This is a genomic window from Exiguobacterium sp. SH5S13 (assembly GCF_004337085.1).
In the GTDB taxonomy this organism is placed as follows: Bacteria; Bacillota; Bacilli; order Exiguobacteriales; family Exiguobacteriaceae; genus Exiguobacterium; species Exiguobacterium aurantiacum_A.
On sequence record NZ_SJUS01000001.1, the window covers coordinates 115,343 to 229,358 of the forward strand.

The window sequence follows — 114,016 nt, forward strand, 5'->3', positions numbered from 1 at the left end:
CGTATCCGCCGCTTTCAAGATGAGCGAGTCGAGTGTGCGCATCTCTTCTTTTAACACACCGACCGCATTTTGAAGTCCGTTCGCCCGAAGCGAGTTCGAGCAGACCAGTTCAGCAAACTGATCCGTATGGTGCGCCGGCGTCTGTCGGACTGGTCTCATTTCATACAAATCGACTTGAATCCCGCGTTTTGCGAGTTGCCAAGCCGCCTCGGAGCCGGCGAGGCCCGCTCCGATCACAGTTACACGTTGCTGCAAGGTTAATCCTCCTCTAACTGATGTACCTCGGTATGGGTACAGTTCGTGCATTGATATTTGACGCCATCTTTAATCTTTTTCTCAACCATCAACTTACCGCATTCAGGACACGGTTTCGCGACCGGTTTGTCCCATGAGACGAACTCACAGTCTGGATAGTTCGAGCAGCCATAGAACAGGCGACCTTTCTTACTGCGGCGCTCGACGACTTGTCCGTCTTTACAGTTCGGGCACGGGACGCCGATTTCGACTTGAACCGGCTTCGTGTTCGTACAGTTCGGGAATCCAGAACAAGCCATGAACTTGCCGTACCGTCCCATCTTGATGACCATCGGCGAACCGCAGATCTCACAATCGATACCGGCTGGCTCGTCTTTCACTTCAATCTTCTCAATTTCCGATTCGGCCCGTTTCAAACGTTTCTCGAATGACCGGTAAATCGGGGCAACGACTTCCGTCCACTCGACTTCTTCATTGGCAATCGAATCAAGAAGCGTCTCCATGTCGGCTGTGAACTGTACCGTGATGAAGTCGTTAAAGTACTCATCGATCATCTCGATGACAAGTTCTCCGAGCTCGGTCGGAATGAATTTTTTCTCTTCAAGCACGACGTAACCGCGCTTTTGGATCGTATCGAGTGTCGGCGCGTAAGTCGACGGACGACCGATGCCGAGCTCTTCCATCGCTCGGACGAGTCTCGCTTCACTGTAACGCGGTGGTGGCTGTGTGAAGTGTTGCTTCGGCTCGACCGTCTCGAATGCGACCATGTCGTCGACTTCAAGCGGCGGAAGCAATCCTTCCCGCTCTAAGTTCGTGTCTTCGATATCATCGTCTTTTGACTCGATATACACTTTCATGAAACCTGGGAATTTGACGGTCGATCCGTTGGCACGGAAAATCATGCCGTTCGATTCGACGTCGATTTTCACCGTATCAAGAATCGCTGGCGCCATTTGACTCGCGACCAACCGTTCCCAGATGAGTTTATACAACCGGAGCTGATCCCGTGACAAGTACGCCTTCATCGAAGCCGGGTCACGTAACGCCGACGTCGGCCGGATCGCCTCGTGGGCATCCTGTGCGTTCGCCGCTTTTTTCTCTTTCTGCTTTTGAGAGGCGACGTACTCTGCACCAAACGTCGATTCGATATACGATTTCGCTTCGTCTTTCGCCAAGTCAGAAATTCGTGTCGAGTCGGTACGCATATACGTGATCAACCCGACAGTCCCTTCCTTCTTACCAAGGTCGATTCCTTCGTAAAGCTGTTGGGCGAGCATCATCGTCTTCTTGGCGCGGAAGTTCAGTTTCCGGGCCGCATCTTGTTGGAGTGAACTTGTCGTGAACGGTAGCGATGCGTTACGCTTCCGCTCTTTCTTCGTGACATCGATGACTTTGAACGACTCATCGATCGTCTTGAGGACGGCGTCGGCATCCGCTTCCGTCTTCAACTCCATCTTTTTCCCGTCTTTTCCGTAGAACGATGTCTCAAACGTCTCACCCTCATGGTTGAGCATCAGTTTAATCGTCCAGTACTCTTCCGGGTCAAAGGCGTTGATTTCACGTTCGCGGTCGATGATCATTTTGACAGCGACGGATTGAACACGACCGGCTGACAAACCTTTTTTGACTTTCTTCCATAACAACGGGCTCATCCCGTATCCGACAAGACGGTCGAGAATCCGTCGCGCCTGTTGGGCGTCGACGAGATCGTGATTGATCTTGCGCGGATGTTTAAATGATTCTTTAATCGCATCTTTTGTGATCTCGTTGAAGACGACACGACATTCTGTCGTTTCATCGACGCCGAGGGCACGGGCTAAGTGCCAGGCGATTGCTTCCCCTTCGCGATCCGGGTCAGCCGCGAGAAAAATTTTCGTCGCTTTTTTAGCGGCCGTCTTCAGTTCTTTTAACACTGGGCCTTTTCCACGGATCGTGATGTACTTCGGTTCAAAGTCATGTTCAACGTCGACACCGAGTTGACTTTTCGGTAAATCGATGACGTGACCCATGGACGCTTTGACCGTGTAGTTTGATCCTAAATAACGTTTAATTGTCTTTGCTTTCGCAGGTGATTCGACGATCACCAAATATTTTGCCATACATCTGCTCCCCTTTTGGAGGTCATTTAAATCCCTACCATAATATTCATGTTACCGACCGTTTGTCAACGTGCAATCATCGCACCATTCAAAATTTGGTCGGGATTCGTCAAAGGAATCGCTCCTTCTTCAATCAATTTATTCGGTCCTTCCGCTAACGGATCGAGCGGACTTCCCGGCACCGCAAACACCGTCTTGCCTTGCTCGAGCGCATGACTCACCGTATTCATCGTCCCGCTCTTTCGTCTCGCTTGGACGACGACGAGCCGGTCGCCTAATCCACTGACAATTCGATTTCGTTCTAAAAATTGAAATTTTTTGACAGGTGTTTCCGGAGTATATTCACTGAGGAGCAATCCTTGTCTCGAGATCTGGTCGAACAGTTGGTGATGAACATGTGGATACATGTGCGAAAAGCCGGAACCGAGGACCGCAATCGTCGGTCGGTTCCGCCTGACTGCCAACTCATGAACGAGTCCGTCAATACCGAGCGCGCCGCCTGAAATCGATACAGTTTCTTCTATTAAAGGGTGTAAATATTCAACGAGCGGTCGACTGATCCGATTCAATTCACGACTCCCGACCAAAGCGGTCGTTTGTTCTTGTAGTACCTCTAAATCGCCCTGATAAAACAAACAGTACGGAGGGTTGGGGATATGTAAGAGCATTCGGGGGAACAATTCGTCCTCCCACGTCAAAAAACGGTCATACGTGACCGTTGAACGGAACGCCCGATTCGCTTTTTTCCATACGTTCGGATGGAACGAATTCCGTTCCGTCAGACCCGGATTTGATAAGTAATGATGGACGAACTCGACTGGCAAACGTTCTGCCGCAAAACGAGCTATTGTTTGATTCATCACAATCTCCTTTAAAAAAATGAGGGATGCGCGCACCCCTCATTCCGATTGGTCTTACGTCGTCGGTTGTCCCGTGACACAAGCATCATACAGACCTTCATTTTTAAGCACACGGATGAGTGTCTCACCGATGACAGCAGGTGTCTCGGCGACTTCGATCCCGTTTGCGTTTAACGTCTTGATTTTTTCAGCGGCCGTTCCTTTTCCACCCGAGATGATCGCTCCAGCGTGGCCCATCCGTTTGCCTTCAGGAGCCGTCTGACCACCGATGAAACCGATGACCGGTTTCGTCATGTTCGCCTTGACCCATTCAGCGGCTTCTTCTTCAGCCGTCCCACCGATCTCGCCGATCATGATGACCGCAAGCGTGTCTTCATCTTCGTTGAACGCTTGGAGCGTGTCGATGAAGTTCGTCCCGTTGACCGGGTCCCCACCGATCCCGACCGCAGTCGATTGGCCGATTCCGGCCGTCGTCAACTGATGGACCGCTTCATACGTGAGCGTCCCTGAACGTGAGACGATGCCGACATGGCCTTTCGTGTGGATATAGCCTGGCATGATGCCAAGTTTCGCCTCACCCGGCGTGATGATCCCTGGGCAGTTCGGTCCGATCAAACGGGCCGGTTTGTCCTCGAGATAGCGGCTCACTTGGATCATGTCGATGACAGGAATCCCCTCCGTGATACAGATGATGAGTTCGATGCCGCTATCAGCCGCTTCCATGATCGAGTCGGCCGCGAAAGCTGGTGGCACGTAGATGATCGATGCGTTCGCACCTGTCGCCTCGACCGCGTCAGAGACAGTGTTAAACACAGGTACGTTGTCGAGTACGGTCGTACCACCTTTACCAGGTGTGACCCCGCCGACCAGTTTCGTGTTATACGCTAACATCTGTTCGCCGTGGAACATACCTTGTTTCCCCGTGATCCCTTGAATGATCACTTTTGTATCTTGATTCACCCAAATACTCATGTCGTTTCCCCCTTATCGAACGAGTGCCGCGATTTTTTCTGCCCCATCATCCATCGAGGTCGCAGAAGTGATCGCAAGTCCAGATTCATCGAGAATGCGTCTTCCCGCATCCACGTTTGTTCCTTCTAAGCGGACGACGAGTGGCAAGTCGAGTCCGATTTCTTTTGTCGCCGCGACGATTCCTTCGGCGATGATGTCACACTTCATGATGCCACCGAAGATGTTGACGAAGATTCCTTTGACTTGGTCATCCGACAAAATCAATTTGAACGCTTCTGTGACTTTTTCTTTTGTCGCACCGCCGCCTACATCGAGGAAGTTAGCGGGTTCGGCGCCGTAGTGCTTGATGATATCCATCGTCGCCATGGCGAGGCCGGCACCGTTTACGAGACAGCCGATATTGCCGTCAAGGGCGATATAGCTAAGGTCGTGTTTCGACGCCTCGACTTCACGCGGATCTTCTTCCGTCGTGTCACGAAGATCGACGATGTCGGTATGACGATAAAGCGCGTTGCTGTCAAAGTTCAATTTCGCATCGAGCGCGACGACGTTACCGTCTTTCGTCGTGACGAGCGGGTTGATCTCCGCAATCGTGCAGTCCGTCTCGACGTACACTTTATAAAGCTTCATGACCATGTCGCTGAACTTGTTGACGAGTTTAGTCGGCACTTCCATCTTGAAAGCAAGACGGCGCGCCTGGAACGGACGGAGTCCGACGACCGGGTCGACGATTTCTTTATGAATCTTTTCAGGAGTATGTTCAGCGACTTCTTCGATGTCCATACCGCCTTCAGATGAACCCATGATGACAATTCGGCCGATCGAACGGTCAAGCACAAGTCCTAAGTAAAATTCTTGATCGATGGCAGAACCTTCTTCGATATAGAGGCGCTGCACGACTTTTCCTTCAGGTCCAGTCTGGTGCGTGACGAGCGTCTTACCGAGAATCTCTGTCGCGTACTGTTTTACTTCTTCATCCGTTCTGGCAAGTTTGACGCCGCCGGCTTTCCCGCGGCCACCTGCGTGGATCTGTGCTTTGACTACTTTCAATTCACCGTCTAGCTTGGCGGCGGCGGCAACTGCTTCTTCTACCGTGAAAGCCGGATAGCCCGTAGGTACGGCCACTCCAAACGTTCTAAGCAATTCTTTCGCCTGATACTCATGGATATTCATTTAGTTTCCCCCTTAGTCCCCTTTGATATCGGCATATCTATTGTAACGAAAAACTGAAAGCGCTGTCTATCGTTCTTGCTTTAAGTTTTCATCTTTTTTTCACATCTACCCCTAGACATTTTCGATTTTACCTTGTTCCATCTGATAGAGAAACACAAAAAGTTCAGCGATCACTTGATACAAGTCGTCCGGAATATGCTCTTCGATCTGTAACGCCGACAGGAGTGACAACAGCGCCGGGTCTTCATGGATCGGGATACCGTTCTCTTGTGCGAGGGCGAGCATCCGTTCGGCGACGAGGCCGCCGCCCTTCGCGACGACGCGCGGAGATTCCATCGATTGTTCGTAAGACAAGGCGATTGCTTTTTTACGGTCCATCATACATGAAAATCCACCTTTCCTAACGGGGCGAACGTCTCGGGGAGCGATTCTTGTCTCACTTCGAACGAGAATCGGGACAGTTCATAGCCGTTCGCTTTGAGCGCACTGCCGAGCAGCGGCTCGTACGCTTTGATGAACGGGGACAAGTCATGTTGTTCGTTGAATACTTTTACGGTGACGTGCCGCTTTTGAACGAGCAGGTCGATGCCCGTCTCGCCGAAGCGAGGCGTTTCTAGAAATAAGACGATACGGGCATGGTCTGCGTCGATCATCTCGCTTTTCGGGGCCTCAAGCCGAAACCTGACTTGTTCGAACGGTCCTAATTGCGGTATGTGAAATGCTTGGACGACGAACGGCGGCGTCTGGACCGCGTTGAACGTCTCTTGGGCCCGCACGAACTGTTCAAACTTCGGGTCGCCTTTCGCCTTGAACAGTTCCCCGACGAGCTGTTTGACGTCAGTTCCCGCCCCGCTCTCGAGCAGTTGCCGTCCCATCGCTTTGACGGATTCCGGTGTCTGGATGGCCTCTTTTGAGAAGCGGCCGAGTTGTTCAAGGAGTAACGTCACCGGTGTCTTCCCGGTCTGGGCCGGTTCCGCCGTAGGCGGCATCACTTTCAGGACGAGTTTCGGCTCGAGCTCGGTGACGACCATCTTATACGTGACGTTCTCTTTAACGTCTGCGTTCACCCCGACCCGGAACAGTCCTTGCGGCAGTTGCATGACCGCTTCGTTCCCGGGCAAGAGCTGGAGCACCCTGCCGACGACCGTGTTGCCGACGAGCAGCTGACGCGACGTCTGTTCGGTGACTTTGAACGGCAGGACGCCTTGGTGATCGATCCGCATCGGGCTCCCCCTTTCATATCATATGTTTAATCGGTGCGAACGACTTGCGATGAATCGGTGTGATGCCGCGCTCGTTCAACGCGTTCAAATGAAGTTCCGTCCCGTAGCCGGCGTTGCGTTCGAAACCGTATCCCGGATACGTCGCGGCGAACTCTTCCATCATCTTGTCGCGGACGACTTTGGCGACGACGCTCGCCGCCGCGATCGAGACGCTCAACTCGTCCCCTTTGATGAGCGACGTCTGCGGCAAATCGAGCTCGAGTGTCATCGCGTCAATCAAGAGCGCGTCGGCCCCGTCAAGCTGTCGGACCGCCTCGGTCATCGCGAGCTTCGTCGCTTCATAAATATTGATTTGATCGATCACTTCCGCGTCGACGATTCCGACCCCGACGAATGCCTCGTCGAGGATCGTTGCGTACGCTCGTTCCCGCGCCGCTTTCGTCATCTTCTTTGAATCGTTCAGTCCCGGGCTGTAAAAATCGTCCGGCAAGACGACGGCCGCCGCGACGACAGGACCCGCGAGCGGTCCCCGCCCGACCTCGTCGATGCCAGCGACCAACTTGAAGCCTTGCTGTTTCAGCTCGGCCTCATACTGCAGGCGACGTGTATAGTCGTCCCGCTCGTCCCGTTCCGCGTCAAACCGTCTCTGACGTTGCTGCAGGAGCGCCTGGACGCCCGCGCGCGGGTCATCCTTCAGTTCGGCCCGGACATCGTCCCACTCTTCATATCGGACGGTTTTTAGCCGTTGTTTAATCTCTTGAATCGTCACGATCTGCCTCCTATCCAAAAAAGCCCTGTTTTCACAGGACTTCACGCCATATTATGATCTGCCGGCGTCTCAAGCGAGACACGTCCGATCTTCTCATGACGAAGCTCGTTCAATAATAGTTCGCTCGCTTTTTCGAAATCGACGTAGCCGCCGCTGAGAAGGCCACGTTTTTTTCCGATCAACTCGAGCAGTTCGACCGCGTCTTCCGGCAAGTCGTCGAGTTTAAACCGCTCTTTCAACTGTTCCGGGTAACGACTGCGTAGTTCACGCGCTGCATACATCGCGATGTCATCGAGGTTTAAAATGTCGTCTTTGATCGCACCCGTAGCAGCTAAGCGATATCCGACCATCTGATCCTCGAACTTCGGCCACAGAATACCAGGCGTGTCGAGCAGTTCCATCTCGCCGCCTTTCATCTTGATCCATTGCTGCCGTTTCGTCACACCAGGACGGTCCCCGGTGATGGCGATGTTGCGTCCGGCGAGCCGGTTGATCAGTGTCGACTTCCCGACGTTCGGGATGCCGATGATGAGGGCACGGATCGGGCCAGGATTACGGCCTTTCTCACGCATGCGGTCGTGCTTGTCTTTCATGAGCTTCTCTGCGCCCGTCATGAGCTGCTTTAAGCCTTTGCTATGCTTCGCATCGACGGCGACGACTTCGATGTCGTCACGCTTCAGGGCGCGCATCCAGGCGTCGGTGACGGCTTGATCGGCCATGTCAGCCTTGTTCAACACGATCAGCCGCGGTTTACCCGCCGTGATCTCATCGACCATCGGATTTCGGCTCGATTGCGGAACACGTGCATCGACGAGTTCGATGACGACGTCAATCAGTTTTAACTTTTCTGTTACTTGTCTTCGCGCCTTGGCCATGTGGCCAGGGAACCATTGAATTGCCAAAAAAACACCACCCTATTCTTCTACCGTCCCAAAGTCACCCATCGGCCAGAACACAAAGTTCGTTTTGCCGACGACGCTTTCTTTCGAGACAAAGCCAATTTCACGGCTGTCTTTCGAGTTTTGTCGGTTATCTCCCATAACGAAGTATGAGCCTTCCGGTACGACCGCTTCGCCTGTCACTTGTTCGAGCGTAAAGTTCTCGGTTAGAGGAAAGCCGTTCATTTGGGCTTGAAAATCCTCTAAATACGGTTCTTCGACTGCTTCTCCGTTCAAGTAGAGCGTATCGTCCCGATATTCGAGCGTATCGCCAGGAATGGCGATGACGCGTTTAATATAGTCCTTTGATTCAGTCGCATGAAAGACGATAATATCGCCCCGGTCGAGTTCACCGACGTAGTTAGAGATTTTGCTGACGATCATTCGATCGGCGTTTTGGAGCGTCGGCATCATCGACTCACCTTCGACGATGACAGGTACAAAGATGAACGTCCGGATCACGAACGCGATGACGAGCGCCACTACGATTGCTTTAAGCCAACTGAACACTTCTTTCAACTTGCCTCACTCCTCTGTCCGTTTGAACTTATTGTACTAGAAAAAAAGAAGCTTGTCGCAAGCGACAAGCTTTCCCCATCTTAACGACGGATTTCTTTAATACGTGCTGCTTTACCGCGAAGGTTGCGGAGGTAGTAAAGTTTCGCACGGCGAACTTTACCGTAACGAACGACTTCGATTTGCGCGACACGCGGTGAGTGAAGCGGGAATGCACGCTCAACACCTACGCCGTAAGAAATCTTACGGACTGTGAATGTTTCGCTGATGCCGCCACCTTTACGCTTGATGACTACGCCTTCGAAGATCTGGATACGCTCACGCGTTCCCTCTACGACTTTAACGTGGACACGTACTGTGTCACCAGGACGGAAAGCAGGGACGTCCGATTTGAATTGTTCTTCTGTGATTTCACGGAACAGTTTTTGTGCGTTCATGAATTGATCTCCTTTTTCTTCAATGTTCATATCTTCGTTTGCCTCGGCATCCAATAGCGGAACATCGGTAATCGGTGGGGCTAACCCACATGCTCAAACATAGCATATTTTTATGAATCGCGCAACGATTCGATGAAGTTTTTATCGGCCGGCGACAGAGCGATTTGGTCTAACAGTTCCGGTCGACGCCTGAACGTTCGTTCGAGCGAACGCTCGCGGCGCCACGACTCGATTTTGGCGTGATTGCCCGACAACAGGACGTCCGGGACTTTGAGGCCGCGGAAGTCAGCCGGTCTCGTATAATGCGGATACTCGAGGAGCCCGGTCGAAAACGAGTCATCCTCGTGGCTCGCTTGATCGCCGAGCACTTCCGGGATGAGGCGGACCGTCGCGTCGATCATGACCATCGCCGCGAGTTCCCCACCCGTCATCACGAAGTCTCCGATCGACACTTCGTCTGTCGCGAGTTCGTCGTGGATCCGTTGGTCGAATCCTTCGTAATGGCCGCATAAGAAAATCAAGTGCTCTTCGTTCGCCCACTCTTCGGCGACACGTTGAGTGAACGGTCGCCCCGTCGGCGTCGTCACGATGACGCGCGGCTTCGACTTCGCGAGCGAATCGAACGCATCAAACATCGGCTGCGGCGTGAGTAGCATCCCGGCGCCGCCTCCATACGGAGCATCATCGACTTTATGATGTTTGTTCGTCGAGAAGTCACGGAAGTTCGTGAACGTTACTTCGACTTGGCCGAGTGTCCGGGCACGCCCGACGATCGAATGATCGAGCGGGGCGAACATTTCCGGGAACAAGGTCAAGACATCAATTTTCATCGTCGATCATTCCAGGGATCGGCGTGATGATGACACGTTTCGCTTCGACGTCGATGTCTTTGACGACCGACTCGATGTACGGGATGAGCGCATCCGTCTTGCCGGGGCGCTTGATGACCCAGACGTCGTTCGCGCCATTGGTCTCAAAGATGTCCTCGACGACACCGATCACTTCTCCGTCGACGACGGCCTCGCATCCGATGATCTCGTGGTAGTAAAATTCATGCTCCGGAAGCTCGTGGACGTTTCCGGCATGGACGTAGAGCGACATCCCTTTGTACTTCTCGACGAGATTGATGTTGTCTAGCCCTTTGAACGTGACGAGATGGAACTGTTTGTGCGGACGATACGTCGTCACTTCGAGCGGCATCTTCTTCCCGTCGACGTCAAGGTAGAGCGTCTCACCAATTTTAAAGCGTTCTTCTGGAAAATCAGTCGCGGCGAGCAACTTCAACTCCCCTTTTAAACCGTGCGTGTTGGCGATTTTGCCTACGTTTAACCAATCCATCATAAAACCTCCTCAAAAAAATAGGCCGACCTCATAAAAGGTCGGCCACAGGGTTACTTCGCGTTTTTCGCGTTGTGGAATTTCTCCATGATCCCTGCTTTAGAGAACAAGTTGCGGACTGTGTCAGATGGCTTCGCGCCGTCTGCCAACCATTTGAGCGCGAGTTCTTCGTTGATGCGAACTTCTGCTTCTGGTTTTGCAACCGGGTTGTAGTGACCGAGTTGTTCGATGAAACGGCCATCACGTGGTGAACGTGAATCTGCTACAACGATCCGGTAAAAAGGTGATTTATTTGCGCCCATGCGCTTGAGACGAATTTTAACTGCCATGGTAATATACCTCCATTATGTGTTTAAGAATTGACAACTTTAATAGTATACTGCTTTTTTGCCTGACTGACAAAAGTTTTCTTAGAAGAATGGAAGGCCGAGACCTTTTTTCTTCCCTTTCATTTGTCCTGACATCTGCTTCATGAGCTTCTTCATGTCATCGAACTGTTTGATGAGACGGTTCACTTCCTGGATGGAACGACCGCTCCCTTTTGCGATCCGCTTGCGACGACTGGCGTTGAGCACTTCAGGATTCGTGCGCTCATGCTTCGTCATCGACCGGATGATTGCCTCGACATGATCGAGTTGCTTCTCGTCGATTTGGACGTTCTTCAACCCTTTCATCTTACCTGCACCAGGTAACATCGAGAGTAATTCATCAATCGGGCCCATGTTTTTCACTTGACCCAATTGCTCGATAAAATCATCGAACGTGAACGATGCATCACGAATTTTGCTTTCAAGCTCTTTCGCGGCATCTTGGTCCATTTGTGACTCCGCTTTTTCGATGAGCGTGAGCACGTCACCCATTCCAAGGATCCGTGACGCCATGCGCTCCGGATAGAAAGGTTCGAGGGCATCCAACTTTTCACCGAGACCGACGAACTTAATCGGCGCTCCCGTGACTGCCTTGATTGAAAGGGCTGCCCCACCACGTGTATCACCGTCGAGTTTTGTCAACACGACGCCGGTAATTCCGAGCAAATCATTAAAGCGATCGGCCACGTTGACCGCATCTTGACCCGTCATCGCATCGACGACGAGGAAGATTTCATTCGGTTTGGCGATCGTTTTCACATTTTCGAGTTCGCCCATGAGCGTCTCGTCGATATGAAGACGACCGGCCGTATCTATCAACACGAAATCGTGATGATTAACTTTGGCGTGCTCGAGCGCTTTTGTGACGATTTCTTCCGGCGTCACTTGATCGCCAAGTGAGAACACCGGTAAATCGAGTTGCTTGCCGAGAGTCTCGAGCTGTTTGATGGCCGCCGGCCGATAAATATCAGCAGCGACGAGAAGCGGACTCCGGTTATGCTTTTTGCGAATCAAGTTCGCGAGCTTTCCGGTCGTCGTCGTCTTACCCGCACCTTGTAATCCCACCATCATGACGACTGTCGGTGGTTTTGAACTAAAGGTGATCGGGACGACATCACTCCCCATCAAGGTTGTTAATTCTTCATGAACGATCTTGACGACTTGTTGTCCAGGTGTCAACGATTTCATGACGTCTTGGCCGATTGACCGTTCTTTCACGTCGTTGACGAACTGTTTGACCACTTTGAAGTTAACGTCGGCCTCAAGGAGCGCGAGACGAACTTCTCTCATCATCTCTTTGACGTCTGCTTCGGAAATCTTACCTTTCCCCCGCATTTTCGCCAATGTCGATTGCAACCGTTCTGATAATCCTTCAAATGCCATGCTTCAGCCCCCTACTCTAAATTCTCAAGCGCCGAAACCGTCTCCGTCACGTCGGGCATTTGCTCGACTTGACGTCTGAGCGTTTGGAGAAGCAGTTGCCGTTGCTCGAATTTCTCGAACAGCTCCAGCTTTTCTTCATACTGCTCAAGCATTGCTTCGGTACGCTTTATGTTATCGTAGACCGCTTGACGGCTGACTTCAAACTCTTCCGCAATCTCTCCGAGCGAGTAGTCATCTAGGTAATAAAGAGACATGTAATTGCGCTGTTTCGGCGTGAGAAGCGCTTGATAAAAATCGAATAAGTAGTTCATTCGATTCGTCTTTTCGAGCGACATACCTCTCACCTCCACATGTTAAGTGAAATCCCTTTACAACTAACAATAGTACAGCCGTCCTAACGTCTTGTCAAGTTTTTTTCTTAACAGTGAAAGTTAGGCGAGGTCATCGTTTGTCTGGTCTTTTTCTTCAAATACGTCACCGAATAGTCCGAGGACGAACTGCTCTGGGTCGAACGCCTGTAAATCATCAATTTTTTCACCGAGACCGACGTATTTGACCGGGATATCGAGCTCGTTTCTGATCGCGAGGACGATGCCGCCTTTGGCCGTCCCGTCTAACTTCGTGAGCACGATCCCGCTCACGTTCGTCGCTTCCTGAAACGCTTTCGCTTGAAGCATCGCGTTCTGTCCCGTCGTCGCGTCTAACGCGAGCAAGACTTCGTGCGGACCGTTTGGCACTTCGCGTTCGATGACCCGTTTCACTTTCTCGAGCTCTTTCATCAAGTTGACCTTGTTTTGGAGTCGCCCTGCCGTATCGCAAATCAAGACGTCGACACCGCGTGACTTCGCGGCTTGGACAGCATCAAACACGACCGCGGCCGGGTCTGACCCTTCCGCTTGACGAATGACCGGGACACCGGCACGTTCACCCCATACTTGCAGCTGGTCGATCGCGCCGGCCCGGAACGTATCTCCCGCCGCAAGCATGACCGAACGACCTTCTGCTTTCAACTGATGGGCGAGTTTTCCGATTGTCGTCGTCTTGCCGACACCGTTCACACCGACGAACAAGATGACCGTCAACCCGTCCTGCATGTTCAACTCGCGGTCTGACTCGTCTTCTTGTAGACGTTTCGCCACGACTTCGACGAGGGCGTCGCGGACGGCGACCGGGTCTTTCAAATTGCGACGCTTCACTTCTTCTTTTAAATCCTCGACGAGGTCCATCGTCGTCGTCACGCCGACGTCCGCCTGGATGAGCAAATCTTCAAGTTCATCGAAGAAGTCCTCATCGACTTCACGGAACCGATAGACGAGGTCGTTGACGGCGCTCGCGAACCCGTCACGTGTTTTCGTCAATCCGTCTGTAAATTTTTGCGACACCTCTTGGGTCGAGGTCGTCAATTTATCTTTTAATTTTTTGAAAAAACTCAAGTCAATTCCTCCATCTCTTCTTCTGTCTCGACGACACGTTTCGCTTCTGATAATTCGACCGAAAGTACCTCCGAGACACCGTTTTGTTGCATCGTCACGCCATAGAGCGTGTCGGCCGCCTCCATCGTCCCTTTACGGTGGGTGATGATGACGAACTGTGTATCGATTGACAACGTGCGGACGTATTCACCGAACCGGTGGACGTTCGCCTCGTCGAGCGCTGCTTCGACCTCGTCGAGCACGCAGAACGGGACAGGGCGCGTCTTTAAAATCGCAAATAAGAGCGCGATGGCGGTCAGTGCCCGTTCGCCACCAGACAACAGACTTAACGTCTGTAACTTTTTGCCGGGCGGTTTGGCGACGATATCGATTCCTGTGTTTAATAAATCGGTCGCATCGACGAGTTTAAGGTCGGCCTCGCCGCCTCCGAACAGTTCTTTGAACGTCTGTTTGAAATGCGCGCGGACGGTCGCATACGTCTCGTTGAACAACCGTGTCACTTCTCGGTCCATTTCGGAGATGACGTCGTACAGGTCCTGTTTCGCATTGACGAGATCGTCTCGCTGTTCAGACAAGAACGTGAACCGTTCATTGACGAGTTCAAACTCTTCGATCGCACTCAAGTTGACCGGTCCGATCTCCTCGATTTGACGGACGAGCAACTTGAACTCTTCTTTCGCCTCGTCGAGCGGGATCGATAATACCGGGAGCAGGTCGTAGACGAGTCCACGTTCTTCGAGGGCGTCTAGTTTCCACTGCTGTTTCAACTCGAGTTCATTCGCCTCAGTTTCAAGCTTACGGACGTCGGCCTCGAATTGGCGGCGAACGTCCGTCGCCTGCTGCTCACGCTGCCTGAGGATACGGTGTGACTCTTCCTCTGTTTTCAGCGTTTGCGACTGCGCTTCAATTCGCCCTGTCAACACTTTCATCAGCTCCGTCGCCTCGTCATGCTCGATTCGAAGTTCCGCGGATGAGACGATCCGTCCGCTTTCGAGCCGCTCGAGTTCGTGTTTGATTTGATCGAGTCGGGTCGTCTGTTTGTCGACTTCGGCAACGAGCCGTTCGACTTCCGTATTCACCCGATCCAGGTCAAGCGTATGACGTTGCAGGTCGAGCTCGTTTAGACGGATTGCCTCTTGCAATTGCCCCGTCGTCTCCGCGCCTTTCGCCTGCTCCGCACGCAACTGCTCGAGCTCTGTCCGCAGCGACGTCTGCAACACTTCCGTCGCCTCGAGTTCACTTGCGAGGCGCGTCAATTCTGCCGAAGATGTTTCAATCGTATGCGTATAGCGATTCATCTCGTGATCGAACAGTTCGAGTTGTGCTTTCGCGTCCTGGGTCGTCCGCTCTAATTCCCGGAACGAGGTCTCTAACGCCCGAAGCGCCTCTTCCTCTTGCCGTTTCCGTGTTCTGAGCGCGTGGAGCGACTGTTTGAGACGACTCGTCTCCGCTTCATACTCGGTCACACGAAGCTGCTGTTCGTGCAGCATGGCCAACCCTTGCGTCAATCCTTGTTTCAAATCATCGAGCTCTCTTGACTGGGTGAACAGGGCGACGCCTTGTTTCCGGCTCCCCCCTGTCATCGAACCACCGACATTGACGATATCGCCGTCGAGCGTGACGATCCGGTAGCGATAGCCCGTCGTCTGAGCGATCCGGTTCGCGACCTCGAGCGTCTTGGCCACGATAACGGCCCCGAGCAAGGACCGTTTCAATTTGTCAAACAAAGGTTCCGTCGTCACGAGATCGGATGCGATGCCGACGAAGCCATCCATCGCCTCGAGACGATGGGCGACCTCGCTCGGGATAAAGCGCTCTTTCACCGTCGTCATCGGGACGAACGTAGCCCGCCCGGCATTAGCCCGGCGCAACTTGTCGATCTCACGGCGTCCGACCGCTTCATCTTCAACGACGACGTGTTGTTGCGTTTGACCGAGTGCCGTCTCGATGGCGGCCTCATATGATGGGAGCACTTGAATCAGCTCTGCAACCGCTCCGAGCACGCCGCTCGCACGGTCTTTCAATACGAATTTGACGGCATGGAAATACCCTTCGTATGACTGCTTCATCCGCTCTAACATGTCGATTCGGTCTTCGGTCTTTTGACGGCGCCGGTCGAGGTCGTGATACGATTGTTCGGCTCGCGACAACTTTTCTCGAAGCGCGACTTCCTTAGCGACCAATGCCTCTTCTTCGGCCAACAGTTCCTGCCAAGCCGCACGTGCCGCTTCAAGACGATCTCGGTTTGCATCGAGCGAGGCGGTCTGTTCGGTTCGAACGTCAAGCCGGTCCTTGTTCTCACGCAGGAGACGTGCTTTCGCTTCCTCTGCCTGCTCGATGTCACGTCGTTCCCGTTTCTGTTGGTTGCTGAGCGTGGCTCGTGTCGTTGCCAGTTCGAACGCTTCACTTTGAAGCTGTTCGATCTCCGCGTTGAAATCGCGAGTCGCCGCCGTAAGCTTCCGCGCGAGCTCGTCACGTGTCGCCTCAACGGTCTGCAACGCTTCTGACTTCAAAGCTTTGTCCGTTTGAGCGACCGACAATCGCGACTGCAACTGCTCTGTCTCTTCGACCAACTCCGCACGTTGGCGCTCGAGTCGTTCTTTCGTCTCTGCCCCGTGTTCTTCTCGCGCTTTGGCGAGTTTAATATCTCCTGAGAGCCGTTCGAGCTCAGTCGCTTGAAGACGCTCATCCTGATGGAGCGTCTCGAGGACGGCACGATGCTCAGTCAATGTTCCCTCGAGCGCAGCCCGTTCGGTGACGAGCGCGTTCAGCGCCGCTTCTTGGTTGCGTAACTGTTCTTCTGCTGCCGTCTGTTGTGTTGTGGCGAAAGTGATCTTCGCCTTGAGCTCAGTGATCTCGGCACCGAGAATCCCGGTCTCGAGGTCATCATGCCGTGCCTTGGCGACTTGGAACTCTCGAGCGAGTGCCGCTTGTTCACGAAGCGGTTCGACCCGGTCGGCAAGTTCGTATAAGATATCGTCGACGCGCGACAAGTTCAGCTCGGTGTCTTGCAACTTTCGTTCCGCTTGTTTTTTGCGTTGGCGGTACTTCAGCACGCCGGCCGCTTCTTCAATGACGGCGCGACGATCTTCCGGTTTACCCGAGATGACTTGTTCGACCCGTCCTTGCCCGATGATCGCAAACGCGTCACGGGACAAACCCGTATCCATGAACAAGTCGATGACGTCTTTCAGGCGGCACGGCTTTTTATTCATGAAATAGTCGCTGTCGCCACTGCGCGTCACGCGTCTCGTCACGCTCACTTCTTCATATGGCAGGCGCAAGTGCGCATCGCTATTATCTAAAACGAGCGTCACTTCGGCGACGTTGCGGTGGTTCTCGCCTTCGCTACCGGCAAAGATGACATCTTCCATTTTCGCCCCACGGAGCGATTTGGCCGACTGTTCGCCGAGTACCCAGCGAACAGCGTCCGATATATTTGATTTCCCGCTCCCGTTCGGTCCAACCACGGCTGTCACGCCGGGACGGAAATCTAGTTCAATCCGCTTGGCAAACGATTTAAAGCCAGCGAGTTCGATTCGTTTTAAGTGCATCGTGACCATCCTATCCTAAGTAAGCATTCATTTGTTTATTTTACCACAGTTGCTAGTTCGTCAAAATGCTAGAATCATGCTATTCTAAAAAGAACTGTAGAAAGGGGTACTACACATGACGAATGAACAAATGATCGAGGAAATCCTCGATAAAATGAACATCATCAACCGCGGTGCGATCAAGGCGGAAGAATATAACAAAGCCGATGCATCGGCCGTGAAAGAGATTTACGACTACGTGATGAACCGGTCATCACTCTCGATCTCTGAAGTCGACGGTCTCGTCGAAGAACTTGGCCAATTGACGTAACCAAAAGGAGTGGACCCGCGCGGGTCCACTCCTTTTTTTATAGGCCGGCGTATCGCCGATTGAATTCGATCAACGCTTCTTTAGCCGCGATCTGCTCGGCTTCTTTCTTCGAACGACCGATCCCTTCGCCGACGATATCGTCACTGAGACGAGCGTGGGAGACGAATTCACGGCTATGGGCCGGACCGCGTTCTTCGATGATCGTATACGTGACCGGGCCGAGCCCTTCGCGCTGTACACTCTCTTGAAGTTGACTCTTATAATCGGTCTGCTCTTCAAACACACCGGCTAAGACTTTCGGAAAAACCGCTTCGGCGAGGAACTGTTCTACTGGTTCGATCCCTTGGTCAAGGTAGAGGGCGGCGATGTATGATTCGAACACATCGGCGAGTAACGCGGGACGTTTCCGTCCGCCCGTCAGCTCTTCCCCTTTTCCAAGCAAGATAAAATCAGAGAAAGCGTAGGCTTCGGCAAAGTTCACGAGCGACGGCTCACAAACGATGGCCGCCCGTAACTTCGTTAATTCCCCCTCGGAGCGCTCCGGATACGTCTCATATAAAAACCGGGACACTGTCAACTCGAGCACCGCGTCTCCTAAAAACTCTAACCGTTCATTGTCTTTTTTCAAGCCGCGTTGTTCATTGACATATGATGAATGGGTGAACGCCTGCATTAACAGTTCTTGGTTCGTAAACTTCACACCGAGCCGTTCCTCGAGTGCCGTGAACTTCTCCACGATGCGTGCTCGCTCCACTTCATTTCGTCGGCGTCTTTGCGCCGACCCTTGACGGTCGAACCGTCGCTTATCCTTTGTCATAAGTCCCTCCGTGTATAAGCACAAGCCCACCGCTCATTATGAGCGGTGGGAGGCTTGATTACAATTTTGTTTCGATGTAAGACACGACGTCGCCCACAGTTGCAAGCTTCTCGGCATCTTCGTCTTCGATAGTGATATCGAACTTGTCTTCAAGGTCCATGACCATTTCCATCACTTCGAGCGAGTCCGCACCAAGGTCGTCTTTAAATGATTTTTCGGCTGTGATTTCAGAAACGTCTTTCCCGAGTTTCTCTGCTACTGCTGCTTGTACGTCTACTAAGATTTGTTCTTTTGTCATGATAAAATCCCTCCAAAGTAAATTATATTAAATGTACTACAATTGGTAAAGTTCTGTTTTTACGCCATCGTCATGCCGCCGTCGACGGCGATTGTCTGCCCGGTCACGTAAGCGGCCTCGCTTGACGCGAGAAACGAGACGATGCTCGCCACGTCTTCGACTTGGCCGAAGCGATTGAACGGAATTTGTCCGAGCGTCGCTTCGCGCTGCGCGTCTGTCAACGCACCGGTCATGTCGGTCTCGATAAAGCCTGGACAGACCGCGTTCACCGTCACGTGACGGGCCGCGAGCTCGCGCGCCACCGATTTTGTGAGTCCGATGAGTCCAGCTTTCGCTGCCGCATAGTTCGCTTGTCCGGCGTTCCCCGTGATTCCGACGACCGAGGCGATGTTGATGATGCGCCCTGATTTCGACTTGAGGAGCGGACGCGTCGCCGCTTGCGACGTCAAGAACGCGCCTTTCAAGTTCGTCGCGAGCACATCGTCAAAGTCGGTCTCTTTCATGCGCATGAGCAGACCGTCTCGTGTGATCCCGGCGTTGTTGACGAGGCAATCCAAACGGCCGAACGTATCGACTGCCGTCTTGACGAGTGCTTTCACATCGTCAGCGTTCGAGACGTCCGCTTTGACGGCGATCGCCTCGCTGCCCGCCGCTTCAATGGCTGCAACGACTGCTTTTGCTTGCTCGACACTACCCGAGTAATTGACGACGACTCGAAAGCCGTCTTCCCCTAAACGCTTCGCGATGGCGGCCCCGATACCCCGGGACGCACCCGTCACGATTGCTACTTGGTCATGCACGCACTTCTCCCCCTAACGCTGCAACCTCTTCTAACGTCGTCACTTGTTTAAGTGTCACGTTTTTATCGATTCGTTTGATGAGCCCGGACAACGGTGACGTCGAACCGAACTCGATGAACGTATCGACCCCCTCAGCAATCGCTTTCCGGACACAGTCCTCAAACCGGACCGAGGCGTACAGTTGCTCGGTGAGAAGAGCCTTTAGTTTCTCGGCGTCAGTATGGACCGCCGCGTCGACGTTCGAAATGATCCCAATCGTCGCATCTTTGAACGGTGACGATGCGAGCACATCTTTAAACCGTGTCGCAGCAGGCATCATATACGAGCTATGAAACGCGCCTGACACGTCTAGCGGCAACACGCGTTTCGCCCCAGCCTGTTTTAAGTCTGCCTCTGCTTGTTTGACCGCGTCGACGTGACCCGAAATGACGAACTGGCCCGGACAGTTGTAATTGGCGATTTGTACAAGGTTTCCGCTGGCACTGATCTTCTCGGTCAAGTGGAACGCTTCTGCGACATCGGTCATGCCGATGACCGCTGCCATCGTTCCATCCTTCACCTCGGACATGAGCTTACCGCGCTCACGTACGAGCACACACGCTTCTTCGAGATCGATGACGCCCGCGACGACGAGTGCCGCATACTCACCGACACTATGGCCAATCACGACGTCCGGTTTGGCACCGGTCTTCCCGTGTGCGAGCGCGAGCAGCGCCGCGTGCGCCACGATGGCAGGTTGTGCGACTTCCGTTTGTTGAAGCTCTTCTTTTGATCCGGCCGCCATGACGTCGAGCAAATCAAATCCGAGTCGACGATCGATCGCTTGCATCTGTTCAGGATCGTCTAAGAACGTTTGACCCATACCGACTGTTTGTGACCCTTGGCCGGGAAATATCCACGCTTCTCTCATGTACTCACCTTCTTTACGTTAGTCTGTTGCTTTCGCTTGTTTGATCTTCGCGACGACATCATGGTCAACCATGATTTTCGCCTGTTTGAGCGCACTCATGATGGCTAGTGCGTCACTCGACCCGTGCGCTTTGATGACGGGGGCGTTGATTCCGAACAAGCCCGCACCACCTTGCTCACGATAATCTAATGTTTGTTTCAAGTTTTTCAGTTTCGGTTTTAAGACGAGAGCGGCAAGCTTCGAGACAATATCGCTCGTGAACTGTTCTTTCAACATTTTCATGAGCATTGACGAAGCACCCTCCACACCTTTCAACAAAATGTTTCCGGCAAATCCTTCTGTCACGATGACATCGACGTCACCTGACATCGCCTCGCGGGCCTCGACGTTTCCGACGAAGTGGACCGGAGCCTGTTCGAGGAGGGGGAACGCTTCTTTCGTCAGCGCGTTTCCTTTCCCAGCCTCCGTCCCAATGTTTAGGAGCGCGACACGTGGGCGCTTGATGCCGCGGACGTGCTCGGCGTAAAGCGAACCCATGATCGCGTAATCAACCAAATGTTCTGCCTTAGCGTCCGGATTGGCCCCGACGTCTAAGACGACGACACCGCTACCCGTATATGTAGGGAACGTTGGCGACAGTGCCGGACGTTCGATTCCAGGAATCCGACCGATGACAAAAAGCGAAACCGCCATGAGCGCCCCGGTGTTCCCGGCCGATACGAGTCCATCTGCTTTCCCGTCTTTGACGAGCTGAGCCGCTACGACGAGCGAGCTGTCTTTCTTCCGGCGAACCGCCCGGACCGGTTCATCTTCGCCTGTGATGACTTCGCTCGCAGGAACGATTGTAATCCGTGGGTCGGTCAACCCGTAGGACGCAAGCAACACTCCATCACCGACTAGAAACAGTTCCATCTGCTCGTCCGGAAAACGTTCAGCAAATTGTTTTACGCCGTCCACGATTGCTTTTGGGGCATGATCCCCACCCATTGCATCAATTGCTAACTTCATACTTGTTCCTCCTCACCGCGACGATAAATCGTGAAGTCTCCGCTAAAGACACACTCTTCGCCGACATAACTATCCACTGAGACGTCCGTCCGTCCGTCTCGACGCAGTTTGACAACACGAGCCTTGGCAACGACTCGCTCTCCGAGATGAACTTGGCGACTAAACCGGATTTCCGCTTTAGTGGTCAACGCCAGTTCGTCGTCGATGAGCGCCACCGCTAACGAGTTGGCCTGAGCGAACAAAACGTGTCCACGGGCGATCTCGTTGCGGCTAAAGACGTGTTCTCTTTCCATGTCGAGAACCGAGATGGCCGATTCGTCGAGTTTCAAGTCAATCATATCACCGATGACCTCGCTCATTGCGAGCGACTTCACTTCATCGAGGTGCTCTGAAGCAACATGCTTGATCCGTTCCCGGACTTCAGGAATTTTAAGCTCCATCCGATCAAGACGGATCGTTTGAATGCTGACGGCGAACTGCTTCGACAGTTCGTCGTCTTTAATGAACGGGTTATGTTCAATCGTTTCTTGCAGTAAGCGTTGCCGCTCCTTCTTAGGTACCCGCATTCAGTTCCCTCCTAAACTCTTCCCTAAAGAACTTAATACCTGGTACTAATAGCAGTATATATTCTTTAGTTTTAATTTTCAAGTGTTATTCTAACCTTTCGCCGACAAGTAAGTCGAGTCGCTTCAAGTATTGACGCAGCGGTCTGTACGAGGACTCCTGCCAAAACGTCTCGCTGCCGAGCAAGCGGACGGCGTCTTGCATCGCCACTTCCATCACTTTGAGGTCGAGCACCGGGTCGGCGACACGGAAACTCGGCAACCCGCTTTGGGCTGTCCCAAAGAAGTCGCCGGCGCCGCGGAGTTCTAAATCTTTTTCCGCTAACACGAATCCGTCGTTCGTCTCCGTCATCGTCTTCAAGCGGAGCTTCCCGACATCAGACTTCGGGTCTCCTACTAATATACAATAAGATTGATGTGCGCCTCGACCGACGCGTCCCCGTAACTGATGGAGCTGGGCCAAACCGAACCGTTCCGCATCGTGGATCACGATGAGCGAGGCGTTCGGCACGTTCACCCCGACCTCGACGACCGTCGTCGACACGAGAATTTGCAGGGAGTTGTCAGCGAACGCCTTCATCACTTCATCTTTCTCGGCACTCGACAGTTTTCCGTGCATGAGTCCGACCGCATAGTTCGGGAATCGCTCATTGAGTAAATGATACAACTCGGTTGCGCTCTCGACTTCGAGCGTATCGGATTCCTCGATCAATGGCGCGATGACGTACGCTTGACGTCCGAGTGACAGTTCGCGCTCGACCATCACATGCACCCGGTCGATTTGATCCGTTTTCGCCCAATACGTCTCGATCGGCTTCCGGCCTGCCGGCATCTCATCGATTGTCGACACATCCATCTCCCCGAACGCGCTGATCGCGAGCGTCCGCGGAATCGGCGTCGCCGTCATATACAAGACGTCCGCAAGATCAGCCTTGTCTCGTAACATTTTCCGCTGCTCGACGCCGAACCGGTGTTGCTCATCCGTGATCGCCAAGTGCAGACGCGAAAACTCAACCGGCCCTTGAATCAAGGCGTGCGTGCCGACGATGATGTCGACGTCACCGGCTTTGATCGCTTCGAGCAACGTAGCGCGCGCCTTCCCTTTGACCGAACTCGTCAATAAGGCGACACGGATCCCGTACGGCTCGAACAGTTGTTCAAGCGAAGCGACATGCTGCTCGGCCAAAATTTCGGTCGGCACCATGAGCGCGCCTTGATAACCCGCGTTCACTGTCGCATACAAGGCGATCGCGGCAACGACTGTCTTCCCGCTCCCGACATCCCCTTGCAACAGGCGATTCATGCGTTCGGGCTTCTCGATATCACTCACGATCTCACGAATGACGCGCGTCTGTGCACCCGTCAACGGGAAAGCGAGCCGCTTGACGAACTCGTTGAGTTGCGTTTTTTCGAGCGTGAGCGCCCTCCCTTTCCCGGAACGTTCCATCTTTCGAAACGCCTGAAGCTTCAATTGATAAAGCAGGCATTCTTCGTACACATAACTGCGGCGCGCTTGTTTGTACATCTCGATCGAATCAGGGAAATGCATCCCTCTGAGCATCGACGCCCGGTTCTCCAAGCGGTAACGCAAGCGGATTGATTCCGGCAGCCGGTCCTCAAACGTCGTCGTCTGATCGAAGGCGAGTTTGACGATTCGACTGAAATTCTTTTGCGTCAATCCGGCACGAAGCGAATAGATCGGCTGTAACCCGTCCTCGAGCTCACCGAACTCGAGATCGGTCGCACTGATCGTCATCCGGTTCATATCCCATTTCCCTTTGACCGTCACCGTCGCACCAAGCGCCAGTTTGTCTTTATAGAAAGCGCGGTTGAACATCGTCACATGGACGACGTAGCGCTCTTCTAACAACAGCCGGAACTGAAGTCGATTTTTGCCTTTACTATAATAGCGGACGAGCGGTTCCGCTTGAACGGTCCCACTCCATTTGACCAGGTCCCCGTGGACTGCCGTCGTCACGGTGCCGCTGTTATAATTTTCATAACGAAACGGGACGTGCTCTAGCACGTCCTCGATTCGTTCGAGACCCATCGTCTCTAGTTTTTTGGCCATCTCTGGCCCGACCCCTCGGAGCGTCGTCAACGCGTCACTGTTTGGCATTTTCTTTCTCTCCAAAAATATTGCGTTCGATCCGACGTGCTGTCGGTGTATTGGCGAGTCCGCCCCGTGCCGTCTCTTTCAAGGCGGTCGGCATCATTTGACCGATCTCGTACATCGCTGAGATGACTTCATCGCACGGGATGCGGGACGTGATGCCCGCGAGCGCCATATCAGCCGCGACAACCGCGTTCGCCCCACCCATGGCGTTCCGTTTGACGCAAGGTACTTCGACAAGACCCGCTACCGGATCGCAGACGAGCCCGAGCATGTTTTTCAAGGCGATCGCAAACGCCGTCGCCGACTGTTCCGGCGTCCCGCCGGCCGCTTCGACGATGGCTGCTGCAGCCATACCGGTCGCGGAACCGACTTCGGCCTGACAGCCTCCGGCCGCACCCGAAATCGAGGCGTTGTTCGCGACGACGAATCCGAACGCGCCCGAGGTGAATAAATACCGAATCATCGCATCGCGGTCCATCTCGAGACGGTCCTTGACCGCAAATAGCGTCCCCGGTACGACCCCGGCGCTCCCCGCCGTCGGTGTCGCGCAAATCCGTCCCATCGCCGCATTCACTTCGTTCGTGCCAATCGCTTTGGCGACGGCATCTAAAATCAAGTCACCGGCAAGTGATTTGCCCGATCGGACATAGTCTTGCATGAGCACGGCGTCATTCCCAGTCAGCCCCGTCACAGACGTCACGCCTTGCATCGCCCGCTCGACCGCTTCTTCCATCACTTCAAGGTTACGTTCCATCATCGCCATGACCTCTTCTCGTGTCGAGCGTCTGACGTGGACTTCTTGCTCGATCATCACTTCAGAGATCGGGATGTCTCGTTCCGTTGCCGTCCGTACTAATTCTTCTACTGATTTAAACATAGTCGTTTCTCCTTATTCCCCAAAGATGGCTACCCGTTCGATTTGAGGTAACCGTTCCAGTTCCGCTAATACATCTTTTGGCATCGGTTCATCCATTTCAATCGCCATCAAGGCTTGCTTGCCTTTTTCATGACGGCTCACTTCCATATGCCCGATGTTCAGTTCGTGCTTGGCGAGTATGCCCGTCACGGCCGCGATCGCCCCGAAGCGATCGTGATGCAAGACGACAAGTGCCGGTCCACCGCCGGAAAGCTTGAGCGGGAATCCGTTCAATTCGGTGATTTCAATCGTGCCACCGCCAATCGAGATCCCAACGATCTCAAACGTCCCCTCCGCGTCCTCGAGATGAACCCGGGCCGTGTTCGGATGATCCGTGAGCGCGTCGCTCGTCTCAAAGACGACTTCGATCCCCCGCTCTTTCGCGATGTCGAGCGCTTGCGGGATGCGCAGATCGAACGTATCGAACCCCATGATGCCTCCGACGATGGCGACGTCCGTCCCATGACCTCGATACGTGTCGGCGAACGACCCGTAAAACGTGATCCGCGCGAGGTCCGGCGTTCGGCCGAACAGTTTGCCGGCCATAAGACCGATGCGTGCGGCTCCGGCCGTATGCGAACTCGATGGTCCGACCATGACCGGCCCGATAATATCAAACACACTGCGATATTTCATCGCATTTCCCCCTTTCAAAAAAACCCTACCTTCATTATACAGAAGGCAGGGCTGAGATACAGCTTATTCCACACTAAAAATGTAGGAGTAGAGCGGTTGTTTACCGTCGTGAACTTCGATTTCAATCTCATCGTTCTTCGATTCGATGTAAGCCGAGAGTGTTGCGACATCTTCCGCCGACGAACCTTCGCCCGTCAAGATCGTGACAATCTCATCATCCGCGTCCACAAGTGCATCTACGAGCGCTTTTGCCGCTTCTAGACTCGATTTTGATGATGCGACGATTTTCTTCTCAGCAATCGCCATATGATCATCTTTACGAATCTCGACACCGTCGATACTCGTGTCACGGACAGCGTATGTCACTTGTCCTGACTTGACCGTAGTTGCGGCCGTCTTCATGACCGACTCGTTCGTCTCGACATCCGCTTCAGGATTGAACGCGATGGCAGCCGCTAGTCCTTGTGGTACCGTCTTCGTCGGAATGACCGAGACGCCGCAAGGTGCGACCGATGCCGCTTGCTCAGCGGCCATGATGATGTTCGAGTTGTTCGGGAAGATGAAGACGTGCTCGGCGTTCGCCGCTTCAATCGCTTTGACGATGTCTTCCGTCGACGGGTTCATCGTCTGCCCGCCTTCGATGACATGTGCGGCACCGAGCGAACGGAACAGTTCACTGACACCTTCACCCATGGCGACGGTGACGATCGCGTAAGGCACTTTCGCTTTGACGGCAGTCGCTTGAACGCCGTGCTGGTTGGCACCGTGCTCTTCTTCAAGAATCGTCGAATGCTGTTGACGCATGTTCTCGATCTTGACCGCGACAAGCTCACCAAAACGTTGTCCTTTCGTGATGACGTCGCCCGGCGTCTCGACGTGAACGTGGACTTTGAGCAACTCTTCGTCGGCGACGACAAGGAGCGAGTCTCCGAGTTCAGACAACTCGTTACGGAACACGTCCTCATCGAACGGAGTCTGTTTCAACTTTTCGTCTTGGAAACGGACCATGATCTCCGTGCAATATCCAAATTCGATATCTTCCGTCGACATGAAACCTTGCGCAGCATGGTGTTCTGCCTCAACGAGGGCATCCATGACCGGTGCGTGCGGCTTCTCGAGCTCTTTCCCTTCAAGGCTCGCGAGGAACCCTTCATAGATGACGAGGAGACCTTGACCGCCTGAGTCGACGACACCGACTTCTTTTAAGACCGGTAACAAATCAGGTGTCCGCTCGAGCGACGCTTTCGCTTCCGTGATCACTTGCTCCATGAACTCATTGAAGTCGCTCGTCGACTCAGAGGCACGGAGCGCTTCGTCGGCCGCTTCACGAGCAACCGTCAAAATCGTTCCTTCAACCGGTTTCATAACCGCCTTGTATGCCGTGTCGACGCCACGTTTGAGTGCCTCGGCAAAGTCGAGTGTCGATAATTCTGTCTTTCCTTCGATTGATTTACCGAAACCACGGAATAATTGGCTTAAAATAACACCCGAATTACCACGGGCCCCCATAAGTAGACCGCGGGCAAACTTTGATGACACGTCAGCGATATTCGCCGTGTCGAGTGCGGCCACTTCCTTCGCACCTGAAGTCATCGTCAAATTCATGTTCGTTCCCGTGTCGCCGTCTGGGACCGGGAAGACGTTAAGCGAATCCACGTAATCTGCATTTTGGCTCAAGTTGGCTGCACCGTTTGCGACCATCTGCGCAAACACCAATCCATCTAAACGTTTTAACCCCACACCAAATCCTCCTTCGTTCTCGTCAGTCATTCGTCAGACGAACGCCTTGTACGAATATATTTACCGACGAAACGTTTAATCCTAAAGTTTCACCGAGCGTGTATTTTACACGACTTTGCACGTTGTACGCGACTTCCGACACTTTCGTCCCGTAGCTCACGATGATGTGCATATCGATATGTACGTCTTCTCCATCTTGACGTACGACAACGCCACGCGCATAGTTCTCACGTTTGAGCAGTTCTGCGATCCCGTCTTTCAGTTGAGCTTGTGACGCCATTCCTACGACGCCGAAACATTCCATCGCCGCACCGCCCGCGAGTGTCGCGACCACGTCGTTCGTGATATCAATATTGCCATATGTTGTCTTCATTTCAATTGCCATATGGAGTAGCCTCCTTTATTCGGAATGATTCCTACAGTATATTCTACAATAAGTACCTAGTTATTAAAAGGACATGCCCCTAAACTCGGTCAATTGTAACCGCAACCCTCATTCATTATTAAAATCCTCATCCGTAATGTCAAGTTTTTTTCTTGTCATCCGGTTATTTTCTAGTTGCATCGTGAAAAAACCCATGCTAATATAAACGAGTGTCTATTAGGACGAACCCACATAAAAAAGGAGGGGAAACGCATGGCACGTAAATGCTACGTAACAGGTAAGTCACCTAAGTCAGGTAACAACCGTTCGCACGCACTCAACAAGACAAAACGTACTTGGGGTGTAAACGTACAAAAAGTTCGCATTCTCGTTGACGGTAAACCTAAACGAGTTTGGGTTTCAGCTCGCGCTCTTAAATCAGGTCTCGTTGAACGCGTATAATTACCATACACGAACGAAATAAATCCCAGCGGCATGCGCCGATGGGATTTTTTTTGTTTATTTCTTTATATACATAATCAAGACGTTGCCGCTATGAACGAGCAAGTCCGCCTCTTCCGCCGACCACTCGTTTGAGATCGTCAGCGCCTCATGGCTGACGACGTCATGGTTCTCGAGCGGGTACTTGACGCCACGAATCGAGACCGAGGCCCGTTTCCAAGGTACGAGCGACAAGTAATGGTCAGGACGACGCGGGAGACGATAGTCCCCTTTTCCGACGAGGCGGACTTCTTGCCCGTCTGCGAACAACCGCATCTCGGGGTACGCCTCGAGCAGACCGACGTTGCTGAGCGTCATATCGAGTCTGCCTCCGAGTGCACCGTACACGTCGATCACGTCCGCCCCTTTCCCTCGTGCCGCCTCGAGAGCGATCTCAAGGTCGGTCACGTCTTTTTCAGACGGATAACGGACAGCTTCCTCCGGCACGGTGCCTGTGAACGAATCAAAGTCACCGACGAGCAGGTCCGGCTTCATCCCACGGTCGATCAGCGTATGATAGCCGCCGTCGACGCCGATGACGTAATCGGCGTTCCGAGGAAGCTCAGGGACCGCTTCCGGGCTCGCAGCCACAATCAAGACGCGCATTATCTGATGTCCCGTGTCGCGAGCGTCGCGAAGCGCGGCGCCGACGTGAACAAGATCACGATCACGACCGCCGAGACGAGGAACGACGGCAACATATACGTCAAGTTATAGCCGAGCGAGTACAAGACGACCGGTCCTTCCGCATACTCGGCGAAGAAGACGATGCCGGAGACGACGTGCGCAACATATCGGAGCGCCGAGCCGATCAACGCCCCGAGAATCAAATAGAACGTGAGCGTTTTCTTGGCGCCGTCTTTTGCCGACTGTTTGACTTGACCGGCGAAGATACCGGCGACTCCGACGAGGCCGTAGGCGACCGTGTAGTCGAGTAAAAACTGGACCGGTGTGAAGATATAGGCCCCAAATAACAGTTGTAGCGTCCCGACGAGCGCGCCTGTCGCGAGTCCGCCTCTCAATCCATGCCGATACGCCATCACGAGAATCGGCAGCATCGCCAGGCTGACTGCTCCGCCTTGCGGCAACCGATATGGGATGAGCATGTCAAAGATCAGTCCGAGCGAGGCGAACAGCGAGATTTCAATGAGCGCCTGTAGTTTTAAACGTTGTTTCATCTTATTCCCTCCTTGATATGAGTGAACGACAAAAAGCAGCATGACGTAAACGCCATGCTGCTATCGTGTAGCAACGTGCATTTTCGCCACATCCCTACGTCCGTGTGAACGGAACAGGTTCAAAGGGTTAGCTCATGCCTCTCAGCCACAGATGTGACACCCCTTGCGACAATATTTGTTGTTCTACAGACGATTATACACGAGACGCGTTGCGAATGCTATCGATTGCGTCTTTATAGCTCGGTTCGTTATAGATGGCCGAACCGGCAACGAGGACGTCAGCACCTGCGTCGATACAAAGTTTTGCCGTCGCAGGATTTACGCCGCCATCGATCTCGATTTCGAAGTCGAGACGACGCGCTTGGCGCATCTCGCTGAGCGCCGCGATCTTCGGGACGACCGCTTCGATGAACGCTTGGCCGCCAAAGCCAGGGTTCACGGTCATGAGCAACACCATATCGACATCACCGAGCACGTGCTCGATTGACGACAACGGTGTATGTGGGTTCAAGACGACACCACACTTAGCGCCGGCTCCTTTGATTTGTTGCAATACGCGATGCAAATGGTTTGTCGCCTCGACATGGACCGTGACGATATCGGCGCCTGCTTGAACGAAGTCCTCGACGAACCGTTCCGGCTGGTCGATCATCAAATGGACGTCTAATACCATGTCCGACTTGTCACGCAAACTTTTGAGTACCGGCAGTCCAATCGAGATGTTCGGCACGAACTGACCGTCCATGACGTCAAAATGGATGTAATCGGCCCCTGCTTCTTGGACCGCTTTGACCTCTGCCTCAAGGTTGGCAAAATCGGCCGACAGGATCGATGGTGCGATTTTAATCATGTTAGTACCTCCGTTGTCTATCTTTTAATTCCTCCATAAACGTAACATAGTTCGCATAGCGGGTGGAAGCGATTTCTCCGGCCTCGACCGCCGCTTTGACGGCACAACCTGGCTCGTTCAAATGGGCGCAACCACGGAATTTACAGTCATCGTGCCGCAAGACGAATTCAGGGAAACACCAACGCATCTCCTCGACTTCAAGTTCTTCCGGGAACTCAAGACTCGAGAATCCAGGTGTATCGGCGACGAACCCGTCCGCGAGTGTGATGAGCGTGACGTGACGCGTCGTATGCTTCCCGCGGCCAAGCGCTTTCGAAATCTTACCAGTCGCGAGTTCAAGCTCCGGTGCGACCGCGTTCAGCAACGAACTCTTCCCGACGCCGGTCTGTCCGGCGAATACGCTCGTCTTGTCTTTGAACGCACTGCGGATGAGCTCGATCCCAGCTCCGTCTTCGGTCGACGTCTCAATGACTTGATAGCCGATCGAACGGTATAGCGCTGCCGCCGCACTAATTTTTTCCTTTTCAGCTTCTAGCAACAAGTCCATCTTCGTCAACACGATGATCGGGTGAACTTGCTTCGATTCGATCAAAATGAGAAAGCGGTCAAGCAAATGAAACGAGAACGCCGGCTCTTTCACGGAAAAGAGCAGAAACGCCTGATCGATGTTGGCGATCGGCGGACGGACGAGATGGTTCGACCGCTCATCGACAGCCATGATGTAGCCGGTCCCGTCCCCTTGGTCTTGAATATCCACGTCGTCCCCGACGACGGGCGAAATGTTTCGGTTCCGGAAGTTTCCCCGGGCGCGACATCTGATTTCAACTTTCGTTTCGGTCATGACATCATAAAATCCACCTTGCAAGCGAATAATCGTTCCTTTCATCCTGTTTCCTCCTTAGAAAAGAGGTGACGCGCACGCCACCTCTTCATTGTGAATCTTTTGCTTGGGCGTATGTCACCGTATCGGTCCGAACGACTTCTCCCTCGACTTCAATCGTCGCGGTACCGACTTCGTCCGGAGCAATGACGAGCGTATAGGAATACGTCGTCGTTTCTGTGATCATATCACGCAACACTTCGATCTCACCACGGGCATCGACGGTACGGATGACGACTTCGACCGGCTCCGCCTCTTCACCTTCTGCCGACGGTTCGATTTCGACGTCCACTTCTCGCTCGATCGAGATGTCGGTCGGCTCGACCCCTTGTGAGACGATGACCGTCAGTTCCGTTCCCGGATCGACCGCCGTCCCTGACGTCGGAAGTTGACGAATGATTTGATTCGCCGGGATGCTCGTCGAATACTCATCGCGTTTCACGATTTTCAAGTTGTTTTGCTCGGCGTAAGTTGACGCCTCTTCGAACGTATAGCCTGTCAAATTGGCGAGCTCGATTTTGTTGCTTCCGGTCGAGACGACGAGCGTGACCGTCTCTTCCGACGCGATAACTTCCTCACCTGGCGTGATCGACTGCGAAATCACATCTCCGCTGTCGACCGTTTCGGACGATTCGGATTGGATTTCAATATCTGTGAAATCAAGATCTTTCAACGTTCGTTCCGCTGCTGTTTGCGACAATCCCTCGACGTCAGGCATCTCGACCGTCTCTTTTCCAGCGGACACGACGATGGTGACGACCGTTCCGCGCTTCGGCTTCCGTCCAGGTTGCGGGTTTTGCGAAATCACGTCGCCTTCAGACACGTTGTCACTCACCCGGTCTGTCGTCTCAACGATGAATCCGGATGCTTCCAGTTCAGTCGTCGCATCACCGACGCTCATACCGACGACATCAGGCACGACGGCACGTGACATTTCATCTGCAACCACATACGCGGCAACCCCGCCACCAATTAATAAAAGAACGAGCACTAGCCAGAGCCACCACTTCTTTTTCTTTTGTTTCTTCGGTGTCGCCGATTCCGGTTCGACTGCAGCTGCCGGCTGCTTGACGACTTCTTTCGGTTCTTCCGGAACGACAGGTGCCATGACGAGCGTCTGATCAAATTCGTCTTGTTCTGTCGGCATCCGTTTCGGTTCGTCCGCGCGGTCTGAGCTGAGCGATGTCAAGCAGTCTTTTTTAAAAGCAGCAACCGAGGCATGTCGTGCCCCCGGCGATTTGGCGAGCGCCTGCATAATACAGTTCTCAAGCGCTTGTGGAATTTTAGGGTTCAAGTCGAGCGGTCGGATCGGATCATCTTGCAAATGTTGTAACGCGACCGCGACCGGCGTCTCACCGATGAACGGGACTCGTCCTGTCACAAGTTCGTATAGCACCGCACCGAGCGAATAAATGTCTGACTTCTCATCGGCAAACTTGCCACGCGCTTGTTCCGGAGAGAAGTAGTGGACCGACCCGAGGACTGACATCGTATGGGTCAGCGTCGCGTTCGACATGGCCACGGCAATCCCGAAATCGGTCACTTTGACGTTCCCGTTTTGGTCGATCATCATGTTTTGCGGTTTGATATCCCGATGAATGATGCGATGGGCATGGGCATGATCGATCGCATCACAGATCTGTCCCATGATCCGTAACGCTTCCTCGATTGATATGTACTCTTCCTGTAAATATTGTTTGAGCGTCATACCATCGACATGTTCCATGACGATGTAATAAATGTCTTGTTCATCTCCGACGTCATAAATGGCGACGATGTTTGGATGGTTCAGACTGGTTGCCGCATGGGCTTCTCGTTCGAACCGGCGTATAAATTGTTCGTTATGCGAGAATTCAGATCGTAACACCTTAATGGCGACGGTTCGGTTTAAAATCTCATCGTGAGCCCGGTAGACATTTGCCATGCCGCCGCTACCGATTTGTTGTTCGATCCGATAACGATCGTTGATTCGTTCTCCACTTCGCATCGGATTCATCCTCTCTTTCTATCTGTGAATTGGACGAGCGCCACAGTGATGTTGTCGCTCCCACCCAATCGGTTGGCTTGATCGATCAACATGTCCGCCTTAGCGTCCGCAGAGATGGGACGAGTTAAGGCGTGTTTGATGGCTTCATCTGTCAGGTGAGTCGTCAAGCCATCCGTACAGATTAAAATCGTGTCGAACTCGGGGTCGGCAAACACTTGCAGATCAGGTTCGACGTGCTCTTTTGAGCCGATCGCACGGGTGATAATATTTCGTTTCGGGTGGATCCGCATTTCTTCTTCCGTCAATTCCCCAAGTTGTTTTAGCACGTTGACGTAAGAATGGTCTTCCGTCAATTGTTGGAGTGTTCCGCCACGAAGGGCGTAGACGCGGCTATCGCCGATGTGCACGATGACAATCGTTTCGTCATGCCAACAGACGCCAGCGATGGTCGTCCCCATCATGACGAGATTAGACTGCTTCGCGAATTCAAGCACTTGCTCATTTGCCAGCTCCACGTTATCACGGAACCACGTCTCCATCGCTAACGGTGTGGCCGGAAGCGTCGGAAAGGCGCGACGAAACTGCTCGATGACGAGCCCGCTCGCGACCTCTCCTGCTTCATGCCCCCCCATGCCGTCGGCGACGAGGGCGATCCCGGCATGCTCGTCCCCTAAAATCAAGACGGCATCCTCGTTTTGAGCCCTCACCTGCCCACGGTCGGTTCGGTATGCTAATTCCATCTTCCTGATTACCTCGTTTCTTGTTCGCGCTCCTTCGCTCGAAGCTGCCCGCAAGCCGCATCGATGTCCGAACCTTGTTCGCGACGAATCGTCACGTTCACTTTTCGATCTTTGAGCACTTTTTCAAAGGCAAAAATTTGATTACGTGGCGTGCGCACATAGTCGCGCTCAAGCACATGGTTGACTGGAATCAAGTTGACGTGGCATTTGACGCCTTTCAACAAGTCGGCAAGCTTGTGGGCATCCTCTTCTGTATCGTTGACGCCACCGAACAAACCGTATTCAAACGTGATACGACGTCCACTCTTCTCCGTGTAATAGTTGACGGCTTCCATCAACTTGTCCAAGTTATAGGCACGGTTGATCGGCATGAGACGTGTCCGAACTTCCGTCGACGCCGCATGAAGCGAAATCGCAAAGTTAATGCGCATCCCTTCGTCGGCGAACTTGTAGATTTTCGGCACGATTCCGCTCGTTGAGACGGTGATGTGGCGTGAACCGATGTTCAAACCGTCATCGTGGTTGACCGTGCGCAAGAAACGCATCAATTCGTCATAGTTGTCAAACGGTTCGCCGATTCCCATGACGACGATCGAGTCGACACGTTCACCGCTCACGTCGAGCGCCCGTTGAACATCTAATACTTGAGCCGTGATTTCTCCGGCTTCAAGGTTACGTTTCAACCCGCCGAGCGTCGATGCACAGAACGTACAGCCGATGCGGCATCCGACTTGTGTCGTGACACAGACCGAGTTGCCGTATTCGTGGCGCATGAGTACCGTCTCGATCGAGTAACCGTCTTGGAGCTCGAACAAGAACTTGATCGTTCCGTCTTGTGATTCCTGGCGGACGAGTTCTTTTAACGTCGTCAACTGGAACGAAGCATCGAGTTTTTCACGAAGCGGTTTCGACAAGTTCGTCATATCATCGAATGACGTCACCCGTTTGACATACATCCAGTCATATAACTGTTTCGCGCGGAACGACTTTTCTCCTGCATCGATGAGCCATTGTTCGAGTTCAGGGTATGTGAGCGAATATAAAGACGGCTTGGCACCGACTAATGGGGTTTTTTCAACTGCTTTTGGATTCATGTTTATACCTCTTTCTTAAATGCGGCGATGTAGAAGCCGTCCGTTCCGAACGTCGTCGGAAGTAGTTTGAGTTCGGCGCGGTCCGATGACACCATCGGACGTAACACTTCAGGAAGACGATCTCGGAGTGTTTCATCCCACGTCAATCCGTTCGACAATATATAGTCGGCCTGCCGTTCATTTTCAGACGGGTCGATTGTACATGTCGAGTACACTAGCGTACCACCTTGCTTCAGTAGTGGCAAGACAGCGTCAATAATTTCACGTTGGATGATCGGCAGTCCAGAAAGGGATTCTTTGTCCTTCGTCCATTTAATATCTGGCTTGCGGCGAATGACACCTAGACCCGAGCACGGGACATCGAGCAAGATGCGGTCAAAGCTCTCGCGTTCGAACTCATCTCCGGCGTCTCGGGCATCGAGGGCTAGTGCGGTCACTCCATCGATTTGCAATCGCTTCACTTGTCGTTCGATCAGTTTTGCCTTATGAGGGTGAAGGTCGAGCGCCACGAGCGTCCCGCCGTCCATCCGTTCGGCGGTGTGCATCGCTTTTCCGCCTGGCGCGGCACACGCGTCGAGCACGCGTTCGGTCTTCTCGGCACTGAGCGCGTCGGCGACGATCATCGAGCTCTCATCTTGAATCGACAAAAGTCCTGCGTCGATAAACGGCGTCGTATGAACGTTTCCGGACTCGATAACGAGACCGTCTGACGATAGATCAGAACGTGACGCTTGTACGCCTGACTCGGCGAGGCGTTCGATCATCTCGTCGACCGTGATTTGTTTGCGGTTGACGCGAACTGTCACCGGGGCCGGCTCGTTGTTCAACTTGCACATCGCCTCTGTCGCCTCAATCCCGTACGTGTTGATCCAATCCGCGACGAGCCAGTCGGGATGACTGTGCTCGATCGCGATCCGTTCGGCGTCAGGAAGCCCGCTCAAATCTGGGAACCCGTCACGGGTGACGTTGCGCAACACGCCGTTGACGAACTTGCCGATGCCGGAGTGCCCACGTTTTTTGGCGATCTCGACCGCCTCGTGTAAGACGGCCCGGTCCGGCACTTTGTCCAAATAGAACAGTTGATACACGCTCATCCGAAGGAGCGGTAAGACGAAACTGTCCAGTTTTTTCGGGTTTTGGACACGCTTCTCCAATATATAATCAAGCGTCCGCTTCCGCCCGAGCGTTCCGTAGACGAGCTCTGTGTAAAGTCCCACGTCTTTTGAAGCTAGCTTTTTTTGGTTTAATAAATCGTTGACCGCGATCGTCGAATAGGCTCCGCCTTGTTCGATTTTGATCAGCGTATCAAGCGCTGCTTGTCTTACGTTCATGTCACCCTCCTAATTGGTCGCCCACTTGCAGCTTTTGTCCGGCACCGCGCATGAACGTGGCACCGTCCATCCGTTTTTTTCCGGCCGGCTGTAACTCTGTCACTTTGATGGCGACGTCATTTCCAGTCGCGACCACAAACCCATCCTCTTCAAGCCGGACGATTGTGCCCGCCTCACCGCTCCCGCTCGTCTTCTCGCTCGCGAACACTTTCACCCGCTCGCCCGCGATCAATGTATACGCCGTCGGGAACGGGTTCATGCCACGAATGTGGTTGAAGATCGATGCACCCGGCTGCGACCAGTCCAGCTGTTCGCGGTCCCGGCTAATGTTCGGTGCGAACGTGACGTCACGTTCGTCTTGCGGTACCGCTTCGATCCAGCCTTCTAAAAAGGCTGGCAACGTCTTGATCAACAGATCAGACCCTGCGACGGCAAGTTTGTCGAACAGCGTACCGACCGTGTCTGTCTCTTCGATCGGGACGATCGTGTTCGCGATCATGTCACCTGCATCCAATTTATCGACCATGTACATGATCGTGACGCCCGTTTCTGTCTCTCCGTCCAAAATCGCTTGATGGATCGGTGCGCCCCCCCGGTATTTTGGAAGGAGCGAGGCGTGCACGTTGATCGCGCCATATGTCGGAGCCTCTAACAGTTCACTCGGCACGATTTGCCCGTAAGCCGCCGTCACAATCAAATCCGGTTCAAGCGCCAAAATATCCTCGTAATCGGTGCGGACTTTGATCGGCTGCAATACCGGGATGTTATGACGGAGCGCACACTCTTTGACCGGTGTCGGTTTGAGCTCACGCTTGCGACCGACCGGTTTGTCCGGCTGCGAGACAACACCTACGACATTGTATCCTTCTTCGAGCAAGCGCTCAAGTACGGATACGGCGAACGCCGGTGTGCCCATGAAGACGATCCGCTTGTCGGTTCCGGGCTTAGGAACGGCGAGTTTATCGGTGAACAGGACGCCGTCTAAATGGTCGATCTCGTGTTGGATGGCGCGCGCGAAGAAGCCGCTTGCTTTCACTTCTTGAAAGCGCCCTTTCATGTCTTGCGTCTTGACGACGATCGACTCATGTCGTTCGACGAATCCGAACTCACCCGGGATGCTCAAGCAACCTTCTAATCCGACGGCTTTGCCTGCGGTCGAAATGATCTCTGGATTGATCAATACGAGCGGACCTGTTTCGTCGTCAGTATGGACGACGGCAAGGCGCTGGTTCAAATTGACTTGCGGCGCGGCCACACCGACGCCATCATACTCATACATCGTGTCAAACAGCCGGTCGACCGTCTGGCGCAACTTCTTGTCAAACTTTGTCACCGGGTCACAGTTGACCCGCAAAATCTCATTTGGAATTTCGACTACTTTATACATTTCGTTCCACCTCACATGAAGACGTATGGATTTACATCTATACTCAATTGATATTCTTTTTTGCTGATTGCTTTCGCCCGCGCTTGTTGCAGCATGGCGAGAACGGGATATAACGCTTCCGGTTGTTTCGTCTTGATGAACAGCTGGTAGCGATACAAGTTTTTTAGTTTCGATAACGGTGCCGGCATCGGTCCGTTCAGCCGGGACTGCTCGACGTGCGCTGCCGCAAAATCGGCGGCGAACAGGTCGGCCTCGGCTTGCGCGACGAGCGGATTCTCAGCCGCGAACGTGACGAGCGTCACGTACCAGTAAGGCGGATGGTTGCCGACTTGTCTGAGTTTCATCTCGCGCTCGAAAAACGACTCATAATCATGCCCACTCGCCGTCTCGATGACATAATGGTCCGGATTGTACGTCTGGACGTACGCCTCACCCGGTAAACTTCCACGTCCGGCTCGTCCGGCGACTTGGGTGACGAGTTGGAACGTGCGTTCGGTCGCCCGAAAGTCGGGCATACCGAGCGTCGCATCGGCCGCGAGCACGCCGACGAGCGTGACGTTCGGAAAATCGAGCCCTTTGGCAATCATCTGGGTACCGAGCAGGATGTCGGCCTCGCCGTCCTCAAACCGTTTCAACAGCTGTTCGTGCGACCCTTTACGCGACGTCGTATCCTGGTCCATGCGGATGATCCGTGCTTCCGGGATTCGGTTCAACAGCTCGGTCTCGATCTTTTGCGTGCCGGTGCCGAACTGTTTGATCTTTTTACTGTCGCACGTCGGGCATTTCGGCGGCATCCCGATCTCATAGCCACAATAGTGGCATTTGAGCCGGTCGCCGTGCTGATGATACGTCAAGTTGACGGCGCAATGTGGGCAGGTCAGCCCTTCCCCACAATCACGGCACATGACGAACGTCGTGAACCCGCGGCGATTGAGCAAGATGACACATTGTTCTTTCTTCGCAATCCGGTCATTGATGGCCAGAAATAAGTCTTCCGAGAACATCGTCGTGTTCCCTTTCGCGAGTTCGCGGCGCATATCGACAATATGGACGGGCGGCATCTTGCCGCCGTAGCGTTCACTCAAATGCAAATAGCGATAGACGCCTTTTTGGGCGCGGGCGTAAGACTCGAGCGACGGTGTCGCGCTTCCGAGCACGACCGGACAACCGTGATGACGGGCTCGCCAAATTGCGACGTCGCGCGCATGATAGCGTGGATTTTCTTCTTGTTTATACGTCGTCTCATGCTCTTCGTCTAGGATGAGCAGGCCGATGTGTTCGAGCGGAGCAAAAATGGCCGATCGGGCGCCGACGACGACGTCGACTTCCCGTCGCTTGATTTTCCGCCACTCATCATACTTCTCGCCTTGCGACAAGGCGCTATGGAGGACGGCGACGCGATCGCCAAAACGGCGTTTGAACCGTTTGACCATCATCGGTGTCAAGCTGATCTCCGGAACGAGCAGGACGGCTTGCTTCCCGTCATCGACGACTTGGCCGATCGACTCGAGATACACTTCGGTCTTTCCGCTTCCGGTCACGCCGTGGAGCAACAACGTCTCACCGGCTTCGGCCTCGCGAATCGCGCGCACCGCTTCCGTTTGACTGTCATTCAGTTGGACATCATCGATCACTTGTTCGATCGAAGCGTACGGGTCTCGATTCAATTCGACTTCGGTCACTTTGACGGCACCGAGCGTCTCGAGCTTTTGCAGCTGGGGGCGCGTCAATCCGATTTGACGGAGCGACGACCAGTACATACGAGGCACGTCTTCAAGCAGACGGACCGCCTCGAGCTGTTTTTTGGCACGCGCCGGGACGACGCTCGCATCCTTCAACTCGATCAACAAGTCGGTTTTGACCGTTCGTTTCTCTTTTAGCACCGGTGAAAGCGACAAGTCCCCTTTTTTGGCCATGGCCAAAATCAACGACTGGACTTCTTTTGGGTACTCCGACAAGTGTGTGCCGGCCCGAACACCCTCAGGAAGTGACTCCCCTTTGATCGCTTTATCGTAGCTGACTTTCAGCGCCGCCGGCAACATGGCGAGCAGTGCCGACGAGCGGAAGCAAAGCGTCGTCTGTTTCACGTGCGTCGACAGTTCGAGCAACTCTTCGGTCAAAGACGACTCTTCGTCAAGAAGCGCTTCGAGCGGTTTTAACCCTTCCCGTGTTCCGTCCGACACCCCTGTCACGATGCCGAGTAACCGTCTCGATCCGAACGGTACCGATACGCGCATACCTGGCTCGATCAACGACTCGAACTGGACCGGGACCTCATAGTCAAACGGTCGGTCGATCGTGATGACCGGAGCATCAACGTGGACGTGAGCAATCATCGTAAACCTTCCTTAAAGTAGGCGAGCAACTCGTGGGCGAGACGTTGTTTGCTCTGCCGCGGCAGACGGACAGATGAGCCATCCGCTCGGAATAAGACGACTTCGTTGTCGTCAGACCGGAAACCGATGTCTCGCTTCGACACGTCGTTCGCGACCAAGAAGTCGACGTTTTTACGCTCGAGTTTAGCCCGGGCATGGTCTTCAAGCTGCTCTGTCTCGGCAGCGAATCCGACGAGGAGCTGATGCGTCTTCTTCGTTCCGAGCTCCTTTAAAATATCGGTCGTCTCCTCGAGCTCGATCGTCAACGGGCCGTGGACTTTTTTATGTTTCTCGGTGTGGACCGTCTTCGGACGATAGTCAGCGACCGCCGCCGACTTGATGACGATGTCTTGCGTCGCAAATCGCTCGAGCACCGTCTCGAGCATCTGTTGTCCCGACTCGACCGCGATCGCGGTCACCCCGTCTGGGACCGGGACTTGGAGCGGGCCGTGGACGAGCGTCACGTTCGCGCCCATATCTCGCGCCGCCTCAGCAAGGGCGACTCCCATCTTCCCGGATGAATCGTTGGATAAAAACCGGACCGGGTCGATACGCTCGACCGTGGGCCCAGCCGTGATCAAGACGTGCTTTTCAAGCAAGTGTTTCGGGACGAACTGGCTCGCGATGATGCGGACGAGATCTTCCGGTTCAGGCAGACGTCCGCCGCCAATCCAGCCGCAGGCCAGATTGCCGACACCCGGCTCGATGATTTGATAGCCGTATGATTTGAGCGTCTCGATATTTCGGCGGGTCGCCGGATGTTCGAGCATGTTGACGTTCATCGCCGGAGACACGATGACGGGACATTTCGCTGCTAAGATCGAGGTCGTGATGAAGTCGTCGGCGATTCCGTTAGCAAGTTTAGCGATGATATTCGCCGTCGCCGGGGCGACGACGATCAAATCACTCGTATCAACGACATCGATGTGGGCGATCTTCGTCGGGTCGTGCTCTTCGAACACGTCCGAATAGATCGGATTGCGACTGAGTGCTTGAAACGTCGCCTTTCCGACGAACTGCTCAGCCGATGCTGTCATCGCCACGCGGACGTTCGCGCCTGCTTGAACGAGTTTTGACGTGAGTGCGCACGCCTTATATGCAGCGATACCGCCGCTCACACAAAGCAAGATGTTCCGGTCGTTCAACATTCACATTTCTCCCCTTTATAGACAATGAGACCCAAGTCGTATCCGACTTGGGTCACACTTCATCCGTTGTTCTTTTCGTTCACGATGATTGTCGTGTCACCCGAGAATATTTCTTCTAGCGCTTGACCGACCGGTTTATACGATTTTGGCGCAGCGATTTTTGGTGCTTTTCCGTCTTGGATCTGACGGGCACGCTTGGCGGCCACCGTCACGATTGTGTATTTCGACGGGATGATACGTTGTAAGGCATCAATCGAAGGGTATAACATTAAATGACCTCCATCATAGCTTTTTTATAGAGAGACGCGACACGTTCACGTTTACAATGCTCGGCCGTCACGATCGCTTTGATCCGGTCGATCGCTTTATCGACTTCGTCGTTTGTGACGACGTAATCGTAAGCATCCATCAACTCGATTTCTTCACGGGCGACGAGCAAGCGTTGCTTGATGACTTCTTCCGATTCAGTGCCTCGACCGACTAAACGGTTTCGAAGTTCTTGCAGGCTCGGCGGTGCGAGGAATAAAAAGACGGCTTCTGGGAAACGTTCCTTTACTTGGAAAGCTCCTTGGACTTCAATCTCTAAAATGACGTCCTTGCCACTTTCAAGCGTCTCGCGCACCCATTCGACCGGTGTCCCGTAATAGTTGCCGACGAATTCTGCATGTTCAAGCAGTTGATCGTGTTCAATCATGTCTTCAAATTGCTCTCTCGTCTTAAAGAAGTAATGCACTCCCTCAACTTCGCCTTCACGTGGTTTTCGAGTCGTTGCCGACACCGAATACTGAAGGTTGTTGTCCGCCTCTTCACGGAGCACTCGGCAAACAGTACCTTTGCCGACACCGCTTGGACCAGACAAGACGATTAATAATCCTCGTTCTTTAAAATTCAATGCAAGCCCTCCATCTTCTAACATCACATTACATTATAATAGCAGTCCTTTAATTGTTACGGCAAGAAGAAGTTCGGATTTCCTACTTCATCGTACCATATTTTCTGTGAATCTGATAACGTAGAGACAGAAAAAGGACAAAGGTGATGAGACTAATGGCATATGATGGATTAATGACATATCGTGTCGTAAAAGAACTACAACCGCTCGTTGGCGGTCGAATCAATAAAGTGCATCAACCGTATGCGCTCGACTTGATGATTCAAGTCAGATCGAACCGACAAAGCGTCTCGTTGCTCGTTTCAGCGAATGCGATGTATGCGCGACTTCAATTGACGGACACCCCGATCAAGAACCCGCAAGAGCCTCCGATGTTTTGTATGATGCTGCGGAAGCATATCGAGGGCGGCTTTATCACAGCGATCGAACAAGTCGGCCGCGACCGTGTCATCGTTTTCTCGGTCAGATCGCGTAACGAGCTCGGCGACGAAGAAAACAAACGCGTCTATATCGAACTGATGGGACGTCACTCGAACGTCGTCTTGACGAACGAGGACGGCAAGATTTTAGACGCAATCAAACACCTTCCCCCGTCTCAAAACACGTATCGGACGATCATGCCAGGCAGCGAGTACATCTTGCCGCCGGCGCAACAAAAATCCGATCCGTTGACGGAACGGGAAGCGGGATTGAAACGAATCGATTGGAACGCAGGTATGCTCGACAAGCAGCTCGTTGCCAGTTTCGCCGGGATGAGCCCGCAAATCGCTCAAGAGATCATGCATCGAGCCAAAACGCCGAACCGCTCGAACTTAGAGGCGGCGTTTGACAGCGTGATGGCAGACCTTGAAGGCGCTTATGTATTCCAACAGCTCGCCTCCGGGAAGGAACGGTTCAGTCCAATCGCGCTCACGTCGGGCGATATCGTCTCTGAAGAACGCTACGACTCGAGCCGGGAAGTGCTCGACCGCTTTTACTATGAGAAGGCGAACCGTGACCGGGTCAAGCAGCAAGCCCATGACGTCGAGCGTCTGCTCAAGTCAGAGCTCGAACGCAACCAATTAAAACGGAAACGCCTGCTCGAGGATATGAAAGCGACGGAACGATCGAACGAGCTCCAAAAATACGGTGAGCTGTTGACGACGTATTTGTTCCAACTCGAGAAAGGGATGAAAATCGCTCACGTCGTCGACTATTATGATGAGGACGGCGCTATGATCGATATCCCGCTCGATCCGCTTAAAACACCGAACGAGAACGCGCAACGTTACTATAAGAAATACAACAAACTAAAAGTTGCCAAAGTCGAGGTTCAAAAGCAAATTGAACTGAACGAGACCGAAATCAGCTATTTAGAGACGCTCGTCGCCCAACTCGACGTCGCCGCGCCGCGCGATATCGTCGAGATTCGCGAAGAGCTGGCCGAAGGCGGGTACATCCGACAAAAACGTCAGAAGAAGAAACAAACGGCCAAAGTCGCGCTCGAAGGCTACACATCTTCGACCGGTGTCGAGTTTTACGTCGGCAAAAACAATACGCAAAACGACCACTTGACGTTCAAGTTCGCGCGTCGCGACGAAGTTTGGCTTCACGTGAAAGATATCCCCGGTTCACACGTCATCATCCGGTCGACCGAACCGGACGAGACGACGCTCCTCGAAGCAGCGACCGTCGCCGCCTACTTCTCGAAGGCACGTGCCTCGAGCGGGGTGCCGGTCGACTATACGAAAGCCCGTTACGTGAAAAAACCGAGCGGCGCCAAGCCGGGATTCGTCATCTACACCGATCAGCAGACGGTATACGTGACTCCGGACGAGCAGCTCGTCAAATCATTACAACAATGAGACGTAACATGGGGTCAATAATGATGCCACTTTCTGATTTTCCCCTATGATGTAAAGGTGAGAGGTTGCTCGTCCGTGGCGCCGAAAGGACGGGCTACACCATTCCAACGAAATAAACGAAGGCCCCGTCGATCGACGGGGCCTCTTCGTTATGGATTATGTTTGAACGCCTCGAGCTGTTCATGATAGTCGAGCAGATGTCCGTGTAAAATTTCAGAAACAGATAAGTCTTCATGCGGCAATTGGAAGAGCGAGTACGGTTTGTCACACGTGTAGAGAATGTCGTGATGGTGGGCGAGCAGGAATAAAAACTCGGACTCGAACGCGTGGCGTTCGTCCTCGGTCATCATGAGTAACGCTTCCCGGTGCTCAGCGAGACTCTCGAGCAGCAAGACCAATTTATCCTCCAAATGAATCAATAACCGATATTGCTTGATCGTCAAATGCTTCAACTTAACCTTCGTCACTTGCATGTCTTCTTGCAGCATCATATGGAGCTCTTGGTGGCCGAGGATACGGGCGCGCGTCTCGAGCAATTCTGCCGGGGAGCCGATCAGCTCGCGCCAATGATGGAACATATACGCCGACGTCTTCCGAATCTCGCCGAGCAGACGCTCTTCATAACGCGGTGGCATGAACGCATAGTTGACGCCGAGCGAGACGAACACACCGACCGCCGTCAATAGCGAACGCGTCCACGCGTAGTGGAAAAAGTCGGTCGTCGGGTTTTCAAGCATGAGCACAATCGCGAACGCCGCATACGTCGACATGTGCGTCTTATCGAACGTCGTGTTGAGCGTGAGTGCGACGATGACGGCAAGACCGATCGAAATCGGGTTCACCCCGAACGCATAGACGATCAACAAGCCACACATGAGGCCGACGATCGTGCCGAATATACGGCTAAAGACGATTTTCGATGACCGTTTGACGGTCGGTTGCATCGCGACGACGGCGGCGATGGCACCCATCCCCGAATAAATGCCGAAGACATACCATGACAAGGCGATTGTGATGGCAACGGCGATCCCGGTCTTAAACGTTCGCAGTCCGACTTTAGGAATGTAGCGTTTGTTGATCATTTCAATTCGACCTTCCCTGTCTCAGAAATCAGTTCCACGTTCGGACGATTCGAGTTCGAAAGATGGTACACACCGTTGCTGATTTCTTTAAAGCGCTCAGCCGCCGCGATGTTTCCTGTTGTCGTGACGGTCACTTGTCCGGTCGCGTTTCGCGGCTCATACGTGAGCGTCCCGGCCTCTGTCTGGACGGTCAGCGCTTGGTTGACGACGACGTCACGGATTGTCGCGTCCCGATACGACCGGATGTCGCCCGTGACGACACGAACCGTCTCAAACGTGGCATCGCTTCTCGTCTCGACCCGAAGCCGGTCGCTTTCAAGTTTCTTCAGATTGACCGCGTTGGCATCGAGAACAATGGTTTTCGCGACCAACCCTTGTCCGGTCACTTGCTCAGCCGTCACTTCGATCGATGTCATCGAACTTGGCAACGCGACCCGGATTTTATAACGGGACGGCTCCGCGCTTGCCCGACTCCCGAACTGGCTCATCGGTCCATACCGTTCGACGACGGAAATCGTGTCCCCGACCGACTTCACTTTAATGCGACGTTCTTTCGAATTCGTCTGCAGTACTTCGATCTGAACTTTTTCGTTCGTGCTCCGGATAAATTCAACATTCCCATGCGCCGTCTCAAGCCGAAGCTTTTTCATCTGGTAACGGTCCTCATACTTGTCCCCTAGCGCCAACATGTGACTGAATACGAATAAATTCACGAAAAATAATAAAGGTAACACCGTGAGGACGAGACCGAATGCGATTTTGCGATGTTTAGGGATGTTTTGAAACCGTGCTTTCAATGACTGTCCTTTAATTCTAGAATACGCCATAGTTCTCTCCTTTTTCGACTGCTTTCCCTATTCTAACACGTTCAGTATCACATGTTGCCAAATGAAAAAGAATCCGCCCGGAGGTGGATTCTTCAAAAAATATTTATGAAGAAACTTGCTCACTCCAACCATGCGGATTAGTTCGCCATTCCTCCAACGAAGTAGCTTCTTGTTTAGTGATCATCCGTTTTTTGACAGCGACTTTAATCAACTCGTTGATCGTCGTCAACGCCGAATAGTGCAGCTCATATTCGAGTGAATTGATTGCCAGAACTGGGAGGTTATAAGAGAAAATTGCTTGAATCTTGACGACCTCTCCGCCCGCCGCTTGAATTGCTCGCGCCGCCTCCATGCTCGATTTCCCAGTCGAGAGCAGGTCTTCGATGACGACGACACGCGCTCCTTTGTCGAATCGACCTTCAATCTGGTTGCCTTTCCCATGTTTTTTCGCACCCGACCGGACGTAGATGAGTGGTAGACCGAGTCGGTCGGCTAAGAGCGTCGCATGGGGAATCCCGGCCGTCGCCGTTCCCGCGATGACGTCGGCGTCGAGCGGACGGACGGCGTCGACAAGTGCATCGATAATCTGTGAACGCACTTCTGGATAACTGAGCGTCAGTCGGTTATCACAATAAATCGGGCTTCTTAACCCGCTCGACCATGTGTACGGTTCATTCGGTGATAAGGTGACGGCTTCAATCGATAATAATGCCTCAGCGATTTGTCTCATACGTTTGGCTCCATTCCTTCATAAAGTATTCGTAAGCTGCGTTCGGATCGGCTGCCCGGGTGATCGGGCGCCCGACGACGATAGCTGATACACCGGCGTCAAAAGCGGCTTGCGGTGTCGCGACCCGGACTTGATCGTCTGTCGTTTCGTTGATTCGGATGCCGGGCGTCACCGTCAAAAACGGTGAACCGAGCGCTTGTCGAATCGCGCGGGCTTCGTGAACGGACGCGACGACCCCATCGAGTCCTGCCCGTTTGGCAAGTCCCGCTTGTCGCAAGACGGCCTGCTCGAGACTTCCGCCAATTCCGAGTTGTTCTGACAGCATCCGCTCGTCGGTCGATGTCAGTTGGGTCACCCCGATCAATGTGGTCGTGTCGTTCACATCACGCAACCCATCCAATGCGTAGCGCATCATCGTCTCACCGCCGAGCGTATGAACGTTCGTCATTTCAACGCCGAGCCGGCCGATTTGGCGGAGCGTCCGCCTTGCCGTCTCCGGGATGTCATGAACTTTGACGTCTAGAAAGACCGGGTAACCGCTCGCGACGAGTTCTTCGACGAACCGTCCACCTTCACGGTAGAACAGTTCCATGCCGACTTTGACGGCCGGGCGTTGGTCAATTTTTTTTAAGAGTGAAAACGCTTCGTCACGTGTTTCGACATCAAGCGCGAGATACAACCTGTTCATACGCCTTCCCCCTAACGTCTAAAATATGATCGATGCCGAGTTCATCGAGCCGGCCTGGCAACGCCTCGATGATTTCCTGACATACGTATGGGTTTTCAAAATTGGCAGTCCCGACCGCGACCGCCGATGCACCCGCATAGATAAATTCGAGCACGTCGTCGACCGTCCGCACACCGCCCATGCCGATAATCGGGATATTGACCGCTTGGGCGACTTCGTACACCATCCGGATGGCGACCGGCTTGATGGCCGGACCGGATAATCCGCCAATTCGGTTCGCTAAGATCGGTTGACCGGTCGTAACGTCAATCCTCATGCCGACGAGCGTATTGATCATCGTGATGCCGTCGGCGCCGGCCGCTTCGACCGCACGTGCCATCTCCGTGATCGACGTGACGTTCGGGGATAGTTTGACGTATACCGGTTTTGTCGACGCCGCCTTGACGAGGCGCGTCAGTTCGGCCGCCATCAAAGGATCGGTCCCGAACTGCATGCCGCCACACTTCACGTTCGGGCACGAGATGTTCAGTTCGAGTGCTTTCACGCACGGGTCGGCGCTCATTTTCCGCGCGACGTGGATGTATTCTTCTGGGGTCGAACCCGCCACGTTGGCAATAATTTCAGTGTCAAACTTGGCGAGGAATGCCAACTTGGCTTCAACAATCGCGTCGACACCCGGATTTTGTAATCCGATCGCATTCAACATCCCTTGCGCCGTCTCGGCGACACGCGGTGTCTCGTTCCCGAACCGCGCCTCCCCGGTCGCCGCTTTGATCATGATGCCCCCGAGGATCGACAAGTCATACAGCTTGGCGAACTCTTCGCCGAATCCAAAACAACCGGACGCCGGCATGATCGGATTTTTTAACGATAAGCCGGGTAGTTCGATGTGTAATCTCATAACGTCACCTCTTCTGCCCGAAATACCGGTCCGTCACTGCACACTTTCACGTAACCGTCCGGCGCTTTGCACACACAGGCGAAGCACGCCCCGATGCCGCAACCCATCCGGTTCTCGATCGAGATGTAGCGTTCATTAATATGCGACGCAGCGACCGCTTTTAACATCGGCTCCGGACCACAGCTGAACAAGACGTCGGCGTCGATTCTAGCGAGCGGTCCGGTCACGAACCCCGCCTCTCCATACGTTCCGTCGACCGTCGTGATGATCGTCTCGCCGAGTTCGCGGAACTCGTCTTCATAAAATACACTCGCTTCTGAATCAAACCCGAGAATCGCCACCGTTTCGATTCCGCGCGCGGCGAGCATCCGTCGCGTGTAATAGAGCGGCGGCACCCCGATCCCCCCGCCGACGAGAACGACGCGCTTGCCGTCTTTTGCGAGCGGGAACCCGTTACCGAGCGGACCGAGGACGTCAAGTTCGTCCCCGGCTCGTCTCGTCGCGAGTTCGGCCGTCCCGGTCCCGACCACTTTGTACAGAAACGTGACGACGTCTGCTTCGACGTTAGCAACCGACAGCGGCCGGCGCAACAGTTCGGACGTCTTCACATGGAAAAACGTGCCCGGTGCGATCGTTCCATCACCGATTCGCACTTTCATTTCCATCGTCGCTTTCGCGATCTCCCGGTTCGATAAGATGGTCGCCCGTTGTCTCATACAGTCACCCCGAATTCGGTGAACGCCGGCAGGCTCGTCGTCTGGAACGATAGGCTCTCGATGACTTGCAAGAGCGCCTTCACCGTGTCGAGCGACGTCAAGCAGAGCACACCTTGCTCGGCCGCGGCCCGGCGGATAATGAATCCGTCTTTTGTCGCTAAGGCGTCGCGTGTCGTCGTATTCAAAACGATGTCGACATCGCCCCGCTCGATGACGCTCAGCATCGTCTCACCCGCTTCATGGATCTTCCCGACTTGTCGGACCGGCAACTCGACTGCCGTAAGTGCCATCGCCGTTCCTGACGTCGCCATCAGGCGGAAGCCGAGGCGGTTGAAGCGACGGGCGATGTCGAGCGCTTCGTCTTTGTCTTGATCAGCGACCGTCAACAAGACGTTTCCTTTCAAGGCGATCGTCATCCCGGCAGCGACGAGTCCTTTATAGAGCGCTTTTTCAAGCGTTCGGTCCGTCGCCATGACTTCCCCCGTCGATTTCATCTCTGGCCCGAGTGACGGGTCGACTTCTTTTAATTTCGCGAAACTGAACACCGGCACTTTGACCGAGATAGCGTCAGATTCTGGGTGCAAGCCCGTTCCGAGTCCGAGCTGCTTCAACGTCGTCCCGAGAATCGTCTGCGTCGCGATGCGTGCGACCGGCAGTCCCGTCACTTTCGAGATGAACGGCACCGTCCGGCTCGCCCGTGGGTTGACTTCGATGACGTACAAGTCGTCCGCATAGACGAACTGAATGTTGAGCAACCCTTTGATGCGGAACGCTTTGGCGAGTTTGATCGTGTAATCGACGACTTTTTGTTTTAACGCCTCGCTCAGCCGTTGCGGCGGATAGACGGCGATCGAATCGCCAGAGTGGACCCCGGCCCGTTCGATATGTTCCATGATGCCCGGGATGTAGACGTCCGTCCCGTCGCAGATGGCGTCGACTTCGATTTCGATCCCGGTCAAGTAGCGGTCGATGAGGACGGGACGATCTTTCGAGGCGACGACGGCGTGGCGCATATACCGCTCGAGCTCCGAACGCTCATAGACGATCTCCATCGCCCGGCCGCCGAGGACGTACGATGGGCGGACGAGTACGGGATAGCCGAGCATGTCGGCACAAGCGACCGCTTCCTCGACCGTGACCGCGGTCTTGCCCGGTGGTTGGGCGAGCCGTTCTTTCGTGAGCGTCGCCTCGAACGCTTTCCGGTTTTCGGCCCGGTCGATGTCTTCAAGTGACGTCCCGAGAATTTGTACGCCGTTCGCTTCGAGCGAGGCCGCTAAGTTGATTGCCGTCTGCCCGCCGAACTGGACGATGACCCCGAGCGGTCGTTCATTGCGAACGACTTCTAATACGTCTTCTGTCGTGAGCGGTTCAAAGTAGAGACGGTCTGAGATCGAGAAGTCGGTCGATACCGTCTCCGGGTTGTTGTTGACGATGATTGCCTCATATCCGGCGTCACGGATCGTTTGGATCGAATGGACGGTCGCGTAGTCGAACTCGACGCCTTGACCGATTCGGATCGGGCCTGAACCGAGTACGAGGATGGACGGTTTATCCGTTTTCACCGCTTCGTTCTCGACTTCGTACGTCCCGTAAAAGTACGGCGTCTCCGAGGCGAATTCGGCGGCACACGTGTCGACCATCTTATACACTGGCCGAACGTTCCACTCATCGCGTAACGACGCGATCGTCTCGACGGCTTGGTCCGTGATGCGGGCGATCATGCGATCACTGAACCCACGTTGCTTCACATCGCGCAACCGTTCCTCTGTCAACGGCTCGTCGCGCAACGCTTCTTCCTCACGCCAAATCCGATCGAGTTTTGATAAGAAGAACCGGTCGATTTTCGTCAAGCCGTGAAGCTGTTCTGTCGAGTAGCCGCGGCGAAGCGCCTCGTACAGCATCCACAACCGTTCGTCGGTCGGTGTCGTCAGTTCTCGTTCCAGTTGTTCAGCCGTCAATTCGGAAAGGCGTGGTACGTACAAGTCTTCAGTACCGAGTTCGAGCGAACGGACGGCTTTCAATAGCGCTTCTTCTAAATTTCGACCGATGGCCATGACTTCGCCCGTCGCTTTCATTTGTGTGCCGAGACGACGGTCCGCGGTCTCGAACTTGTCGAACGGGAAGCGCGGGATTTTAGCGACGACGTAGTCGAGCGCCGGCTCGAACGAGGCGTAACTCGTCTCCGTCACCGGATTTTTTAGTTCCGACAACTTGTAGCCGACCGCGACTTTCGCGGCGAGCTTGGCGATCGGGTATCCCGTCGCTTTTGAGGCGAGAGCCGAACTCCGCGAGACGCGTGGGTTGACCTCGATCACGTAGTACGTGAAGCTGTCGGGGTCGAGCGCGAACTGGATGTTACATCCGCCTTCGATGCCGAGCGCCCGGATGATGTCGAGCGAGACGCTGCGGAGCATTTGGTAATCACGGTCAGACAACGTCTGGGTCGGGGCGAACACGATCGAGTCACCGGTATGGACACCGACCGGATCGAAGTTTTCCATGGCGCAGACGATGATAGCCTGGTCGCTCGAGTCGCGCATCACTTCATATTCGACTTCTTTCATGCCGGCAATCGACTCTTCAAGCAGCACTTGCGTCACCGGACTCGCCTTGAGTCCCGATTCGACGATCTGCTCGAACTGTTCCCGGTCGTGGGCGATTCCCCCACCGGTCCCGCCGAGCGTATAAGCCGGACGAATGATAATCGGATAGCCGATCCGGTCAGCGAAGCTCCAGGCGGCGTCGAGTGAATGGACGATATCGCTGTCTGGGACGCCATGACCGAGCTTGTACATGAGATCGCGGAACTGTTCCCGGTCTTCTGCCTGCTCGATCGCCGACAGTTTCGTTCCGAGCAGTTCGACGCCGCAGTCGCGGAGCACGCCGCGCTTATCGAGCTCGACCGCCAAGTTCAGTCCGGTCTGCCCCCCGAGTGTCGCGAGAAGCGCGTCCGGACGTTCTTGACGGATGATCCGCTCCACGAACTCCGGTTCGAGTGGTTCGATATAGACGCGGTCCGCCGTCGACGGGTCAGTCATAATCGTCGCCGGGTTCGAGTTGACGAGGATGACTTCGTAGCCCTCTTCTTTTAAGGCAAGACACGCCTGGGTACCAGCATAGTCAAATTCTGCCGCTTGTCCGATGACGATCGGGCCGGATCCGATCACAAGGATTTTCTGAATATCTGGTCGTTTTGGCATGTCACATTCCTACTTTCTGTCTGTTTTCGTTGACGAGTGTCATAAAGCGGTCGAATAAGTCGTTGGCGTCATATGGTCCTGGCGCCGCTTCCGGATGATATTGCACCGAGAACGTCGGATGATGTAAATGTTTGACGCCTTCGATCGTCCCGTCGTTGACGGCGCGATGCGTCACGATGAGCGGCGTCTCAAGGAGCGACGTCTCGTCGACGGCGTAGCCGTGGTTTTGTGACGTGATCGTCACAGCACCGGTCTCAAGCTCGAGGACAGGATGATTGGCACCACGATGCCCGAACGGAAGCTTGAACGTGTTGGCACCGCTCGCGAGCGCAATCAACTGATGGCCGAGACAGATCCCGAACATCGGGAGTTTTGGCATGAGTGCTTCGATCAGCGGGAGCGCCGTCGGTACGTCTTTCGGGTCGCCTGGTCCGTTCGAGAGCATGACCCCGTCCGGCTCATACCGCATCACTTCTTCAGCCGTCACGTCATGCGGCAAGACGACGACTTCACAGTCGCGCTTCAACAATTCACGCATGATTCCGAGTTTGGCCCCGAAATCGATGAGGGCGATCCGGCGGCCGCTCCCGGTGCTGACGTAAGCCCGTTTCGTCGAGACACGTGCCACTTGATCGGTCGGGAAGCTCGCTTCAAAGCGCATCGAAACGTCTGCCCACGTCGACTCACCGTCGATCAACACGCCGCGCATGACGCCGCGTGAACGAAGGTGACGCGTCAACATGCGCGTATCGACAGCTTCTAGACCTGGTATCCCGAAGCGTTCGAGCGTCTCCGGCAACGTCGCCGTCGAGCGGAAGTTCGACGGCAGATCACACGCCTCTTTGACGATGAGCGCTTTTGCCATCGGGACGGTCGTCTCAAAGTCTTCACGGTTGACGCCATAATTTCCGATGAGTGGATTCGTCAGCACGATGAGCTGGTCACAATAAGACGGGTCCGATAAAATCTCTTGGTAGCCGGTCATTCCCGTTTGAAAGACGACTTCCCCGATCGTCTCGGCGTTCGCACCGAACGCCTTGCCTACAAATGCTGTCCCGTCTTCAAGCCATAATGTTCGTTTCATCGAATCTCCCCTTATATACGATTTCTCCGGCCACGATCGTCACGACTGGCCAACCTGTGAGTCTTTTCCCAGCGAACGGTGTGTTCTTCCCTTTTGACGCGAACGTCGCCGGGTTGACCGGACGCAACGTCTCCGTATCGATCAGCGCCAAGTCCGCCGCCCGGCCGACCTCAATCAAGCCGTAAGGCAGACCGAACACCTCGCTCGGTCGTCTCGTCATCCAGTCGATGAGCGCCGCCTCTTCCATTTGTCCCGTTTTGACGAACGTCGTGTAAAGGAGCGGGAACGCCGTCTCGAATCCGGTGATTCCGAACGGGGCGCGCTCCATCCCTTGTGCTTTCTCTTCAGCCGTGTGCGGGGCGTGATCGGTCGCAATCAAATCGATCGTCCCGTCGAACAGCCCTTCGAGCAACGCCGCGCGGTCGTCTTGGCTCCGTAGCGGCGGATTCATCTTAAAGTTCGGATCTAACCCCGGGATGTCGTCTTCCGATAAGACGAGGTGGTGCGGTGTCACTTCCGCCGTGACGTGGATCCCGGCCCGTTTGGCGTCACGGATGACGCGGACCGATTGACGTGACGACACGTGACAGACGTGATAGTGGCAGCCTGTCTCTTCGGCGATCAACACGTCACGAGCGATATGGATGCTCTCGGCGAGACTCGGGATGCCTTGGATGCCGTGCGTCTCACTAAACTTCCCTTCATGGACCGAACCGGCCTTGAGCGTATTGTCTTCGCAATGGGCCACGACCGCTTTCCCAAGCCGTTTCGCTTCCCGCATCGCCTGACGCATCATCGCCGCCGACTGGACGCCGACCCCGTCGTCTGTGAACGCGAACGCGTCCGCAAGTGACGGCATATCGACTTGCTCGACCCCGAGCTGCCGTTTCGTGATCGCCGCGTACGGGAGCACGCGGACGCTGGCGTCACGCTCGATCCGTGCGAGCAAGTCATCGAGCGTCGCCCGGTCGTCTGGGACCGGGCGTGTGTTCGGCATCGCGCAAATCGTCGTGAACCCTCCGGCCGCAGCCGCAGCCGTCCCGGTCTTGATCGTCTCTTTCGCCTCGCCACCCGGCTCGCGCAAATGGACGTGGACGTCGACGAGACCTGGGATCAACAGCTTCCCGTTAGCGTCAATCACTTCGTGTCCTTCGGTCGTCCCGTCGTAATCGACCGAACGGATCGTACCGCCCTCGATCAACAGATTGCTCGTCCGTTTCGTCTTCCCGTCATACCACGTTGCGTGTTGAATAATCATTGTTGTCCCCCTAATGCTCGATTTAAGATGGCCATCCGTGCGTAAACACCGTTCGTCATCTGTGGAAAGATGCGCGATGACGGATGTTCGATCAAACTGCCGGCGATCTCGACGTCCCGGTTGACCGGGGCCGGATGCATGATGATGGCGCCTTGTTTCATCCGCTCGACCCGCTCGACCGTCAAGCCGTAGCGCGCATGATAGTCTTCTTTAGAAAAGATGTCGCCCATAATGTGGCGCTCGTGCTGAACGCGGAGCAACATGACGACGTCGCAGTCCGGTAAGATGTCATCAAGGTCGCGGTGCGAAAGCCCCATCGAACCATCCCACCACGATTCCGGGCTACAACCGACGACGTTCGCTCCGAGCCGTTTCAACACGCCTGCGTTCGAGCGGGCGACCCGGCTATGGACGAGATCGCCGCAGATAGCGATATTCAAGCCTTCGAACGTCTTGAACTCTTCATAAATCGTGACGAGGTCGAGCAGTGACTGTGACGGGTGTTCCCCGCTCCCGTCCCCGCCGTTTAAGACTGGGATCGTCAGCTTGCTGACGAGCTCATGGTAGTATCCCGCTTCAGGATGGCGGATGACGAGCGCGTCGACCCCGATCGCTTCAAGCGTCTTGCACGTGTCGTATAACGTCTCGCCTTTCGTCACCGACGACGTCGCCACGTCGAACGGGATCTCTTGGATGTTCAAGTGCCGCTCGGCCATTTGAAACGAGTTTTTCGTCCGCGTCGAGTTTTCGAAGAACAAGTTCGCGACCGTCTTCCCGTCAAACAGCGGTGGCATGTCCCCTTGTTTGTAGCGGAGCGACTCTTCGATCATCCCCATGATCTCTTCGAGGGTGAGCGTATCTAAGCTGACAAAATGGTTCGGTTGTTGTTTGATCAAATTCATGTTCGTCTCCTCCTTTTGTTTGAAGGCAAAGAGAAAAGGCGTCTCTTCACCTACGTGAAGGGACGCCTTCATTTGGGTAGATTGCACCCAAATAAACGAGCCTTCACTTTGCCGACCTCACGGGATCGAATTAAAAGTTACTTGCCTGTTTCGTTTCTTCAGTTGTATCGACCGAAGCCGGTTCGACTTCTTCTTTCGGCAACACCGCGTTCAAAAGAATACCGACGACCGTCGCGAGCGCCATCCCTTGGACCGGGAAGCTGCCGAGTTGGACCATCGCCCCGCCGAGGCCGACGACGAGAATGACCGAGGCGATGATGAGGTTGCGTTTCTCGGCGAGGTCGACGTTGCTGTCGACCATCGTCCGCAGTCCGTTCGAGGCGATGACACCGAACAAGAGGATCGAGATACCGCCTTTGACCGGATTCGGGATTGTCGAGATGAACGCCTCGACGTGACCGAGGAAGCCGAAGCTGATGGCCATGAGTGCTGCTCCCGCGATGACGTAGACGCTGTACACTCTCGTGATCGCCATGACCCCGTTGTTTTCACCGTACGTCGTACACGGCGGTCCACCGAGCGCTGAGGCGACGGCTTTGCCGACGCCGTCGCCGAGGAGCGTCCGGTGCAGGCCTGGATCTTTCATCGTCTCGCGTCCGATGATTTTCGACGTGACCATTTGGTCGCCGATGTGCTCCGTCATCGTGACGAGCGCGACCGGGACGATGGCAAGGAGTGCCCCGACTTGCCACATCGGCATGTAGTCGACGAACACCATCGTGAAGTCAGGCAGTTGGAACAGGCTCGCTTGACCGATGGCCGAGTAGTCGATGATGCCGAACATGGCGGCGATGGCGTATCCGCCGACGATGCCGAACAAGATCGGAACCGCGCCCCAGACTCCTTTTAACTTTGTCATCGCGAGGATCGTGATGCCGAGCGTGAGCAGGGCGACCGTGATGAACGTGCCGTTATACGCTCCGTCGCGGTTCATCGACATGTCGATGGCGACCGGTGCGAGCGATAAGCCGATGACCATGATGACCGGGCCGACGACGACCGGCGGCAACAGTCGTAACAACCAACCGACGCCCGTCTTAAAGATGATGAGCGACACGACACCGTAGACCGAACCGGCGATAATACCGCCGAACAGTGCGGCTTCGACGCCCCATTGCTGGCTGACCGCGATGATCGGTGCGATGTAGGCAAAACTTGACCCGAGATACGTCGGGACTTTGAATTGGGTGATGACTAGGAATGAGAGCGTGGCCACACCGGAAGCGACGAGGGCGACGGACGTGTTCAGTCCGGTCAAAATCGGGACTAAGATCGTCGCTCCGAACATGGCGAAGACGTGTTGCAGGCTGAAGAGCAGCCATTGCGGCAAGTGAGCGGGACGCTCGTGGATGTTGAGGATGGGGTTTTTCATAAATAGTTCTCCTTCCTGGCCTCTCTGGACCACCTTAAAGGTTTTGGATTTATTGCTGTTGGATGTACACTTCGTCTGTCGTGTCGACTTCACTGAGTCGGACCACGACTTGTTCTGTTTTCGATGTCGGGACGTTTTTCCCGACAAAGTCTGGGCGAATCGGCAACTCGCGGTGTCCCCGGTCGATCAAGACGGCGAGTTGGATGTAGTCCGGCCGGCCGTGGTCGACGAGTGCGTCCATCGCGGCCCGGACCGTCCGTCCCGTGTACAGGACGTCATCGACGAGGACGACCGTCTTGCCATTGATGTCGTGCGGGAGTTCGGTCGCTTTCACTTCTGGGTCGAGCGACTTCTTCGATAGGTCGTCCCGGTAGAGCGTGATGTCTAAGTTACCGAGCGCGATCGGTTTTCCTTCGATTTCTTCGATGCGATGGGCGAGTCGGTCGCCGAGCGTCTCACCGCGCGTTTTGATCCCGACGAGGACGACGTTGTCCGTTCCTTTGTTGCGTTCAATGATTTCATGGGCGATTCGCGTCAAGGCGCGTCGGATCGCGGCTTCGTCTAGTATGGTCGAGCGTTTCATATGATTCCTCCTCTCGTAATCTATAAAAAAAGAAGACTTCCTCATCCGGCTGGAAAGGAAGTCTTCACGAAGGCAAACGAGTGCCGTATATGATAGACGGTTGTGGCCGCGGCCACGATCCTTTCACAGCCTCTCTGGACTGGGTTTAAAGGTGTTATGCTTTCTAGACTATAAATCTGAATCGGTTGAAAGTCAACGTGTTTTCTCGATTTTGTCCAATTTTGCGAGCTCTGCCTCAAAGTCGGTCGGGAGTGCCGCCTCGAACTCGAGCCATTCGTTCGTCCGCGGATGATGGAAGCCGAGCGTGGCTGCATGGAGCGCTTGCCCGTTCAAATCGATCGTCCGACGCGGTCCGTATTTCGGGTCTCCGGCAAGCGGGTGGCCGATATAGCGCATATGGACACGGATTTGATGCGTCCGTCCTGTCTCGAGCTTGCACTCGACGAGCGTGAAGTCTTTGTAGCGTTCGAGCAGACGGAAGTGTGTCACCGCTTCTTTCGCGTTCTTGTCTGTAACCGTCATGCGCTGACGATCGTTCGTGTCGCGCCCGATCGGCGCCTCGATCGATCCGAGCTCATGGACGAGCTCGCCGTGGACGAGTGCGACGTATTCACGTTTGATCGTTCTGTCTTTCAACTGTTGCGCGAGTGACTCGTGCGCCATATCGTTTTTCGCGACCATGAGCAGTCCCGTCGTATCTTTATCGATGCGATGGACGATACCCGGACGCTTCACCCCATTGATGCCTGAGAGGTCGTCACAGTGATACAACAGCGCGTTGACGAGCGTGCCAGACGTATGACCGGCCGCAGGGTGCACGACCATGCCACGTGCTTTGTTGACGACGATGACATCCTCGTCCTCGAACACGACGTCGAGCGGAATATGTTCGGCGAGGACTTGGAGTTCGACGGCTTCTGGCACCGTCACGACGACTTCGTCCCCTTCTTGCAGTTTATAGTTCGGCTTCACGACTTGACCGTTGACGAGCAGGTCCCCCGCCTTGATCCAGTCTTGGATTTGCGAACGTGACCAGTCACTTCGTTCGCTCATCCATTTATCGATCCGTGCCTTTTCTTCGGCGACAAATGTGTAAGTTTCCATTACGATTGTCCCCTTTCTTTGTTTAATTTTTCTTCGAACAAGACGCCGATGATCATAAAGATGACCCCGAACGTGAGTGCCATATCGGCGACGTTAAAGATTGGGAAGTTGTAGCCAAACGGGTACGTGTCGACGAAGTCGACGACCTCGCCCCGGAACAGACGATCGATAAAGTTGCCGATCGCTCCGGCGAGCAGTAAGCCGATACTGTAGCCGAGCAGTTTGAACCCGTTCACTTCTTTATGCAAGAAGTAGATCAGACCGACGACAACGACGGCGGTGACGACGAAGAAGAACACCATCTGTCCTTCGAGCATGCCCCAGGCCGCGCCTCTGTTGCGGTACGATGTCAAATAGAGCCATCCCGGGATCAATTCGATCGATTGACCGATCGTCATCGTCTGGACGACGATCCATTTCGTCACTTGGTCGAGCAAAATGAGAACGACTGCTAATCCGTAATAACGTTTCATCAAATTCTCCTTTCAAGTCATAAGAAACCGGAGTGGACTGTGCGCCACTCCGGTCCGGCTCATGCGATGACTTCTGTACAGCGCGGGCAAAGTTCTGGATGATCTGCGTTCTGACCAAGTTCGGTCGAGTACGTCCAGCAACGGGCACAAGCGGCACCGTCTGCTTTCGCGACGCTGATCTTCGCCGTCGCGTAGTCGACGTCGGCCGTATCGACGTAGTCGAGTTGTGACACTTGCAGGAGTTGACGAACGTTATCGATCGTGTCGAGCAGCGCTTTCGTCTCACCCTTCGGCGCGACCTGAAGTTTCGCTTCGAGCGGTTTCCCGATCAACTTCTCGCCGCGGGCGATCTCGATCGCTTTCAAGACGTCGTCGCGGAACGTGAGGAATTTCGACCATTTCGCGAGTAATTCCGTCTCTGCTTCCGTGAGCGGCGCCACTTCTTCAAGGTCCGACAAGAAGACGCTATCCGCCGTCTTGGCCGGGATTTCTTGCCAGACTTCGTCCGCCGTATGCGGGAGGACCGGGGCAAGCAGTTTCGTCAACGTGATGACTGCATCATACATGACCGTCTGAACGGCACGACGACGCGCATCGTTTTCACGTTCGATGTAGAGGATGTCTTTCGTGAAGTCGAGATAGAACGACGACAACTCGTTGACACAGAAGTTGTGGCTCATGTGGTAAACAGCCATAAAGTCGAACGTATCGTACGCTTTGACGACTTTCGTCTGAAGTTGTTTCAGCTTCGTCGCCATGAAGCGGTCGGCTTCCGGCATATCTTCGAACGCGACGCGCATCGACGGATCGAACCCGTTCAAGTTACCGAGCAAGAAGCGTAACGTGTTACGGATCTTCCGGTATACTTCTGACACTTGTTTAAAGTTGTCATGCGAGGCGCGGACGTCTGACTGATAGTCGACAGACGCGACCCAAAGACGTACGATTTCAGCACCGTACTGTTTCACGAGGTCGTTCGGTGCAATCGTGTTGCCGAGCGATTTCGACATCTTCCGGCCGTCGCCGTCAAGGACGAAGCCGTGACTGAGGACGTTGCGATACGGTGCTTTGCCGGTCGTCGCGACTGCAGTCGACAGTGACGAGTTGAACCAACCACGGTATTGGTCCGAACCTTCTAGGTACAGGTCGGCCGGACGGCGCAAGTTGTCGCGCTGTTCGAGCACGCCTGCGTGTGACGAACCTGAATCGAACCAGACGTCCATGATGTCGACTTCTTTACGGAACTCGCCGTTTGGACTGTTCGGATGTGTGAAGCCGGATGGCAACAAGTCTTTCGCTTCGCGCTCGTACCAGACGTTTGATCCGTGCTCATGGAACAAGTTGGCGATATGGTCGATCGTTTCGTTCGTGATGATTTCCGTTCCGTCTTCTGCGTAGAAGATCGGGATCGGCACACCCCATGCCCGCTGACGGCTGATGACCCAGTCGCCACGGTCACGGACCATGTTGAACAGGCGCGTCATGCCCCATTCCGGTACCCAGTTCACTTCTTCGATCTCACGCAACATGTCGCTGCGGAAGTCTTTAATCGAAGCGAACCATTGCGGTGTTGCCCGGAAGATGACCGGCTTTTTCGTACGCCAGTCGTGCGGGTAAGAGTGCTTGATGAATTTGAGCTTCAACAAGTTGCCATTTGCTTCGAGCTTCATGCCGATCTCTTTGTTCGCATCTTCATAGAACAGTCCTTCAAAGCCTGGTGCTTCGTCCGTCATATACCCACGGTCGTCGACCGGGCACAACACGTCAAGTCCGTACGCTTGGCCGACACGGTAGTCGTCTTCCCCGTGGCCAGGTGCGATATGGACGCAGCCTGTCGCTTCAGCCGTGACGTGGTCGCCAAGGATGAGGAGTGACGTCCGGTCGTAAAGCGGGTGCTGTACCGTCATGTGTTCGAACTCGCGTCCGTTCCAAGATCCGCTCACTGAGTACTCATCCCAGCCAAGTGCTGTCGTCACTTCTTCGACGAGCGTCTCGGCAACGATATACCCTTTGCCATCATGCTCGATCCGTGTGTATGTCAGCTCATCGCTGACAGCGATCCCGAGGTTGGCCGGAATCGTCCACGGTGTCGTCGTCCAGATGACGAAATGGTCGGTCGTCCCGAGGACGCCTTTGCCATCGACGACTTGGAACGCCACATAGATGGCTGGTGATTTTTTGTCATAGTACTCGATTTCCGCCTCAGCGAGTGCCGATTCAGAAGACGGTGACCAATAGACCGGTTTTTTCCCTTTATAGATGTATCCTTTTTCAGCCATCGTGCCGAACAGGCGGATTTGCGCCGCTTCATATTCAGGCTGGAGCGTGATGTATGGATTGTCAAAGTCAGCGAGCAGTCCGAGACGCTTGAACTGTTCACGTTGTGAGTTCACTTGCTCCATCGCGTAAGCGGCACATTTTTCGCGGAACTCGGCGACAGTCATCTCTTTACGGTTGACGCCTGCTTTTTGAAGCGCGTTCTCGATCGGAAGACCGTGTGTGTCCCAACCTGGGATCATCGGTGATTGATAGCCGTTCAACGACTTGAAACGGACGATGATGTCTTTTAACACTTTGTTGAGTGCATGGCCCATATGGATGTCACCGTTTGCGTACGGAGGTCCGTCATGTAGAATGTATTGCGGCTTTCCTGCATTCTTTTCTTGAACGCGGTTGTATAAGTCCATCTGCTCCCAAGCCTCGTGCATTGCTGGCTCGCGCTTCGGCAAATTTCCACGCATCGCGAATTCTGTATCAGGCATCAATAATGTGTCTTTGTAGTTCATTGAAACTCCTCCTGCATCTTTTTTGAAAAACAAAAAAAACCCGCCCCTAAATAGGGACGAGTTCATCGACTCGCGGTACCACCCTACTAATCTCAAGTAGACCTTGAGACCGCTCTCGGTAACCGATAACGAGGTCAAGCGGTCACGCTTACTCAATTCAGCATGACACTCATAGGGGATACCAAATAAAGTCTTTCTCTTAGGCTTGCACCTTCCCTAAGTCGCTTCGTAGGTGTGACTTTATTGACGTGTCCTAATCAACGTATTGTTTATTATCCGTGATGTTTGTTTGGTGTGACTTCGTCGTCATTATACGCAAGTTCACTCGTATCGTCAAGAACCGTCTGGACAGGCGGCTCTCCGACAATCGTGTCCCATTCGGTACTATTTAGAAGTTCCATCTGTGCGTCGACGAGAACACGGAACCGGGTCCGGTACAGTTCGACTTTTTTCAACATTTGAATGACTTCACGCTCTGCCATCTGCTCTTTACGCGACGCTTCCTCTTCTCGGGCGAGCGCTTCGCGTTCAGCCTGCTTCAAGATGAGGCTGGCTTCTTTGGCCGCATTGGTCTTGACTTCTTCTGCCGCCTCTTGTGCGACGATAATCGATTTATTCAATGTGTCTTCCATCGAGGAGAAGTAGTCAATACGGGCTTGCATATCGTTGACGAGTTCTTCGTACCTTCTATTTTCACGAATCAATAGCTCAAACTCTTTAATGATTTGATCTAAAAATTCATTGACCTCATCGATATCGTACCCGCGAAAACGAGTCGAGAACTCTTTGTTATGAATATCAATCGGTGTCAACGCCATTCGACTTTCCTCCTAAATTCAACGTATGATGCCATACTGGATTTTTATTTTCTCACGCTTTGTCGAGCCGAGGATTGCCGTCAATTTGACACGACCGTAACCCCGGATTGAAACCAAATCGTCTGGTTCGAGTAAAAAACTCGCGTCCGTGATCGCTTTATGATTGACTTTGCAGTCACCATGTTTGACGAGCGCCTGTGCTTTCTGGCGCGACAGACCGAGCACCTCGCTCACGACCGCATCAAAGCGGAGTGAGGAGACGATGCCAAACTCGTCGCTCCATTTGACTTCTGGGACGGTCAAAATCGATGCGGCCGGCACATCAGACAACCGCACCCGGGCTTTGCCGACGCGATCCACGTTCATTTCGATGAATCCAGCCGCATCAGCCGTCGTCGCGAACTGAGCGATCCCGTCAGCGAGGACAACGTCGCCAAACTTTTGCCGCTTCAGGCCCGCGTTAAGAAGCGTGCCTGTCACTTGGCGGTGGGTCAAGTCGACAAACTTCGTCGGATAATCGATTTGAAGAATCTTGACTTCAAAGTCGTTCACGTCGAGCTCATAGTAGTCGGGCGTCAATAAAAGCCGTTTCCGCTCAGCTCCAGGGAAACCGCCGTCCTCGTAGATGGCGAGCCGTTTGCCAACGAGTTGCCTGACGATTTGTTGCTCACGTGGGTCTAAAAAATCCGTCAATTTAAACAAGTAGTTGTCCTCGACTTGTCGCACCCAGTCGAGCACTTGCTCGACAAACGGGCGTTCATTCGGTCGATAATGATCGAAGACGCTCATTTACAGACCGAAAATCGCTCGCACTCCTGCTTGCGCCATACGAAGCACGAACAGGGCGACGATTGGAGAAATGTCGAGCATACCGCCGATTGGCGGGATGATCCGACGGAACGGGTTAAGAAACGGCTCACACAAGTATGTCAAAATTTGTCCGAATTTTGATTCTCTCGCATTCGGGAACCACGATAATAAAATATAGGCAATCAAGACCCAACTATAATATCCAAGAAGCGTAACAATCGTATTGCCTAATGCAGGGATCGCATTTTCCATTCATTTACCACCCTTTACTGTTTAGTTCGTCCTCCGAAATCAAATTCGAAATCGATCCAGTCAATTCGATATTGTTCGGAGCACATAGAATCGTGTTATGTCCAATCGACGTCATCGTTCCTTCTAGGGCGTAAACGACACCCGACAAGAAGTTTACAACTTGACGAGACTGCTCTTTCGACATGCGCTGAAGGTTGACGATGACGGCACGATTTTCTTTCAACTGGTCGCCAATATCTTGTGCCTCGGCAAAGACGCGCGGTTCAGCAAGAACGACTTTCGAACGTTCTTTCTTCTTCGTGTTTAGCGCGACGAGGTTGTTCGATGGTTTCGGACGCTCCTCGGTTTTGACGAGCGCATCAGTCGTCGGTTGAGTGTTCGTCTCTGCGACAGCATACTCTTCCCCTTCATACGCGTGATTCGGATCTTCCTCAAGTCCAAAGAAGTCTTTCATTTTGTTTTTGATTGACATAACGGATTCCTCCTTAGAATATATTATTGCACAAGTACGGTCCCAATACGAACAAACGATGCGCCTTCTTCGATTGCCAACTCGTAGTCGTTAGACATACCCATCGACAATTCGTTGCATGGTGCATGTTCGAAGCGATTTGCCGCGACGCGGTCGCGCAATTCGCGTAAAGCACGGAATGTTTCACGGATCACACCTTCATCTTCTGTGAACGGAGCCATCGTCATCAGTCCGATGACCCGAATATGGCGATACTGTCTACAGTTCTCGATGAACGGGATGACTTCCTCTTTTTCAAGCCCATGTTTTGACGTCTCGCCCGATACGTTCACTTGGACGAAACAATCGATGACACGGTCGGACCGTTTGTCAATCTCTTCGGCGAGCGATAATCGGTCGAGCGAATGGATTGCGGCAACATGATCGATGACTTGTCTCACTTTGCGCGTCTGTAGACTGCCGATAAAATGGAACTTGGCGTCCGACGGCATCGCATTGACTTTCTCGAGCAAGCCTTCCGGACGGTTCTCACCGAAATCACGGACACCTTCTGCGTAAAGCGCGTTCGCGACGTCGACACCGACCGACTTCGTGACCGCGATGAGCGTCACCGCTGTTTCCGATTGAAGGTTCTCAATATTCTGTCTCACTTGTTTGACGTTATCAGCTATGCTCACAATTTCTTCTCCTTGACGAGGACGGCGGCAAATCGACGCTTGGCGTCTCCGTTCCGATACGAGAAAAAGTCTCGATCGGAAGCGGTCGACAAGTTCGACTGCGTGACGTCCATGTTTCTTTCGACAGCGAGTGTCTCATTGACTCGTTGCAATGACAGATTCGCATGACGTTCTGATTCGTTATACACCGAGGCCGCATATGCTTCGGGCGAGACGGCATTGACGGCATCGAGGACACGGCGGTCGACTTCATAATGCTCGGCCGTGATGGCCGGTCCGACGTACATCTCGATGTCGTGTTCCGGAACCCCGAGCCGAGCGAATGCGTCCGCCATCGAAGACACGATGTTTCCGACCGTCCCTTTCCATCCGGCATGAGCCATGCCGATGATTCCGTGATCTTTCGCACAAAAGAACAACGGGACGCAATCGGCGAACACGAGAGCGAGTGGCAAATCGGTAGCGGTCGTGACGAGTCCGTCAGTCGCTTGAATCGCCTCATCGTATCGGTAGGCGCCTTTGCCCTTGTCCGCTTCGTCGACGGTCGCGACACGCGTCCCGTGCACTTGATCGGCCCAAACCGAATCGATAAGCGACAAGTTTGCTTCGGTGAAGAAACGTTCCCGGTTGGCAATGACTTGTTCCGCGTCATCGCCGACGTGCAGACCGACATTGCCTTCATTGTGTCCATCCGTCCGCGTCGTCACATAAGCCAGATAGCGATACGCCTCGGTTTCCCATGTATGTATGAGTTGCATACCAGTCTCCTTTTTTAGAAAAAGGGGGTGCCGAGAACGGCACCCCCTGTTGTTTAGTTACGGCGTTGTCTTACGAACGCTGGGATGTTGATCGTCTCGTCTGGGACGTCCCCACCATAGACTGGTCTATGGAAGTTCCCTTCTTCTTGTTGAGCAGGTTCAGTCGGTTTCGGTTGAACTTCTTTGTTCGCCTCAGGCTCCGCTTGTTTCTTCGGTTGCTGAAGGAACGGGTTCGTGCCTTGTGACTCTTCCGCAAACTCAGTCGCGATGACAGTGACGATGATCTCCTCGTTCAAGTTTTCGTTGATGACCGAACCAAAGATCAAGTTCACTTCTTCATCAGCGGCGCTTTGAACGATTTGAGCAGCCTCTGTTACTTCATACAAGCTGAGGCTGAGTCCACCTGTAATGTTCATCAAGACACCTTTCGCGCCTTCGATCGAAGACTCGAGCAGTGGAGATGAGATCGCCTTTTTCGCTGCTTCGATGGCACGGTTTTCACCAGTCGCCACACCGACACCCATGAGCGCCGATCCTTTTTCCGTCATGATCGTTTTCACGTCGGCGAAGTCAAGGTTGATCAAACCAGGGATGGCGATCAAGTCTGTGATCCCTTGGACACCTTGGCGAAGCACGTTATCCGCTTCGCGGAACGCTTCGATCATCGGCGTGTTCCGCTCGACGATTTCAAGCAACTTGTCGTTCGGGATGACGATGAGTGTATCGACTTTTTCTTTGAATGCTTGGATTCCGTGTTGCGCATGCTGCATCCGTTTGCGTCCTTCGAACATGAACGGTTTCGTGACGACACCGACTGTGAGCGCTCCGATTTCTTTTGAAATCTCAGCGATGACTGGTGCAGCGCCCGTACCTGTTCCCCCACCCATACCGGCAGTGACGAAGACCATATCGGCACCGTCAAGTGCTTCGATCAATTGCTCACGGCTTTCTTCAGCCGCTTTCTTACCGATGTCCGGGTTCGCACCGGCACCAAGGCCGCGTGTCAATTTAGCGCCAAGCTGAAGCTTGACGTCCGCTTTCGACATATTGAGTGCTTGTGCGTCTGTATTGACCGCGATGAACTCGACACCTTGCACTCCGTGCTCGATCATTCGGTTGACGGCGTTTGAACCACCACCACCGACTCCAATTACTTTAATTTTTGCTACGGCGTCAATCGCCTCATCAAAGTACATCATTTCAGGTATCCCCCTACGTAATTTCCAATTGTTAACACATCATCAGCTTACACGCCAAATAATTTTTCCATTAAACGCCCGAATCCATTTTTAGATTCGCGCTCTGTTGTTTCAGGCTCGTCATCACGATCGATGTCGCGTTCTGTCCCGCCAGTTGGTGTCGGAACAGTCACGCGCTCGTCTGGCTTCTCAAGTTGCGACTTCGAGACATGATGGTCGCTCATGAGCACATACTTGAGAACACCGACAGCCGTCGCGTATTTCGGATGTCTGACACCAATCGACGAAGGTTGGTAGAGTCTTGTCTTTTGACCCATGACGCGCGTCGCCAATTCCTGGATGCCAGGCAAGGCAGCCGCTCCGCCACAGAGGAGATAACCTCCGCTGAGCGGTGGAACACCTACCTTTTGCACTCTATTCAACACGAGTGTGAACATTTCCTCTATTCGCGCCTCTAAAACGTAACTAATTTCTGTTTGTGGCTCGAATGCCACTTCCCCATTAATATTCGTAAATGAGAATCCTTCAGAAGCGTCCGCCATTTCTTCGAGCGCGAGTCCGTATTCTTCTTTCGCCACTTTTGCGTCTTGGTACTTACAGTTGAGTTTATATACCAAGTCTCGCGTCATGTGGTCCCCGCCGACTGGGAGGATATACGAGTAGACGAGATCACCGCGATAAAATACAGAGACAGTCGTCTTTTCGTGTCCGATGTCGACGAGGCCGATCCCAAGGTCGATTTCATCGACGGAAGCAGCACTCATTCCGAGCGCCAAGTTACCGAGTACAAATCCTTCTAGCGTAAGGCCTGCCCGTTCAATCGAACGACGGATGCTATGTAGGACCGTTTTTGAACCCGTCACCATTTTTCCGTGCATCTCTAACCGGTAGCCGAGCATACCACGGGGATCGACGACCCCTGTCTGTTGGTCGACTGTGAACGACGTCGGGATGACATCGATGACGCTCATCTCATCCGGCAAACGCATCACTTGCGCCGAATTGATGACTTCGATGACGTCGACGTCCGTGATTTCTTGGTCTTCTCGTTTCACCGATGCGATCCCATGACACGGGGCAATTTGGATATGTTCCCCTTCGATGGCAACATATACCGAACGAACTTGATCACCGAGCGCCGCTTCGGCATGTTCGACGGCTTGCTTAATGGCTTGAACCGTTTTATCGATGTCGACGACGGCGCCACGTTTTACTCCTGCAGACGGGGCGCACCCCTCCGCCAAAATGTTAAGCGTTCCTCCGAGCAATTCGCCCACGACGAGCTTAATTTCTGACGTTCCTATATCCAATGCGGCAACATAACCGTTCGCTTCCAAAAGGGAAACACCTCCGCGCTTAAATTTCTGTTTCTGAATTTCCGTTACATTGTTACAGATATCCAAAAATATTGATAGGTCCGGCAAGATATCTCACGTCTAAGTTTACAACAAATAACATAGTGAGAAAAGGTAGAATCCTACAAATTAAGCGGTTTTGGGGTGTCAATTCGATTACAAACCATAAAAAAACAGTCCTTACGTGTCTAAGGACTGTAAAAAATCAGATTATTCTTTCGTTTTTTCGTAAGGGACGAAATAAAAGCCTCCATCCATGACGACGGTTCCGCGTTGACCTTTTGGGATGTTTTCAAAGATATCCCCGTATTTTGAGACGGTTTGGCTCAGTTTGAACGTCGGTGTAAGCAACGTGTTTCCATCGTTCATATAAATCTCATACCGGACTGGTTCATCCTTTTTTTTCGAAAAGACGATTTCAGACATCCGGGCCCGCATCGCGTCATCGACTTGCTCGAGTTCACTTGCCACTTTCTCGAGCTCGGCGACGTCCGTGAACTCACGTAAGAGCGGACCATCCTGCAACTTCTCCGGATCATCGATTTGTCCGGTCGGGTGAAGTGATCCGTCTGCGAGCACGACGACTTCTTCTGAGTCGTTTCGCGAGTAGGCGATCATCTTCTCTTCCTCGACGTCCACGGTGACGATGTTATACCAAGACCGATCGACTTTGACGTCCCGCACTCCCGGGAGTGCGCGAATCGTCTGCTCGATGTCGTTCGGAGAGATGCGAACAATCTTTGAAGACGTGTCGAGATCCGTTCCCTCAAGGACGTAAGCTTCAGTCAACCAGTCGAGTCCGGACACATTCACTGCCTTCACGTCAGAAACCGACGTCTGCATATAGACGACGAGTGCGATGAGCACGGCAAACAAGAGTAGAATCGTCGCCAAGCGTCGATTCGCTTTTTTGCGCCGTTGGTCCTTCATATACGGAATGCGATCTTCCAAACTGCGAACGGTATTCTGACGCGTCTCCATTAACTTCTCTCCTTTATCGGCTTACTTCTTCAACAAGATCGGCGAGTGATTCCGCGGCATGCGGGAATCCTAATCGCTTCGACGCTGCGGCCATCTCGTCATGGTGATTCAAGACGTGACGGATCGACGCGACGAGCGTCGCGCCTGTCAACGCTTGCTCTTTAATCAGCTCAGCGGCACCGCTCTCGACGAGCGCCGACGCATTTTTCGTCTGATGATCCGCTGTCACGTAAGGGCTCGGGATTAAAATGCTCGGCAAACCGAGCGCAGTCAATTCCGAGATTGTCGAAGCACCGGCCCGTGAGACGACGAGACTCGCACAGGCGAGGAGTTCTGGCATATCGTAGACGTAGGGCAAGATTTGGACGTTATCTGAGCTCGGCGCTTTGGCGACGACATCGTCAAAATGCACTTTTCCGGTCACATATAAGACGTTCACAGGTTCAGTCGCGAGTTCCGGGATCGCCTCGATGACCGCTCGATTGATCGCTTCCGCCCCACGGCTGCCGCCATAGATGAGAACAATCGGTCGTTCGTCAATCCCGTACTCGGTGCGCAGTTTCATCTCGTCCGCCGTTGTCTTCAAGACCTCACTACCCCGTGGATTCCCGATGACTTGCACGTTCGCCCCTGGGAAATGTTGTTCAGAACCGGCGAACGACAGCGCGACACGATCCGCTTTTTTAGACAAAAACTTATTCGTCAGTCCCGGGATGCTGTTTTGTTCATGCAAAATCGTCGGAATACCGAGCAGTTGTGCGGTGAAGACGACAGGCCCGGACACGAAACCGCCCGTTCCGATGACGACGTCAGGTCGGAACGCTTTCATGTCTTTTCGCAATGCGAGAACCGATTGGACGAACCGATAACCCGTCTTGACGTTCTCAATCGAAAGCGACCGTTTCAAGCCACTGATTCGAATCGATTTGAACGGGATCCCCGCTCGCGGTACGAGATCGGCTTCAAGCCCGTTCTCGGTCCCGATATAGAGCACCTCTAAATCGGTATGCCGCTCTTTCAACGTATCGAGCAGGGCGAGCGCCGGATAGATGTGACCACCCGTCCCTCCACCAGAAATGATGACTCTCATCGGTTTGCCTCCTCATATGCGTTCACGAGCTTGACGAAATGTTCGCCTCGTTCTTCAAACGTCTTATATTGATCCCAGCTCGCACAGGCCGGCGACAGCAAGATCACGTCGCCTGCAACGGACTGTTCAAACGCGAGCGGCACCGCCTCGTCGAGCGTGGCGACGGCTTGCGCCGGAATATTTTCTGATTCACTTAACGTTTTGAACCGTTCAGCCGTCTCGCCGTAAGCGATGACAGCTTTCACCCGTTTCATCGCCGGAACGAGTGATGTCAGGTCGGCTCCACGTTCGAGCCCGCCGCATAACCAAACGATCGGTGATTCGAAACCAGTGAGCGCCGCTTCGGCAGCGACGTTGTTCGTCGCTTTTGAATCGTTGTAGACGCGACGGCCAAGCACACGGCCGAGGCTCTCCGTCCGATGGGCGACGCCGCCGAACGTGCGCAAGACGTGCTCGATATGATCAGTCGGGATGTCAAACGGCTCGATCAACAAGAGCGCGGCCAATACGTTCTCGACGTTATGGGCGCCTCCAAGCGCAAGTTCTGACACCGGCATGATCCGTGCGCCATGCAAAGTGATCCATCCTGAATCGACATGCGCGTCACCGGCTTCATAGCCAAACGTTTGGGCTGAAAGTCCAGTCGGCACTCGCTTCATGACTTCTCGATCCTCACCTTTGACGACGACCCGGTCTGAAGGCGTCATGTTTTGGAACAGATTCGCTTTCGCGTCAGCGTATGATTCAAAGTCACCGTGATAGTCAAGATGGGCTTCTGACAAGTTGAGCAGTGCTGCCGAGCGGGGATGGAACGCTTCCACTCCCATCAGCTGAAAACTCGATAGTTCGATCACGATCAGGTCGCCCGGTGCGGCTTGCGTCGCGACTTCGATGGCCGGAAACCCGATGTTCCCCGCCACGTGGACAGGACGTTCGCCACCTTTTAACAGCTCATGAACGAGCGTCGTCGTCGTCGTTTTACCGTTCGACCCGGTAATGGCGACAAAATCTGCCTCTGTTGCCAAATAAGCGAGCTCGACTTCCGTATAAATCGGGATGTGACGCGCAATCGCTTCTTCTAGTAACGGGATCTGATAAGGGATACCCGGATTCTTGACGATCAGTTCAGCTTTGTCTAACAGTTCAAGCGGATGCGAGCCGAAGACAGTTTTTACGTTTAGCGCTTCAATCTTTGCCTGCTCTGCTTCTGTTGGCTCACTGCCCGTATTGATCACTACGTCTGCGCCGACCGCCTTTAAATAGGCGGCAGCTGCGATACCGCTCCGAGCCGCCCCGAGTACGAGGACTCGCTTACCATTCCACTGTTGATTCATGTCTTCCACCATCCATTACATGAGAAGTAACGACAATACTGCCGTGATCAAGCTAATTCCACTGAACGTCAATACGATGCGCCATTCTGACCAGCCGACCATCTCGAAATGGTGGTGGATCGGACTCATCTTAAAGATCCGTTTCCCCGTCGTTTTAAACGAGATGACCTGCAAGATGACACTGAGCGTCTCGATGACAAAAATAATGCCGACGAAGACGAGCAATAATTCAAGTTTCAACATGAGGGCGAGACCAGCGACCGCTCCGCCTAAAGCGAGCGAACCCGTGTCACCCATGAAAATTTTCGCCGGGTATTTGTTAAAGACGAGGAACCCAAAGAGTGCTCCGACCGTACTAAACGCAAACCAGGCGATGCCGACTTCGTCTTGCCCTAACGCATAAATTCCAAAGAACGCAAACGTCGGGATGGCCGAGAACGAAACGAGACCGTCCAAACCGTCCGTCAAGTTGACGGCGTTCGAGAAGCCGACGAGCCAGAAGATGACGATGGCGATGTAGAACCAGCCCGTGTCAAACGCGATCGATGTGAACGGAATGCTGATTGTTGTGTCGAGCCCGCCGCCAAGCGATAAGAACCAAACGAACAACACCGAGACAATGATTTGGCCAATCAACTTTTGGAGCGATGTCAATCCAAGGTTGCGTTTGTTGACGACTTTAATGTAGTCGTCGAGGAATCCGATGATCCCGAACGCGAGCGTGACGAACAAGAGCGTCCCGAATCCGGCGACCGCTTCTCCAAACACGATCGAAACGAGAAAACCGACAAGAAGTGCGAGCAGGATGACGATCCCGCCCATCGTCGGTGTCCCTGATTTCTTTTGGTGCCAATCCGGACCCTCGTCCCGGATCTCTTGACCAAACTTTAAGTTACGAAGCGCCGGGATGGCCCGCGGCATGACGACCAATACGGTCAATAATGAGCTGATTAAGACGATTAAACTGATTAACATATTCGTACCTCACTACTCTATTTATTGGACTAAACGCTCAAGCGCAAGTCCTCGCGATGCTTTTAACAATATCACAGTCTGTGGCCGTTGATAACTGCTGAGGAGTGCTTTCGCTTCCTCTACCGTTGGGACCATCGTCACATTCACGCGCGGGTCACTGATCCCTTGTGCGATCCATTTCGCTTTGTCGCCGATCAGCACGCAATCGGTCACAGGCGCCGTGATGACGCGGCCGACACTCTCGTGCTGGGCCTGTTCATCTGTCCCGAGCTCGTACATATCCCCGAGGACGAGGACACGACGGCTAAAGCCTTCTAACGTTTTCACCGTCTCGATGGCGGCAATCATCGATGTCGGGCTCGCATTGTAGGCGTCATTGATCAAATGCGCGTCACCGAACATTTGCTTCTCCATCCGCATCGATGTCAATTGAACCCGATTCAGACCGCGTTGGATCGTCTCGTGATCAAGACCTAATTTGAGTCCGCACGCAATCGCATATGCCGCATTCCGGATTTGGTGGGCTCCGAGCACTTTTAACTCATAAAACTCGTGATTATAGCGGAAAATCGAGGCGTCAAACGTCGCTTCGACGACTTCAAGTTTCCCATCTGCCGTCGCGTCGTAACCGACTCGGTAACCTTCGTTGGCCAAAAGCGGCTCGTCGGCATCGACGATGAGCACCCCGTCCGGTTTGAGCCCGGCTTTAATCTCAAGTTTCGCTTTAGCGATCCCTGAGCGACCGCCGACTTGTTCGCCGTGCGACTCGCCGATGTTCGTCACGAACGCGACGTCAGGCTTGGTAAGCTTCGATAACAACTCGATTTGCCCAAATCCGTTCATCCCCATCTCGAGCACCGCGACTTCCGTATCACGAGGCATTCGCAGTACGGTCAGCGGCAGACCGACGTCCGAGTTGAAGTTTCCAGCCGTCTTGTGCGTTTTGAACTTTTCCCCGAGAACGACGGCAACCATGTCTTTCGTCGACGTCTTGCCGTTTGAACCGGTGATCGCGACCACGAACGGATCGATTTCAGCCAAGTATCGTGCCGCCGCTTCTTGCAGCGCCTTTAGCGGTGACTCGACCGGAATCGCCACAACCCCTTCCGGCAGCGGACGCCCCTGCTCCCAAAACGTCACGATTGCGCCTTTTTGGACGGCCGCATCGATGAAGTCGTGGCCATCGACGCGAGCCCCGATGATCGGCACGAACAATCCGTCCTCATTACCGTCCCTCGAGTCGGTCGCGACATGACGGACCTCACGTGTGTCGTCCGTCTCCATCCCAAACCAAGAAGCAAGTGTTTGTATCGTTAACTGTTCCATCCTTATTTCCTCCTGTGACAAAGGAAAAGAGAGCCGAGGCCCTCTTCATCCCTATGCGTTAGTTCGACGGTGATTGGAGCCTCACTTTGAGTGTCGCCCCGTTCTTGACCGGCTTGCCTTTCCCGATTGACTGGGAAGTGACAAAACCCGTTCCGTCTATTTCTAAATTCAATTGATAGAGCGTCGCCAATCGTTTCGCATCACGAAGCGACCAGCCTGATAGGTTCGGCATCGTGAACGAGTCCTCCGTCTTCAACAGGAGGCGCTCCCCGACGACGTACGATTGCCCTTCGACCGGGCTTTGAGCGACGACATCGTCCCCGCTACCGAGTAAGATCGGTTCGAACGAAGCGGCTTTCGCCTGCTTGACCGCCTCATCACGACCAAGCTCGACGTATGTTTCCGTCGTCTTCGTCGACGCATCGATTGTTTTTGTTTGTTTTTCCGGTTCGACGCTTCGATAGCGCAACGCCACGTCCATGACATCCTTGAACAGCGGCGCCATGATGCGCGGACCCGTCGTCGACGAGTCGCCGTTCGGTCGGTCGACCGCAATATACATGACGAGTTCCGGATCATCTTTCGGTGCCATTCCGACGAACGAGTGGATGTACTGACCGCTCAAGTACTTCCCATTTTCGGCAATTTGAGCCGTCCCGGTTTTTCCGATGACGCGATAATTATCGAGCGCATACAGTTGACCGGTTCCGAGATCACTATTGACGACACCGTCGAGTGCTTCGCGTGTCAGCTTGGCCGTTTCTTCCGTGACCGGTTGACCGACAGTTTTCGGATTGGTCGTCCGAATCGTCTCGCCCGTTTCACGGTTGACGACTTTTTTAATCACGTACGGTTGTTTCATCGTCCCATCGGTCGCAATCGCGGAAGTCGCTTGTAGGATTTGCATCGGTGTCATCGCCGTCGATTGTCCCCATGCTGTGATCAACACGTTCATCGGGCTATCGAAGTCGTATTGACTGTTCACTTCTCCCGGCAAATCGACGCCTGTTCGTTGGTCGAACTTGAACGCCTTGAAGTAATCTTCGTATCGGCCGAGTCCGAGTCGTTCATTCGCTAAAATCGAGAAGGCGACGTTCGAAGAGTGCCAGACGCCTTCCACCATAGGAATCGTACCCCATCCAGTGACGTTATAATCATTGAACACCGTCTTGCCATACTTGTAAGACCCGGATTTATACAGCTCGTTCGGGTTGTAAACACCTTCATTGATCGCTGCGGCGAGTGTGAAGATTTTCATCGTCGAACCCGGCTCAAAGCGAGATGAGACAGAGAAGTTGCTGTAAGACGTGATCTCACGGGTATTCGGATCAAAAGACGGACGATCGGACAAGGCGATGATCTCACCAGTCTTTGGATCCATGATAATCGCCGTCGCATTTTTCGGTTTATATTCTTTATACAGTTCATCCATTTTCGTATCAAGCAGTTGTTGGATGCGATGATCGAGCGTCAACTGGACGTCCGCCCCGTCTTCCGGGTCGATTTTTAGTTGTTCATCGCTCGACACGAGCTGTCGGCCTGCTAAATCTTTCTCGAAACGATATAAACCGTACGATTCACTCAGCACGTCATTGAGCGATTTTTCGATTCCAAGTTCTCCGACGAGTTCGATGCGCCCATTTTGATCAATCTTTTGGGCGTAGCCGACGACGGATGAAGCAAAGACTTTATTCGGGTAATAGCGTTTCGGTTCTTCCACGAACGTGATGCCCGGAATCTCAAACGCATCGATCGCTTCTTTTTGTTCGACCGTCAAATCCCGGCCCGGTACCCCGAACTCAATTTGACCGCGATCGACATTTTGTTCGAGCCGTTTCAAAATATCGGCTTCGGTCATCGGGATGACCGTCGCAAGCTCTTTAGACGCGTCCTTGAACTCGTCAGGCAAGAGCGTCTTGTTTTCGACCCGCTCTCCCCCTAACTTCAAGACCGCGACAATCCGGTAGGACGGGATATTGATCGCAATCGGTTGCCCGAACCGATCAAAAATCTCTCCACGCTCCGCCTTAAGTGTACTGACAGCCTTCCAGCGCTCTTCTTCAGCGAAAGCGAGCATGTTCTCCCCTTTGTACGTCTGAAAGACGGACAAGTAGAGGAACCAGCCAACAAAAAATAAAAAGAGTGGTGTGAAGCAAACGATCGCCACCCACGCCACTCTTTTTTTACTCTGTTGTAGAGAATTCATCAGTCGATCACCAAAACATTCTTTTCATTGAACTGCATGCCGAGCTTGTCAGCAATCGCATAAATTCTCTCAGGTGAGCTTAGTTGGGCAATCTCATACTTCAGTTCTTCATTCTCTTTCGAGATCGTGTTCATCTCTTGGTTGATGACAGCCGTATCTCGCATAATATTGTACGCTTCGTTATGTTTCGACACCGTGATGCCACCGAACAAGACGACCGAGAAAATCATCGTCGGGTACAGGATGGATTCGAACAAGGTCAACGTACGTCGTTTCGGAGCTGGTATTGGTCGTTCTTGCGGAATCGGATTTCGATTCGGTGAAATTTGAGGCTGCAGAGCCTTGCGGGCAGCTTCTGGCATCAGGTATCCCTCCTACGTACAATCTATTTTTGTTTTTCAGCGATCCGAAGTTTGGCCGACCGGGCCCGGCGGTTGTCTTCAAGTTCGTTATCTCCGGCAGTGATCGGCTTGCGTGTGATCAGCTTCAATTCCGGTTCGAACTCTTCTGGGATAATCGGCAATCCTTTTGGCAACTGTGGATACTGGCTCTTCTCTTTGAAAACCTGCTTACAGATGCGGTCTTCAAGTGAATGGAACGTGATCACACAAATCCGTCCACCGATGGCGAGCATGTCAATCGCGTCTTGGACGGCACGATCGAACACGTTCAATTCGTCGTTCACAGCGATGCGGATCGCTTGGAACGTCCGTTTCGCCGGATGGCCGCCTTTGCGTCGCGCCGGCGCCGGAATTGCGTCTTTAATCAATTCGACGAGTTCGAACGTCGTCTCAATCGGCTTGACGGCACGGGCTTGTTCGATTTTACGCGCAATCTGTTTCGAGAACTTCTCTTCCCCGTATGTAAAGAAAATGCGGGCGAGGTCCCCGAACGGCCATTCGTTGACGACGTGATACGCCGAAAAATCTCGTGACCGGTCCATTCGCATATCGAGCGGAGCATCAAAATTATAGCTAAAGCCGCGTTCTGCCTCATCTAACTGTGGTGAAGAGACACCGAGGTCAAATAATACTCCATCGACTTGTGTCACACCTCGTGCCGCTAACTCATCTTTCAAATGGACGAAGTTGCTCTTTATAAACGTAACCCGGTCCTCATATGGAGCCAAACGCTCAGCGGCGTGCGTGAGTGCGACATCGTCCTGGTCGAAGGCGTAAAGATGGCCCGTCGTCAGGCGTTTCACAATCTCTTCGCTATGACCGGCTCCCCCTAACGTACAATCGACGTAAATTCCGTCCGGTTTGATGTTCAGTCCATCAACAGACTCCATTTTTAAAACCGTTTCATGCTCAAACATACAAAAACCCTCTCAACCTACATTTTTCAACTAGTTTATTACATTTACTTTATCATAAAAATGTCAAGCTACGCATTGGTTTTTAGCGAAAATAGGAAACAAAAAGGTAACAAACAAAAAATGGTTCTCCAAACAAGTGGAGAACCTCGATCATTTACGATTTCACAATCAGATTTTGACTAAACAGCGCTCCCATTCCGCCTGTTCATAGGCGGCGCGTAACCGAACGAATAAATCGTCTCCGTGACGATTCATCAGTGGGACCATCGACCAGATCCGCTCTTGCGGTGCGTCCATCGGCAGCAAGCGTGTCGACAGATGGATCCGGCGTCGATTCAAACGATACTGCTCGCGCTTCGCCTCGGCCCGCATCTCGTCAGCGAGACGGTCAAGGATATGCCGCGCGTTCGTCTCAAAGCGATGCCCGCGCTTTCCTGCCTCATGCCCGATTGCTTCAGACAGCGTGCGGTAGGCATACAGACTTTGGTCAAACGACTCGTCATCGAACGAATGGTCCGGGAGCGGATTCGTCAAGTAATCGACGAGCGTGGTCCCTTCTTGAGCGAGTTTTTTCTCGTCGTTCGTCGACATGACAACAGCGCCAAGTCTCGGGATCAACAACGGCATCTTCCAACCGAATACATGAAACAACGGACGAAGTTGGAGCCAATAGGCGATTTCACCCGGACCGGCGACGTATGCGAGCGTCGGGAACAAGTAATCTTGCATGAGCGGCCGGGAGACGACGTTATTCGAGAACCGTTCGGGATGCTCGTCAATTTCGTGTAACAGTTCCGCCTCCGTGAAGCGGTGACCGCGTTTCGTCGTGAAGACATCTCGTTCTTTCGTCAACAATTCACGCGTCCCGTCATGATAAAACACGTGGGCCGCATCGCGGTTCAGTTCTACGGACGGCATGCCGTCCTCGAATGAGTCGCGGAGCACTTCGTGCATGCGGTCGTGTTGCACGATCAACTGTTTGAACGCCTCACGTTCGAGCCGACGTACGTCAGGCTGATGCGGGTCGAACAGGAGAAAATCGTTCCCGACGAAACGTCGCATCATCTTCCCAAAAAATTGTGCGAACGAATGACTCGCTTGGAGTAAGGCGACAAGCTCACGATAAAGCGTCGCCGTATGGACAGTCTCTGTCTCCGACACGAACAGACGTTGCAACATTTGGACGAGTTCGATTTTGAGACGGTCGAATTCGAGTTCTCCGACCGATGCTTTCCCTGCGAGCGGAACGGTCGATAACGCTTCTTTCCGCAGTTGCCGTGACAACGGCTGGGGGGCGTACACATGGTTGATCTCGGCGAAGTCATGATCCTCGGTCGCCATCCAAAAAATCGGGATGACCGGCTTACCGAGCACGGCCTCCGCCTGTTTCGCTCGTTTGAGCACGGTTAACAGCTTATACACCGCAAACAACGGGCCCCCGAAGACGCCGACTTGCTGTCCGGTCACAATCGTGAACGCCTCGCCTTTCGCGAGCGCGTCGAGTTTTGAGTCAAGCACGTTCGAGAGCGGACCGTGAACCGTCTGTTGCGCCCGAAGAATCTCTGCTAACGATTCCAGATGCGGGTATGAGCGTCCTTCAAGCTCGCTCGCTCGAGCTTCGAGCTCGTCCATTCCTTTATAGTCCAGCCACTTCGTATATCCCGCTTCGATTTGGATCATCGGGGAAGATGGACTGTACATGGCGTCTAGCGACTCTATCCTCACGTATAACGACTTCCTTTCAAACGGTCAATGAATCATTTCTTTTGCGACACCGAGCGTGAACAACACGGCGTGTAACGGGACGAGTAGTAAAAATAACAATCGCCAGCCGTGTACGAACATTTTTGTATATAAGACTTCTTCGTGTCGGACTCGCTGCCAAATCGCATTTGCCGGAAAAATAGCGCAGCAGACGGCTAAGAGCAACCAAAAGACGTCGTCCCCGACGAGTGTCTCTAATAGGACCGCACACGCATAAAACCAGAGGAACACTCCGGCATCGCAGACAAGTTTAAACGTATTGACCGATTTCGGCATGATTTTTCTAAGTATCATATACACCATAAACCATATGACAAGCGGAAATGAAACGATATACACTAACACGATGCGCTCGCTCCTATTATCAATTTTTGCATGAGTGGGATGACCGTCAGTTTTCGGCCTCTGTCCTCGGCCCGTTTCAAGAGCGGGGTCAAGATGGCATCGACCTCGGTCATACGTCCGGCCTCGATATCTCGAAGCATCGAAGAGCGGTTTTGAGCTGTCTTCTCGATGATCGTCTCAATATATGTATAAGGCACGAACTGATCGAACAGCGGTGTCAGCTCCTCATAGATCGCTTGCGCGACTTCGCGGCAAGGCGGCTCGGCGACGGCTCCGTTCGGGACGCGACAAAGTGCGGTGATCGGATTGATGATCGCGTTCGCAAACAACTTTTCAACGACGACTTGTTCGATATCCGCTTCCCACACGACTTGGAGCGGCGAGGCGATGAACGTGAGCGGCTGTAGAGCATGCAAGCTCCCGATCCGAACTCGGCCGAGACCGCTATGGTTAATTCGATTTTCGTCTCGCGTCACCCCGTGCTCGATGACGCCTAAGTGGAACCCTCGTTCCCGAGCGTACTCGAGATGGGCAATCCCGTTCGAGCAGATGAACACAGGGACGTCCCCGGTAAGCCGTTCTGTCGCCGCGCGCACTTGGTGCGCTTTCGTCGTCACGAAAAAAACGTCCGCTTCCGTCTCGTTGAGTGTATGTACCGGTTTGAGCGGGACAGCGACGGTCCCCTGCGTCATACCGGCTCGTTCGATTATGACGTCTCTCGTTTCTTCGCCTCGACCGTACAAGGTGACGCTATAGTCTTTCGCGAGTAACGACGCCATCAACATCCCGACAGCCCCGTTCCCGATAATCCCAATTCGTTTGATCGGCTTCATTCGCTATCCCTCCACAAACAGTGTGCACAAAGAATTTTACCACAATCTGTTTCCAGGACCACACAATTAAAAAAAGAAGCGATCTCCAAGGAGACCGCTTCTTTTCGCATTATTTGCTTGTTACTTCTTTACCGTTGTAATGTCCGCAAGATTTGCAAACACGGTGTGAAAGTTTCATGTCGCCACAGTTCGGGCACTCGTTCATACCAGGTACGTTAAGTTTGAAGTGAGTACGACGAAGACGTTTGCGAGTTTTCGACGTTCTACGGAATGGTACTGCCATCGTTGTCCACCTCCTTGAAAAGTTAGCCGTTCTCGTCCTCTTTTTTAGAGAACAAGTCAGCAAGGCCCGCGAGGCGCGGGTCAATTTTTGGTTGGTCGTCCGGCTGTTCGTCAATGAGAGACCAGCCTTCCCCTTCAACCTGAGTTTTGTCTGTTTCGTTCCCGAAAATTTGAATCGGGACTTCTAACATGATGAGCTCTTTTACGATCGGTCGCAGATCAATCGTATTTCCTTCTGGCAAATTGACATCATCGAATTGCTCCGTATAACGCCCATTCTCCAAAAAGAAAGGCTCGAGCGATTCAATATCAAATTCAAAGACGACATCCTCTAACGTACGCGCATCTGGCAACGTCAGGTCCCCTTGAACCTTCAAATTGAATGTAACTTGATTAGATGTGAACGACGCATCCCCGTGCACATGCACCGGGCGAATCGAACGGATATCCGGATGGAGCTGAGTAAGCTCTTCGAGTTCAACCATCTCATCGATGGAAAAACTGTCATCCTGGTTTCGTAGCTTAAGTAGCTGTGCAATAGACCACTTCATCCGAATCACCTCAATTGCAACAATATGAATTATAGATAGGCCAACTTGTTTTGTCAATGTTTTTTCTTTACACTAAAATCAGTTGGCGACGGCGCTTTGCCAAAGCGTACTTACCTATCTTACACCAATCCAATCGACAATGCAAAGGAGTAAATTTATGAAAAAGACGGCCATCATCGCGGAGTACAATCCGTTCCATAACGGACATCTCTATCAGGCAAAAACAGCTCGAATCGAAACGGGTGCCGACGCCATGATCGCCATCATGAGTGCCCAGTTCACACAGCGCGGTGAACCGGCTGCTTTTGACAAGTGGAGCCGGGCAGCGGCAGCAGTCAAAACAGGGGCGATCGACCTTGTGATCGAACTGCCGACTTGTTACGGCGTCCAACGCGCCGACCGGTTCGCGAGTGCGGCTGTCGCCATCGCGGAACAAATCGGATGCCAAACGCTGTCGTTCGGCAGTGAGAGCGGCGACGCCGATGCGATCCTGCGCGCGGCACACGCTGGCATCGAAGCGTCACCCGCCTATCACGACGCGCTCCAACACGCCTTAAAAGCAGGCAAGTCATCCGCCAAAGCATCGAGCGAGGCGTTTGCGGCCCTTTATCCAACTTTTGATTTGACGCTCCCAAACAACATTCTCGCCTATCATTACGCGAAAGCCGCTCGCACCATCTCACTCCATACCGTAAAGCGTCTTGGGGCCGGTTATCACGATACAGGCGTCTCGGACGTCATGTCGGCAACGGGCGTCCGGGCCCACTATCTCGAGACCGGGAGTGTCCGGGCTGTCCCAGAAGCGACACGGGCGTTATTCCAGCAGACGTCGATGGCCCACTGGTCGCTCTATTGGCCTGTCTTGCAATTCAAGTTACGGACGATCCCGAAGTCAGAGCTCGAACAACTCGTCGGCATTGACGCTTCGTTGTCCCCTCGCTTGATCGAAGCCGGTCTCGCACCGACGTTCGAACAAGCTATGGGCGGTCTGTTGACGCGACGCTATACACGTACCGCCATCCAGCGCGCTCTCGTCTCGGTCCTCATCCATTGGAAACGTGACGAACTTCCGGAACGATTTGACGAAGTCCCATACGTCCGTCCGCTCGCATTCAATGCGATTGGCCGTAGCGTCTTGAAAGACATAAAAAAAACGGTCCCGCTCGTCAGCAAGTACCAGTCTGATTTAGCGTTCGAAGCTCGTGTGACCGAGGCGTACCGGTTACCTCTCGGCAACCGGTCACTGCTCGAGCATATGCAAACCCCTCAATTCATCGACTCCAAATAATCGATGGCGTCCTCGACCGTTTCGACCGGAACGACTGCAATATCGCTCTCGATCCGGTCGAGTGATTCCAGCGCTTCATCATAATTCGAACCGGCCGGCACGAAGAACACCGAGGCACCGGCTCGGTCAGCCGCGACGATTTTTTGCCACGCCCCACCGATCGGACCGACGTTTCCTTCTTCATCGACCGTACCAGTACCGGCAATCGTCTCACCGCCCGCCAAGTCACCCGGCGTCAACTGATCATAAATCTCTAGCGTGAACATGAGCCCGGCCGATGGCCCCCCAACGTTCGTCAGTTCAAACGTGACGTCCGGTTCTGTGCGCACATCTTGCACCGGCAGCGGCTCATAAATCCCGAGACCGACACGGCTCCCGCTCCGGTCGAGCGGTTGAACGAGTGTCTTCACGACACGTTCCCGTCCATCCCGTTCGAGCGTGATCGTCACTTCATCGCCCGTCTCGAACGCCGAGACGCGATCGATGAAATCAAGACGTGACGCGAACGATTGGCCGTCAAGCGCTGTAATGACGTCACCTGGTTTAAGGACGTTCGCCGCGAGCGACCCGGTGATTGGAGCCGAGACGTACATGCCGTCAAACGTGACGGTCACGTCCTCTTCGGCTAGACCGTACGCGTATTGGATGGCTGCTTGCTGCGACGATGACATGAGCAGCTGCTGTCTTCGCTCGTAATCGTCTTCCCCTTCGCCGTCATACAAATAGCGACTAGACGGACTCGCTTCCGTGAACGGCGTGAACCAGCTCCCGACGAGCCAAAGCGGTGTCGCCCGTCGTTGCGAGATCGTGACCATCATCAGTTCACCCGCATCTTTCGTCCCGTCTTCAACCGTCATAAAGTTTTCGATGGTCGTCGCTTCGCCCGGATACGTGATGTAATAAGGTAACGGGGCAAATAGAAAGATGAGCACGGCGACGAGGATACCGAAGCCGATCTTCAGCGGCTTCATTGCTGTTGACTCACTTCATATTTTTTCCGAAGTGCCTGTTCGACTTGTTCGGGAACGAGTTCAGCGACCGAGGCGCCGTATTTGGCGACTTCTTTCACGATCGACGAACTAAGGAACGAGTATTTGCTATTCGTCATCATAAACAGCGTCTCGACGTCCTCGTTTAACTTCTTGTTGATCGAAGCGATCTGAAGTTCGTATTCGAAGTCAGAGACGGCCCGAAGACCGCGGACGATCGTCGCTGCTTCTCGTTTAGCGGCATACTCGACGAGCAGCCCGCCAAACGCGTCCGCTGACACGTTCGGTAAATGCGATGTCACTTCCCGAATGAGCGTGAGCCGCTCTTCGACGTTGAATAACGGTGCCTTGCTCGAGTTTTCGAGCACCGCGACGATCACTTCATCAAAGATGGCTGCCGCCCGCTCAATAATATCTAAATGTCCGTTCGTAATCGGGTCAAAGCTCCCCGGGCAAATCGCGATCCGTTTCATATGTTCACTCCTCGGTCGTTGCGTACTCGTAAAGGCTGATCGTAATAACAGACGAGTAGCGTTGAACCTTAATTTTTTCGAGCAGACCGACCCGATCCGGCAACGTCGTCTCGCTGCCATGTTCGCAGACGACGACGCCGTTGTCTGTCAACAGTCGGTTCGATTCAATGAGTTGTAAAAACGATTCATGTTCTTCCTCATGGTACGGCGGGTCCATGAAGATGAGTTTAAACGACCGCCCCGCCTCGGCGAGTTGGTCGAGGACGGCCCGCGCGTCTTGCCTTTGAACCGTCGCCTGTGCCTCGTAACGCGTCGCCCGTAGATTGTCCTGTATCGTTTGAATCGCCTTCCCATGACGATCGACGAAGACGGCACGGTCGCACCCCCGTGATAACGCCTCGATCCCGAGACCGCCACTCCCCGCGTAAAGGTCGAGGGCATCCCCCCCGGCGAAGTAAGGGCCGATGATATTAAACAATGATTCTTTTACTTTATCTGCCGTCGGTCGTGTCGTCGACCCTGGGACCGCCTTTAGGCGCGTCCCTTTTCGTTCTCCTGAAATGACTCGCATCGTTGATCCTCCATTAGAAAAGATGAAGGCGTCACCACCTTCATCTCGCCCGTTTATTTCTGCTTTGGCTCGTAAGTCTCGGCAATGAAAGGCCGTTCGCTCCGAACGACCGCGTCGACGAATGGCAAGGCACTGATTTTCTCGATGATCGTCTCATGGTCTTCTAAGTCCGTATATAAAAAGGCGTACTTCTCACGCTTCGAGACGTAATATAAGTTTGCGTAGCGACGCAGTGCTTTCACTTGTTTGAGCGACTGCACGTAAACGACGAGTCCGATTCGACCTTTTAACTCGAATGATTCAGCCAGCACATCCACAACTTCCGCCTCCTCCGCCACAGCTTCCGCCACCGGAACAGCCACCCTCATCGAAGAACGGGTTGCCGGTAGGGACTTTGATTTTTGGAGATACCGAGAACGCCAACAGCTCACTCACTTCTCCGAGTAACTTATCCAAGTTACGTTCCGCCTTTTTGAAGGCGGCCACTTCCGGTTGCACGTCGAGACGACGCTTCACGAGATGCATCTCTTTTTTGATACGATCGTGATCCGGGTGATGTTTCCCGAACCGTTGCACGTACTCATAATCTTCTTTCATTCGTAAAAATTCCCGTTCGACTTCCTGGGCTTCTTTCGAGCGAGCGCGAGCTTGTTTTGTCGCGATATATGTTTGGAACGATTCGCTCGTCTCGATCAAGGCAGTCAATGCTTCTGTTTGATCGAGCAAATCAATCGTCTGTTCAGTAATAATCATGGCTTTCACCCTTTCTGACATGATTTTACCACAATTGATTCCCTCTGTGAGCAATCGGACTTATAATTGAACGTGACGTAAATGCAGAAAGGAAGTGAACCACCGCTTCGTGCGGTGTACAATGAAAAAAGTCTCGTTTAACATGATTCGCTCGGCCGGTATGAAAACCGACTATGCGAAACCAGAATATTATTATGATCAGCTCGATAAAGTCCGGGCGGCCGATCTCGTCCTCTTCCCGGAGTACTGGATGGTCAACTCGATCATTTACGGGTTGAACAAACCGATCTTCCCGTCTCCGGCGACGTACCACCTCGGGCACGATAAAATCGAGATGACACGCGCTTTCACAGCGACGTTCCCGCATCGCATCCCGAAGACGTTAATTTACGGGAAGAACCCGTACACGATCGAACGCGTCATTGAAGAGTTCGAATACCCGTTCGTCGCCAAGACCGCCAAGTCCTCGATGGGTCAAGGCGTCTGGCTCATTAAAAATGAACAAGAATGGCTCGAATACGTCGACAAACACGAGACGTTTTACGTCCAACAGTTCATCCCGAACGACCGCGACCTGCGCATCATCGTCATCGGCGAAGAAGTCGTCGGTTCTTATTGGCGCGTCAGTGAGGCCTTTTTAAACAACGTCGCCCAAGGTGCCCACTTCTCGTATGACGATATCCCAGGTCACGTCGTGGAAGAAGTGCTCTCGATCGCAAAGACACTTCACATCAATCACGCCGCGTTCGACGTCATCGTCTCAGGGGATAATTTTTACATTTTGGAATTCAACGTCTTCTTCGGTTCAGAAGGATTGATGCCGCTCGGCGTGAGACTTCCCGACAAGATTGCGGCGTATCTCGAAACGATGTCTTGACCGTTCATCTTTTTTTCACAATTTGAACACACGTTATTCCAAGAACGTTTTCGAATATGATATGATGACATATGAGGTTTATTAGGGAAAAGGGGGATTATGATGAAATTTGAGCAGTTCCACATCGAGGGAAAAGAGATCCGCTTCGGTTTGCTCGAGACGATCATGGATCATCATCATTTCATCCGTGAAGGCGCTTGGGACTATGAGCGTGCGACGTATGATATGAAGTACGAGAAGCAATCGACGGGCGAGACGTTTTACCTGCGCTTGCCGGTTTATGCGATTGAAGGCCAAATCGAGGACCGTCATGCGGTCGTTAAAATGGTGACACCGATTCTCGGGAAACATTACTACCCGCACGGCGTCGAGTACGACGAAGAGTTCCCAGAAGAAATCGTTCGCGACTGTGAGCGCCGATTGGCGGCACTCGCCGAGACGTTAGAAGTCTAACCCCTTTCATAACTGAAAGGGTTTTCTTATGGCCACTCAACAAAAATGGAGAACCCGCTGTGGGTTCTCCATTTTTACATACACTTAACGACTTGCAATGACGTTTAGCGTCACGTCGACTTGTCCGAGCAATAGATCGAACTGGTCGCGGACGTAGAGGTACAATCGCTCTGCCTCGCTGAGCGAGACGGGTGCGCTCAGTAGATAATCGTACCGCTCTTTCGAGAGCGACACGATTTTCACTTCACGCAATCCGAATTCGATCGCGCTGCACGCAATCAAATCCTCGATCGCCCGCTCTGCAATCGTCACATCTCCGTATGAATAATCGTTTCCGATGACAGCCATCGTATCGTTCATCTTCTTCACTCCTTTTCTGCAACGAGCACCAACACGTCCTCCATAATGGTTTCGATGTCGACTGGTTTTTCTCCTGTCGTCGCCATTTGCGCGACTGCACGAACATCGTGGTGACGGTCGATGATATACATCGTCGTCGCGTGGGTGACAAGTCCACTATTCGCTTTCGAATAATAGAACTGAAGCTGACGAGTGATCCGGTCGATGTCGGCTTTGTCACCGGTCAACATCTTCCATCCAGTTGGCTCAGCTTGGAACGCCGCTCCGTAGTTCTCAAGTACCGGGATCGTATCGACTTCCGGGTCGACCGTGATGGCGACGAGTTCGACGTCAGTACCGTACAAGTCGTTCGCCTTCAAGTCTTGCTCGAGTTTCATGAAGTCGCGTAGCGTGAGCGGACAAATGTCGGGACAGTTCGTATAAAAGAACGTGACGATTTTGACTTTGCCGTTATCTGAGTTATACGGTTGGCCATCGAGCGCGTTCGTCAACGTGAACGGGGTCGGCTCTTGGATGACCGGCAAATCATCTTCTTTGAAGAAGAGGAAATACGAAGCCGCTCCGATAGCGATCAAAATGACGACCGTCAACCCGACCGTCAAGTAACTATTCCGTTTCATGCTCATCCCCCTCTCTTCGGTCATCCTCCGATGATGGCCCGGAAGACGTTCGTCGTCTCACCCGGTTCAAACGCCACATAGAGAAGAACATAGACCATCACACCTGTAATGGCTGTGAAAAACCAGACGACTGATGCTTTCGGTCCGATTTTACGATGTTTCTCGATCTTGTTTTTATAGCCAAGATAGAGTGTGATCAATCCGAGGATACCACCTGTCGTCGCCAGGATGATGTGGAAAATCATGAAAGCGAGATAGTACGGCTTCACTGAGTCCGGACCTCCGAATGCGGTATTCCCAACAAAGATCGTCCGCGAGACGTAAAGGATAAAGAACGTCGTCGCCGCGACGGCAGCTGCTGTCATGACTTTCTTATGCTTTTCAATATTGCGGCGGTCGCGCGCGATAATCGTCCAGCCGATCGCGACCAAAATCGCACTGATTACAATGAATGTCACACTAATTAAGGCAAGATAGTTCATCGATGTTTCCCCTTTGACTTAGTTCATTTTTTCTCTTTCGGTTCGTTCGGTGTGAATGACATGCCTTCGTCAAGCGCGAGCGATTTCGTTCGGCGTACCCAACCGAAGAACGTCCAGCCGAAGAAGAAACCGTACACGACTTCCTGCCCAAGCTTCATCAATACCCCGCCGAAGCGCTGGTCTTCGAGAGCGCTGTTCGTCGCACCCATCAAGGCGTTTAAGTCAAGACCGGACACGTCACCGTTCGGCATACAGTATCCGAGCACCGTCGCGAACGTCTCAACGTCCGTATAGGCGTCATAGAGAATTCCTTGACTGAAGATGATGAACGCACAAGCAGGCGTCAATAGCACGCCGTTTGCGATGATGTACACCATCCGTTTCAAATCGGACATCCCCTCTTCTTCATCCGAGAGGAACGGGGCGATGACCGGATACCACATCGTCAAACTGAAGACGACGAGAGCCCCGTGAAAGATGCGATGCACCCCGTAGTTCGTTAACACGTAATCAAAGATGAATGGCATGTGGTAAAACGTAAATAACGCGTTGAACAACACGAGCGCGATCAGCGGTTTTGTCATAAACTTGAGCGCCGCCCCGATCACTTTATAACTAAATAATTTTTCAAATACCCAATACGGCAATCCGTAAATGACGAGCGCCGGAGCTAACACGTAGACGAGCACCATCTGCAACATATGCACCGAGAAGATGATGTGCGCGAGCACGTCGACTGGACTACCAAATCCGATGTAATAGAGCACGATCGCAAACAACATGCTGAACTTTTGTAGCAACGTGGTCGACTCGTACCCTCGTTTCGCCATTCTCTCTGTGACGAACGCATAGAGGACGTACAACCCTACCATCAACAATCCGAACAACGGACTCCAAAGCGTTGTCCATTCGAACTGTTTGAGTAGCTCTGATGTATTCCAGAGCATCCCTTCACCCCTTTTCTTTCTCTCCCAAACCGATGAAACCGTTCACTTCAAGATTACTATTCCTTTATTTTTGAAGTAAAGCAAAAAGGACTGAATCATCTATGTTTCCACAGATGTTCAATCCTTTGTCACATTTTTACCAAATGAGCAAACGGAGTGCCGCGACAGTGATGATGGCGACGAAAATACCAAGCCACATCATTCCGACAATCCACGTGTTGCCACGGTTGTTCATATGCATGAAGATATACAGCTGCAAGAACACTTGGATGATGGCGAGGATAATCAAGAAGCCACCCGCCGCCCATACCGGCATGAGCTCCGCGTAGACCGCGCCGAACGCGACAAACGTGAGCAAAATCATCATCGCGAAACTGATCAACTGAAGTTGATACTCGCGTCTCGACTCTGCCTTCACTTCAAGCTCTAACTGTTTGTGTGTTTCGTTCATTGGATTTTTTTCCATGTCAGCTCACCATCCCTAAGAGATAGACGATCGAGAAAATGAAGACCCAAACAACGTCGATGAAGTGCCAATATAAACTCGACACGTAGAACTTCGGTGCGTTGTAGACATCGATCGGACGGTTCCAGTTGCGGATCAACAGCGTCGTGATCCAAAGGAGACCGAACGTGACGTGAGCACCGTGGAATCCGACGAGCGTATAGAAGGCAGATCCGAACGCACTCGACGTGAACGTGTGACCGATATGGTAGTAGTGGATGAACTCGTAAATCTCAGCTCCTAAGAACCCTGCTCCGAGAAGAAGCGTCACGATCAACCAAAACTTCATGCGACCTGGATTGTTCGCTTTCATGTTCATCATCGCGAGCACGCTCGTGAGCGAGCTCGTGAGGAGGAGCATCGTCATCATGAAGACGAGCCCCATCTCAAAGATGTTGTACGAGCGAAGTTCCTCTGGCGCGCCAGAATTTAGAAGCCCGACGTACGTTCCAAACAACGAGGCGAAGAGAACGGTCTCTCCTCCAAGGAAGAACCAGAAGGCCACATATTTATTTTTCCCTTCCAGCGTGGCTTTCTCTGGATTGGCCGGAATACCGGTCACTGGGTGTTTTTCGACTGCATGTGCCATTTATTGTTCTCCTTTCTCACGAATCGCTTTCAAATCCGCTTCGATTTGTGATTTTGGAATGTAGAATCCGTGGTCGTCGATCCATGAACGGAGGAACATCGACACGAACGTGATGAGTAAACCGATGACGATAAGTGACCAACCGACAACCGGGTTGTCCATTTGGAAAATCGCGCCAAGTCCAGCGATGAATAACCCGAGTGACATGAAGAACGGGATCAATGAGTTATTCGGCATGTGGATGTCTGACACTGGTTCAGCGACAGAAACCCGTTTGTTACCCGCCATCTTCTCGAGCCAGAACGTGTCCAACCCTTTGACGAGCGGTGTTTGTGCGAAGTTGTACTCTGGAGTCGGCACAGGAAGTGTCCACTCGAGCGTACGTCCGTCTTCCCAATGGTCCGGTTTGACGACGTCTTTCGACAAGAACGCCTTGACGACGGCGATGAGCAAGATGATCGTCGACACACCCATGAAGAAGGCACCGATCGTCGACAGCAAGTTCATCGTCTCAAACCCTTGATTCGGCAAGTATGTGAAGACGCGGCGTGGCATCCCGAACAATCCGAGGAAATGTTGCGGGAAGAACGTCAAGTGGAACCCGATGAAGAACAACCAGAACTGCCAGTAGCCAAGCTTCTCAGAGAGCGCTTTGCCGAACATGAGCGGGAACCAGTAGAACAGTCCTGCGAAAAGACCGAAGACGACCCCACCGACGATAACGTAGTGGAAGTGGGCGACAACGAAGTAACTATCGTGGTACTGATAGTCAGCCGGTGCGACCGAGAGCATAACCCCTGTCATCCCTCCGACGAGGAACGATGGGATGAACGCCACCGAGTAAAGCATCGCAACGTTGAACTTGATCTGCCCACCCCAAAGTGTGAACAGCCAGTTGAAGATTTTGACCCCTGTCGGAACGGCGATGGCCATCGTCGCGACGGCGAAGATCGAGTTCGCGACCGGTCCGAGACCGACGGTGAACATGTGGTGAACCCAAACCATGAAGCCAAGGAACCCGATGAGCATCGTAGCGAATACCATCGTCGTGTAACCGAACAAGCGTTTACGGGCAAACGTCGGAATGATTTCCGAGAAAATACCGAACGCCGGTAAGATCAAGATGTAAACTTCCGGGTGACCGAAGATCCAGAAGAGGTGTTCCCAAATGACGACGTTACCGCCCATTGCCGGATTGAAGTAAACGGCACCGAACAGACGCTCGAACATCAACATGAACAAGCCGACTGTAAGCGGTGGGAATGCGAAGACGATCAACGCCGAAGCGACGAACGTCGTCCACGTGAAGAGCGGCATCCGCATGAGTTTCATGCCTGGTGCCCGCATGTTCAAAATCGTGACGAGGAAGTTAATCCCGGCCATGAGTGAACCGAACCCTGAGATTTGAAGACCGAGGGCGTAGAAGTCGACCCCTGTCGCTTCCGGTTGCGTCGAGAGCGGCGCGTAAGCCGTCCAACCCGCGTTCGGTGCAGCGCCGAAGAACCAGCTAAGGTTCAACATGAGGCCACCGAAGAAGAACAACCAAAAACCGAGCGAGTTAATGAACGGGAACGCGACGTCGCGCGCCCCGATTTGAAGCGGCACGACGGCGTTCATAAAACCGAATAGCATCGGCATCGCCGCAAGGAAGATCATCGTCGTCCCGTGCATCGTGATCAACTGGTTGAACACTTCGCCACTGACGAAATCGTTCATCGGACGGACGAGTTGCCAACGAATAAGTAACGCTTCAATTCCACCGAGAAGGAGGAAGAAGATTCCTGAGAACAAATACAAAATACCGATTTTTTTGTGGTCAACCGTCGTAACCCAATCCATGATGCCATTGTATTTACGCGGTTGCTGCATAGCAGTGGTCTGTGCCACGTGAAATCCCCCTTTTCCCGTTAGTCAATCTTCTGATCGTACAAGAAGTCAACGAGTGCATCTAACTCTTCATCACTGATTTGGCCTTCGCTGAAGCCAGGCATGAGCGCGCCTTGTTTTAATTCTTGTGGATCACGAATCCATTCTTTCAACTTTTCTTCGTTGTTTTCGAGGTAACCCGCCAACCACTCGCGGTCACCGAAGTTCGTCAAGCTCGGCGCGACTTTACCGCCACCGTGGCAGCTCAAGCAACTTTCGACGTACACTTGCTCACCTGTCGTCAAGTTTTGATTGTCGGCGACAAGTTTTTCTGTGTTTTCGTCTTGCTTCGCTTTCATGTCTTCGAGCCACTGATCGTAATCAGCTTGCTCGAGGGCGATGACTTTGAAGTCCATGAGCGCGTGCGATGGTCCACAAAGCTCGGCACACTTACCGTAGAACGTACCAGCTTCGTTTGCATGCAACCACATCTCGTTATCTAACCCTGGGTTCGTATCCGTCTTACCAGACAAAGCCGGTACCCAGAACGAGTGAATGACGTCTTTTGATGTCAAGTTGATACCGACCCGTTTACCGACCGGGATGACAAGTTCTTGTCCTGTGACAACACCAGCGTTCGGATATTCGAACTCCCACCAGTACAGGTTGGCTGTAACGTTAATTTCTTCTTCTTTTTTCGCTTCTTTCGCTTTCGCGAGTTCGACAGTCGTTGTGATTGTCGGAACAGCGAGAATGATGAGCAAGATGATTGGAACGACTGTCCAAATCATTTCGAGCGTGCTGCTACCTTCCACTTGCTTCGGAATCGATTCATCTTTCCGACGGAATTTCATGAGCACGTACACGTAAATGACCGTTACGATGACAAGTACAAAGAGCATGATTGCCAAACTGATGAGAATGATCCGGAGCTGAATTTCAGCGCCTTCTCCCATCGGCTTCAATGCAGACAATCCCTCTACGCCGCACCCTGACAACAGCAGCGCGAACATCATCATCGGGACGATGCCAAACAGAAGCTTCTTAAATGATTTCACAACAATCCCCACTTTCTCCCAAAATGATGTGCAATGGTTTCTATATAGTGAGTGCGATTACCAAAGTGCCGTCAATACCAGCGCGACAATCCACACGACTAAATAAATTAATGAATAAAAGAACATTTTGTTAGCCCACTTGATCTCATCTTCGGCTTTAAACCCTTTCAAACCGAGATATAACCAGTAGCCCCCAAGACCGGCCGCAATGATCACGTAGACCGTACCGTAATGCATAAACAAGAGCGATGCTGGAATGAGCGTCGCAATCCACCAAATGATTTGCCGCTTGGTGATCGCGAAGCCGTTTACAACGGGCAGCATCGGAATGCCTGCCGCCCGGTATTCCTCGACGCGTCGCATCGCGAGCGCGAGGAAGTGTGGCGGTTGCCACAAGAACATGACGAGGAACATGAGCCAGGCGTCGATATGAAGCGCCGGGTCAATCGCGGCCCATCCGATCAGCGGTGGAACCGCTCCGGAGATACTGCCGACGACCGTGTTCAACGTATGTGTCCGTTTTAGCCACATCGTATAAATAACGACATAAAAAAATGCCCCGATTAAACCGAAGACTGCTGCTACGTACGACACGATCAATAAAAGTAATGTCCCGACCGCAAGTTGCGTAAGTCCGAGAAGTAAAATGCGCTCCCCTGAAATTTTACCGGTGACACTCGGTCGATTGTCTGTACGTCCCATCAAGTAGTCGATATCACGGTCCACGAAGTTGTTTAGGTAACAACTCCCGGAAATGACGAGTGCGCTTCCTAACATCGTTAATAAGAGCTGTGGCCAAACTTCAAACAAATAAAGCACTGGCGTGTCACTCTGGTATGTTGTTGCCACAAAGAAACCGGCGAACACTAACAAAAGGTTAGCGCGTACGATTCCCATTTTTGCCAAAGCAACATAGTCACGGAACGAGGCGGCGGATTCTGTATAGTCTACTTCTGCCACTGTTCCCGGGTTGACTTTTGTCATGCTGACCCCCCCACATAATCACGAAATACTCGTATTCTTTTCACAGAAAAAACACAATATGAACAAAGTACACCTAACTCATTACAAAGATACCATATTTCCAAAAAGAATACGTCGTTTATGCTTGTAAAATAGCGAGTTTTTTATGGCGGACGTGTGATAATTGTCACAGTAAAATTCCTGTACCGATACTAGGATAACGATTTTGATAGCGATTGCAAGCTTTTCCATTTCGTTTTTCCGGACTAAAGCCGTATAATAAGTATGGCGAAAAAAATAAAAACATACAAGGCACAATTCTAGTGATTTTTCTCAAAAAGCAGGTGGAAACGAATGCATAAAAAACTCGCACTATTCTCAAGCCTTGTCACCCTCGGTATGATGCTCGTCTTGATCATGGGCGGTACTGTTACGAAAACCGACTCAGGTGACGGCTGCGGGGCAGACTGGCCGCTCTGTCACGGGAAACTGATCCCGACGAACCCGAGCGTCGAGACGATGATCGAATACAGTCACCGTGTCGTTTCAGGGATTGAGGGACTCCTCATCATCGCCTTGACGATTTGGACGTTCACGGTCGTCAAAAATCGATTCGATGTCAAAGTGTTCGCGTTCCTCGCGTTTATTTTCATGTTGATCCAATCGATCATCGGCGCCGGAGCCGTCATCTGGCAACAGTCGGACGCGATTCTTGCGCTCCATTTCGGGATCTCGCTCGTCTCGTTCGCCTCGCTGCTCATCTTGACGATTCTTTTATTCGAAGGTGAACGGGTACACAAAGCCGTGTCCGAAAAATTAAAGATTCACTTGTACGGGTTGACGATTTACACGATGGTCGTCGTCTACACAGGAGCTTACGTCAGACACCTCGGTGCGACATACGCTTGTGTCGGTTGGCCGATCTGTGAGCAAAACGTGTGGACGTTCGAATCATACGTTCAAATGGGCCATCGCATCATGGCGGCACTTCTCGTCTTCTACACGCTCTACGTCCTCTATTTGGCCCGACGCGAAACGAACCGTCTCGTCGAACGGGGCATGTGGGCCTCACTATTCTTCATCATGCTTCAAGTCGGCACGGGTGCATGGATCGTCCTTGGCGGCCACGCCACATACGTACCGCTCTTGCACGCTTTCTTGATCACGTGCTACTTCGGAATCATCTCGTACTTGGCGTACCATGCGTATCGAAGCACCAATCGAGCGGTAGACGCAGCTCGAAAAGAAACGGTCTGACGAATCAAACCAAATCACGAATCACAAAAAGGAGCGGGCGACCGCTCCTTTTTGTATGCCTATCTGTCACTGCGCGTCCTTGAACCGCTCGAGCGCCCGTGCACGCGCCGCCTTATGATCGACGATCGGTTCGATATAACCGTCCCGATCTGACGGGTCCGGAAAGTGGATCGCTTTCCTGTCAACGTCAGCCAACTCGGTTACATATTTGCGGATAAACGTCCCGTCCGCGTCGAACTTCTCCGACTGGATCGTCGGATTAAAGATCCGGAAATACGGCACGGCGTCCGTTCCGACCGAAGCTGCCCATTGCCATCCGCCGATGTTCGAGGCCGCCTCGTAGTCGATCAACTTCCGTTCGAAGTAGCGCTCGCCTTTGCGCCAGTCGATCAACAGATGTTTCGTCAAAAACGAAGCGACGATCATCCGGAGCCGGTTGTGCATCCAGCCGGTCTCGTTCAATTGACGCATCGCCGCGTCGACGATCGGATACCCGGTCTCGCCACGGCACCATTTCTCAAACTGGTCGTCATTGTCTTCCCAGTCAAGGTGTTTATATTTGTCGTTGAACGGCCGGTCTTTCAGTCCCGGGAACTGGACCATGATCATATAGTAGAACTCGCGCCACAATAGCTCATCGTAATACGTGTCACGTCCTGTTGACTGCCGCGCCTCGAGGACGGCTGCTGCGACCGTACGAATCGACAACACACCGGTCCGTAAATACGGTGACAGCCGGCTCGTCCCGGCGATCGCCGGGATGTCACGGTCTTCGGCGTAACTCGTCACCCGGTGTTCCACAAAATCGCGTAACCGTTTCATGGCCACTTCCTCTCCGAGCGCTTTCCACGAACGTTCACACCGGTCAAACTGCTGTTTCAATTCATCAGGTAGTTCATGTTTCTTCGTCGCGAGTTGTTTCAATCGAGCGACGTCGACGTCGTACGGTTGCGGCGGCGTCTCGGCGTACACCGCTTTTTTGAATGGCGTGTACACTTTATACGGAGTACCGTCTTTTTTCGTGAACGCGTTCGGGGCGAATAAATGACGGTCGAGCAAACGGATGACTAACACGTCTCCCCCCAGCGCTTCGATGACCGCATCGTCACGTTGTTTGAACGGCTCGACATACTCAGCGTTAAAATAAAGCGCGTCGAGTCGTCCGAGCTGCTCGACAAACGCTTCCGTTGAGTCGGCAACAATGGTGCGCAGCCCTATCTCTTGATCGGTGAGCTCCTGCATGAACTGCTTCATCGTCGCGAAAAAATAATCGTGTCTCGTCTCGAACGGCTCGCAGTATTTCGGATTGAGCCAAAAGACGAACTCGATGTCATCGTCGTCGGCGGCGTCTTTCAAGACCCGGTGTAACATATGGTTGTCACTTAATCGAAAATCTGACCGGAACCAACATACTCGTCTCATCTTCCCCACTCCCTATCTAAAAAAGAAGCATAGCGTGGCTATGCTTCTTTTGATTATACAAATTCAATCAGTAAGTCGTCACTTTGGATTGTGTCGCCTTCTTTAATATGGATCGCTTTAATCTCACCGTCTTGCGCGGCTTGGATCGTCGTCTCCATCTTCATCGCCTCAGTGACGAGAAGTTGTTCCCCACGATGGACCCGGCTTCCTGGTTCGACGAGTACTTTCAAGACCGAACCTGGCATCGAGGCACCGACTTGTTTCGAATTCGAGCGTTCCACTTTCGGTCGGCTCGTCGTCGCCGACTTCACGTTGACGTCTTTAATCTCGATTTCACGCGGTACGCCGTTCATCTCATACGAGACGAGGCGGATCCCGTCTTCGTTCGCAGCGCTCACTTGAACGAGCTTGATGATGAGCGTCTTCCCTGTCTCGATTTCGACTTGGATCGTCTCGCCGACGTTCAATCCATAGAAGAACGTCAACGTGTCAAGCACCGAGACGTCACCGTACGTGTTCGTATGGGTCACGTAGTCCTCGAACACTTTCGGATAAAGCGCGTTCGCGAGCAGTTCAAAGTCCGTCACCGGACGTTCGAGCTTCTCAAACAACTTCGTTTGAGCCGCTTCAAAGTCGTACGGCTTGATCAGTTTACCTGGACGGACCTCGAGCGGCGTCTCACCTTTGAGAATCGCTTGTTGGACGTCTTTCGGGAACCCTCCTGGAGGCGACCCGAGCTCACCGCGCATCATCTCGACGACCGAGTCTGGGAAATCAAGTTGATTTCCTCGTTCGATAACGTCCTGTTCGCTCAAGTTATGTTGAACCATGAAGAGTGCCATGTCCCCTACGACTTTAGACGACGGGGTCACTTTGACGATATCGCCGAACAACATGTTGACGCGGGCGTACATCGACTTCACTTCACTCCAGCGGTCACCAAGACCGACCGCTTTCGCTTGTTGCTGCAAGTTCGAATACTGTCCGCCCGGCATCTCATGCTCATACACCGATGGATTCGATGCACGCATGTCACTTTCGAACGGTTCATAGTTATGACGCACGTCTTGCCAGTAGTCACTGATGACTTCGTAGTGCTTCGCATCGATCTTCGGCTGGCGTTCGTGATGGTCGAGTGCGTAAATCAAACTTCCACCTGAAGGCTGCGACGTCATACCCGACATCGAGCTCGCTGCGACGTCGACGATATCGACGCCCGCATCAGTCGCCCGTGCGTAAGTGAAGATCCCATTCCCCGAAGCGTCGTGCGTGTGCAAATGAATCGGCAAGTCGACGGCGTCTTTCAGTGCCGACACGAGCGCATACGCCGATTCAGGTTTTAAGAGGCCAGCCATATCTTTGATTGCAAGAATATGAGCTCCGCTCGCTTCGAGCTGCTTGGCGAGATCGACGTAGTACGGCAAGTGATACTTCGGACGGTTTCCGTCATACAAGTCACCGGTGTAACAGATTGCCGCTTCTGCGACTTTCCCTGTCGGCAGCGTCGCGTCGATCGCGAGTTTAATCGATTCGATGTTGTTCAAGCTGTCGAAGATACGGAAGATGTCGACACCGGCATAAGCCGCCTCGTGGACGAACTTCTCGATGACGTTGTCGGCATAGTTTTTATACCCGACGGCGTTGGCACCGCGAAGGAGCATTTGAATCAAGACGTTCGGCATTTTCTCACGAAGGCGCATGAGACGTACCCACGGGTCTTCCGAGAGGAAACGGTAGGCGACGTCAAACGTTGCCCCGCCCCACGCCTCGACCGAGAACAGTTCTGGCATGAGTTTACTCGTCGGCTCGGCGATATTCAAGATGTCTTGCGTCCGCATCCGTGTCGCGAGGAGCGACTGGTGGGCGTCTCGCATCGTCGTATCCGTCAAGAGTAGCTCTGGTTGACGTTTGATCCAGTCAGCCAAACCGTCTGGACCGAGTTCTGTCAGGATTTGTTTCGTCCCCGGCTTCGCTTCGGCCGGAAGGTTTTGCGGAATCCGGACCGAGCGGCTGATCGGCTTATCTTTCAAGCCGACACCCGGGAATCCGTTGACGGTGACGTCCCCGATAGAGTTGAGGAGTTTCGTCCCCCGGTCTTTCCGTTTCGGGAAGACGAACAGTTCGGGTGTATCATCGATGAACGACGTACTATAGTCCCCGCTAATAAAGTTTTGGTGCTTCATGACGTTGATCAAAAACGGAATGTTCGTCTTGATGCCGCGAATCCGGAACTCGTTCAAGTTACGGACCATCTTCGCTGCCGCTTGTTCGAACGTCATCCCATGCGTCGACAGCTTGACGAGGAGCGAGTCGTAGTACGGCGAGATTTCAGACCCGACGTAGGCGTTCCCGCCGTCGAGACGAACCCCAAAACCGCCTGGCGAACGATAGGCCATGATTTTCCCTGTGTCCGGCATGAAGTTGTTAGCCGGGTCTTCCGACGTGACACGGGATTGGATCGCATAGCCGAGCAGTTTGATATCTTCTTGCTTCGGCATGTGAATCACGTCACCGTGAAGCGACTCGCCTTGGGCGATCATGAGCTGTGTTTGGACGATATCGAACCCGGTAACCATCTCAGTGATCGTATGTTCGACTTGGATCCGTGGGTTGACCTCGATGAAGTAGAACGACTCATCCTCAGTGACGAGGAACTCGACCGTCCCTGCGTTCACATAGCCGACGTGACGCATCACTTGAACCGCCGCGTCACAGATTGCTTGACGAGACGCCTCCGACAACGTCACACACGGTGCGACTTCGACGACTTTCTGGTGACGACGTTGAACCGAGCAGTCACGCTCAAACAAATGGATGATGTTCCCGTGATCATCCCCGAGAATTTGCACCTCGATATGCTTCGGACGTTCAACTAATTTTTCTATGTACACTTCGTCCGAGCCGAACGCTTGCTTCGCCTCTGACTTGGCACGTTCAATCAAATCTTTCATCTCGGCCTCGGTCCGGATGACGCGCATACCGCGTCCGCCGCCGCCCATTGAGGCTTTGACCATGAGCGGGAAACCATGCACGTTCGCAAAGTCGAGCGCGTCTTCGTACGAAGTCAATGGACCGTTCGAGCCTGGAATGACCGGTAGCCCGGCTGCGATCGCGTTTTGACGAGCCCGAACTTTATCTCCGAACGCGTGCAGGTGCGATTCGTCCGGTCCGACGAAGATGATGCCTTCTTCGCGGCAACGACGAGCTAGTTCAATGTTTTCCGATAAGAAACCGTAACCCGGGTGAATCGCGTCACTCCCCGATTGCTTCGCGATTCGAATGACGTCTTCGATGTCGAGATAGGCGTCGATCGGTTTCTTGTTGAGACCGATCAAATACGCTTCATCGGCTTTAAAACGATGTAACGACCCACTATCCTCTTGCGAATAGATGGCGACAGTACGCATTCCTAATTCTGAGGCTGCCCTAAATACACGAATGGCAATCTCTCCACGGTTGGCTACAAGCAATTTGCTAATTGATTTCAACCTAAATCCCCCCATTTTGGAAATCGTTTACATATACATCTTTACCTTACTACATGTAGTGATGCATTTTGAACGTTTTCTTCTGATTTTTCGCGAATTCCCGCGCGGCGTGTCGCCTCTCGGTGACGGTTACGCATCGAGATACTGCTGAGCACACCGAGAATTCCCATCGTCATGATCAGCGACGTGCCGCCGTAACTGACGAGTGGAAGCGTCACACCCGTACCCGGGAACCAGCCCGACATCGCCCCGATATTGATTCCGGTTTGGACCATGATTTGCGCGGCAATCCCGAACGAGACGAACATCGCAAAATGGCTGTCGGTATGGTTGGCGATATTTACTGCCCGGAACGCGATGAAAAAGAGCAACACCAAGACGACGAGGACGCCGATAAAGCCAAGTTCTTCGGCGATGATCGACATGATATAGTCCGTCTCCGGCTCCGGCAAATAGCCATACTTTTGATAACTATTCCCAAGTCCGACGCCGGTCAATCCCCCATGCACGATCGAGATGATCGACATGAGAAGTTGATGCCCGTAGCCTTCTGGGTCCATGAATGGATTGAAGACGACGTTAATCCGACTAACTTGGTTTTCTGTGAAAACAAACGTATACATAGCATAAACAAAACCAATTCCAGCAATAATCACCGGGATGATGATGCGAAGCGGGGCCCCGGCAGCTAACCACATCATGAACATAATTACCCCTAAGACGAACAATCCGCCATGGTCAGGCTGTCCATTTATGACGAAGGCATACGGGAAAAAGTAGAACAAACCCGGGATGATGAAGAAAGCCCCGATTTGGGCGCGTAGCTTTTTCCGTTCGATCGCCGCACGGCCGATTCGGCCCGGCCATCCTGTCAGTTCACGATTCCATAACTGATGGTAGTAGTTGGCGAGCAATAAAATTAACACAAACTTAGCGATCTCGATTGGTTGGATCGTGAAACCGCCGATGATGAGCCAAGCCCGGGCACCGTTCAGCGGAGGCATCGCCCAAGTGACAAACAGTAGAATGACCGAGAGCGCATACAGGCTTCGCAACACGTTCTTTTTGCGGAAGTTTTCATACCGGAACATCGTCGCGATCAAATAGACGACAATCCCGAACCCTGCATAGAACAGTTGACGATAAAACAAGCCGCTGTTCGCGTAATCCCCACGATTCCAAACACTGGCGCTGTAAATCATGATCGAGCTGATCCCAACGAGCAAGAGCACCGCAATGAACAGTGAGAAATCAAAGTACCGAAACCGAGTTTTCATGTTTTCACTTCCTTATGTACAGCAATCCGCAACCCGTTATAAAAAAATACTCAAACAGCGCCGCCTGCACAGTTTGAGTATAAGGTTCATAATTCTGAAGCTTCCGCGAGCGCGGATAACTTTTGTTCCAATGAATCGATCAGTTGCTTGCCTTCGACATCTGAAATAAGTCCAAGCCGGACCGCAAAATCGATTTGGCGCGACAGACCGAACATATGTGTATCAAGTACCTCTTCATAAAGCGGGCACTTCGGCATTTTCAAGTTTTCTAATTGTACCTCAATCAAGCAACGGATTTTTTCAGCATCTGCTTCAAGCAAGTGAAGCGCCTGTTCCCGTTGGACTGCAGCCAAATTTGTCGCCACTACGACCCCTCCTCCGTACAATGACAGACTGTTTGTCATAACTCAACTGTACATTATATTTCATCATAATTCAATGAACAGTCTAGATTCAAAGCGTGTTTCTCGCAGTTTTCCTTTTTGCACGGAAGAGCTGTATAATATACATTGTATCGCTAGTTAAGGGGGAGTATCAATGATTTTTCCGTTAGATGGAGCGGTCCGTCACGCGCTGACGATTGACCCGACCGTATGGATTTTTGACGAACGTAAACGCAAAGTCGACGAACTCGACCAAGCCGTCGAGAATGACTCAGACGCCTACTATGCCAAAATGGGGAAGGCATGGGACGACGGATTGACACTAGGGACGCGCGTCGACCACAATAAACCGATGTCGCGGGCCGACAAAGACGCTGCGCTTCGTGACTCGTTCGCGATGCCGTTCGCACCATTTCTCCAAAACGCCGAGCCGCTCAATACGGCGACGCACGTCAGCTTTTATGGGGAGACGGTATTGACGATCCCACTCGCCGAAGTCGGTTCGATTTATCTTCAGTTTTCACAAGATGGAAAAGTGTTGGCTGACGGACCGGTCTATGCACTCTACAACAACCAAATCATCCGTCAGGTCGACCATATCGTCGTCCGAACGGATGGCTGATGAGAAGGCACTCGCCGTCTCAGGCTGTTGACGAACGAGGTCGCTATAAGCGATCTCGTTCGTCTTTTTTTTGGACTTTTTACTTCACAAAGTGTAACATGTGTGATATCGAAATCTACTCTATGCAGAAAGGTCGTGACGCTTACGATACCTTTATGGAAAAAGAACTTGATCATCGTTTGGATCGGCAGCTTCTTGACGGCTGCCTCGATGAGCCTCGTCTTACCGTTCCTGCCCTTATTTATCGAAGAGCTCGGTGTGACCAACCCTGACCACGTCGTCACCTGGTCCGCCGTCGCTTTCGGCGCCACTTTCCTCGTGGCCGCCATTGTCTCCCCGCTTTGGGGCCGACTCGCTGACCAGAAAGGGCGCAAGCTCATGTTGATTCGGGCGAGCCTCGGAATGGCCGTCGTCATGTTCTTGATCGGCTTCGTGCAAGACGTTTATCAACTCGTCGGTTTACGACTCATCATGGGTGCCGTCTCCGGATTCATCTCGGCCGGCATCACTCTCGTCATCTCACAGACACCAAAAGAGAAAAGCGGCTGGGCGCTCGGCACGTTGTCGACCGGTGGTATCACCGGCGGACTCCTCGGTCCATTGATCGGTGGACTGCTCGCAGACTGGATTGGGCTTCGACCCGTCTTTCTCTTTACCGGTAGCGCACTCTTCGTCACGTTTTTAATCACACTCCTGTTCGTGAAAGAAGATTTCGTCCCGGTGGCGCGCGAGCGACTTGATTCGACAAAGTCGATCATCGCCTCGCTCCGTCATCCCCAACTCATCTTCAGCTTGTTTTTGACGACGTTTTTAATTCAGTTTTCAACGCAGTCAATCGGGCCACTGTTGACACTGTACGTCCGTGAACTGAACCCGTACACGACTTCCCTCGCGTTCATCGCGGGAATCGTCGCTTCAGCGCCGGGGGTGGCCGCCCTCCTGTCCGCACAACATCTCGGACGGCTGTCAGACCGCCACGGGCCGGAACGGATTTTGTTTTGGGCGCTCATCATTTATACCGCGTTCTTGATTCCTCAGGCGTTCGTGACGTCGACGACACAGCTCGTCATGTTGCGCTTCGGCCTTGGTTTCGCGACCGCGGCACTCATGCCGTCTGTGCAGTCACTGCTAAGGAAACATACACCGAGTCACGCGACCGGACGCATTTTTTCTTACAACCAGTCGGCCCAGTTCATGGGCAACCTGCTCGGACCGTTGTTCGGATCCCAAATCGTCGCCCACTTCGGATTCTCCGCTCTCTTCATCATAACCGGTTTGATCATGTTGACGAACGCGTTGCTTGAGAAGGCGAACGTCCAAGTTTTGCTCCACCCAAACACAAAATAGACGTCGAGCGCACGCTCCACGTCTCAGGCTGTTGACGAACCAGGTCGCTAATAGCGATCTGGTTCGTCTTTTTTATGTCTGAAGACCTCGAGGCGCTCTGCCCCACATAAACCGGGCTTTTTCTCTCGACTGTCGAGGCCTCAGAAAAAGACAAATGGCCGCCAGATGGCGACCGTTTGCGTTGCGGCTCCGGGATTGCCTGCAGAAAGCGTGGGCGCCGGAAGACGAGCAATATTATTCATGTTGGTCAACAAGCTGAGACGTCACGCTCACGCTCGACGTCTATTTCTATAGCAAGTCGGCCGCCAACCGGGCGAGCGACGAGCGTTCGCCTTTGATGAGTTGGACGTGACCGAATACGTTTTGCCCTTTGAACCGCTCGACGGCATACGAGAGCCCGTTCGAATATTCATCTAAATACGGATGATCGATCTGATACGGATCGCCGACGAGAACAATCTTCGAATTCTCCCCGACCCGGGTCAAAATCGTCTTGATCTCGTGCTTCGTCAAGTTCTGCGCTTCATCGATGATGATGAACTGGTCCGGCATACTTCGCCCCCGAATATATGTGAGCGCCTCGAGCTGAATCGATTTGATGCCGGCGAGGATATTTCCGAGCTCGTCTTTCGAGTTGGCATTAAACAAGAATTCAAGATTGTCATAGATCGGCTGCATCCATGGACGAAGCTTATCTTCCATCTCACCCGGCAAGTATCCGATGTCGTTGCCCATCGGCACGACCGGACGCGCCACGACGAGCTTGTTGAAGCGACGTTCGTCCTCGACGAGGGCAAGTCCCGCCGCGAGAGCGAGGAGCGTCTTCCCGGTCCCGGCCTTCCCGAGGAGCGTCACGAACGGAATATCGTCGCGAAGCAGTAAATCGAGCGCCATTCGTTGTTGGACGTTCCGCGGATGAATGCCCCAGACGTGCTCGGCGTCGAGCGATAACGGTCGAACGATCGGTTGTAACGGATCGACGACCGCGAGTGCGCTCGCTTTCGAAACGTTACTCTTTAAGATGACAAATGAGTTCGGGTACAGTTGGTTTTTTGAAAAAGCCGACGTCGGTAGCTGGCGAACTTGATAGAATTCATCAATTATCGCCTGATCGACCTCAATCTCGCGATAGCCGGCGTACAGATTCGTCGTGTCGACGATATGGTCTGTCAAATAATCTTCGGCTTCGATGCCGATCGCATCCGCTTTGACACGGACCAGTATATCTTTTGAGACGACCACGACTTTCCGGTTATGATCATGCTCATACTGTTTCATCAAACCAAGTGCGACCGTCAAAATCCGGTTGTCATTCGTCATGACGTCGAACGGGAAGTCGACTGTATGTTCATGACCGATCTCAACGAAGAGATGGCCGCCATTCTCGAGCGGCACCCCGTCATGAAGTTTGCCGGTCGATCGGAGCTGGTCAAGCACACGCGCCGTTTCTCGGGCGTTACGGCCAAGCTCGTCCATGTTTCGTTTTTTTCCATCGAGTTCTTCTAGGACGATGGCCGGGATGACGACGTCATGCTCATCGAATTGAAAGAGTGAGAGTGGGTCGTGTAGAAGTACGTTCGTATCGAGCACATACGTTTTTTTCATAAGCTTTGCCGCCCCTCGAAAATTGTTGGTGATCAAGAGTTCAAGCTTTCCTTCACTTCTCGGTCCAATTTTTCCGCTGCTTCGATATCGTACGTCTTGACGATGTCCGGTTGCCCGAACGTCGCCCCGTAAAAGGAGATGTTGCGGACTTCTTCGACCGAACCTTTAAAAAAGCGAAGGTGCAGTCCCGGTTTTACAGCCGGTTCAAATTCATGGACGTGCGAGAGCGTCACACTGTAAGCGAGACCGTCCTCTAAAAAGATGAGCCCCGCCGTCTTTTCGCTTGTCAACAGCGTGATGAGATGCGAGTTTTTTGTCAGGGCAAATCGGACTGTCTGTTGATCGGTCGCCTGCACCCAACTGATGGCGTGGGTGATCGGCCACCGCTTCGCTTCATCGAACGCGACGAGAAACGTCAACGGCATCTCGTTTAACGTTTCTTGTTGCGCCCGGGAAAGTTCGAACGTTGCTTTACTCGCCATGCACTCCCCTCCTTCTTAAACGGGTATACGAAATGGATTCGCCCTTAATGACTTCTTTCCCTGCTTTTCTATCTGGAAATCATGCTATAATCAACGAAGAGGAAGGTGAGACCATGCGCGTAAAGTGCTCTCTTTGTGATAAAGTCGATACGATTGATTCGTGGTCGTTCGAAGCGAAACGACTTCGCAATAAACCTGCTAAAACGTACATGTGCCAAGAGTGTCATGCACGCATTACGGAACGAACGGCTGAGCGTGCGGCAACAGGCCAATTCCACCTATATCCATCGTTTCGCCAAAAGCGAAGATGGTAACAAAAATGGACGCCCCTTTAACGGGACGTCCATTTTTTAGGTTGGTTCATTGACTTGGTCTTGACGGCGGTTCCACCAGAGCCGACCCCGATAAATGGCTAGGACGACCGCCATGACGAGCAATACTTCCGGGATTGGCCACGTGAAGAAGACGAGCGCCATAGTCCCCGCTCCGAGCGCGAGAATGATGTAGACGATGAGCGCCTTCCACCACGCGAGTTGTTTGGCAAAACCTAATTTAAAGACGAGCAACGTCAATAAGATGACCGTGATGATCAAGGCGTTAAAGCCGACCGAAAAGTCGTTCGCGTCACTGCCGACACCTAATAGCGAGGCGATCCACGGAACGTCGATTTGGGTAATGTCCATCGTTTGAGAAGCTTTCAAGGCAAATAATCCCCCTTTGTTTCCTACACGTCTATTCTACACGAATCAAAATAAAAGGGAACGCCTCGGCGCTCCCTTTTCTACTTATTCTTTACCAAGTTTACGACGCTTGTCAGCTTTTTCACGTTCGTTCTTGTTCAAGACCTTTTTACGGAGTCGAATCGAGAGCGGTGTGATTTCGCAGTACTCGTCATCGTTCAAGAACGTAAGCGACTCTTCAAGCGAGAAGACGCGCGGACGTTTCAAGACTTGTGTCGAGTCTTTCGATGATGCACGCATGTTCGTCAACTGTTTCCCTTTGACGGCGTTGATCGCGAGATCGACGTCACGGTTACATTCACCGATGATCATGCCTTCGTATACATCTGTACCTGGTTCGATGAAGATCGTCCCACGGTCTTCGAGTGCACCGATTGAGTAAGCCGTTGACTTACCAGCTTCGATACAAACCATGACACCGCTACGGCGACCGCCGATATCAGCAGGAATGAACGGACGATACTCTTCGAACGTATGGTTCAAGATTCCGTATCCGCGTGTCGCCGACAAGAACTCGTTACGATATCCGATGAGACCACGTGAAGGAACGATAAATTCCATACGAGTTTGACCGTTATCGTTCGTGTTCATGTTCGCGAGTTCACCTTTACGGAGACCGATCGATTCCATGACTGAACCTGTGTACTCTTCCGGTACGTCGATGATGACGCGCTCGAAAGGCTCAATTTTCGTACCGTCTTCAGCTGTACGGATGATAACTTGTGGTTTCGAAACTTGGATCTCGTACCCTTCGCGACGCATGTTCTCGATCAAGATACCGAGGTGAAGTTCACCGCGTCCTGATACGACCCATTGGTCAGGCGAGTCTGTGTTTTCGACACGGAGCGAAACGTCCGTCTCAAGTTGTTTCATCAAACGCTCTTCGATTTTACGTGCTGTCACGAAATCGCCTTCGCGTCCTGCAAATGGAGAGTTGTTCGTCATGAAACGCATTTGAAGCGTTGGCTCATCGATGCGAAGAAGCGTAAGCGGCTCTTCTTTACCGACCGGTGTGACCGTTTCACCGACGTTGATGTCTTCCATCCCCGCGATGGCGATCAAGTCACCAGCTTTAGCTTCTTCGATTTCAACACGTTTGAGTCCGAAGTAACCGAATAGCTTCGTGACGCGAAGTTGTTTGATCGATCCGTCCGTTTTGCAAAGTGAGACTTGGTCTCCGACTTTGATTTTCCCACGGAAGACGCGACCGACGCCGATACGACCGAGGTAGTTATCGTAGTCGAGCATCGTGACTTGGAACTGAAGCGGCTCATCCGAGTTGTCGATTGGTGCCGGTGTGTTCTCAAGAATCGTATCGAGTACGTGCGTGATTGTATCTTCTTGCTTCTCAGGATCAGGATCGAACGAACTTGAACCGCTGACTGCAGACGTATAGACGACAGGGAATTCAAGTTGATCTTCATCTGCTCCGAGATCGATCAATAAGTCTACGACTTCATCGACGACGTCGAGCGGACGGACCATCGCTTTGTCGATTTTGTTGACGACAACGATTGGGCGAAGTCCTTGGTCAAGTGCTTTCTTCAATACGAAGCGTGTTTGTGGCATACAGCCTTCACGTGCATCGACAACAAGAATAACGCCATCAACCATACGCATGATCCGCTCAACTTCACCACCGAAGTCGGCGTGTCCTGGCGTATCTACGATGTTGATGCGAGTATCTTTATAATCGATTGCCGTGTTTTTAGCGAGGATCGTAATCCCGCGCTCACGTTCGATATCGTTCGAGTCCATGGCGCGCTCTGCTACCATTTCGTTTGTCCGGAAAGTACCAGACTGTTTCAATAGTTCATCGACTAACGTTGTTTTACCATGGTCAACGTGGGCGATGATGGCTACGTTACGGAGGTTAGTTCTTAAATTCATGTAGTTATTCCTCTCTTATTTGAAAAGTTTCAACTTTGTATTCAACTTAAAGAGTATAGCACAGGTTCTACCACCTTTGTCACGTTATATAGTCTGTTACCGTTTCCAATTACGCTGATTTTGCTTACAATGAGATAGAGCCAAGAAAAAAAGGGGGAATTTCGATGCAACTCATGTTCGTCTTGATCGCAATCGCCGTCGTCGCCGGTTTTGTCGGTATCGGCATCGGTGTCGCCGAAGCGAGTACCGCCATCATCGTTGGCAGTCTCGCGTTGAGCGCGGTCGCTACATTCTTCGGTATCAACTTGCGCCGCCGTGTCCTAGCAGACCGACGTCCATAACGAACAGGCCCGAGGCGAGCGCCTTGGGCCTTGTTTTATAGTTCTCGCGTCAAGCAGATGCGGTCTCGCAACACGAGGCCGTCTTCTTCGATTGCCTCGTAGCCATGGTTCGGAAAATAATCGCGTTCGACCGAAGCAAAACGGAATCCGGCTTGTTGATAGAAGCGCAACTGGACGATGCTTGAGTTGCCCGTGCAGACGAGCAGTTCGCTCGCACTTCCGCTCGCTGCCCGACGGATGGCGTCTTGGAGCATCCGTTGCCCGATTGTCTGGTTTTGACGGTCCGGTTTGACAGCGATGTTGACGAGTTCGACCGATTCCGCACTGCGACGGACGAGCATATACGCCCCGACGAGTTCTCCGCCGAGTAAAGCCTCAAACGTCGATCCCGTCTCGTATTGCGCTTGCACCATCGCCTCGTTCGGATTCGCCAAGACGAGCAAATCACGCACACGGTCGTATGTTTTGTTCGGTTCGATCGCAAGGTCTGGCCTCACTTCAGGCGCCACGTTTTTCGCGATGACGTAATGCTTGATGACGTCCTTGACGAACGTCTCACTCCCCGCGAGGACCGATGTCTTCCCTTTATAGCTGACGGGTTCACCGTATAAGGAGACGACGCGTCCCCCGACTTCTTCGACGAGAAGTTTTCCGGCCGCGTAATCCCAGGGCATATTGCGCATCGTGATATAGCCGTCGACCCGTCCGGCCGCAACCCAAGCCAGTTCGAGTGAGGCGGCCCCGTGCGCTCGTGTCCCGACAGAGTCGCGGACGATCGGTGCCAACACTTCCGGCGCAATCTGTTGGTTCGGGGTCACCCACGTCGCATTCATACTCAAAAATGCGTCACGGACGTGATGTTCATGAAGCTGCGGCAACTTCCGTCCGTTGAGCGTCGCCCCATAACCACGTCGTGCCACGAACAGCTCGTCAGCCATCACATCATAGACGAATCCATACTCGACGACCTCATCGACCATAATCGCGATCGAGATGGCGAACATCCGCTTTTGATGAATAAAATTGAGCGTCCCGTCAATCGGATCGACAAACCAAACCGTCCCTGTCAACTTGTCAGGCTGTGTCGAGATGCCTTCTTCTCCGACGATCTGATGCTCCGGATATGCCGCTCGGATGCGGTCGACGATCAGTTGTTCGACCGCTCGATCGATTTCAGTGACCAAGTCCCCTTTGCCCGTCTTCCGCTCGATCCGATAACTTTCATCGATTTGTTGGCGGATATATTCCCCTGCTTGTTTGATTAGATCAATCGCAAACCATTCCAACATATTTATCACCTCTCTATGTATTATAGCAAACAAAAACCAGTATTCGCGTGGAATACTGGTTGAATGAGCGGTTGTGGGTCAGGCTTCGAGACGCAAAAGTTCTTGGCGGTATTTCTCTAACCGATGCTTGCTAGCCTGGACAGTGGCATCGTCTTGTGACGCCATTGCATCGAAGAGTGTTGCCAATTCATAATCAATCTCTAGGCGCAGCACCGGAATCCGTTTTTCTGCGTCTTTTCTTTTGAATGCCTCAATCACTTGTTTCATGAGATGCCACACTCCTTTTGTTGGGCTACAAGTTACGGTTTAGTAAGTTGAATTGAGTATATCAGATGAGATTCAAAAAAGAAAGAGAATTGTCTGACTATTTTGAATTTTTTATCTTAGTGGATATATTCCCACTTCAACCGGTCCTAAACCTTAAATAACCGTTAGTGATATGTACCCTATTTCTTAAGGGATTAACTAAAAAAAGCAGGAACCGACAGATTCGTCGGTTCCTGCAATTCATTTGTTACAACCTGATAATCTTAGTATTTGATTTCAAGGCCGCTTGGACCGTACGATAGGTAGAGTATCCGGTCTGCTCATCGTGGACAGCGCTCAGTTGCTTCTCTTCTGATTTTGATGTCACGATTTGTTTGAACGACCGATACGTTGCTAAAAATTCTTCCCGATCGACGCCGCCTTCGTTGGCGAGTGCGACTTGATTATAGAACTCGACGACTTCGATCAGTTCTTCCGTCGTCCAGTCCGGATTGATTGGATAGTTGATTTGCATATTCTTCACCTCGACAACCATTGTATCAACAAAAAAAACTATTGCAAGTTGACTTGGAAATCTCTATAGTTTTTTTGTTGCATCGTTTTTCTGCATAGCAGACCAATCATTCACCGGGTAAAGAAACTTAGTATACGTAAACGACCGATCCCATACAAACGCTGATTTCAAGGAGGGCTTACTATTGAAAATTAAAGGGTCTACACAGCTCGACACGCCGCTATTTGAGACGTTGCTCAAACACGTCAATACAAATCCGATTGCGTTCCATATTCCCGGTCACAAAGGCGGAAAAGGAATGGATCCCGAATTTCGTGACTTCATCGGCGAAAATGCTTTAAAAATCGATTTGATCAACATCGCTCCACTTGATGACTTGCATCATCCGAAAGCGTCGATTGCTGAAGCCGAGCGTCTCGCTGCTGAAGCGTTCCGTGCTGACGAGACATTTTTCTCGGTCCAAGGCACATCGAGCGCCATCATGGCGATGATCATGGGCGTCGTCGGGCCGAACGAAAAAATTATCGTCCCGCGTAACGTGCATAAATCCGTCATGTCAGCGCTCGTCTTGACCGGAGCCCATCCTGTATTCATTCATCCTGAATACGATGAGACGTACGGGATCGCCCACGGCATCACGGCAAGCGCTGTCGAGCGCGCGCTCGAGCTGCATCCTGACACGAAAGCCGTCCTCGTCATCAACCCGACGTACTTCGGTGTCGCTGGTGACCTCGAACGCATCGTCGCCGTTGCTCACGCTCAGGACGTCCCTGTACTCGTTGACGAAGCGCACGGTGTCCACTTGCCATTCCACGACGAGCTCCCTCTGTCGGCGATGCAAGCGGGCGCAGACGTCGCTGCGACGAGCGTGCATAAGCTCGGTGGCTCGATGACAGGTAGCTCGATTTTGAACGTACGCCGCGGTCTCGTCTCGCCAGAGCGGATCCACGCGATGCTCTCGATGATTACGACGACGTCGACGTCCTACCTACTTCTCGCCTCGCTCGACGCAGCCCGGCGCCAATTGGCGACAAAAGGTGAGGCGATGAACGAACGCGCCCTCACGCTTGCCCGGTCGGCACGCGTCGCCATCAACAACATGCCGCATTTATCGGTCTACGGCCACTCTGAGCTCCATTCTGAGTCGACGTACGCCTTAGATGAGACGAAAGTACTCGTATCGGTTCGTGAGCTTGGAATTACCGGATTCGAAATCGAGAAATATTTGCGCGAACATCACCGCATCGAAGTCGAGATGTCCGATTTGTTGAACGTCCTCTTCATCGTGACGAGTGCCGACGATGAGTCGACGATTCAAGCACTTATCGATGCGATGCACGATGTCGTATCGGTGTATAAGCAGTCTGGGAACGATTCTTTATCGATCATGCTCCCGGAGATCCCACCACTCGCGCTCAGCCCACGAGACGCGTTCTACGAAGAGACGGAAACGATTCCGCTCGAGAACGCTGTCGGACGAATTTCGGCTGAGTTCATCATGGTGTATCCACCAGGGATTCCTATCATCATTCCTGGAGAATTGATCACGGCATCGACACTCGAGTACATCACGGCCAATATCGAAGCTGGTTTACCGGTTCAAGGACTTGAAGACGAGTCGCTTCAAATGATTAAAGTCATCCAACAAACGAAAGCAATCCGCTAAACGAAAGCGAGCCGGTCAAATTGACCGGCTCGCTTTGTGTCATCAGAAGAAAAGATGCTTATGATGATCGAATTGCTTCCCCTACTACCCATTATAAGAAAACGCTTACATTTTTTCAAGAGGTGATTCTGAAGTTTTTTCATCTTTCGTCCCTTCCTCGAGACAAAGACGCAAAAATTCAGCAACATGGTCGGTGTCATACAGATTGATTCCGAGCATCGGATAAAGCTGTCTCGGTTCTTCGAGCGCATGCATATCGAGAAGGGCTGACTGTCCGGTCTGCATGCAGACGACGAGTACTTTCCCCATGAACTGGTGCGTATAGACAAATCCGAAATCATAACGAGACGTCTCGGTTTCGATGCCGGTAAACCGAACGCGGCTCGTCTCGGAAACGGTATATAATAGCTCCTCATCAAACGCCATGATCATTCCCTCCTTTCTGACTTCATATGTTATTTTCCTTTATACTGAACTTGTGAAACCTAGGGAGGATGACTCATGAACATTCGAAAAGCAAGCGCGCGCGACGAAGCCGCACTATTGACGCTCATGCAAGCGCTCTGGCCCGACGCCCCGTTGATCGAGTTGACGGCCGAGCTTCGTCTCGGATTGCGTTCCGGCAAGATGCATTATTTTTTGGCGACCGACAACACGGCAGTCGGATTTTGCCAGCTCAGTTTCAGACATGACTATGTTCCCGGCGCCGTCTCTTCTCCGACTGCGTTCTTAGAAGGGATATACGTCGACGAATCCGTACGCGGGCAGGATGTGGCGACCCGGCTCGTCGAAGCTGCCGCATCATACGCTCGGTCGAAAGGCTGTGACGAACTCGCTTCAGATACGGAGCTTGACAATGAGGGGAGCCAACGTTTTCATGCTCGAATCGGTTTCGATGAAGTCGAACGGACCGTCCACTACATCAAAAAACTCTCCCGCGAGTAGGAGGGCACTGAAAAACTTCAAATAATTTTGAGCAGAGGAGCGTCATCCCGGATGGGATGGCGCTCCTCTGCTTTCATTGCCCTTCGAGCCGCCCTGTCCGGCACGCCGCTTTCCTGGGGGCGGTCAGCGAGCCGCATCGCGACGATGTCGCTGCTGGGTCTCGCCTTGCCCGCTGTTCCCCCGGGAGTCGGCGTGCCCTCGGGGCGACGCTGTACGTCCTTGCCGTTTCGGACTAAACTGGCTATAACTACACATCCTGGAGGCGATCCCGATGATGCCAGACCTGCCGAACATGCCGCCGAGCCCGTATGCGGCGCTTTACGATCTGTTGATCCCTGCCGATGACGAGCTACGGCCCATCCACGATCTCGTATCGTTCGATTTCGTCACCGACCTGCTCGCGGACACGTATTGTCACGACAACGGGCGGATGGCCGTCCATCCTGTCCGGATGTTCAAATATCTGTTCCTCAAGGCGCACTCGAACCTATCGGATGTCGATCTCGTCAGACGGGCGAGGACCGACCTCACCTATAAGTATTTCCTGGATCTCGCGCCGGAGGACGGCGTCA

The 114,016-nt window shown here is 52.9% G+C and carries 118 protein-coding genes, 1 pseudogene, 1 riboswitch and 1 other annotated feature (2 of these 121 cut by a window edge); of the genes and pseudogenes, 14 read left to right on the plus strand and 105 right to left on the minus strand.

The genetic code is table 11. The annotated features are described in order from the left end of the window. The 18 genes from trmFO to smc form a co-directional block, all read right to left on the minus strand. Positions 1–255, minus strand: partial view of an FADH(2)-oxidizing methylenetetrahydrofolate--tRNA-(uracil(54)-C(5))-methyltransferase TrmFO gene (gene trmFO / locus EVJ30_RS00605; RefSeq protein WP_370250772.1) — the 5' portion only. Its footprint begins 1,053 nt before the window's first position; only the first 255 of its 1,308 coding nucleotides appear in the window; the start codon lies at positions 253–255; the stop codon falls past the left edge of the window. Positions 256–257: 2 nt separating this feature from the next. Further along, positions 258–2,354: a type I DNA topoisomerase gene (topA, locus tag EVJ30_RS00610; RefSeq protein WP_070327504.1), complete on the minus strand. Its 2,097-nt coding sequence runs from the start codon at positions 2,352–2,354 to the stop codon at positions 258–260. A gap of 65 nt (positions 2,355–2,419) precedes the next feature. Beyond that, positions 2,420–3,214: a DNA-processing protein DprA gene (gene dprA, locus EVJ30_RS00615; RefSeq protein WP_236635955.1), complete on the minus strand. Its 795-nt coding sequence runs from the start codon at positions 3,212–3,214 to the stop codon at positions 2,420–2,422. 54 nt (positions 3,215–3,268) lie between these two features. Next, complete coding sequence (gene sucD / locus EVJ30_RS00620; protein ID WP_070327506.1) at positions 3,269–4,186, minus strand: succinate--CoA ligase subunit alpha; 918 nt, start codon at positions 4,184–4,186, stop codon at positions 3,269–3,271. A 12-nt stretch (positions 4,187–4,198) separates the two neighbouring features. Further along, the gene (gene sucC / locus EVJ30_RS00625; RefSeq protein WP_070327507.1) at positions 4,199–5,359 is read right to left on the minus strand and encodes an ADP-forming succinate--CoA ligase subunit beta; all 1,161 of its coding nucleotides are present in this window, start codon (positions 5,357–5,359) and stop codon (positions 4,199–4,201) included. 111 nt (positions 5,360–5,470) lie between these two features. Continuing rightward, positions 5,471–5,737 (minus strand): EscU/YscU/HrcU family type III secretion system export apparatus switch protein, encoded by a 267-nt coding sequence (locus EVJ30_RS00630; RefSeq protein WP_016508266.1) that lies wholly within the window; start codon positions 5,735–5,737, stop codon positions 5,471–5,473. Next, complete coding sequence (locus EVJ30_RS00635) at positions 5,737–6,582, minus strand: hypothetical protein (RefSeq protein ID WP_131456215.1); 846 nt, start codon at positions 6,580–6,582, stop codon at positions 5,737–5,739. The genes EVJ30_RS00630 and EVJ30_RS00635 overlap by 1 nt, the downstream gene beginning before the upstream one ends. A 13-nt stretch (positions 6,583–6,595) precedes the next feature. Continuing rightward, on the minus strand, positions 6,596–7,351 hold the full coding sequence (locus EVJ30_RS00640; RefSeq protein ID WP_236633996.1) for a ribonuclease HII: 756 nt from the start codon (positions 7,349–7,351) through the stop codon (positions 6,596–6,598). Between the two features lie 41 nt (positions 7,352–7,392). Beyond that, positions 7,393–8,253 carry a ribosome biogenesis GTPase YlqF gene (gene ylqF / locus EVJ30_RS00645; RefSeq protein ID WP_131456217.1) on the minus strand — a complete coding sequence of 287 codons (861 nt, stop codon included), beginning with the start codon at positions 8,251–8,253 and terminating at the stop codon, positions 7,393–7,395. A 12-nt stretch (positions 8,254–8,265) separates the two neighbouring features. Then, positions 8,266–8,808, minus strand: a complete 543-nt coding sequence (gene lepB, locus EVJ30_RS00650; RefSeq protein WP_016508241.1) for a signal peptidase I — start codon at positions 8,806–8,808, stop codon at positions 8,266–8,268. Positions 8,809–8,888: 80 nt separating this feature from the next. After that, on the minus strand, positions 8,889–9,242 hold the full coding sequence (rplS, locus tag EVJ30_RS00655; protein WP_070327950.1) for a 50S ribosomal protein L19: 354 nt from the start codon (positions 9,240–9,242) through the stop codon (positions 8,889–8,891). Between the two features lie 110 nt (positions 9,243–9,352). Beyond that, positions 9,353–10,072 carry a tRNA (guanosine(37)-N1)-methyltransferase TrmD gene (gene trmD, locus EVJ30_RS00660; RefSeq protein ID WP_131456219.1) on the minus strand — a complete coding sequence of 240 codons (720 nt, stop codon included), beginning with the start codon at positions 10,070–10,072 and terminating at the stop codon, positions 9,353–9,355. After that, complete coding sequence (rimM, locus tag EVJ30_RS00665) at positions 10,062–10,580, minus strand: ribosome maturation factor RimM (RefSeq protein WP_070327511.1); 519 nt, start codon at positions 10,578–10,580, stop codon at positions 10,062–10,064. Before rimM ends, trmD begins: the two co-directional genes overlap by 11 nt. Before the next feature lie 53 nt (positions 10,581–10,633). Continuing rightward, the gene (gene rpsP / locus EVJ30_RS00670) at positions 10,634–10,909 is read right to left on the minus strand and encodes a 30S ribosomal protein S16 (protein ID WP_021067098.1); all 276 of its coding nucleotides are present in this window, start codon (positions 10,907–10,909) and stop codon (positions 10,634–10,636) included. Positions 10,910–10,990: 81 nt separating this feature from the next. Further along, positions 10,991–12,331 carry a signal recognition particle protein gene (gene ffh / locus EVJ30_RS00675; RefSeq protein WP_070327512.1) on the minus strand — a complete coding sequence of 447 codons (1,341 nt, stop codon included), beginning with the start codon at positions 12,329–12,331 and terminating at the stop codon, positions 10,991–10,993. Positions 12,332–12,342: 11 nt separating this feature from the next. Beyond that, positions 12,343–12,666: a putative DNA-binding protein gene (locus EVJ30_RS00680; RefSeq protein WP_070327513.1), complete on the minus strand. Its 324-nt coding sequence runs from the start codon at positions 12,664–12,666 to the stop codon at positions 12,343–12,345. 96 nt (positions 12,667–12,762) lie between these two features. Next, positions 12,763–13,764: a signal recognition particle-docking protein FtsY gene (gene ftsY / locus EVJ30_RS00685; protein ID WP_131456221.1), complete on the minus strand. Its 1,002-nt coding sequence runs from the start codon at positions 13,762–13,764 to the stop codon at positions 12,763–12,765. Then, positions 13,761–17,327 carry a chromosome segregation protein SMC gene (smc, locus tag EVJ30_RS00690; protein ID WP_131467773.1) on the minus strand — a complete coding sequence of 1,189 codons (3,567 nt, stop codon included), beginning with the start codon at positions 17,325–17,327 and terminating at the stop codon, positions 13,761–13,763. Before smc ends, ftsY begins: the two co-directional genes overlap by 4 nt. Positions 17,328–17,433: 106 nt before the next feature. On the opposite strand from smc, the gene EVJ30_RS00695 reads away from it, so the two are divergent. Further along, a complete protein-coding gene (locus tag EVJ30_RS00695; protein ID WP_016509709.1) occupies positions 17,434–17,628 on the plus strand; it encodes a DUF1128 family protein in 195 nt (64 codons plus the stop codon). A gap of 37 nt (positions 17,629–17,665) precedes the next feature. Here EVJ30_RS00695 and rnc read toward each other — a convergent pair whose 3' ends face one another. The 11 genes from rnc to EVJ30_RS00750 all read right to left on the minus strand — a co-directional run bounded on the left by rnc (position 17,666) and on the right by EVJ30_RS00750 (position 27,817). After that, on the minus strand, positions 17,666–18,382 hold the full coding sequence (rnc, locus tag EVJ30_RS00700) for a ribonuclease III (RefSeq protein WP_370250773.1): 717 nt from the start codon (positions 18,380–18,382) through the stop codon (positions 17,666–17,668). A gap of 121 nt (positions 18,383–18,503) precedes the next feature. After that, positions 18,504–18,743, minus strand: coding sequence for an acyl carrier protein (gene acpP, locus EVJ30_RS00705; RefSeq protein ID WP_016509693.1), 240 nt, complete (start codon positions 18,741–18,743; stop codon positions 18,504–18,506). A 59-nt stretch (positions 18,744–18,802) separates the two neighbouring features. Next, positions 18,803–19,543 carry a 3-oxoacyl-[acyl-carrier-protein] reductase gene (fabG, locus tag EVJ30_RS00710; protein ID WP_070327516.1) on the minus strand — a complete coding sequence of 247 codons (741 nt, stop codon included), beginning with the start codon at positions 19,541–19,543 and terminating at the stop codon, positions 18,803–18,805. Then, positions 19,536–20,453 (minus strand): ACP S-malonyltransferase, encoded by a 918-nt coding sequence (fabD, locus tag EVJ30_RS00715; RefSeq protein ID WP_131467775.1) that lies wholly within the window; start codon positions 20,451–20,453, stop codon positions 19,536–19,538. The genes fabG and fabD overlap by 8 nt, the downstream gene beginning before the upstream one ends. Positions 20,454–20,471: 18 nt before the next feature. Continuing rightward, positions 20,472–21,461 carry a phosphate acyltransferase PlsX gene (plsX, locus tag EVJ30_RS00720; RefSeq protein ID WP_131467778.1) on the minus strand — a complete coding sequence of 330 codons (990 nt, stop codon included), beginning with the start codon at positions 21,459–21,461 and terminating at the stop codon, positions 20,472–20,474. Further along, entirely contained in the window at positions 21,458–22,027 is a 570-nt protein-coding gene (fapR, locus tag EVJ30_RS00725) for a transcription factor FapR (protein ID WP_016509712.1), read from the minus strand. Before fapR ends, plsX begins: the two co-directional genes overlap by 4 nt. Before the next feature lie 85 nt (positions 22,028–22,112). Continuing rightward, entirely contained in the window at positions 22,113–24,143 is a 2,031-nt protein-coding gene (recG, locus tag EVJ30_RS00730) for an ATP-dependent DNA helicase RecG (RefSeq protein ID WP_131467780.1), read from the minus strand. Further along, positions 24,130–25,017: an L-serine ammonia-lyase, iron-sulfur-dependent, subunit alpha gene (sdaAA, locus tag EVJ30_RS00735; protein ID WP_131456232.1), complete on the minus strand. Its 888-nt coding sequence runs from the start codon at positions 25,015–25,017 to the stop codon at positions 24,130–24,132. Before sdaAA ends, recG begins: the two co-directional genes overlap by 14 nt. 12 nt (positions 25,018–25,029) lie before the next feature. Then, positions 25,030–25,692, minus strand: a complete 663-nt coding sequence (gene sdaAB / locus EVJ30_RS00740; protein ID WP_035386362.1) for an L-serine ammonia-lyase, iron-sulfur-dependent subunit beta — start codon at positions 25,690–25,692, stop codon at positions 25,030–25,032. A gap of 63 nt (positions 25,693–25,755) precedes the next feature. After that, entirely contained in the window at positions 25,756–27,432 is a 1,677-nt protein-coding gene (locus EVJ30_RS00745) for a DAK2 domain-containing protein (RefSeq protein WP_201738391.1), read from the minus strand. Between the two features lie 22 nt (positions 27,433–27,454). Further along, positions 27,455–27,817 (minus strand): Asp23/Gls24 family envelope stress response protein, encoded by a 363-nt coding sequence (locus EVJ30_RS00750; RefSeq protein WP_016509701.1) that lies wholly within the window; start codon positions 27,815–27,817, stop codon positions 27,455–27,457. Between the two features lie 252 nt (positions 27,818–28,069). Between EVJ30_RS00750 and rpmB the strand changes: the two genes are divergently transcribed. After that, a complete protein-coding gene (gene rpmB, locus EVJ30_RS00755) occupies positions 28,070–28,258 on the plus strand; it encodes a 50S ribosomal protein L28 (RefSeq protein WP_015881349.1) in 189 nt (62 codons plus the stop codon). A 57-nt stretch (positions 28,259–28,315) separates the two neighbouring features. On the opposite strand, the gene EVJ30_RS00760 is transcribed toward rpmB, so the two are convergent. The 14 genes and pseudogenes from EVJ30_RS00760 to gmk all read right to left on the minus strand — a co-directional run bounded on the left by EVJ30_RS00760 (position 28,316) and on the right by gmk (position 42,183). Then, positions 28,316–28,903 (minus strand): thiamine diphosphokinase, encoded by a 588-nt coding sequence (locus EVJ30_RS00760; protein ID WP_131467782.1) that lies wholly within the window; start codon positions 28,901–28,903, stop codon positions 28,316–28,318. After that, complete coding sequence (gene thiT / locus EVJ30_RS00765; RefSeq protein ID WP_236633994.1) at positions 28,903–29,475, minus strand: energy-coupled thiamine transporter ThiT; 573 nt, start codon at positions 29,473–29,475, stop codon at positions 28,903–28,905. Before thiT ends, EVJ30_RS00760 begins: the two co-directional genes overlap by 1 nt. Positions 29,476–29,549: 74 nt before the next feature. Further along, a riboswitch (TPP riboswitch) is annotated at positions 29,550–29,649 on the minus strand. A gap of 19 nt (positions 29,650–29,668) precedes the next feature. Then, positions 29,669–30,325: a ribulose-phosphate 3-epimerase gene (gene rpe, locus EVJ30_RS00770; RefSeq protein ID WP_070327525.1), complete on the minus strand. Its 657-nt coding sequence runs from the start codon at positions 30,323–30,325 to the stop codon at positions 29,669–29,671. 1 nt (position 30,326) lies between these two features. Beyond that, positions 30,327–31,211, minus strand: a complete 885-nt coding sequence (rsgA, locus tag EVJ30_RS00775; protein WP_070327526.1) for a ribosome small subunit-dependent GTPase A — start codon at positions 31,209–31,211, stop codon at positions 30,327–30,329. 43 nt (positions 31,212–31,254) lie between these two features. After that, on the minus strand, positions 31,255–33,192 hold the full coding sequence (gene pknB, locus EVJ30_RS00780) for a Stk1 family PASTA domain-containing Ser/Thr kinase (RefSeq protein ID WP_131456236.1): 1,938 nt from the start codon (positions 33,190–33,192) through the stop codon (positions 31,255–31,257). 5 nt (positions 33,193–33,197) lie between these two features. Next, positions 33,198–33,932 (minus strand): Stp1/IreP family PP2C-type Ser/Thr phosphatase, encoded by a 735-nt coding sequence (locus tag EVJ30_RS00785; protein WP_070327528.1) that lies wholly within the window; start codon positions 33,930–33,932, stop codon positions 33,198–33,200. An 8-nt stretch (positions 33,933–33,940) separates the two neighbouring features. Then, positions 33,941–35,026 carry a dual-specificity RNA methyltransferase RlmN gene (gene rlmN / locus EVJ30_RS00790; RefSeq protein WP_131456238.1) on the minus strand — a complete coding sequence of 362 codons (1,086 nt, stop codon included), beginning with the start codon at positions 35,024–35,026 and terminating at the stop codon, positions 33,941–33,943. A 2-nt stretch (positions 35,027–35,028) separates the two neighbouring features. Further along, positions 35,029–36,357, minus strand: coding sequence for a 16S rRNA (cytosine(967)-C(5))-methyltransferase RsmB (gene rsmB, locus EVJ30_RS00795; RefSeq protein WP_131456240.1), 1,329 nt, complete (start codon positions 36,355–36,357; stop codon positions 35,029–35,031). Between the two features lies 1 nt (position 36,358). Beyond that, positions 36,359–37,330: a methionyl-tRNA formyltransferase gene (fmt, locus tag EVJ30_RS00800; protein ID WP_255417542.1), complete on the minus strand. Its 972-nt coding sequence runs from the start codon at positions 37,328–37,330 to the stop codon at positions 36,359–36,361. After that, positions 37,316–37,744: pseudogene (def, locus tag EVJ30_RS15320) on the minus strand (peptide deformylase); the annotation flags it as partial. The pseudogene def and the gene fmt, both read right to left, overlap by 15 nt. An 11-nt stretch (positions 37,745–37,755) precedes the next feature. Then, the gene (gene priA / locus EVJ30_RS00805; protein WP_070327531.1) at positions 37,756–40,080 is read right to left on the minus strand and encodes a primosomal protein N'; all 2,325 of its coding nucleotides are present in this window, start codon (positions 40,078–40,080) and stop codon (positions 37,756–37,758) included. Then, positions 40,077–41,267, minus strand: a complete 1,191-nt coding sequence (gene coaBC, locus EVJ30_RS00810; protein ID WP_131440309.1) for a bifunctional phosphopantothenoylcysteine decarboxylase/phosphopantothenate--cysteine ligase CoaBC — start codon at positions 41,265–41,267, stop codon at positions 40,077–40,079. Before coaBC ends, priA begins: the two co-directional genes overlap by 4 nt. A gap of 59 nt (positions 41,268–41,326) precedes the next feature. Beyond that, a complete protein-coding gene (gene rpoZ, locus EVJ30_RS00815; RefSeq protein WP_070327533.1) occupies positions 41,327–41,536 on the minus strand; it encodes a DNA-directed RNA polymerase subunit omega in 210 nt (69 codons plus the stop codon). Then, positions 41,536–42,183 carry a guanylate kinase gene (gene gmk, locus EVJ30_RS00820; RefSeq protein ID WP_070327534.1) on the minus strand — a complete coding sequence of 216 codons (648 nt, stop codon included), beginning with the start codon at positions 42,181–42,183 and terminating at the stop codon, positions 41,536–41,538. Before gmk ends, rpoZ begins: the two co-directional genes overlap by 1 nt. Before the next feature lie 131 nt (positions 42,184–42,314). Between gmk and EVJ30_RS00825 the strand changes: the two genes are divergently transcribed. Then, positions 42,315–44,003 (plus strand): Rqc2 family fibronectin-binding protein, encoded by a 1,689-nt coding sequence (locus EVJ30_RS00825; protein ID WP_131456244.1) that lies wholly within the window; start codon positions 42,315–42,317, stop codon positions 44,001–44,003. 149 nt (positions 44,004–44,152) lie between these two features. On the opposite strand, the gene EVJ30_RS00830 is transcribed toward EVJ30_RS00825, so the two are convergent. The 36 genes from EVJ30_RS00830 to EVJ30_RS01005 all read right to left on the minus strand — a co-directional run bounded on the left by EVJ30_RS00830 (position 44,153) and on the right by EVJ30_RS01005 (position 81,115). Further along, positions 44,153–45,085, minus strand: coding sequence for an FUSC family protein (locus EVJ30_RS00830; protein WP_131456246.1), 933 nt, complete (start codon positions 45,083–45,085; stop codon positions 44,153–44,155). Continuing rightward, complete coding sequence (locus EVJ30_RS00835; protein ID WP_131456248.1) at positions 45,082–45,912, minus strand: DUF4097 family beta strand repeat-containing protein; 831 nt, start codon at positions 45,910–45,912, stop codon at positions 45,082–45,084. The genes EVJ30_RS00830 and EVJ30_RS00835 overlap by 4 nt, the downstream gene beginning before the upstream one ends. Positions 45,913–46,015: 103 nt before the next feature. Further along, complete coding sequence (gene pyrE, locus EVJ30_RS00840) at positions 46,016–46,642, minus strand: orotate phosphoribosyltransferase (protein WP_131456251.1); 627 nt, start codon at positions 46,640–46,642, stop codon at positions 46,016–46,018. After that, the gene (gene pyrF, locus EVJ30_RS00845) at positions 46,626–47,330 is read right to left on the minus strand and encodes an orotidine-5'-phosphate decarboxylase (RefSeq protein ID WP_131467784.1); all 705 of its coding nucleotides are present in this window, start codon (positions 47,328–47,330) and stop codon (positions 46,626–46,628) included. Before pyrF ends, pyrE begins: the two co-directional genes overlap by 17 nt. Further along, the gene (locus EVJ30_RS00850) at positions 47,305–48,231 is read right to left on the minus strand and encodes a dihydroorotate dehydrogenase (protein ID WP_131456256.1); all 927 of its coding nucleotides are present in this window, start codon (positions 48,229–48,231) and stop codon (positions 47,305–47,307) included. Before EVJ30_RS00850 ends, pyrF begins: the two co-directional genes overlap by 26 nt. Beyond that, positions 48,228–48,947 (minus strand): dihydroorotate dehydrogenase electron transfer subunit, encoded by a 720-nt coding sequence (locus EVJ30_RS00855; RefSeq protein ID WP_131456258.1) that lies wholly within the window; start codon positions 48,945–48,947, stop codon positions 48,228–48,230. The genes EVJ30_RS00850 and EVJ30_RS00855 overlap by 4 nt, the downstream gene beginning before the upstream one ends. Next, positions 48,944–52,147 carry a carbamoyl-phosphate synthase large subunit gene (carB, locus tag EVJ30_RS00860; protein ID WP_131456260.1) on the minus strand — a complete coding sequence of 1,068 codons (3,204 nt, stop codon included), beginning with the start codon at positions 52,145–52,147 and terminating at the stop codon, positions 48,944–48,946. Before carB ends, EVJ30_RS00855 begins: the two co-directional genes overlap by 4 nt. Position 52,148: 1 nt before the next feature. Further along, positions 52,149–53,231 (minus strand): carbamoyl phosphate synthase small subunit, encoded by a 1,083-nt coding sequence (locus tag EVJ30_RS00865; RefSeq protein WP_131456262.1) that lies wholly within the window; start codon positions 53,229–53,231, stop codon positions 52,149–52,151. Continuing rightward, positions 53,209–54,489 (minus strand): dihydroorotase, encoded by a 1,281-nt coding sequence (locus EVJ30_RS00870; RefSeq protein ID WP_131456265.1) that lies wholly within the window; start codon positions 54,487–54,489, stop codon positions 53,209–53,211. The genes EVJ30_RS00865 and EVJ30_RS00870 overlap by 23 nt, the downstream gene beginning before the upstream one ends. Continuing rightward, entirely contained in the window at positions 54,486–55,391 is a 906-nt protein-coding gene (locus tag EVJ30_RS00875; protein ID WP_131456267.1) for an aspartate carbamoyltransferase catalytic subunit, read from the minus strand. The genes EVJ30_RS00870 and EVJ30_RS00875 overlap by 4 nt, the downstream gene beginning before the upstream one ends. Positions 55,392–55,521: 130 nt before the next feature. Continuing rightward, on the minus strand, positions 55,522–56,823 hold the full coding sequence (locus EVJ30_RS00880) for a uracil-xanthine permease family protein (RefSeq protein WP_070327546.1): 1,302 nt from the start codon (positions 56,821–56,823) through the stop codon (positions 55,522–55,524). Positions 56,824–56,872: 49 nt separating this feature from the next. After that, on the minus strand, positions 56,873–57,406 hold the full coding sequence (pyrR, locus tag EVJ30_RS00885; protein WP_070327547.1) for a bifunctional pyr operon transcriptional regulator/uracil phosphoribosyltransferase PyrR: 534 nt from the start codon (positions 57,404–57,406) through the stop codon (positions 56,873–56,875). 192 nt (positions 57,407–57,598) lie between these two features. Then, positions 57,599–58,510, minus strand: a complete 912-nt coding sequence (locus EVJ30_RS00890) for an RluA family pseudouridine synthase (RefSeq protein ID WP_131456269.1) — start codon at positions 58,508–58,510, stop codon at positions 57,599–57,601. Beyond that, complete coding sequence (gene lspA / locus EVJ30_RS00895) at positions 58,510–58,983, minus strand: signal peptidase II (RefSeq protein WP_131456272.1); 474 nt, start codon at positions 58,981–58,983, stop codon at positions 58,510–58,512. Before lspA ends, EVJ30_RS00890 begins: the two co-directional genes overlap by 1 nt. 59 nt (positions 58,984–59,042) lie before the next feature. Further along, a complete protein-coding gene (ileS, locus tag EVJ30_RS00900) occupies positions 59,043–61,769 on the minus strand; it encodes an isoleucine--tRNA ligase (RefSeq protein ID WP_131440331.1) in 2,727 nt (908 codons plus the stop codon). A gap of 49 nt (positions 61,770–61,818) precedes the next feature. Further along, positions 61,819–62,039, minus strand: a binding site (T-box leader). 2 nt (positions 62,040–62,041) lie between these two features. After that, complete coding sequence (locus tag EVJ30_RS00905) at positions 62,042–62,587, minus strand: DivIVA domain-containing protein (protein WP_016509011.1); 546 nt, start codon at positions 62,585–62,587, stop codon at positions 62,042–62,044. An 18-nt stretch (positions 62,588–62,605) separates the two neighbouring features. Further along, positions 62,606–63,376 carry a YlmH family RNA-binding protein gene (locus tag EVJ30_RS00910; RefSeq protein ID WP_070327551.1) on the minus strand — a complete coding sequence of 257 codons (771 nt, stop codon included), beginning with the start codon at positions 63,374–63,376 and terminating at the stop codon, positions 62,606–62,608. Next, entirely contained in the window at positions 63,377–63,649 is a 273-nt protein-coding gene (locus tag EVJ30_RS00915; protein ID WP_070327552.1) for a YggT family protein, read from the minus strand. A 4-nt stretch (positions 63,650–63,653) separates the two neighbouring features. Further along, positions 63,654–64,121, minus strand: coding sequence for a cell division protein SepF (locus EVJ30_RS00920; RefSeq protein ID WP_070327553.1), 468 nt, complete (start codon positions 64,119–64,121; stop codon positions 63,654–63,656). A gap of 23 nt (positions 64,122–64,144) precedes the next feature. Then, positions 64,145–64,798 carry a YggS family pyridoxal phosphate-dependent enzyme gene (locus tag EVJ30_RS00925; protein WP_070327554.1) on the minus strand — a complete coding sequence of 218 codons (654 nt, stop codon included), beginning with the start codon at positions 64,796–64,798 and terminating at the stop codon, positions 64,145–64,147. Further along, the gene (gene pgeF / locus EVJ30_RS00930; protein WP_070327555.1) at positions 64,795–65,556 is read right to left on the minus strand and encodes a peptidoglycan editing factor PgeF; all 762 of its coding nucleotides are present in this window, start codon (positions 65,554–65,556) and stop codon (positions 64,795–64,797) included. Before pgeF ends, EVJ30_RS00925 begins: the two co-directional genes overlap by 4 nt. Before the next feature lie 53 nt (positions 65,557–65,609). Then, positions 65,610–66,755, minus strand: a complete 1,146-nt coding sequence (ftsZ, locus tag EVJ30_RS00935) for a cell division protein FtsZ (protein WP_070327556.1) — start codon at positions 66,753–66,755, stop codon at positions 65,610–65,612. Positions 66,756–66,802: 47 nt separating this feature from the next. Then, positions 66,803–68,065: a cell division protein FtsA gene (gene ftsA, locus EVJ30_RS00940; RefSeq protein ID WP_236633399.1), complete on the minus strand. Its 1,263-nt coding sequence runs from the start codon at positions 68,063–68,065 to the stop codon at positions 66,803–66,805. A 255-nt stretch (positions 68,066–68,320) separates the two neighbouring features. Continuing rightward, complete coding sequence (locus EVJ30_RS00945; protein ID WP_070327558.1) at positions 68,321–69,091, minus strand: cell division protein FtsQ/DivIB; 771 nt, start codon at positions 69,089–69,091, stop codon at positions 68,321–68,323. A 13-nt stretch (positions 69,092–69,104) separates the two neighbouring features. Continuing rightward, positions 69,105–70,181: an undecaprenyldiphospho-muramoylpentapeptide beta-N-acetylglucosaminyltransferase gene (murG, locus tag EVJ30_RS00950; protein ID WP_131456281.1), complete on the minus strand. Its 1,077-nt coding sequence runs from the start codon at positions 70,179–70,181 to the stop codon at positions 69,105–69,107. Continuing rightward, the gene (gene murD / locus EVJ30_RS00955) at positions 70,178–71,515 is read right to left on the minus strand and encodes a UDP-N-acetylmuramoyl-L-alanine--D-glutamate ligase (protein ID WP_236635957.1); all 1,338 of its coding nucleotides are present in this window, start codon (positions 71,513–71,515) and stop codon (positions 70,178–70,180) included. The genes murG and murD overlap by 4 nt, the downstream gene beginning before the upstream one ends. Before the next feature lie 15 nt (positions 71,516–71,530). After that, on the minus strand, positions 71,531–72,490 hold the full coding sequence (gene mraY / locus EVJ30_RS00960) for a phospho-N-acetylmuramoyl-pentapeptide-transferase (protein WP_131456285.1): 960 nt from the start codon (positions 72,488–72,490) through the stop codon (positions 71,531–71,533). A gap of 21 nt (positions 72,491–72,511) precedes the next feature. Next, positions 72,512–73,816: a UDP-N-acetylmuramoyl-tripeptide--D-alanyl-D-alanine ligase gene (locus EVJ30_RS00965; RefSeq protein ID WP_201739051.1), complete on the minus strand. Its 1,305-nt coding sequence runs from the start codon at positions 73,814–73,816 to the stop codon at positions 72,512–72,514. Between the two features lie 58 nt (positions 73,817–73,874). Then, positions 73,875–75,983 (minus strand): penicillin-binding transpeptidase domain-containing protein, encoded by a 2,109-nt coding sequence (locus EVJ30_RS00970; protein ID WP_236633991.1) that lies wholly within the window; start codon positions 75,981–75,983, stop codon positions 73,875–73,877. A 38-nt stretch (positions 75,984–76,021) separates the two neighbouring features. Next, entirely contained in the window at positions 76,022–76,384 is a 363-nt protein-coding gene (gene ftsL / locus EVJ30_RS00975) for a cell division protein FtsL (RefSeq protein ID WP_083273972.1), read from the minus strand. Between the two features lie 23 nt (positions 76,385–76,407). Next, positions 76,408–77,340, minus strand: coding sequence for a 16S rRNA (cytosine(1402)-N(4))-methyltransferase RsmH (rsmH, locus tag EVJ30_RS00980; protein ID WP_070327564.1), 933 nt, complete (start codon positions 77,338–77,340; stop codon positions 76,408–76,410). Between the two features lie 168 nt (positions 77,341–77,508). After that, positions 77,509–79,020 (minus strand): bacillithiol biosynthesis cysteine-adding enzyme BshC, encoded by a 1,512-nt coding sequence (gene bshC / locus EVJ30_RS00985; protein WP_131467810.1) that lies wholly within the window; start codon positions 79,018–79,020, stop codon positions 77,509–77,511. Positions 79,021–79,089: 69 nt separating this feature from the next. Further along, positions 79,090–79,449, minus strand: a complete 360-nt coding sequence (locus EVJ30_RS00990) for a DUF3397 domain-containing protein (protein WP_131467788.1) — start codon at positions 79,447–79,449, stop codon at positions 79,090–79,092. Next, entirely contained in the window at positions 79,443–80,282 is an 840-nt protein-coding gene (locus EVJ30_RS00995) for a ketopantoate reductase family protein (protein WP_131456293.1), read from the minus strand. The genes EVJ30_RS00990 and EVJ30_RS00995 overlap by 7 nt, the downstream gene beginning before the upstream one ends. A 109-nt stretch (positions 80,283–80,391) precedes the next feature. Then, positions 80,392–80,565: a 50S ribosomal protein L32 gene (gene rpmF / locus EVJ30_RS01000; protein WP_081338944.1), complete on the minus strand. Its 174-nt coding sequence runs from the start codon at positions 80,563–80,565 to the stop codon at positions 80,392–80,394. Between the two features lie 22 nt (positions 80,566–80,587). Then, the gene (locus EVJ30_RS01005) at positions 80,588–81,115 is read right to left on the minus strand and encodes a YceD family protein (RefSeq protein ID WP_070327567.1); all 528 of its coding nucleotides are present in this window, start codon (positions 81,113–81,115) and stop codon (positions 80,588–80,590) included. A 157-nt stretch (positions 81,116–81,272) separates the two neighbouring features. Here EVJ30_RS01005 and EVJ30_RS01010 point away from each other — a divergent pair, with 157 nt between their 5' ends. After that, positions 81,273–82,403 carry a tRNA(Met) cytidine acetate ligase gene (locus EVJ30_RS01010; protein ID WP_236633988.1) on the plus strand — a complete coding sequence of 377 codons (1,131 nt, stop codon included), beginning with the start codon at positions 81,273–81,275 and terminating at the stop codon, positions 82,401–82,403. Here EVJ30_RS01010 and EVJ30_RS01015 read toward each other — a convergent pair. From EVJ30_RS01015 to EVJ30_RS01035, 5 genes are read right to left on the minus strand one after another with little or no spacing between them, the layout of a single operon-like run. Beyond that, positions 82,382–83,374, minus strand: coding sequence for a SepM family pheromone-processing serine protease (locus tag EVJ30_RS01015; protein WP_131456297.1), 993 nt, complete (start codon positions 83,372–83,374; stop codon positions 82,382–82,384). The genes EVJ30_RS01010 and EVJ30_RS01015 overlap by 22 nt on opposite strands. Then, positions 83,371–83,865: a pantetheine-phosphate adenylyltransferase gene (coaD, locus tag EVJ30_RS01020; protein WP_016509015.1), complete on the minus strand. Its 495-nt coding sequence runs from the start codon at positions 83,863–83,865 to the stop codon at positions 83,371–83,373. The genes EVJ30_RS01015 and coaD overlap by 4 nt, the downstream gene beginning before the upstream one ends. A 4-nt stretch (positions 83,866–83,869) precedes the next feature. Next, positions 83,870–84,436, minus strand: coding sequence for a 16S rRNA (guanine(966)-N(2))-methyltransferase RsmD (rsmD, locus tag EVJ30_RS01025; protein WP_131456299.1), 567 nt, complete (start codon positions 84,434–84,436; stop codon positions 83,870–83,872). Between the two features lie 53 nt (positions 84,437–84,489). After that, positions 84,490–84,753 carry a YlbG family protein gene (locus EVJ30_RS01030; RefSeq protein WP_016508973.1) on the minus strand — a complete coding sequence of 88 codons (264 nt, stop codon included), beginning with the start codon at positions 84,751–84,753 and terminating at the stop codon, positions 84,490–84,492. After that, entirely contained in the window at positions 84,737–85,189 is a 453-nt protein-coding gene (locus tag EVJ30_RS01035) for a YlbF/YmcA family competence regulator (protein ID WP_070327571.1), read from the minus strand. Before EVJ30_RS01035 ends, EVJ30_RS01030 begins: the two co-directional genes overlap by 17 nt. A gap of 121 nt (positions 85,190–85,310) precedes the next feature. Here EVJ30_RS01035 and EVJ30_RS01040 point away from each other — a divergent pair, with 121 nt between their 5' ends. Together EVJ30_RS01040 and EVJ30_RS01045 are read left to right on the plus strand one after the other, a co-directional pair. Beyond that, on the plus strand, positions 85,311–86,066 hold the full coding sequence (locus EVJ30_RS01040) for an ATP-grasp domain-containing protein (protein ID WP_201738306.1): 756 nt from the start codon (positions 85,311–85,313) through the stop codon (positions 86,064–86,066). A gap of 102 nt (positions 86,067–86,168) precedes the next feature. Continuing rightward, positions 86,169–86,519: a YugN family protein gene (locus tag EVJ30_RS01045; protein ID WP_131456303.1), complete on the plus strand. Its 351-nt coding sequence runs from the start codon at positions 86,169–86,171 to the stop codon at positions 86,517–86,519. Between the two features lie 84 nt (positions 86,520–86,603). Here EVJ30_RS01045 and EVJ30_RS01050 read toward each other — a convergent pair whose 3' ends face one another. From EVJ30_RS01050 to cyoE, 9 genes are all read right to left on the minus strand, one after another. Continuing rightward, complete coding sequence (locus tag EVJ30_RS01050) at positions 86,604–86,879, minus strand: hypothetical protein (RefSeq protein ID WP_131456305.1); 276 nt, start codon at positions 86,877–86,879, stop codon at positions 86,604–86,606. Between the two features lie 5 nt (positions 86,880–86,884). Beyond that, positions 86,885–87,499 (minus strand): SCO family protein, encoded by a 615-nt coding sequence (locus EVJ30_RS01055; protein ID WP_131456307.1) that lies wholly within the window; start codon positions 87,497–87,499, stop codon positions 86,885–86,887. Between the two features lie 20 nt (positions 87,500–87,519). Next, the gene (locus EVJ30_RS01060) at positions 87,520–87,981 is read right to left on the minus strand and encodes a DUF420 domain-containing protein (RefSeq protein WP_016509532.1); all 462 of its coding nucleotides are present in this window, start codon (positions 87,979–87,981) and stop codon (positions 87,520–87,522) included. A gap of 23 nt (positions 87,982–88,004) precedes the next feature. Then, positions 88,005–88,928: a cytochrome c oxidase assembly protein gene (locus EVJ30_RS01065; RefSeq protein ID WP_131456309.1), complete on the minus strand. Its 924-nt coding sequence runs from the start codon at positions 88,926–88,928 to the stop codon at positions 88,005–88,007. Positions 88,929–89,064: 136 nt separating this feature from the next. Continuing rightward, positions 89,065–89,394 (minus strand): cytochrome C oxidase subunit IV family protein, encoded by a 330-nt coding sequence (locus tag EVJ30_RS01070; RefSeq protein WP_083273975.1) that lies wholly within the window; start codon positions 89,392–89,394, stop codon positions 89,065–89,067. A 1-nt stretch (position 89,395) separates the two neighbouring features. Beyond that, positions 89,396–90,022, minus strand: coding sequence for a cytochrome (ubi)quinol oxidase subunit III (locus tag EVJ30_RS01075; protein ID WP_131456311.1), 627 nt, complete (start codon positions 90,020–90,022; stop codon positions 89,396–89,398). Continuing rightward, complete coding sequence (gene ctaD / locus EVJ30_RS01080; protein ID WP_016509535.1) at positions 90,023–91,891, minus strand: cytochrome c oxidase subunit I; 1,869 nt, start codon at positions 91,889–91,891, stop codon at positions 90,023–90,025. It abuts the gene before it with no gap. 38 nt (positions 91,892–91,929) lie between these two features. Further along, entirely contained in the window at positions 91,930–92,907 is a 978-nt protein-coding gene (gene coxB, locus EVJ30_RS01085) for a cytochrome c oxidase subunit II (RefSeq protein ID WP_131456349.1), read from the minus strand. A gap of 96 nt (positions 92,908–93,003) precedes the next feature. Further along, positions 93,004–93,930, minus strand: a complete 927-nt coding sequence (gene cyoE / locus EVJ30_RS01090; protein WP_071399537.1) for a heme o synthase — start codon at positions 93,928–93,930, stop codon at positions 93,004–93,006. Positions 93,931–94,263: 333 nt separating this feature from the next. Here cyoE and EVJ30_RS01095 point away from each other — a divergent pair, with 333 nt between their 5' ends. Then, on the plus strand, positions 94,264–95,166 hold the full coding sequence (locus EVJ30_RS01095) for a COX15/CtaA family protein (RefSeq protein ID WP_131456312.1): 903 nt from the start codon (positions 94,264–94,266) through the stop codon (positions 95,164–95,166). 66 nt (positions 95,167–95,232) lie between these two features. Here the strand turns inward: EVJ30_RS01095 and EVJ30_RS01100 are convergent, their stop codons facing one another. From EVJ30_RS01100 to EVJ30_RS01115, 4 genes are all read right to left on the minus strand, one after another. Further along, positions 95,233–96,588 (minus strand): cryptochrome/photolyase family protein, encoded by a 1,356-nt coding sequence (locus tag EVJ30_RS01100; RefSeq protein WP_131456314.1) that lies wholly within the window; start codon positions 96,586–96,588, stop codon positions 95,233–95,235. Between the two features lie 53 nt (positions 96,589–96,641). After that, positions 96,642–100,091 (minus strand): pyruvate carboxylase, encoded by a 3,450-nt coding sequence (locus EVJ30_RS01105; RefSeq protein ID WP_131467790.1) that lies wholly within the window; start codon positions 100,089–100,091, stop codon positions 96,642–96,644. A 26-nt stretch (positions 100,092–100,117) separates the two neighbouring features. Then, complete coding sequence (locus tag EVJ30_RS01110) at positions 100,118–101,353, minus strand: FtsW/RodA/SpoVE family cell cycle protein (RefSeq protein ID WP_131456316.1); 1,236 nt, start codon at positions 101,351–101,353, stop codon at positions 100,118–100,120. Between the two features lie 86 nt (positions 101,354–101,439). After that, the gene (locus tag EVJ30_RS01115) at positions 101,440–101,718 is read right to left on the minus strand and encodes an Fpa/YlaN family protein (RefSeq protein WP_070327584.1); all 279 of its coding nucleotides are present in this window, start codon (positions 101,716–101,718) and stop codon (positions 101,440–101,442) included. Between the two features lie 172 nt (positions 101,719–101,890). Here EVJ30_RS01115 and EVJ30_RS01120 point away from each other — a divergent pair, with 172 nt between their 5' ends. Further along, positions 101,891–102,358: a hypothetical protein gene (locus tag EVJ30_RS01120; RefSeq protein WP_070327585.1), complete on the plus strand. Its 468-nt coding sequence runs from the start codon at positions 101,891–101,893 to the stop codon at positions 102,356–102,358. A 147-nt stretch (positions 102,359–102,505) separates the two neighbouring features. Next, positions 102,506–103,705: a multidrug efflux MFS transporter gene (locus EVJ30_RS01125; protein WP_131456351.1), complete on the plus strand. Its 1,200-nt coding sequence runs from the start codon at positions 102,506–102,508 to the stop codon at positions 103,703–103,705. Positions 103,706–103,993: 288 nt separating this feature from the next. Here the strand turns inward: EVJ30_RS01125 and EVJ30_RS01130 are convergent, their stop codons facing one another. Continuing rightward, entirely contained in the window at positions 103,994–105,310 is a 1,317-nt protein-coding gene (locus EVJ30_RS01130) for a PhoH family protein (RefSeq protein ID WP_016509526.1), read from the minus strand. 32 nt (positions 105,311–105,342) lie between these two features. After that, positions 105,343–105,792: a PNPOx family protein gene (locus EVJ30_RS01135; protein WP_070327586.1), complete on the minus strand. Its 450-nt coding sequence runs from the start codon at positions 105,790–105,792 to the stop codon at positions 105,343–105,345. Between the two features lie 113 nt (positions 105,793–105,905). Between EVJ30_RS01135 and EVJ30_RS01140 the strand changes: the two genes are divergently transcribed. Next, positions 105,906–106,106, plus strand: a complete 201-nt coding sequence (locus tag EVJ30_RS01140; protein ID WP_083273976.1) for a YlaI family protein — start codon at positions 105,906–105,908, stop codon at positions 106,104–106,106. A 36-nt stretch (positions 106,107–106,142) separates the two neighbouring features. Here EVJ30_RS01140 and EVJ30_RS01145 read toward each other — a convergent pair whose 3' ends face one another. Continuing rightward, positions 106,143–106,493, minus strand: coding sequence for a YlaH-like family protein (locus tag EVJ30_RS01145; RefSeq protein ID WP_236633741.1), 351 nt, complete (start codon positions 106,491–106,493; stop codon positions 106,143–106,145). An 84-nt stretch (positions 106,494–106,577) separates the two neighbouring features. Continuing rightward, positions 106,578–108,422: a translational GTPase TypA gene (gene typA / locus EVJ30_RS01150; protein WP_070327588.1), complete on the minus strand. Its 1,845-nt coding sequence runs from the start codon at positions 108,420–108,422 to the stop codon at positions 106,578–106,580. 164 nt (positions 108,423–108,586) lie between these two features. Here typA and EVJ30_RS15250 point away from each other — a divergent pair, with 164 nt between their 5' ends. After that, positions 108,587–108,763 (plus strand): DUF5325 family protein, encoded by a 177-nt coding sequence (locus tag EVJ30_RS15250; protein ID WP_167615659.1) that lies wholly within the window; start codon positions 108,587–108,589, stop codon positions 108,761–108,763. A gap of 35 nt (positions 108,764–108,798) precedes the next feature. Here the strand turns inward: EVJ30_RS15250 and EVJ30_RS01155 are convergent, their stop codons facing one another. The 3 genes from EVJ30_RS01155 to EVJ30_RS01165 all read right to left on the minus strand — a co-directional run bounded on the left by EVJ30_RS01155 (position 108,799) and on the right by EVJ30_RS01165 (position 110,833). Then, positions 108,799–110,052 (minus strand): inositol monophosphatase family protein, encoded by a 1,254-nt coding sequence (locus EVJ30_RS01155; RefSeq protein ID WP_131467792.1) that lies wholly within the window; start codon positions 110,050–110,052, stop codon positions 108,799–108,801. Positions 110,053–110,130: 78 nt separating this feature from the next. Next, positions 110,131–110,319: a hypothetical protein gene (locus EVJ30_RS01160; RefSeq protein WP_015881266.1), complete on the minus strand. Its 189-nt coding sequence runs from the start codon at positions 110,317–110,319 to the stop codon at positions 110,131–110,133. A gap of 247 nt (positions 110,320–110,566) precedes the next feature. Further along, on the minus strand, positions 110,567–110,833 hold the full coding sequence (locus EVJ30_RS01165) for a UPF0223 family protein (protein ID WP_070327590.1): 267 nt from the start codon (positions 110,831–110,833) through the stop codon (positions 110,567–110,569). Between the two features lie 184 nt (positions 110,834–111,017). On the opposite strand from EVJ30_RS01165, the gene EVJ30_RS01170 reads away from it, so the two are divergent. Continuing rightward, a complete protein-coding gene (locus tag EVJ30_RS01170) occupies positions 111,018–112,499 on the plus strand; it encodes an aminotransferase class I/II-fold pyridoxal phosphate-dependent enzyme (protein ID WP_131456320.1) in 1,482 nt (493 codons plus the stop codon). Positions 112,500–112,604: 105 nt separating this feature from the next. Here EVJ30_RS01170 and EVJ30_RS01175 read toward each other — a convergent pair whose 3' ends face one another. Then, a complete protein-coding gene (locus tag EVJ30_RS01175; RefSeq protein ID WP_070327592.1) occupies positions 112,605–112,925 on the minus strand; it encodes a DUF3055 domain-containing protein in 321 nt (106 codons plus the stop codon). Between the two features lie 75 nt (positions 112,926–113,000). Here EVJ30_RS01175 and aac(6') point away from each other — a divergent pair, with 75 nt between their 5' ends. After that, positions 113,001–113,444: an aminoglycoside 6'-N-acetyltransferase gene (gene aac(6') / locus EVJ30_RS01180; protein ID WP_070327593.1), complete on the plus strand. Its 444-nt coding sequence runs from the start codon at positions 113,001–113,003 to the stop codon at positions 113,442–113,444. A gap of 271 nt (positions 113,445–113,715) precedes the next feature. After that, on the plus strand, positions 113,716–114,016 hold the 5' portion of the coding sequence (locus tag EVJ30_RS01185; protein WP_131467794.1) for a transposase. The gene runs 239 nt beyond the window's last position; 301 of the gene's 540 nt are visible here — the first part of the coding sequence; it begins with the start codon at positions 113,716–113,718; its stop codon lies beyond the right edge, outside the window.

Excerpts from the sequence above, each read along its gene's own strand:
- EVJ30_RS01045 (WP_131456303.1), top strand. The coding sequence starts at position 86,169 with ATGAAATTTGAGCAGTTCCACATCGAGGGAAAAGAGATCCGCTTCGGT.
- EVJ30_RS00880 (WP_070327546.1), bottom strand. The coding sequence starts at position 56,823 with ATGAAAAACCCCATCCTCAACATCCACGAGCGTCCCGCTCACTTGCCG.
- sucD (WP_070327506.1), bottom strand. The coding sequence starts at position 4,186 with ATGAGTATTTGGGTGAATCAAGATACAAAAGTGATCATTCAAGGGATC.
- pknB (WP_131456236.1), bottom strand. The coding sequence starts at position 33,192 with ATGCGAAGTGGAGAACGAATCAACGATCGTTATCGGATCGAACAACAA.
- sdaAB (WP_035386362.1), bottom strand. The coding sequence starts at position 25,692 with ATGAAATATCGCAGTGTGTTTGATATTATCGGGCCGGTCATGGTCGGA.
- EVJ30_RS01130 (WP_016509526.1), bottom strand. The coding sequence starts at position 105,310 with ATGAAAAAAACGTATGTGCTCGATACGAACGTACTTCTACACGACCCA.
- EVJ30_RS01040 (WP_201738306.1), top strand. The coding sequence starts at position 85,311 with ATGAAAAAAGTCTCGTTTAACATGATTCGCTCGGCCGGTATGAAAACC.
- EVJ30_RS00850 (WP_131456256.1), bottom strand. The coding sequence starts at position 48,231 with ATGAGATTACACATCGAACTACCCGGCTTATCGTTAAAAAATCCGATC.
- cyoE (WP_071399537.1), bottom strand. The coding sequence starts at position 93,930 with ATGACAAAAGTCAACCCGGGAACAGTGGCAGAAGTAGACTATACAGAA.
- coaD (WP_016509015.1), bottom strand. The coding sequence starts at position 83,865 with ATGAAACGGATCGCGATTTGCCCGGGGAGCTTTGACCCGATTACGAAC.
- EVJ30_RS00760 (WP_131467782.1), bottom strand. The coding sequence starts at position 28,903 with ATGCGCGTCTTGATTGTGGCTGCGAGCCCGGAAGCGGTCCCTGAGCTT.
- EVJ30_RS01075 (WP_131456311.1), bottom strand. The coding sequence starts at position 90,022 with ATGGCACATGCAGTCGAAAAACACCCAGTGACCGGTATTCCGGCCAAT.
- ftsZ (WP_070327556.1), bottom strand. The coding sequence starts at position 66,755 with ATGATGTACTTTGATGAGGCGATTGACGCCGTAGCAAAAATTAAAGTA.
- rpmF (WP_081338944.1), bottom strand. The coding sequence starts at position 80,565 with ATGGCAGTACCATTCCGTAGAACGTCGAAAACTCGCAAACGTCTTCGT.
- EVJ30_RS01110 (WP_131456316.1), bottom strand. The coding sequence starts at position 101,353 with ATGAAAACTCGGTTTCGGTACTTTGATTTCTCACTGTTCATTGCGGTG.
- rsmD (WP_131456299.1), bottom strand. The coding sequence starts at position 84,436 with ATGCGAGTCATTTCAGGAGAACGAAAAGGGACGCGCCTAAAGGCGGTC.
- rplS (WP_070327950.1), bottom strand. The coding sequence starts at position 9,242 with ATGAACGCACAAAAACTGTTCCGTGAAATCACAGAAGAACAATTCAAA.
- EVJ30_RS01160 (WP_015881266.1), bottom strand. The coding sequence starts at position 110,319 with ATGAAACAAGTGATTGAGGCATTCAAAAGAAAAGACGCAGAAAAACGG.
- EVJ30_RS01105 (WP_131467790.1), bottom strand. The coding sequence starts at position 100,091 with ATGGGGGGATTTAGGTTGAAATCAATTAGCAAATTGCTTGTAGCCAAC.
- EVJ30_RS00680 (WP_070327513.1), bottom strand. The coding sequence starts at position 12,666 with ATGTCGCTCGAAAAGACGAATCGAATGAACTACTTATTCGATTTTTAT.
- EVJ30_RS01010 (WP_236633988.1), top strand. The coding sequence starts at position 81,273 with ATGAAAAAGACGGCCATCATCGCGGAGTACAATCCGTTCCATAACGGA.
- EVJ30_RS01155 (WP_131467792.1), bottom strand. The coding sequence starts at position 110,052 with ATGTTGGAATGGTTTGCGATTGATCTAATCAAACAAGCAGGGGAATAT.
- typA (WP_070327588.1), bottom strand. The coding sequence starts at position 108,422 with ATGAATTTAAGAACTAACCTCCGTAACGTAGCCATCATCGCCCACGTT.
- rsmB (WP_131456240.1), bottom strand. The coding sequence starts at position 36,357 with ATGAACGTAAGACAAGCAGCGCTTGATACGCTGATCAAAATCGAACAA.
- sucC (WP_070327507.1), bottom strand. The coding sequence starts at position 5,359 with ATGAATATCCATGAGTATCAGGCGAAAGAATTGCTTAGAACGTTTGGA.
- murD (WP_236635957.1), bottom strand. The coding sequence starts at position 71,515 with ATGAATCAACAGTGGAATGGTAAGCGAGTCCTCGTACTCGGGGCGGCT.
- EVJ30_RS01050 (WP_131456305.1), bottom strand. The coding sequence starts at position 86,879 with ATGAACGATACGATGGCTGTCATCGGAAACGATTATTCATACGGAGAT.
- ffh (WP_070327512.1), bottom strand. The coding sequence starts at position 12,331 with ATGGCATTTGAAGGATTATCAGAACGGTTGCAATCGACATTGGCGAAA.
- fapR (WP_016509712.1), bottom strand. The coding sequence starts at position 22,027 with ATGCGGGTACCTAAGAAGGAGCGGCAACGCTTACTGCAAGAAACGATT.
- EVJ30_RS01120 (WP_070327585.1), top strand. The coding sequence starts at position 101,891 with ATGATTTTTCCGTTAGATGGAGCGGTCCGTCACGCGCTGACGATTGAC.
- rsmH (WP_070327564.1), bottom strand. The coding sequence starts at position 77,340 with ATGTTTGAGCATGAAACGGTTTTAAAAATGGAGTCTGTTGATGGACTG.
- EVJ30_RS01140 (WP_083273976.1), top strand. The coding sequence starts at position 105,906 with ATGCGCGTAAAGTGCTCTCTTTGTGATAAAGTCGATACGATTGATTCG.
- carB (WP_131456260.1), bottom strand. The coding sequence starts at position 52,147 with ATGCCAAAACGACCAGATATTCAGAAAATCCTTGTGATCGGATCCGGC.
- EVJ30_RS00995 (WP_131456293.1), bottom strand. The coding sequence starts at position 80,282 with ATGAAGCCGATCAAACGAATTGGGATTATCGGGAACGGGGCTGTCGGG.
- EVJ30_RS01175 (WP_070327592.1), bottom strand. The coding sequence starts at position 112,925 with ATGGCGTTTGATGAGGAGCTATTATATACCGTTTCCGAGACGAGCCGC.
- smc (WP_131467773.1), bottom strand. The coding sequence starts at position 17,327 with ATGGTCACGATGCACTTAAAACGAATCGAACTCGCTGGCTTTAAATCG.
- rpe (WP_070327525.1), bottom strand. The coding sequence starts at position 30,325 with ATGATTAAAATCGCACCATCGATCCTGTCGGCCGATTTTGCCAACCTT.
- EVJ30_RS00630 (WP_016508266.1), bottom strand. The coding sequence starts at position 5,737 with ATGGACCGTAAAAAAGCAATCGCCTTGTCTTACGAACAATCGATGGAA.
- murG (WP_131456281.1), bottom strand. The coding sequence starts at position 70,181 with ATGAGAGTCATCATTTCTGGTGGAGGGACGGGTGGTCACATCTATCCG.
- rpsP (WP_021067098.1), bottom strand. The coding sequence starts at position 10,909 with ATGGCAGTTAAAATTCGTCTCAAGCGCATGGGCGCAAATAAATCACCT.
- EVJ30_RS00750 (WP_016509701.1), bottom strand. The coding sequence starts at position 27,817 with ATGGCAATTGAAATGAAGACAACATATGGCAATATTGATATCACGAAC.
- EVJ30_RS00855 (WP_131456258.1), bottom strand. The coding sequence starts at position 48,947 with ATGAGACAACGGGCGACCATCTTATCGAACCGGGAGATCGCGAAAGCG.
- gmk (WP_070327534.1), bottom strand. The coding sequence starts at position 42,183 with ATGTTAGAAGATGGAGGGCTTGCATTGAATTTTAAAGAACGAGGATTA.
- EVJ30_RS00695 (WP_016509709.1), top strand. The coding sequence starts at position 17,434 with ATGACGAATGAACAAATGATCGAGGAAATCCTCGATAAAATGAACATC.
- EVJ30_RS00865 (WP_131456262.1), bottom strand. The coding sequence starts at position 53,231 with ATGAAACGAACATTATGGCTTGAAGACGGGACAGCATTTGTAGGCAAG.
- coaBC (WP_131440309.1), bottom strand. The coding sequence starts at position 41,267 with ATGTTGAACGACCGGAACATCTTGCTTTGTGTGAGCGGCGGTATCGCT.
- EVJ30_RS01035 (WP_070327571.1), bottom strand. The coding sequence starts at position 85,189 with ATGATTATTACTGAACAGACGATTGATTTGCTCGATCAAACAGAAGCA.
- dprA (WP_236635955.1), bottom strand. The coding sequence starts at position 3,214 with ATGAATCAAACAATAGCTCGTTTTGCGGCAGAACGTTTGCCAGTCGAG.
- ileS (WP_131440331.1), bottom strand. The coding sequence starts at position 61,769 with ATGAACTACAAAGACACATTATTGATGCCTGATACAGAATTCGCGATG.
- pyrF (WP_131467784.1), bottom strand. The coding sequence starts at position 47,330 with ATGAACAGGTTGTATCTCGCGCTTGATGTCGAAACACGTGACGAAGCG.
- EVJ30_RS01135 (WP_070327586.1), bottom strand. The coding sequence starts at position 105,792 with ATGGCGAGTAAAGCAACGTTCGAACTTTCCCGGGCGCAACAAGAAACG.
- mraY (WP_131456285.1), bottom strand. The coding sequence starts at position 72,490 with ATGTTAATCAGTTTAATCGTCTTAATCAGCTCATTATTGACCGTATTG.
- EVJ30_RS01100 (WP_131456314.1), bottom strand. The coding sequence starts at position 96,588 with ATGAGACGAGTATGTTGGTTCCGGTCAGATTTTCGATTAAGTGACAAC.
- pgeF (WP_070327555.1), bottom strand. The coding sequence starts at position 65,556 with ATGCAACTCATACATACATGGGAAACCGAGGCGTATCGCTATCTGGCT.
- EVJ30_RS01060 (WP_016509532.1), bottom strand. The coding sequence starts at position 87,981 with ATGAACTATCTTGCCTTAATTAGTGTGACATTCATTGTAATCAGTGCG.
- EVJ30_RS00910 (WP_070327551.1), bottom strand. The coding sequence starts at position 63,376 with ATGAGCGTCTTCGATCATTATCGACCGAATGAACGCCCGTTTGTCGAG.
- EVJ30_RS01065 (WP_131456309.1), bottom strand. The coding sequence starts at position 88,928 with ATGCTCTGGAATACATCAGAGCTACTCAAACAGTTCGAATGGACAACG.
- EVJ30_RS00785 (WP_070327528.1), bottom strand. The coding sequence starts at position 33,932 with ATGGAATTAGCATACCGAACCGACCGTGGGCAGGTGAGGGCTCAAAAC.
- ftsL (WP_083273972.1), bottom strand. The coding sequence starts at position 76,384 with ATGCCAGAAGCTGCCCGCAAGGCTCTGCAGCCTCAAATTTCACCGAAT.
- EVJ30_RS01165 (WP_070327590.1), bottom strand. The coding sequence starts at position 110,833 with ATGCAAATCAACTATCCAATCAATCCGGACTGGACGACGGAAGAACTG.
- EVJ30_RS00965 (WP_201739051.1), bottom strand. The coding sequence starts at position 73,816 with ATGGAACAGTTAACGATACAAACACTTGCTTCTTGGTTTGGGATGGAG.
- EVJ30_RS00905 (WP_016509011.1), bottom strand. The coding sequence starts at position 62,587 with ATGGCGTTGACACCGATTGATATTCATAACAAAGAGTTCTCGACTCGT.
- rimM (WP_070327511.1), bottom strand. The coding sequence starts at position 10,580 with ATGGATTGGTTAAACGTAGGCAAAATCGCCAACACGCACGGTTTAAAA.
- EVJ30_RS01005 (WP_070327567.1), bottom strand. The coding sequence starts at position 81,115 with ATGAAGTGGTCTATTGCACAGCTACTTAAGCTACGAAACCAGGATGAC.
- EVJ30_RS00635 (WP_131456215.1), bottom strand. The coding sequence starts at position 6,582 with ATGCGGATCGATCACCAAGGCGTCCTGCCGTTCAAAGTCACCGAACAG.
- coxB (WP_131456349.1), bottom strand. The coding sequence starts at position 92,907 with ATGATGATGTTCGCGCTGCTGTTGTCAGGGTGCGGCGTAGAGGGATTG.
- pyrR (WP_070327547.1), bottom strand. The coding sequence starts at position 57,406 with ATGAAACGCTCGACCATACTAGACGAAGCCGCGATCCGACGCGCCTTG.
- trmD (WP_131456219.1), bottom strand. The coding sequence starts at position 10,072 with ATGAAAATTGATGTCTTGACCTTGTTCCCGGAAATGTTCGCCCCGCTC.
- EVJ30_RS15250 (WP_167615659.1), top strand. The coding sequence starts at position 108,587 with ATGCAACTCATGTTCGTCTTGATCGCAATCGCCGTCGTCGCCGGTTTT.
- EVJ30_RS00830 (WP_131456246.1), bottom strand. The coding sequence starts at position 45,085 with ATGATCAACAAACGCTACATTCCTAAAGTCGGACTGCGAACGTTTAAG.
- rpmB (WP_015881349.1), top strand. The coding sequence starts at position 28,070 with ATGGCACGTAAATGCTACGTAACAGGTAAGTCACCTAAGTCAGGTAAC.
- topA (WP_070327504.1), bottom strand. The coding sequence starts at position 2,354 with ATGGCAAAATATTTGGTGATCGTCGAATCACCTGCGAAAGCAAAGACA.
- ctaD (WP_016509535.1), bottom strand. The coding sequence starts at position 91,891 with ATGCAGCAACCGCGTAAATACAATGGCATCATGGATTGGGTTACGACG.
- thiT (WP_236633994.1), bottom strand. The coding sequence starts at position 29,475 with ATGAAACAACGTTTAAAACTACAGGCGCTCATTGAAATCTCGCTGTTC.
- EVJ30_RS00945 (WP_070327558.1), bottom strand. The coding sequence starts at position 69,091 with ATGGAGACGCGTCAGAATACCGTTCGCAGTTTGGAAGATCGCATTCCG.
- priA (WP_070327531.1), bottom strand. The coding sequence starts at position 40,080 with ATGATTGCTCACGTCCACGTTGATGCTCCGGTCATCACGATCGACCGA.
- EVJ30_RS00870 (WP_131456265.1), bottom strand. The coding sequence starts at position 54,489 with ATGATTATTCAACACGCAACGTGGTATGACGGGAAGACGAAACGGACG.
- EVJ30_RS00835 (WP_131456248.1), bottom strand. The coding sequence starts at position 45,912 with ATGGCGTATTCTAGAATTAAAGGACAGTCATTGAAAGCACGGTTTCAA.
- pyrE (WP_131456251.1), bottom strand. The coding sequence starts at position 46,642 with ATGAGACAAATCGCTGAGGCATTATTATCGATTGAAGCCGTCACCTTA.
- lspA (WP_131456272.1), bottom strand. The coding sequence starts at position 58,983 with ATGAAACGTTATTACGGATTAGCAGTCGTTCTCATTTTGCTCGACCAA.
- acpP (WP_016509693.1), bottom strand. The coding sequence starts at position 18,743 with ATGACAAAAGAACAAATCTTAGTAGACGTACAAGCAGCAGTAGCAGAG.
- EVJ30_RS00875 (WP_131456267.1), bottom strand. The coding sequence starts at position 55,391 with ATGAATTTGATCAAACAACAACCGAACCATTTTGTCAGCTTAGATACG.
- EVJ30_RS01015 (WP_131456297.1), bottom strand. The coding sequence starts at position 83,374 with ATGAAGCCGCTGAAGATCGGCTTCGGTATCCTCGTCGCCGTGCTCATC.
- EVJ30_RS00915 (WP_070327552.1), bottom strand. The coding sequence starts at position 63,649 with ATGGAAAATGCGATCCCTGCATTAGGCAATACGATTGTTACGCTTCTT.
- fabD (WP_131467775.1), bottom strand. The coding sequence starts at position 20,453 with ATGAGAGAAGCGTGGATATTTCCCGGCCAAGGGTCACAAACAGTCGGT.
- plsX (WP_131467778.1), bottom strand. The coding sequence starts at position 21,461 with ATGAAGTTAGCAATTGATGCAATGGGTGGGGATCATGCCCCAAAAGCA.
- EVJ30_RS00890 (WP_131456269.1), bottom strand. The coding sequence starts at position 58,510 with ATGGAAACTTACACATTTGTCGCCGAAGAAAAGGCACGGATCGATAAA.
- recG (WP_131467780.1), bottom strand. The coding sequence starts at position 24,143 with ATGCCAAACAGTGACGCGTTGACGACGCTCCGAGGGGTCGGGCCAGAG.
- EVJ30_RS01070 (WP_083273975.1), bottom strand. The coding sequence starts at position 89,394 with ATGGAAAAAAATCCAATGAACGAAACACACAAACAGTTAGAGCTTGAA.
- bshC (WP_131467810.1), bottom strand. The coding sequence starts at position 79,020 with ATGATCCAAATCGAAGCGGGATATACGAAGTGGCTGGACTATAAAGGA.
- sdaAA (WP_131456232.1), bottom strand. The coding sequence starts at position 25,017 with ATGTTTAAATCAGTAGAAGAATTAGTACGGACGGCAACGGAACGAGAC.
- EVJ30_RS00920 (WP_070327553.1), bottom strand. The coding sequence starts at position 64,121 with ATGTCAATCAAAAACAAAATGAAAGACTTCTTTGGACTTGAGGAAGAT.
- rlmN (WP_131456238.1), bottom strand. The coding sequence starts at position 35,026 with ATGAATCCAAAAGCAGTTGAAAAAACCCCATTAGTCGGTGCCAAGCCG.
- rsgA (WP_070327526.1), bottom strand. The coding sequence starts at position 31,211 with ATGAAAGGAACGATTATTCGCTTGCAAGGTGGATTTTATGATGTCATG.
- EVJ30_RS01095 (WP_131456312.1), top strand. The coding sequence starts at position 94,264 with ATGCATAAAAAACTCGCACTATTCTCAAGCCTTGTCACCCTCGGTATG.
- rpoZ (WP_070327533.1), bottom strand. The coding sequence starts at position 41,536 with ATGTTATACCCTTCGATTGATGCCTTACAACGTATCATCCCGTCGAAA.
- EVJ30_RS01055 (WP_131456307.1), bottom strand. The coding sequence starts at position 87,499 with ATGAAACGGAATAGTTACTTGACGGTCGGGTTGACGGTCGTCATTTTG.
- EVJ30_RS00825 (WP_131456244.1), top strand. The coding sequence starts at position 42,315 with ATGGCATATGATGGATTAATGACATATCGTGTCGTAAAAGAACTACAA.